Genomic DNA, 114223 nt, shown 5'->3' with positions numbered 1-114223 from the left:
CCCGAGGCGCTCGGGGACGCCGACACCGTGGTGATCCCGCCCGCGACCCCCTGCGACCGGGCATCGGCGGCCGACGGCCTGCCCGCGCCGCTGGCCGCCGCGTTCGCGCGGGTGCGCCCGGGCACGCGCCTGGTGTCGTTCTGCAGCGCCTCGTTCGTCCTGGCGGCGGCGGGGCTGCTCGACGGGCGGCCCGCGACGACGCACTGGCAGGTCGCCGAGCGCTTCCGGCGCGAGTTCCCGCGCGTACGGCTCGACGAGGACGTGCTCTTCGTGGACGACGGCGACATCCTCACCTCGGCGGGCGTCGCCGCCGGGGTCGACCTGTGCCTGCACCTGGTGCGCCGCGACCACGGCAGCGCCGTCGCCAACCACGTGGCCCGCCGCTGCGTCGTGCCGCCGTGGCGCGACGGCGGACAGGCCCAGTACATCGAACGGCCCGTCCCCGAGCCCACGGTCGCCACCACGGCGCCCACGCGCGCGTGGGCGCTCGAACGCCTCCAGGAGCCGCTGACGCTCGGTGAGATGGCGGACCACGCGCGCATGAGCCTGCGCACGTTCACGCGCCGGTTCCGCGACGAGGTGGGCACCACGCCGGGCCGCTGGCTCACGGCCCAGCGCATCGAGGTCGCCCGCCATCTACTGGAGACCAGCGACCTCTCCATCGACCTGGTGGCCCACCGCGCCGGGTTCGGCACCGCCAACTCCCTGCGGCAGCACATGCGTTCCGTGCTCGGCGTGTCGCCCGCCGCCTACCGCAGGACGTTCACGGCCGTCCCTCAGGAGGCCTCGGCCACCTCCTCGGCCCCGTAGAAGCACAGGTGGTCCTTGATCTCGGCCACCTCGGCCTTGGGCTCCGGATACGCCCACACCTGGTCCTCGCCGCCCGGCAGCGACCAGTAGGAGGCCGTGCCCTTGAAGGGGCAGTACGTGTGCGTGCCGGACGGTGTGAGCAGATCGGTGCGCACGTCCTGTGGCGGCAGGTAGTAGCGCACCGGGCAGCCCGTCTCGCGCAGCACCAGGGGGCGCTTGCTCTCCGCCACGACCTGCCCGTCGTGCTCCACGCGCACGTGCTGCGTGCCCTGCTCGATGGTGATGCGATGTCCTGCGGTCACGGTCATCCCTTTCGCTTGGGTCGCTTCGTAGAGCCTCGTAGAGCCTCATAGGGCTTCGAAGGGCCTCGTACGCCTCGTACAGCGCGCGCGGCGGCGGTCTTCTTCCGCCGCCTGCCCCCTGCCGCCCCCCGCCCGCCGCCAGCCGGGCTGTCAGTGGCGGCACGTACGGTGAGCCCATGAACATCTGCGTCTTCCTTTCCGCCGCCGACCTGTCCGAGACCTACACCCGCCCCGCCCGCGAGTTCGCCGAGCTGCTGGGCAAGGGCGGCCACACCCTGGTGTGGGGCGGCTCGGACGTGGGCCTGATGAAGGTTGTGGCGGACGGCGTGCAGGAGGCGGGCGGCCGTCTCGTGGGGGTCTCCGTCGACTTCCTCGCCGCCAAGGCCCGGCCGGGCGTGGACGACATGGTGATAGCCGAGGACCTCGCCGAGCGGAAGGCGCTGCTCCTGGAGAAGGCCGACGCGGTCGTGGTCATGGTCGGCGGCACGGGCACCCTCGACGAGGCCACCGAGATCCTGGAGCTGAAGAAGCACGGCAAGCAGGACAAGCCAGTGGTGCTGCTCAACACGGCGGGCTTCTACGACGGATTGAAGCAGCAGTTCCGCCGCATGGAGGACGAGGGCTTCCTGCCGGTGCCGCTGACCGACCTGGTGTTCTTCGCCGAGGAGCCGGTGGGCGCGCTGGCCTACCTGGAGGAGTCCACGGGCGTGCGCTGAGCCCTGGCGGGGCCAGGGGGCACCCGCCGCCCCCGGAGGCGCCCCGGCCCGCCCGGCCGCCGGACCCGCCCCCGGCCGCCGGACCCGCCCCGGTCGCGTACCTCCGGCTCGCGGTCCGGGCACACGCGACCGGAATGCGACCATAAGCGCATGGCAACTCATGTGATCACCGGGGCGGGCTCCGGCATCGGCGCCGCCGTGGCCCGCCGTCTCCACGCGCGCGGCGACGACCTCGTGCTGCACGCGCGCGACGCGGGCCGCGCCAAGGAGCTCGCCGCCGAGTTCCCGGGCGCGAGCACCCTCGTCGGCGACCTGAACGACCCGGACCGGCTCTCCTGGGCCTTCTCGCACCAGGCGCTCCCGGGCCGCGTGGACTCCCTGCTGCACATCGCGGGCGTCGTCGACCTCGGCCCGGTCGGCGAGCTCACCCCCAAGGCCTGGCGCCACCAGCTGAACGTGAACCTGATCGCGCCCGCCGAGCTGACCCGGCACTTCCTGCCCCAACTCCGCGTCACCCAGGGCCACGTGGTCTTCGTGAACTCCGGGGCGGGCCTGCGCGCGAGCGCCGACTGGTCCGCCTACGCCGCCTCCAAGCACGGCCTGAAGGCCCTCGCCGACTCCCTGCGCAACGAGGAGCACGGCAACGGCGTCCGCGTCACCTCCGTCTACCCCGGCCGCACGGCGAGCCCCATGCAGGTCAAGGTGCACCAGCAGGAGGGCAAGGAGTACGACGCCGGGCAGTGGATCGACCCCGAGTCCGTGGCCACGACGATCGTGATGGCCCTCGACCTGCCGCGCGACGCCGAGGTCAACGACCTGACGGTGCGGCCGGGACGGTGAGCGCGATGCAGGACGGCACCCAGTGGTGGGGCGTGGCCACCGGCGTCGGATCCATGCCGGGCGGCGACGCCCGTGAGACCGCGAAGACCGTCACCGGCACCTTCGCGGAGCCCGGCCAGGGCACGCCGTACCTCGCGGAGCTGCCCGCGCGCGGACCCGGCGCCGACATGATCGGCCGCACCGCCGGGCTGCTCGTCGAGGTGTACGCGCGCGTGGAGCCCAGCGGCTGGCGCGTCGGCGACCGGCCGGGCCGGGACACGCGGCGCGCGGTGTCCTGGCTGGGGGAGGACCTCGACGCCCTGGAGGAGTTCACGCAGGGCTACGAGGGCCCGCTGAAGGTGCAGGCCGTCGGGCCCTGGACGCTCGCCGCCGCCCTGGAGCTGAGGAACGGCGAGGCGGCCGTCTCCGACCCTGGCGCCTGCCGCGACCTCGCCGTGTCGCTCGCCGAGGGCCTGCGCGCCCACCTCGCGGACGTGCAGAAGCGGGTGCCGGGCGCGCGCCTCGTGCTCCAGCTCGACGAGCCGTCGCTCACCGCCGTGCTGCGCGGCCGGATCAAGACCGCCAGCGAGTACCGCACTCACCGGGCGGTGGACCGCCAGGTCGTGGAGAGCGCGCTGCGCGAGGTGATGGGCGTCCACGAAGGGCCCGTCGTGGTGCACTCCTGCGCGCCCGACGTGCCGTTCGCGCTGCTGCGCAGGGCGGGTGCGCACGGCCTGTCGTTCGACTTCTCCCTGCTCACCGAGCGTGACGACGAAATCCTTGGTGAGGCCATCGAGGCCGGGACGAAGCTGTTCGCCGGTGTCGTGCCGGGCACGGCAGGCCCGTTGTCAGACCCTGCCGGTAGCGTCATGGGTGTCAGGACGTTGTGGCGCAGGCTGGGGCTGCCTCCGGGATCGCTCGCGGAGTCGGTCGCGGTCACCCCGTCGTGCGGTCTCGCGGGCGCTTCGCCCGCATATGCCCGTGCGGCGCTCGCGCACTGCGCCCGGGCGGCGAGATCACTCGCGGACAACCCTGAGTAACGGGTCTGAAGGTAAACGGGAGGACGAGACGGTGGCTGTCGAACAGGAAGGCGCGGTGCCGGCCGAGGCGCGCGAGCAGCACGCCCAGCTGGCCGAGCGGATCGAGGAGCACCGCTTCCGGTACTACGTGAAGGACCAACCGGTCATCAGCGACGCCGAGTTCGACACGCTCCTGCGCTCGCTGGAGGCGCTGGAGGACGAGCACCCGCAGCTGCGCACGCCCGACTCGCCGACGCAGAAGGTCGCCGGTTCCTACGAGACGGACTTCGCCTCCGTCGAGCACCGCGAGCGCATGCTCTCGCTCGACAACGCCTTCGACGACGAGGGTCTGGCCGCCTGGGCCGAGCGCGTCGCCAAGGAGGTCGGCACCAGCGAGTACCACTTCCTGTGCGAGCTCAAGGTCGACGGCCTCGCGGTGAACCTGACGTACGAGAACGGCAGGCTCACCCGCGCCGCCACCCGCGGCGACGGCCGCACCGGCGAGGACATCACGCCGAACGTGCGCACGATCACCGACATCCCCGACCGCCTCCAGGGCGACCGCGTCCCCGCGCTCGTGGAGATCCGCGGCGAGGTCTTCTTCCCCATGAAGAGGTTCGCGGAGCTGAACGCCCGCCTGGTGGCGGCGGGCGACAAGCCCTTCGCCAACCCGCGCAACGCGGCGGCGGGTTCGCTGCGCCAGAAGGACCCCCGCGTCACGGCCACCCGCCCGCTGCACATGGTGGTGCACGGCATCGGCGCCCGCGAGGGCTTCGACATCGACTGCCTGTCGCACGCCTATGAGCTCCTTCGCGAGTGGGGCCTGCCCACCGCGCGGCACAACAAGGTCGTCCAAGACCTGGACGAGGTGCGGAAGTTCATCGCCCACTTCGGCGAGAACCGCCACTCCGTCGAGCACGAGATCGACGGCGTCGTCGTCAAGCTCGACGAGATCCCGCTCCAGGGCCGCCTCGGCTCCACCTCGCGCGCCCCGCGCTGGGCCATCGCCTGGAAGTACGCGCCGGAGGAGGTCAACACCAAGCTGATCGACATCCGGGTCGGCGTCGGCCGCACCGGCCGCGTCACCCCGTACGCGCAGGTGGAGCCCGTCACCGTCGCGGGCTCGGAGGTCGAGTTCGCCACCCTGCACAACCAGGACGTGGTGAAGGCCAAGGGCGTCCTCATCGGCGACACCGTCGTCATCCGCAAGGCCGGTGACGTCATCCCGGAGATCCTCGGCCCCGTCGCCGACCTGCGCGACGGCAGCGAGCGCGAGTTCGTCATGCCCGCCGAGTGCCCCGAGTGCGGCACGGCCCTGCGGGCCATGAAGGAGGGGGACATCGACCTCCGCTGCCCCAACGCCCGCACCTGCCGGGCCCAGTTGCGCGAGCGGATGTTCTATCTGGCGGGCCGCAAGTGCCTGGACATCGAGCACTTCGGCTATGTCTCCGCCGCCGCCCTGACCGACCCCCTGGAGCCCGCCGAGCCGCCGCTGGCCAACGAGGGTGACCTGTTCGACCTCACCATCGAGCAGCTCCTGCCCATCAAGGCCCACGTCCTCGACCAGACCAGCGGCCTGCCCAAGCGCGACCCGGAGACCGGCGAGGAGAAGGTCGCCCTGGTCTTCGCCAACCAGGAGGGCGGCGCGCGCAAGAACGCCCTCGCCATGCTGGAGAACATCGCCGCCGCCAAGGAACGCCCCCTGGCCCGCGTGCTCACCAGCCTGTCGATCCGTCACGTCGGCCCCGTCGCCGCCGAGGCGCTGGCCCGCGAGTTCCGCTCGATCGACCGCATCGAGCAGGCCACGGAGGAGGAGCTGAAGAACACCGACGGCGTCGGCGAGACCGTCGCGAAGTCGCTCAAGGAGTGGTTCGCGGAGGACTGGCACCAGGAGATCATCCGCAAGTGGCGCGCCGCCGGGGTCCGCATGGAGGAGGAGGGCGGCGCCGAGGACGAGGGCCCCCGGCCGCTCGAAGGGCTCACCGTCGTCGTCACCGGAACGCTCCTGAACCACACCCGGGATGGCGCGAAAGAGGCGCTGCAGAGCCGCGGAGCGAAAGTCACCGGTTCCGTTTCAAAGAAGACCGGATTCGTCGTAGTGGGGGACAACCCCGGTTCGAAGTACGACAAGGCCATGCAACTGAAGGTTCCGGTGCTGAACGAGGACGGCTTCGCGGTCCTGCTCGAACAAGGGGCGGACGCCGCCCGGGAGGTCGCGCTTCCGACCGAAGAGTAGCGGTTGAAGGCCACCCGTTCAGCGCATACCAGATGCATACGGGTGGCCGGGTCGCATTCGGGCAACCGTAGACGACCGCTGCCCGTGGAAGCCTTCTGCGGCCTACTGTTGAGGTGTGCGCCTGCCGTGCCCCGTTGCGGGATGGGGCATCGCCTGCTCGCCGAGAGCAGAGGAAAGGTTTTCAGACGCGGCTGTCTAGGACTCGAGTCCGCGTGGCGTGGGCACCGCCGGCTGTGAGAGGGACGGGAATGGAACCGACCGAGAGCGTCGCCCCGGACTCATGGCTGCGGTCGCGCCTGCGGCGCGGAATCGGCGCCCTGCGGCCCCGCCGCGCCTCCCGCCCCGCGCGCGCCGCCCCGCCCACCGTCGACGAGCGGTCCGGACAGGGCGCCCAGGCCCCGGCGCCGCGCCCCCGCGAACGCGCGTGGACCACCGCGGGCGGCACCCTTGACGAGGCCTCAACGGCCGCCTGGGGGACGGGTCTCGGCTGCGGAACGGGTGTTTCCGGCCCTGGTGACGGCTCCCATGGGGGAGCAACGGCCATTCTGGGTAGGTCAGTTGAGGAAGGACCGGGGCGGAGCGGACGGTATGCGTCCGGGCGGGGAGCTGGAGGTCAGGGAGCGGCAGGCCCGGCGGAGGCTGGTGTGACGGCGAGTGCCGAGGACGCGCGGCGAAGTGCGGTGAGCGGTGCCGCGGCCCCAACCCCCGCGCGGGAGACGGCCGGTGGCGCGGCGGCGTCCTGCGCGCGGGGCGCGACCGGCGAAGCGGACGGACCCGTCGCGCGCGCCGCGGCGCCCGGCGCGGGCCAAGCGCCCGTCGCGGTGCGGGCCACCACCACGACCGGGCGGCGCGGACGCTGGCGCGGCGGTCCGGGGCCCGAGCGGGACCCGGACGGGGCGGAGGCCGACGGCAGGGGCTGGCAGCTGCTGCCCGCCGTCGTCGTCGCGGCCGCCGCGATCGTGCTCGGCACCGGCTTCTTCCACGCCTTCACCGGCGGCCACCCGCTGTTCCCCTCCGGCACGGTCGGCTGGTCGCTCGCCGTCCTGACCGGCCTCATCGTCGGCCACCTCGTCGCGCTCGGCCGCGACCGCTGGTGGGGCGGCACCGGCTCCGGCGGCGCCCTGACCGTCGCGGTCCTGCTGCTGTACGGCTGGATGCCCGCGGGCATGGTCAGCCTCACCCTCGTCGTCCTCGTGGGCGTCGCCCGCAGACACCGCTGGCGCCAAGGCGTGCTGCACGGCGCCGTCGACATCCTCGGCATCGGCGCGGGCGCGCTCACGCTGGCCGCGTTCGGCACCGCACCGGCCGCCGACGCCCCCTGGAACCCCGAGACCTGGGACCTGTACACGGCGCCCGAGGTCGCCCTCGTCGCCGTCGCCTACCTGGCGGTCACCCGCGTCCTGCTCTGGTACGTGCACGCCCCGGGCACCGGCACCCTGCCCACCGTCACCCGCACCGCCCTGGTCCGCCAGGGCCTGCTCGGCGTGGCCCTGCTCGGCATCGCCCCGCTGATCTGCGTCGTGGCGATGTCGCTGCCGCTGCTCCTGCCGCTCTTCACGATTCCGCTCGTCGCCCTCGACTCCACGCTGTGGATCGCCCGCGCCAGAGCGGAGGAGCAGCTGCGCGACCCGCTCACCGGACTGCCCAACCGGCAGTGGCTCCTGGAGCGGACCTGGACGGCCCTGGACGACGCCGAGCGGATCGGCGCCCGCTCCGCGCTGATGCTCATCGACATGGACCGCTTCCGCTCGGTCAACGACACCCTCGGCCATCTCGCGGGCGACCGGCTGCTGCTCCAGATCGCCGACCGGCTGCGGCTCGCGCTGCCGCGCGGCGCGGAGGCGGCCCGGCTCGGCGGCGACGAGTTCGCGGTGCTCCTGCCCGTCGCCGACTCCACGACGTCCGCCCAGCGCGTCGCCCGCCAGCTGGTCGGCGCGCTCGGCTCCCCGCTCGACCTGGACGGCCTCACCCTGGTCCTGGAGGCCAGCGCCGGGCTCGCCGTCTTCCCCGACCACGCGCTCGACGCGGAGGGCCTCCTGCGCCGCGCGGACGTCGCGATGTACCAGGCCAAGCGGGACCGCACGGGCGTGGAGGTGTACGAGTCCAAGCGCGACTCCAACACCCCCGACCGCCTCGGTCTGCTCGGCGATCTGCGCCGCGCCCTGGACGCGGGCGACGTGGAGCTGCACTACCAGCCGAAGGTCCGCTTCGACGGCGAGGTGGCGGGCCTGGAGGCGCTGGTGCGCTGGGTGCACCCCGAGCGCGGCAAGGTCCCGCCGGACGAGTTCATCGCCATCGCCGAGTCCTCCGGCCTCATGCCGCACCTCACCGAGTACGTCCTGGAGTCCGCCCTCGCCCAGGTGGCACGCTGGCGCGCGCAGGGCCTGAACGTCCCGGTCGCGGTGAACGTCTCGCCGCGCGACGTGCACACCCCCGGCTTCGCGGGCGCCGTCGCCGCGCGCCTGGCCCGCCACGGGGTGCCCGCGGGCGCGCTCCAGCTGGAGATAACCGAGCACGTCCTGCTCGAGGACCCGCAGCGGGCCGCCGACACCCTCGCCGGTCTGACCGGGCACGGCGTGAAGATGTCCCTCGACGACTTCGGCACCGGGTACTCCTCGCTCGTGCACCTGCGGCGGCTGCCGGTGAGCGAGCTGAAGATCGACCGCTCGTTCGTGGCGCGGCTCGCCGTGGACACCGAGGACGCGGAGATCGTCCGCTGCACCGTCGACCTCGCCCACTCCCTCGGCCTGCTCGTCGTCGCCGAGGGCGTCGAGGACGACGAGACCTGGGAGCGGCTGCGGGACCTCGGGTGCGACGCGGTGCAGGGGTGGCTCGTCGCCGCGGCCATGCCGCCCAGCGAGACGACGGCGTGGCTGCGGGCCCGGGGCGAGGGCGTCGCCGGGCACCTGCCGGTGGACCCGGCCCCGGACACGGCACCGAGCCGCGCGGCCCAGTAGCCCTCGCGGGGCGCCCCAGGCCCGCGCTGGTATTTCAGCCCGTCCGGCGTTTGAGGACGAGGCGCGCCAGCGCCGATGGTCTTTGAGCGGGGGGCCGGGGGCTGCCGCCCCCGGAGTGGGAAGGGGCGGGCCTGGGGCGCACCGCGCGGAACCGGACGGCCGCCCACACCACGAACCCCGCCCCCACCCAGACGTACGCGTTGCCCACGACCGCGTGGAACGGATCCCAGTCGAGCTCGCGCTTCCAGTGGGGCACGTACCAGAGCAGCCCGTAGGGCAGCAGCGGCCGGGACGGATCCCAGGTGCCGAAGCCGTCGATACGGATCGGCCACGCCGCGAACAGCGCGAACAGGCCAGTGGTCCACAGCCAGGCGCCCGCCGTCCGCCGCCGCAGCGCCGTGTCCGCCGCCAGGACGAGCGCGGGCACGACCCACACCCAGTGGTGGGTCCACGACAGCGGCGAGCAGACCAGCGTCAGCGCCCCCACCACGCACACCGCCACCAGCTCCCGGCCCCGCCGCGACGCCCGCGCCGCCGCCCCGAACCCCACCACCGCGAGGACCCCGCACAGCGCGCCCCAGCCGGGCCCGCCGATGCCGTCGCCGCCGAGGCCGAAGCGGACGAAGACGCCGTTGAGCGACTGGTTCGCCAGGTACTCGCGGCCGCCCGCGCTGCCCGCGAACGCCCCGCCCCAGAAGTCCGCCGACGCCCCCGGCAGCGCCCACCAGCCCGCCGCGACCGTGGCGGCGAAGACGGCCGCGGCCACCCCGGCCGCCCGGTACCGGCGGGTCAGCAGCAGATACACCACGAACAGGCCCGGCGTGAGCTTCAGGCCCGCGGCGAGCCCGATGCCCACGCCCTTCCAGGGGCGCCGGTCATCGGTCGCCAGGTCGGTGAGCACGAGCGCGAGCAGCACCATGTTGACCTGGCCGAAGTCCAGGTTCTGCAGCACCGGCTCGGTCCACAGCGCGAGGCCGCACACCGCGAGCGCGGCCCCGGCGGTCGCCGGGCCCGGACGCCGTCCCGCCATCCGGGCCGCCGCCCAGGCGGCGAGCGCCATCGCCGCGAGGGAGACGCCCGCCATCAGCCGGGCGGCGGCGGTCAGGTCCATGTCGCTCAGGGCGCGGAAGGGGAGCAGGGCGAAGGGCGGATACAGGTACGGAAGGCCGTGGACGCCGAACTTCCCGACGTACAGCTCGTGCCCCGGGGCGTCTGCCGCGTCCAGGTAGACGCTGAGGTCGGCGGGGGTGCGGTGGGCCGTGTACGTCGGGTCGTTGATCAGGGTCCACCACGCGGTGAGCGACAGGGCCAGGGTGAGGGTGCCGGCGGTGAGCACCGCGGGGCCTGGCCAGGGGCCTTTCGCCTTGGGGAAGTGCATGCGCATGTCGCGCATGCTGCGCCTGCCGGGGGCGGGTGGGGGCGCAGCGCACCGGGGGCGGCCAATTGTCGTACCGCGACATCCCTCGCGGGGCGCCCCAGGCCCGCCCCTTCCCACTCCGGGTGCTGCCGCCCCCGTCCCCCCGCTCAAAGCATTGGCGCTCCGCGCCTCGTCCTCAAACGCCGGACGGGCTGAAACTGTCGCCAGCCACGGCGTGGGAGCGCGATGAGAGGGCGGGTGGGTGGGGGGAAGCCGAAAGCGTTTCGCGGTCAGTGGTGCGCGCCCCATAGGATTGGCCCCAAATCCATCACGCTCACCCCAGAGGATCGCCGCATGCCTGGCATCACGCGCGAGGAGGTCGCTCACCTCGCCCGCCTCGCTCGTCTGGAGCTGAAGGCCGAGGAGCTCGACCACTTCGCCGGACAGCTCGACGACATCATCGGCGCGGTCGCCCGCGTCTCGGAGGTCGCCGACCAAGACGTACCGCCGACCTCGCACCCGCTGCCGCTGACGAACGTCATGCGCGCGGACGAGGTCCGTCCGTCGCTCACCCCCGAGCAGGCGCTCTCGGGCGCCCCGGCCCAGGAGCAGCAGCGTTTCAAGGTGCCGCAGATCCTGGGGGAGGACTAACCGAACATGACGGACCAGAACCAGATCATCAAGCTCACCGCCGCTGAGATCGCCGCGAACATCGCTTCCGGCGTGCTCACCGCGGTCGAGGTCACCGAGGCCCACCTGGCCCGGATCGACGCCGTCGACGAGAAGGTGCACGCCTTCCTGCACGTGGACCGCGAGGGCGCGCTCGCCCAGGCCCGTGCCGTGGACGAGAAGCGCGCGCGGGGCGAGAAGCTCGGCCCGCTCGCCGGTGTGCCGCTGGCGCTCAAGGACATCTTCACCACCGAGGGGATTCCGACCACGGTCGGCTCGAAGATCCTCGAGGGGTGGATCCCGCCGTACGACGCGACGCTCACCAAGCGGCTCAAGGCCGCCGACGTGGTCATCCTCGGCAAGACCAACATGGACGAGTTCGCCATGGGGTCCTCCACCGAGAACAGCGCGTACGGGCCGACGGGCAACCCGTGGGACCTGACCAAGATCCCGGGCGGCTCGGGCGGCGGTTCGTCCGCCGCGCTCGCCGCGTACCAGGCGCCCCTCGCCATCGGCACCGACACGGGCGGCTCCATCCGCCAGCCCGCGGCCGTCACCGGCACGGTCGGCGTCAAGCCCACGTACGGCGGCGTCTCGCGCTACGGCATGGTGGCCTTCTCCAGCTCCCTGGACCAGGGCGGGCCGTGCGCGCGCACCGTCCTGGACGCGGCGCTGCTTCACGAGGTCATCGCCGGGCACGACCCGCTCGACTCCACCTCCATCGACGCCCCGGTCCCGCCGGTCGTCGAGGCCGCGCGCAACGGCAGCGTGGCGGGCATGCGGGTCGGCGTCGTCAAGCAGTTCCGCGGCGAGCACTACCAGGCCGGGGTGATGCAGCGGTTCGACGAGTCGGTGGAGCTGCTGAAGTCCCTCGGCGCCGAGGTCGTGGAGCTGGACTGCCCCTCCTTCGACCTGGGGCTTTCCGCGTACTACCTGATCGCGCCGTCCGAGTGCTCCTCGAACCTCGCCCGCTTCGACGCCATGCGCTACGGCCTGCGCGTCGGCGACGACGGCACCAAGTCCGCCGAGGACGTCACCGCGCTGACCCGCGAGGCCGGCTTCGGTGACGAGGTCAAGCGCCGCGTCATGCTCGGCACGTACGCCCTCAGCTCCGGCTACTACGACGCGTACTACGGCAGCGCCCAGAAGGTCCGCACGCTGATCACGCGGGACTTCGAGAAGGCCTTCGAGCAGGTGGACGTGATCGTCTCGCCGACGACGCCGACCACCGCGTTCCCGATCGGCGAGCGCGCCGACGACCCGATGGCGATGTACCTGGCCGACCTGTGCACCATCCCGACCAACCTGGCGGGCAACGCCGCCATGTCGCTGCCCTGCGGCCTCGCGCCGGAGGACGGCCTTCCGGTCGGTCTGCAGATCATCGCCCCCGCCCTGCAGGACGACCGCCTTTACAAGGTGGGCGCCGCCGTCGAGGCCGCCTTCGTGGAAAAGTGGGGCCATCCGCTGCTTGAGGAGGCACCGTCGCTGTGAGCAACAAGCCGTCGAGCACCCTTTCCAAGGCCAAGGGCTTCAAGAAGTCCAAGACCGGCACGTATCTGTCCATCGGCACCACCGCCTTCGGCGCGATCAGCACGCTCAAGCAGGTCAAGAAGGCCCGTGCCGAGCACGACGCGCTCAAGCTCGTCGACGCGGTCGTCTCCGCGGCCGCCATCGTCACCGGCATCGCCCTCCTGGTGCGCGAGCTCAAGCGCATCGGCGACGACGACGTTCTGCTCGGCTGAGAGGGAAGTTCCACACCGTGACTGTCACGACCACCCCCGAGCTGGTGTCGTACGAGGACGCGCTGGCGTCGTACGACCCCGTCATGGGCCTTGAGGTCCACGTCGAGCTCGGCACCAAGACCAAGATGTTCTGCGGCTGCTCCACCGAGCTGAAGCAGGACCCCAACTCGCAGACCTGCCCGACCTGCCTCGGCCTGCCCGGCGCCCTGCCGGTGGTCAACGCCGTCGGCGTCGAGTCCGCGATCAAGATCGGCCTCGCGCTGCACTGCGAGATCGCCGAGTGGTGCCGCTTCGCCCGGAAGAACTACTTCTATCCGGACATGCCGAAGAACTTCCAGACCTCGCAGTACGACGAGCCGATCGCCTTCAACGGCTATCTGGACGTCCAGCTGGAGGACGGCGAGGTCTTCCGCGTGGAGATCGAGCGCGCCCACATGGAGGAGGACACCGGCAAGTCCACGCACGTGGGCGGCGCCACCGGGCGTATCCACGGCGCCTCGCACTCGCTGCTCGACTACAACCGCGCAGGCATCCCGCTCATCGAGATCGTCACCAAGCCGATCGAGGGTGCGGGGGAGCGCGCTCCCGAGGTCGCCAAGGCGTACGTCGCCGAGCTGCGCGAGCTCATCAAGGCGCTCGGCGTCTCCGAGGCCCGCATGGAGCAGGGCCAGATGCGCTGTGACGTGAACCTCTCGCTGCGCCCGCACGGCCAGGAGAAGTTCGGCACGCGCAGCGAGACGAAGAACGTCAACTCGCTGCGCAGCGTGGAGCGCGCCGCCCGCTACGAGATCCAGCGGCACGCCGCCGTGCTCGGCGCCGGCGGCACGATCATCCAGGAGACGCGGCACTTCCACGAGGACGACGGTTCGACGACGTCGGGCCGCGTGAAGGAGGAGGCGGAGGACTACCGCTACTTCCCGGAGCCGGACCTGGTGCCGGTGGCCCCGTCCCGCGAGTGGGTCGAGGAGCTGCGCGGCACGCTGCCCGAGCTGCCGCGCCTGCGCCGCAACCGGCTGCGCGAGGAGTGGGGTGTCAACGCCCACGACATGCAGTCGATCCTCAACGCCGGTGCCGTCGACCTGATCGTCGCCACGACCGACGCGGGCGCCCCGTCCGACCAGGCCCGCAAGTGGTGGATGGGCGAACTGGCCCGCAACGCCAACGAGTCGGGCGCCGCCCTGGAGGAGCTGGCCATCACCCCGGCGCAGGTCGCCCGGGTGTGCGCGCTCGTCGCCGCCGGTGACCTGAACGACAAGCTGGCCCGCCAGGTCATCGACGGCGTGCTCAAGGGCGAGGGTGAGCCGGACCAGGTCGTCGAGAAGCGCGGCCTGAAGGTCGTCTCGGACGACGGCGCCCTGACGGCCGCCGTCGACGAGGCCATCGCGGGCAACCCGGCCATCGCGGACAAGATCCGCGGCGGCAAGGTGGCCGCGGCCGGAGCCCTGGTCGGCGCGGTCATGAAGGCCACCCGCGGCCAGGCCGACGCGGCCCGCGTCAAGGAGCTCATCCTGGAGCGGCTGGGCGTCGAGGGCTAGTTCCTCCTCGTACGCGTGCTTCTCGTGCGCGTGCTCTCGTGCGCGTGCTTCTCGTACGCGTGCCGCTCGTACGCGCCTGGGGGCGCCGCACCTTGTGGGTGCGGCGCCCCCTCGCCGTTTCCCGGGACGCGCCCCTTCGCCGCTCGGGGCGCGCCCCTGGCCAGTGGGAAAACCAGCCTTTGCCGGGCTCAGTTGACCAGGTGCATTGTCTGTGCCATTTGCCGTTCACTCCCACCACTTGAGCTACCCACCCGTGGCTAATCGGCCAGGTGGCCACCTCCGACGCCGCGCCCGGCGACGGCCGCCACCCATGGTCGCCGACTGAATTACGAGGCCATGAGCTGTTTCGTAAGAATGGCCCATTGCTTCCGTATGGCCTGTTGAGGCGGATGCGCACCAGTTGCCACGCGCCTACCGTCGTCCCTCCTTGAGCACTCAGGCCAAGCGAAGGAAGTGATCTACGTGGCCGTGACGTCACTGATCGTTCTCGAAGGCGACCAGCCCACCCCCGAGGGCTGGATAAAGATCAACAAGGATCTGAACGCCGGGGCGGGTGGCGCCTACCTGTACTTCGCGTACGAGCTGAACGGCACGCACCTGCCGCTCACGGACGTCACCTTCCTGCTCGACCCCAGCGACCCCGTCCCGCCGGGCTACGTCAAGATCCCCGTGGACCTCAACAAGGGCGCGGGCGGCAAGTACATCTACGCGTGCTACACGCGTGACACGGATGCCGGTTCCGCGATCCAGGCCCTGGACGTGGTGATCAGCGACAACAAGGACGCTCAGCCGCAGAAGCCGTGGGAGCGCTACGACACCGACCTGAACATGGGCGCGGGCGGCAAGTACGTGTACCTGAGCCACCTGTCGGTCTGACGGTCCTGACCGGTTCCTCGGCACGGTGACCGGGCCGTGCCTGCCTCATCGACGCAGGCACGGCCCGGTCTCGGCGCACGGCCGGATCGAGAAGGGATGTGGCCGCGGTGGCGGTGACCGCACTGACCGTCCTGCACGGTGAGCAGCCCGCCCCCGAGGGCTGGCTGAAGATCAACAAGGATCTGCACGCCGGGTGCGAGGTGGCGCGCCCGTACCTGTACTTCGCGTATGAGTCCCAGGGCGCGCAGCTGCCGCTCACGCACGTCACCTTCCTGTCCGACCCCGGCGAGGAGCCCCCGCCGGGCCACGTCAGGATCCCCGTGGACCTCAACGCGGGCGTCAGCGGCAGGTGCCTCCACGCGGCGTACGCGCGTGACCCTCAGGCCGGTGCGCCGATCCAGGCCCTCGACGTGCTGATCAGCGACGACCCCATGGCGCGGCCGGTGAAGCCGTGGGAGCGCTACGACACGGACCTGAATCTGGGCCTGTGCGGCAAGTACGTCTACCTGTGTCATCTGTCGGTCGCCTAGGGGGAGTTCATGGCTTCGTACGTGACGGATCTGACGGTTCTCCAGGGGCAGGAGCCGGCTCCCGCGGGCTGGCAGAAGATCGACAAGGATCTGAACTCGGGCGCCGGGGGCGACTATCTCTACTTCGCCTTCCACAAGGGCGAGAGCGCGGACGCCCTCAGGGACCTCGTCCTGCTGCGCACGGACCGCGGCGGCACGGTCGAACCGCCCGGTTCCGACTACCGCCTGATCAAGGTGAGCCTGACCCAGGGAACCCCGCGGGGAAAGTACGACATCTACGCCTGCTTCTCGCGCGCGGCCGACCGGGGGCCCGCGCTCACCGGCCTCGACGTCTCGCTCAATCCCAAGGGCACACCGCTGGCCCCGTGGTGGCGGATCGAGCAGGACCTGAACGAGGGGTCCGGCGGGGCCTACGTGTATCTCGACTACCAGCAGGACTGAGGGAGAGGCCCATGAGCGACCACCCTGTCACCGATCTCAACGTCCTGGTCGCCGACGGCACGCAGCACGACTTCGACCTCCCGCAGGCCCCGGACGGCTGGACGCTCGTCCCCGACGACGTGAACGCGGGCGCGGGCGGCGACTACGTCCACTTCGCCTACGAGAAGGGGCGGGACGTCGGGCCGCTCACGGACGTCCTGATCCTGTGCGAGGACGACGGCCCGCCGCCGGGGTACGTGAAGGTGCCGGTCGATCTGAACAGCGGCACCGGCGGCACCCGCCTCTACGCGGCCGTCACCCGCGCCACGGAGCGGGGCTCCGCGATCACCGACATCGGCGTCGTGACGGGAGCGTCGCCGGACGCGCACGCGCCACCGGGATACCGCAAGGTCGCGACGAATCTGAACAAGGGAACGGCAAAAGGGCGTTACGTATACCTCGTCTATCGGGCTCGGTAGGACCGGCGGAAGGGAATCGGGACGATGTCCGCGTTGCCGCGCTCGCTGCGTGAGGCTCTGCTGCGACCGCCCAGGAAGGGCGGCCTGAAAGCCATTGAGCACGTGGTGTTCCTGATGCAGGAGAACCGGTCGTTCGACCACTACTTCGGGACGTTCCCGGGTGTGCGCGGATTCGACGACCGCAACGCCGTCCTGCTTCCGGACGGCCATTCCGTGTTGGATCAGCCGGACGGGCGCGGGGCCCGCGTCAAGCCGTACGCACTGGCCCCGGACGGGTCGCAAGACAAGTCGACGTCCCACGACTGGCGCACTGGCCACCAGGCGTGGCACCGGGGCTGGCACGACGACTGGGTTCCGGCGAAGGGCCACCAGACCATGGGGCACTACGACCGCTCCGGCGTACCGCTCTATCACGAGCTGGCCGACGCTTTCACGCTCTGCGACGCCTATCACTGCTCGCTCATGAGCGAGACCACGTCGAATCGCAATTACCTCTTCAGTGGGTACGGCGGCTTCGAGCCCGACGGGCGGCGCGTGACCGACGCCCTGGCCCACGAAAGAGAGGACGAGCCGGAGGGCTACAACTGGCCGAGCTACCCGGAATGGCTCCAGGCCAATGGCAAGACGTGGCGGGTGTACCAGGAATGGGACAACTTCTACGACAACAACCTGGAGTTCTTCCAGGAGTTCAAGAACGTATTCCGGAAGGCGCTGAAAGCCGCGAAGGCGGGCTCTGCATCCCTCTTCGGCTTCTACGAGGCCCTCGACAAGAAGACCACCGCCGAGCAAGCGGAGGACCTGCGCGAGCTCGCGGCGGCCGTGGCGGACCCGAAGGTCCTCACCGCGGCCGAACGGAGCCTGTACGAGCGCGGCCTTGCGCGCTGCCCCACCAGGCACGCGACGACCACCGGGTTCGTGGCCCGGTTCAGGTCCGACATCGTGCGCGGCGCGCTGCCGCAGGTCTCCTATCTGGTGCCGCCCGAGCGGAATTCGGAGCACCCGGGCAACTCGCTGCCGCGACAGGGCGAGAAGGTCGTCTTCCAGGTCCTGGACGCGCTGGCCCACCGCCCCGACATCTGGGACTCCACCGTCCTGTTCATCAGCTACGACGAGAACGACGGGCTCTTCGACCACGTTCCCCCGCCCGTCCCGCCGGGCTCCGTCAAGGACGAGTACGTCGGCTCCGAGCCGCTCGGCCTCGGCATCCGGGTCCCGATGATCGTGGTGTCGCCCTGGACCGTGGGCGGATACGTCTGCTCGCAGGTCTTCGACCACACCTCGCAGGTCCGCTTCCTGGAGAACTGGCTGGGCGTGCGCCAGCCGCTCATCAGCCGGTGGCGCCGCACCGTGGCGGGCGACTTGACGTCCGCGTTCGACTTCGACCGCACCGGGCAGCCCACGCCCGCGCCCGCCCCGGCACAGCGCCGGGCCCGCCCCTTGCCGTACCAGCCCGACGCGCGTGTCACCGTGGACGCGGCCCACCGCACGCTGCTGCTCACCCTGGCCAACACCGGCACGGCCGCCGCCCACCTCACGCTCTTCCCGTACGCGGACGAGTGCGACACCCCGCGCCACTTCGACGTGCTTCCGGGCGCCTACGACGTCATGAGTGTGCCGGTGCGGAGCGACGAGAACCGGTACGACCTCACCCTCACGGGCCCGAACGGCTTCCGCCGCGAGTTCAAGGGGACGCTGAAGCAGGGCAGGGCGGCCGTCGAGGTGTCGAGCGCCGTGGAGACGGAGGAGCGGCGGCTCACCATCACCGCGCGGAACGAGGGCAGTTCCGAGCTGACCCTGACGGTGACCGCGAGCGGCTACGCGGTGGGCGGCCAGCCCCCGGTGTCGGAGCATCAGCTCAAGCCCGGCCTCGACACGGTCGTCGAGTGGAGCACCGACGCCGCGCAGGGCTGGTACGACCTGAGCCTCACCGTGGCGGGGGACGCGGACTTCCACCGGCGCCTGATGGGGCACATCGAGAACGGCAGGGAGAGCGTCAGCGGCTGATCCCGGGGAACCGCCGGGCCACAGGAGGGGAGGTCCGGCGGCCGGGACGTTCACCGTGACTTCCGTCCCGCGTCTTCCCTGGGCCACCAGGTGTCACTAACGTCCCCGGCGAGCGCAGGCAATGGATCGGTCGTGAACCATTGGGCGTTGACCGGGAGGTTGGGCGTGACAGCGGAGTTTTCGCGCAGACGGCTGATGGCAGTGGGAGGCGGTGCGCTCGGCGCGGCCGCGGTCGGGTCGTTCCTGCCGCCGTCGCTTCAGGAGGCCCTCGCGAAGGAGCCGCCCAGGGGCGGGCTCGACGCCATCGAGCACGTGGTGATCCTGATGCAGGAGAACCGGTCCTTCGACCACTACTTCGGCACCCTGCGCGGTGTCCGCGGCTTCTCCGACCGCAACGCCATCCGGCTCCCCGGCGGCGCCAGCGTGTTCGAGCAGCCCGGACCGCTGCGCGCCATCCTGCCGTTCCCGGTGCGCGAGGCGGCGGCCGCGCAGGCCAAGGACCTCCAGTACATCGGCGCCCTGGACCACTCCTGGACGGGCGGCGCCAAGGCCTGGCACGACGGGTGGATGGACGGCTGGGTCTCGGCCAAGACCGCGGCCGCGATGGCGTACTACACGCGCAAGGACATCCCGCTGCACTACGAGCTCGCCGACACCTTCACGGTCTGCGACGCCTACCACTCGTCCACACACACCTCCACCAGCCCCAACCGCAACCACCTGTGGAGCGGCAAGACCGGCTTCGAGGCCAGCGGCAAGCGCGCCGTCGACAACGACGCGTACGCCGAGGGCACGCACCCCGGGTACGGCTGGGGCACGTACGCCGAGCGCCTGGAGAAGGCGGGCGTCAGCTGGCAGACGTACACCGAGTGGGAGAACTTCACCGACAACCAGATCGAGTTCTTCACCACCTTCAAGGCCATCGCGCGCAAGGTCCTCGCCAAGACCGGGCTGACCTTCATGGAGGCCTTCTACGCTAAGGTCCGCGACGCCAGGGACCAGGCCGAGCGGGACCGGCTGCTCGCCGCCCTGGAGGAGGGCGTCGCCACGCTCAGCAAGCGGGAGCGGTCGCTGTTCGAGCGGGGCCTGCGGCGGGTGCCGACCGGCGAGCTCGCCTCGCGCTTCGCGCGGGACGTCGCGCGCGGCAAGCTGGCGAAGGTCAGCTATCTGGTGCCGTCCGCCGTGGACTCCGAGCACCCGTCGGTGTCCTCGCCGATCCACAGCGCCACCATCGTCTACAAGGTCCTCGACGCCCTCGCCTCGCACCCCGAGGTGTGGCGGCGCACCGCCGTGTTCATCAACTACGACGAGAACGACGGCTTCTTCGACCACGTGCCGCCGCCCGTGCCGGGCGCCGACGATCCCAACGGCGCCGAGGAGCGCTGGCAGGGCCTGCCGACCGGGCTCGGCATCCGGGTGCCGATGCTGGTCGTGTCGCCGTGGTCCGTCGGCGGCTACGTCTCCTCCGAGGTCTTCGACCACACCTCCGTGGTGCGCTTCCTGGAGCGGTGGACGGGGGTGCGCGAGCCCAACATCGGCGCCTGGCGCCGCCAGGTCGCCGGGGACCTCACCGGCGCCTTCGACTTCGACCGCCGCCACCGGCAGCCGGAGGTGGAGTCGCCCGGCGCCATCCCGCCGTTCACCGGGCGCTGGCAGCCGAAGCCGCCCGCCGAGCAGTCGATGCCCCGGCAGGAGCCGGGCACCCGCAGGGCCCGCCCGCTGCCGTACCAGCCGGACGCCGACGCCCGCCCGGCCAAGGACGGGACGCTTACCGTGCGGCTGCGCAACGGCGGACGGCGCAGCGCGCACTTCGCGCTCTACCCGTACGCGGGCGAGTTCCCCGCCCCGCTCCACCAGGACGTGGTGCGCGAGGGCCGCTGGTCCGTGCCGCTGCGGGGGGACGCCTATCACTTCACGGTCACCGGGCCGAACGGGTTCCGCCGCGAGTGCGCGGGGAAGAAGGCGGGCCCGGCCGCCCTCTCCTCGGCGATCACCCGGCGCGAGATCCACCTCACGCTGGCCAACCGGGGCGGGGCGCCGCTGGTCTTCACCGTCAAGCCGCTCGGGTACGTGGACGACGAGGACGTCCGGCAGCGGACGCGGACCGTCCGCGTCAAGGCGGGCGGCAGCCGCACCCTCGTCTGGCGCACGGCCGACGAGCACGGCTGGTACGACGTCGAGGTCACGGCGGCGGGCGACAGCGCCTTCCGGCGGCGCCTGATGGGCCACATCGAGAACGGGCGCGCGAGCGTGTCGGGCTGAGCCGGGCGGCCGGGCCCTGATCGGTGCGCGGCCGGTCACACGTGGTGCGGGGGCATACGGGCGCGGCCCGTGTGCCCCCGTGTGCTGTCCGCCCACGCCCCGGGCGGCCCGGGCGCCTGTGAGGCTGGACACGAAACGGACTAAGGATCTCCGCCTGCTGTCAGAGTGGCTGCGCATGGCCCATCCCGGTCATGTCGTGCACAAGCGGCCGCATGATCTTTTTTCGTCCATGTGGATCACGTAGTAGTTAAAGTACGCAGACGTGTTCTTTTCGGGTCACTTCCGACGCTTCCCGGCTGTTCCCGACGAGGATCCACGAATCACTCAGGGAGCCCGTACGTGGCAGCACTCGCCCGGTGGTGCGTCAGGCACCGCCTCGTCGTCGTACTGCTCTGGCTCCTCGCGCTCGGCGGCACGGCCGCCGCCGCGGCCGCCGCCGGCTCCGCGTACTCCAACGACTACGAGGTCCCCGGCACCGAGTCCAACCGCGCCTCGCAGCTCCTGAAGGACGGCTTCCCCGACCTCGGCGGGGACGCGAACACGGTCGTCTGGCACACCGGCAAGGACCAGACCGCCCGCTCCGCCGCCGTCGAGCAGACGATGACCGACACGCTCGACGAGATCGCCGAGCTGCCCGGCGTGGCCTCCGTGACCAGCCCCTACTCCGAGCGCGGCGCCGCCCAGATCAGCGCGGACGGCCGCACCGCCTACGCCACGGTCACCTTCCGTGACCAGCTCGACTCCGTCGACCCCGGCGAGGCGCGCGCCGTCGTCAGCGCCGCCGAGGCCGCCCAGACCACGGGCCTGGACGTGGCCCTCGGCGGCGGCGCCATCGGACTCACCGAGACCAAGAGCGCCAAGACCGCCGAGATCGTCGGCGTCGCCGTCGCCGCCGTGGTGCTCTTCCTCGCCTTCGGCTCGCTCGCCGCCTCCGCCCTGCCCATCGCCACGGCCGTCGTCTCCGTCGGCACCGCGTACGCGGGCATCGTGCTGCTCGGACACGTCATGACGGTCGCCGACTTCGCCCCGATGCTCGGCACCCTGATAGGGCTCGGCGTCGGCATCGACTACGCCCTGTTCATCGTCACGCGCCACCGCAAGGGCCTCAAACGCGGGCTGCCCGTCGCGGAGGCCGCCGAGCGGGCCGTCGCCACCACCGGGCGCGCCGTCGTCTTCGCGGGCGCCACCGTCTGCATCGCGCTGCTCGGCATGCTGATCCTGCGCCTGAGCTTCCTCAACGGCGTCGCCATCGCCGCCTCCCTGACCGTGGTCCTCACCGTCGCCGCGTCCGTGACGCTGCTGCCCGCGCTGCTCGCCCTCATCGGGCCGCGCGCCCTCAGCCGCCGCGAACGCCGCCGCCTCGCCGAGCGCGGGCCCGAGCCGGAGGTGCCCACGGGGCTCGCCGCCCGCTGGTCGGCGTTCGTGGAGCGGCACCCGAAGCTGCTCGGTGCCCTCGCCGTCGTGGTCATAGCGGTCCTCGCCGTGCCGACGCTCTCGCTCCGCCTCGGCACCTCCGACCAGGGCAACAACGCGGCGACCGCCACCACGCGGCAGGCCTACGACCTCCTCGCCGACGGCTTCGGACCCGGCGTGAACGGTCCGCTCACCCTGGTCACGGACGTGCGCGGCGCCCCCGACCGGCTGGCCATCGACAACCTCGGGGCGACCCTGAAGGACACCCCGGGCGTCTCCTCCGTGAGCCCGGTGACCTACGACGCGGGCGGCGACGCCGCCTTCCTCACCGTCGTGCCGGACTCCGCGCCGCAGTCCAAGGCCACCAGCGAGCTCGTCGACCGGCTGCGCGGCGACGTCCTGCCGCGCGCCGAGTCGGGCACCTCCCTCGACGTGCACGTCGGCGGCGTGACCGCGGGCTACGACGACTTCGCGGAGATCATCGTCGGCAAGCTGCCCCTGTTCGTGGGCGTCGTCATCGGCCTCGGCTGTGTGCTCCTGCTGCTCGCCTTCCGCTCGGTCGGCATACCGCTGAAGGCCGCCGTGATGAACGTCGCGGCCGTGGCGGCCGCGTTCGGCGTGGTGGTGGCGGTGTTCCAGTGGGGCTGGGGCAGCGAGCTCATGGGCCTCGGCCGCGCGGGCCCGATCGAACCCTTCCTCCCCGTGATCATGGTCTCGGTCCTGTTCGGCCTCTCCATGGACTACCAGGTGTTCCTGGTCAGCAGGATGTACGAGGAGTGGCTGGAGACCGGCGACAACCGGGTGGCCGTCCGCGTCGGCCTCGCCGAGACCAGCCGCGTCATCAACTCCGCGGCCGTGATCATGATCTCGGTGTTCCTCGCCTTCGTCCTCAGCGGGGACCGGGTGATCGCGATGTTCGGCATCGCCCTCGCCGCCGCCGTCGCCCTCGACGCCTTCGTCCTGCGCACGCTGCTCGTCCCCGCCCTCATGCACCTGCTCGGCGGCGCGAACTGGTGGCTCCCCAAGCGCCTGGACCGCTGGCTGCCGCGCATCAGTATTGAGGTGCCCGACCGCGGCGCACATGCGAGGATCCCCGGATACCGCGACGGAGACGACGACGGCGTACGCGACGTCGCGTACGCGCGGCTGGAAAAGCGCTGAACGTCTCACGCCGCACACCGCACACCGCACGCTGAGCCGCCGAGGAGCACGATGTTCGCGATACCCGTGGGGGACGGGGCCGAGATGCGCCCCCTGGAGCCCTGGCACGCCGAGGAGTTCCTGGAACACATCGACCGCGCGCGGGAGTTCGCCGGTCCCTGGGTGCCGATGACGGTCAAGGTCAAGGACCTGGACTCCGCCCGGGGCGTCCTGCAGATGTTCGCCGACAAGCAGGCATCGGACACCGGCCGCCTCTACGGCATCTGGCTCGACGGCACCCTCGTCGGCGGCACGCTCTTCCGGATCTTCGACACCGCGACCGAGTCCTGCGAGGTCGGCGTCTGGCTCGAACCCTCCGCGACCGGCCGGGGCCTGATCACCACCGCATCGCGCATCCTCGTCGACTGGGCCGTCGACGAGCGCGGCATGCACCGCGTGGAGTGGCTGGTGTCCTCCCTCAACGAGCCCAGCAAGGCGGTGGCCAAGCGCCTCGGCTTCGTCCGCGACGGCGTCCTGCGCGAGAGCTTCCCCTGGCAGGGCATCCGCCACAGCATGGAGGTCTGGTCGGTCCTGGCCCCCGAGTGGCGCGAGGCGCGCGCCGCGCGTTAAGGGGCCTCTCAGACTCCGTCCGTACGGTGCCGGGCATGGCAACGAAGAGCGTGGACGAGACGGAGCCGACGCGGGCCGAGGAGCCTGAGGCCCTTGAGTCCCCTAAGGCCCCCGACCCTGCGGAGACCGAAGGCCTCGCGGACTCCGAAGACCCCGAGGACCCCGAGGACCCCCAAGACCTCACGGATTCCGAAGACCTGGAAGAGGACGACCCCGAGCCCGCCGCGCCCGCGAAGTCCGACGGCGTCGGGCAGGGCGCGGTGGCCCTCGTCGCCGCCGCGCTCGGCCTGATCGGCCTGTCCGGAGGCTGGCTCGGCACCGTCGCGTCCGCGCGCGAGTCGCTGATCGGCCAGCTCAGGACCTCCCAGAGCGCGAGCGTGGCCAACCAGGTCCAGGAGGTCTACGGCGACTCCTGGAAGACGACCGCCCTGGTCGCGGGCGCCTTCGCCCTGGCGGCCCTGGTCCTGGGCGCCGTGGCCCTGCTCCGCCCGGCCTTCGGCGACCCGCACCGCGTCCAGGCCCCCTGGATCAAGTCGGTGGCGTGGGCGGCCGTGGCCCTCGGCATCATCGGCCTGGCCCTGGCGACGGCCAAGTACACGGACCTGATCCTGGGCCTGCCGTCGACGGCCTGAGTTCAAGCCCGTCCGGCGCTTGAGGACGAGCCGCGAAGCGGCAACAAAGGGGGGTCCAGGGGGCGCAGCCCCCTGGTTTCGGGAAGGGGCGGGGTGGGGGATAAGCAGCCCCCCCACCCGCCTAAGCCACCCCCCACCCCCCTAAGGCCCCCCGCACCCCCAAGATGCGGAACCTTCCCGATGTGCCCGACCCCCCTGGGAAACGAAAGTGGAGTCATCGCAAAGAGCGAGGAACACAGCGAGACACCACACCCCAGGGGGACGAGATGTTCGAGTACGAACTGCACCAGATCCGCACCGCCGAGCTCGCCCAGCGCGCCGCCCACCACGGCCTCCTCCGCGAGGCCCGCAAGGCCCTGAAGGCCGCCCGGGCGTACGGCAGGGACGAGGCCCTGGCCCGCACGGCGGCGGACCGCACCCGCCCCGAGACGCAGGGCACCGGGGCCCGCACCGCCGACCGCTTCACGCGCGCGGCGTGAGCACCGCCCGCCGGCCCAGCGCCGCCGACCCCGGGACCGGAGCACCCCACGGTGCCCCGGTCCCTTCCGTTTCGCCCCCGGCGATGCTGACCCCGACCCCGACGCCGACCCCGCCCCCGGCCGCGCCCCGCACCGTCGCCCCGCCCCCGGGAAAAACGCCCGCTGCGAAATCGCCCTCCGCAAAAGCGCAGGTCTGTGCGATGCTCACCGCTGTGGAGATCACGTCCGTCAGCCCCGTGTTCGTCGGCCGCGCCGACGAGCTGCGCGTCCTCAACGACGCGCTGACCCGCGCCCGCAAGCCCGCCGCGGGCGAACCGCAGGCCCTGCTGCTCGGCGGCGAGGCGGGCGTCGGCAAGTCCCGCCTCGTGGAGGAGTTCTCGGCGGCCGCCACCGCCGCGGGCGCGGTCGTCGTGGTCGGCGGCTGCGTCGAGATCGGCGCCGACGGCCTGCCCTTCGCCCCGTTCTCCGGGGCCCTGCGCGCCCTGCGCCAGCGCCTGCCCGCCGAGTTCGCGGCGGCCGCCGCCGGGCAGGAGGAGGAGCTCGCGCGCCTGCTCCCCGAACTGTGCGAAGCCGCCCAGCCCCGCCCCCACGTCTCCACCGGCAGGCCCGGCGAGGAGGCGATGGCCCGGGTCTTCGAACTCACCGCCCGCCTCCTGGAGCGGATAGCCGCCGACCACACCGTCGTCCTCACCCTGGAGGACCTGCACTGGGCCGACGCCTCCACCCGCCACCTGCTCTCCTACCTGGTCCGCGCGCTGCGCAGCGGCCGCCTCGTCGTCCTCGCCACCTACCGCGCCGACGACATCCACCGCCGCCACCCGCTGCGCCCCCTGCTCGCGGAGCTGGACCGCCTGCGCACCGTCCGCCGGATCGACGTGGGCCGCCTCAGCCGCGACGAGGTGGGCCTCCAGATGGCCGGGATCCTCGGCTCCGCGCCCGAACCGAAGCTCGTCGACGACGTCTTCGCGCGCTCCGACGGCAACGCCTTCTTCGTCGAGGAACTCTCCGTCGCCTCCCACGGCCACAGCTGCGCGGCGCTCAGCGACTCCCTGCGCGACCTGCTGCTCGTCCGCGTCGAGGAACTGCCCGAGGACGCGCAGAAGGTGGCGCGGACCGTCGCCGAGGGCGGCTCCACCGTCGAGTACGACCTGCTCGCCGCGGTCACCGGGCTCCCCGAGGACGACCTGATCGACGCCTTGCGGGCCGCCGTCGGCGCCAACATCCTGCTCGCGTCGCCCGCAGGCGACGGCTACCGCTTCCGGCACTCCCTGGTCCGCGAGGCCGTCGGCGACGACCTGCTGCCCGGCGAGCGCTCCCGCCTCAACCGCCGCTTCGCCGCCGCCCTGGAGGCCGACCCCTCGCTCGTCGCCGCCGACCAGCGCGCGACCCGCCTCGCCAGCTACTGGTACCACGCCCACGACGCCGCCAAGGCGCTGCCCGCCGTCCTGAACGCCTCCGTCGAGGCCCGCTGCCGCCACGCCTACGCCGAGCAACTGCGGCTCCTGGAACGGGCGATGGAGCTGTGGGACGACGCCCCTGACGACGTCCGCGCCCTGCTGCGGCCCGTCGACTACACCGAGGTCTACCCGCCCTGCGGCTGCGACCCCGCCACCACCCCGCTGCGCTATCTCGACCTGATGGCCGAGGCGGCCGTCGCGGGCCGCCTGTGCGGCGAGCGCGAACGCGCCCTGAAGATCACCAAGCGGGCCCTGCAGCGCCTGGAGGGCGAGTGCGAGCGGGACCCGCTGCGCTCCGCCTGGTTCTGGGTGCAGCGCTCGCGCCTCGTCCAGAGCCTCGCCCGCGGCGACGGCTGGAAGGAACTCGCCACCGCGCAGGACCTCGTGCGCGGCCGTGCGCCGTCGGAGGTGCACGCCGAGGTGCTCTCCATGGTCGCGGGCTGGTCGATGCTCCACGAGCCGGGCCCGGACGCCTTCGCCGCCGCCGAGCAGGCCGTGGAGTACGCCCGCATGGTCGGCGCCCACGAGATCGAGCTGAACGCCCGCCTCACCCTCGGCAGCCTCATGGTCGACACGGGCGACATCGACGGGGGCCTCAGTGAGATGTACGCCGTCAGGGACCGGGTCAGCGCCGAGGAAATCGTCGGTGTCCTCTGCCGCAGCTACATCAACCTGCCCTCCGTCCTCGAAGGCATCGGACGCCACCACGAGTCCCTCGCCCTCCTCGACGAGGGCATCACCGCCGCCCAGCGCTTCGGCCTGCGCGAGTCCGAGGCCTGGATGTGGGCCAACCGCTCCGAGTCGCTCTACGCCCTCGGCCGCTGGGACGAGGCCCTGGACTCCGCGCGCCGCGCCGTCCTGAGCGCCAAGCCGCGCGGCGGCGCCAGCATCCGCCTCGCCTACTTCGCCCTCGCCCGCGGCGACATGGCCGAGGCGACCCAGCAACTCGCCGATGCCAGACGGCACTTCGGCACCCACGACAACCTGCCGCAGAACACCCTGCCCCTCGCCCGCATCGCCGTGGGCATCGCCGCGGGCGAGGGCCGCATCCTCGACGCCCGCGCCGAGTTCCGCCAGGCCGTCGGCACCGGCTTGCCCCCGGGCACCCAGCGCTACGGCTGGCCGCTGGTCCTCGCCGCCGCCACCGCCGAGGCCGACACCCGTGGCCTCGCCATCGCCGGGCCCGGCCGCGAGGAGTCCCTCGCCCTGATCCGCGCCACCGCCAAGTCCCTGGTCACCCGCGTCCCCCTGTGGCAGGCGTACGAACGCTGGGTCCACGCCGAGCTCCTGCGCGCCGAGGGCCGCGCCACCCCCGAGGACTGGCAGGAGGTCCTCACCGCCACCACCTCCCTGGAACGGCCCTACGACCTCGCGCGGGTCCGCCACCGCCTGGCCGATGCCCTCCTCACCGCCGGCGCCCCCGGCGGCGAGGACGCCCGGGACCGCGCCGCCGAACTGCTGCGCGAGGCGGGCGCGGTGGCCGAGCGGCTGAGCGCCCGCCCCCTCAGCGAGGCCGTCACGGGCCTCGCCCAGCGCGCCCGCCTCGCGCTGACCGGCGCTGCGCCCGCCCCGTCCGCCGACCCCGCCGACGCCTTCGGCCTGACCAGCCGCGAGCGGGACGTGCTGCGCCTGGTCACCGCCGGACGCACCAACCGCCAGATCGCCGAGGAGCTGTTCATCTCGCCGAAGACCGCCAGCGTCCACGTCTCCAACATCCTCGCCAAGCTGGGCGTCGCCGGGCGCGGCGAGGCGGCGGCCCTTGCCCACCGCCTTGGCCTGTTCGCCCCGGAGGAGGAGCACCGGGCCACGGCGTGACCCCGCCCGCCCCGCCCGGCGCCCCGGCCCGCTTCCGGGGCGCTCGCTTACGCTGGAAGGACGGGGTCACCGTCCGTTCTCGGGAGGCGCAGTGTTCAACGTGTTCGAGCAGCTCTTCTCTCCTGGGCGCAAGCACACGGACGACGAGAACAAGCGCCTGGAGCTGACCCGGGTCGACGTGGACGACGGGGACCCCGGGCGGGGGCCCATAGACCTGACCTCCGGCAAGGTCACCGTCCGCCTGCCGCGGCAGGGGGCGGACAGTGCCGCTGGCCAGGAGCCTGAGCGAGGCCGCGCTCCGGCCCCTGACGACGGCTCGGGGCAGGGGCAGGGGCAGGGGTAGGGGACCTCAGTTCCACCGGTCGGCGGTCGGCCGTCGTTCCCCGGCGGCTACTCCACCTCCACCTCCAGGATCTTGTCGTCGCCCTCCTTCGGCGTGCCCCGGGAGTCCGTCTCGCTCGTCATGAGCCACAGCTTGCCGCCGCCCGCCGCGACCACCGTGCGCAGGCGGCCGTGCTCCTCCTTCAGGAACGCCTCCGGCTTCGGCTCCCCGCTCACCCCGCGCACCGGGATCCGCCACAGGCGCTCGCCGCGCAGGCCCGCCATCCAGACCGAGCCCTTGGCGTAGGCGACGCCGCTGGGGGACGCCTCGGACGTCTTCCACTGGGCCACCGGGTCGTGGAAGCCCTCGTCCGAGCCGCCCTTGCCCTCGGCCTCGGGCCAGCCGTAGTTGTCGCCTGCCTTGATCTCGTTCAGCTCGTCCCAGGTGTTCTGGCCGAACTCCGAGGCCCACAGGCGCTTCTGCTCGTCCCAGTCGAGGCCCTGGACGTTGCGGTGGCCGAGTGAATACACCGACGAGCCCGGGAAGGGGTTGCCGGGGGCCGGGGCGCCGTCCGGGGTCAGGCGGAGGATCTTGCCGCCGAGGGGCTTCTTGTCCTGGGCGAGGCCCGTGTCACCCGTCTCGCCCGTGCCCACGTACAGGAGTTTGTCGGGGCCGAAGGCGATGCGGCCGCCGTTGTGGATCACGCCCTTCGGGATGCCCTTCAGGACCGTGTCGGGGGCGCCGAGCTGCTGGCCGGAGGGCTTGTCCTCGTCGTACAGCATGCGGGCGACGCGGTTGTCGGACTCCGTCGTGAAGTACGCGTACACGAAGTGGTCCGTGGCGTAGGTGGGGGACAGGGCGAGGCCCATGAGGCCGCCCTCGCCGCCCGGGGCGACCCCGGGGACCTCGCCGAGCTCCGTCTTCTCGCCGCTGCTTCCGTCGACGCGGGTGATCGTGCCCTCGTCGCGCGAGGACACGAGGAGGTCTCCGCCGGGCAGCGGGGCGAGGCCCCAGGGGGACTTCAGGCCGGTGGCGAGGGTCTTGGTGACCTTCGCGGAGCCCCTCTCCGGGGGTGGCGCGGCGCCCGTGCCGGAGGGGGAGCCGGTGGGGTCCGACGCGCTGGACTCGGCGCTCTTGCCGCTGCCCGGTCCTTCGGCGTCGTTCGACGAGCAGGCCGTGGCCAGGAGGAGGGTGGCGGTGAGGGCGGACAGGGTGGTCAGCGCGGACAGGACGGAGCGGTGGGCACTCAGCACGATCAGGTTCCCTTCGACGCGGCGCTTCTACCGTTCATACACCGCTCGCGTCCCGCGGGTTCCCAGGGCCCGGCTGGGAGCCCCCAGGCCCACCCCTTCCCGAACCGGGTGCGGCTGCCCCCGTTCCCCCGCTCACCGATATCGGCGCTCCGCGCCTCGTCCTCAAACGCCGGACGGGCTGAAATACCTGCCGCAACCCGGATGAATATCTGCCGCATCTGGAAGATCCAGCCCAGCCCGGCGCCATCAAGCCCGTCCGGCGTTTGAGGACGAGCCGCGGAGCGGCGATTGAGGGGCGGGCGGGTGGGGGAAAGAGCCCGTCTGGGGGCGTCAGTCCCAGGAGCCCTGGGCCGGGGGGAGGGTGTTCAGGTCCGACAGGTCGCGGGCGGACAGGCGCACCCCCGCCGCCCCCGCGTTCTCCCGTACCCACCGCTCCCGCTTCGCCCCCGGTATCGGCACCACCTGGTCGCCCTGCGCGAGCACCCACGCGAGCGCCACCTGCGCGGGCGTCGCCCCGTGCCGCGCGCCGACCCGGCGCAACTCCACCACCAGGGGCTGGTTGGCCGCCATCATCTCGGCCGTGAAGCGCGGGTGCCGGGCGCGCACGTCGTCCGGCTCGAATCCCTGACCCGGCGTCAGCGTCCCCGTGAGGAAGCCGTTGCCCAGCGGCATCGCCGCGAGGAAGCCGACGCCGCGCGCCGCGCACCACGGCAGCAGCGCGTCGAGGGCGTCCGGCGACCACACCGAGAGCTCGGCCTCCACGGCCGTCACCGGGAAGACCTGCTGGACGCGCTCCAGCTGCCGGATGGTCGTGTCGTGCAGCCGCGCCCCCGGCCGCCGTCCCGCCCGCGCCCCCACCGCGCACAGCCCGAGCGCCCGTACCTTCCCGGCCGTGACCAGGTCGGCCATCGCGCCCCAGGTCTCCTCGACCGGCACCTCGGGGTCGGCGCGGTGGAGCTGGTACAGGTCGATGGTGTCGGTCCCGAGGCGCCGCAGCGACGCGTCGCAGGCCCGTCTCACATAGCTGGGGCGGCCGTTGGCGACGATGTGCTGCTCGCCCACGAGGAGCCCGGCCTTCGTCGACACGAAGGCCTCCGCGCGCCGCCCCTTGAGCGCCCGCCCGAGCAGGAGCTCATTGGTGAAGGGCCCGTACATGTCGGCCGTGTCGAGGAGCGTCGTGCCCTGGTCGAGCGCCGCGTGCACGGTCCGCACCGAGGCGTCGCCACGCTGCCGCGAACCGGAGTACGCCCAGCTCATCGGCATGCAGCCGAGTCCGACGGCGCCCACCCCCAGCGCCCCCGCGCCGATCGTCCTGCGCTCCACCTGGCCGTGTCCTCCGCTCTTCGACGATCTTGTCCGGGCGGCACCCAACGTAACCTCTGCTCCCCGGCACGCGGCGTGCGGCCTGTGCGCACTAGCCTCCTGACCATGACGACCGACGTATGGATGCCGTTCGAAGAGACCGAGGTCGAGGGCCTGCCCGCCGTGTCCGACGCGGGTCTCGCCTACCGGTACTGGGACGGCGGCCCGGACTACCCCGCCGACCCCGCGGACTGCGCGTTCTACGTGGTGCCGTACATGAAGGCCGCCGCGGTCGTGGTGCCGCCGATGGCCGCCATGACGTCCCTGAGGGTCGTGCAGACGCTCACGGCGGGCATCGACCACGTGGAGCCCGGCCTCAAGTCCCTCGCCCCGGGTGTCCGGTTGTGCAACGCGCGCGGGGTGCACGAGACCAGTACCGCCGAGCTCGCGCTCACCCTGATCCTCTCCTCCCTGCGGGGCGTGCCGCGCTTCGTGGAGGGGCAGCGGGTCCAGGAGTGGCGGTCGGGGTTCTATCCGGCGCTCGCCGACAAGTCCGTGCTGATCGTGGGGTACGGATCGATAGGGTCCGCGATCGAGGACCGGCTCGCGCCTTTTGAGTGCGCGCGGGTGGCGCGCGTCGCGCGCTCCGAGCGCACCACGGAGCGCGGTGTGGTGCACTCGCTCAACGCTTTGCCCCGACTGCTTCCCGAAGCGGACGTCGTGATCCTCTCGACGCCCCTCACCGACGCCACCCGGGGCCTGGCGGGCGCGGATTTCCTGTCCCGCATGAAGGACGGCGCCCTCCTCGTGAACGTGGCCCGAGGCCCCGTCGTCGACACCAAGGCGCTGCTCGCGGAGCTGGACAGCGGCCGCATCACCGCGGCCCTGGACGTCACCGACCCCGAGCCGCTGCCCCCGGGGCACCCGCTGTGGCAGGCCCCCGGCGTGCTGATCAGCCCGCACGTGGGCGGCTCCTCCTCCGCCTTCCTGCCGCGCGCCCGGCGCCTGCTGGCCGCGCAGCTGCGCCGGTACGTCGCCGGGGAGCCGCTGGCGAACGTGGTCCTGACGGTGACGTGAGCCGCCCCCCCCCCCGCGTCGCCGCCGTGAGCCGCCCCCCCCCGCGTCGCCGCCGTGAGCCGTCGCCGCAGCGCCGCCGCGCGCCCGGGCCGCACGCCCTGGAAGCGCTGTTCCGCGCCCGTGCGGACCGCTTCGACGACCGTGACCCCAGTGCATCAATCGGTCAGGATCGGTCGATATACGGCGATCCCTGAACGTCTGGAACCGGCGGCGCCTGTTCTCTGCACGCTCCGCACTCACTCATGTGCGCCGCGTGTCCATATTGACGCCGACAGTCACGGAGCGTAGAGCAGACCTGTCCCTGAGTGACGAGGCTGGTGTATCGTCCCGACAGGGGCTGCGCCGTGTTCCGCTCGGCGCCGGGGATGGATCAACGACACATGCGAGGGGGGCGACGGGCGATGCACGGCCTATGGGCGAACGATCCGAAGCGGCGGGACCACCGCCCGCGACTCTCGCGCACAGCAGCCCGCAGACGCCGGCACTGCGGTCGGCGCCACCGGCTCCTGCGCCGGGCAGGACGCCGCGGGCCGCACCGGCAGGAGGTCGGCGCGTGGCAGCCACCAGGGTGGACGAGCGCCCCGGAGCCCCCCGAAGGGCACCGGCGGGAGCGCCCGGCCCCCGCCCCCTCGGCGGCGGGGCGCTCCCGCCGCGGCCCGGCGCCGAGCCGCCGCCCCCGCGCGGGGGCGGGCGCCCCGCGCGCGGCCGCGGTGACGCGCGGGCGCGTCTGCCGTGGCCATGGCGCCGTGACGCGGAGCGGGGCGGCCCGATGAGCGGGCAGTCGGCCTCCGCGTCCGTCCTCGACGGCGGGCTCGGGCCCCCCTTGCCCGCGCCGGGCGCCCCGATGGCCAAGCGCCCGGCACGCGGCGGCGGCACGGGCCTGCTGTCCCAGGTCCTCCTGCTCCTCGTCTGCGGCGGCTACGCGACCGGCGCGGCCCTCGGCTGGGGCTCGCCCCGGCTCGGGTACATCATGGGCGACTTCGGCCTGAGCGCCGCCGCCGGAGCCGCCGCCGTCTCCTGCTTCCTCTACTCCCGCACCCGCCGCAGCCGCTTTCGACCCGCATGGCTGCTGTTCGCGCTCTCCTCCGCGATGGTGGCCTGCGGAAACGCGGTGTGGGGATGGCATGAGGTCGTCCTGCGTCAGCCCGTGCCCGAGCGCGGCTTCGCGGACCTGTTCTTCCTGTGCTTCGCGCCGTGCGCCATCATCGGGCTCCTGGTGCTCGCCAAGCGCCCGGTCACGAGGGCCGGATGGGTGTGCCTCGGCCTCGACGCGTGGCTCATCGGCGGTTCCCTGCTCACGCTCTCCTGGAGCCTCGCGCTCGCGCACACCGCGCAGTTCGAAGGACCCGGCGTCGCGCACGCCGCGCTCACGCTCGCCTATCCGCTCCTGGACATCGCGCTCGTCAGCATGGTGCTCGCGCTCCACTTCAGGCGTTCCTCGGCCAACCGCACGGCCGTGAACACCGCCATCGGCGCCCTCGCGCTCACCGTGCTGTGCGACGCGCTCTTCACCTCGCCGCTGCTGCACGCCAGTTACCGCTCCGGCCAGCTCCTGGACGCGGGCTGGTTCGCGGGCTCGGTCCTCCTGGCCTACGCCCCCTGGGCCGCGCCCTGGCACGGCCGCGCCGAACCGGAGGAGCCGCGCGCGCCGTACCGTCCATGCGACAGGACACGCCCCGCGGGCCCGCGCGCCGACGAGCGGGAGGACAGCGGGCGGTACGCGACGACGCGCCCCATCGCCGGTTCGCTCGCGGCGCTCACGCCCTACCTGGCCGCGGCCGTCTGCACGCTCGGCATCCTCTACAACGTCCTGAACGGCCGCAGCGTCGACGAGGTGGTGCTGTTCACGGCGGGCACGGTCGTCCTCGCGCTCGTCGTGCGGCAGGGCATCATGCTGCTCGACAACATCACGCTCACCCAGGAACTGGCCCAGAAGGAGAACCACTTCCGCTCCCTGGTGCAGGGTTCCAGCGACGTCATCATGATCGCCGCGCCGAGCGGCATCCTGCGGTACGTCAGCCCGGCCGCCGCCGGGGTCTACGGCCGGGAGGCCGACGACCTCGTCGGGTCCGAACTCGCCTCGCTGATGCACCCGGAAGACCTCGGCCGCGTCGTCCACGAAGTGCGCCGCTTCCTCGCCGCCAACCCCGTGGAGGAGCCCACCACGCGCATCGAGTGCCGCTTCAAGTCCGGCGGCGGTGACTGGCTCAACGTCGAGTCCACCGTCAACCGCCATCACGGCGGCCTGATCTTCAACAGCCGCGACGTCACCGAACGCGTGCGCCTGCAGGCGCAGTTGCAGCACAACGCCGAGCACGATCCCCTCACCGACCTGCCCAACCGGGCACTCTTCACCCGCCGAGTCGCTTCCGCGCTCGGCGGTCGCAGAGTCACCGACCGGGGCACGGCGGTACTGTTCATCGACCTCGACGGCTTCAAGGCCGTCAACGACACGATCGGCCACCAGGCGGGCGACGAGCTGCTCGTGCAGGCCGCCCACCGGCTCCAGGAGGCCGTCCGCGCCTCGGACACCGCGGCGCGCCTCGGCGGCGACGAGTTCGCGGCCCTGATCGTCGGCGACGGCACCCGCGACCACGCCGCCCGCGAGAAGCACATACTGGAGCTGGCCGACCGGCTGCGGATCAGACTCTCGCAGCCGTACGACATCGACGGCAACGATGTCCGGGTCGCCGCGTCCATCGGCGTCGCCTTCGCCGAACCCGGCGTCGGCGCGGGCGAGTTGCTGCGCAACGCCGACCTCGCGATGTACCGCGCCAAGGCCGCGGGCAAGGGCCGCGTGGAGCTGTACGCGCCACAGATGCAGGCCGACGTCGCCCGCAAGGCCGAACTGGCCACCCGGCTGCGCAGCGCCCTGCACGAGGGCGAGTTCACCCTGCTCCACCAGCCCGTGGTCGCCCTCGACAGCGGCCGCATCACCTCGGTCGCCGCCCAGGCGCGCTGGCGCTCGGCCCAGGGCATCCTCTTCACGCCCGGCGAGTTCCTGCGCACCGCCGAGGACGGCGAGCGCACCGCCGAGCTCGGCCGCTGGCTGCTCCAGGAGGCCGTCGAACAGGCCGCCGAGCGCGGCATCGCCGGACACGCGGTGCCCGTCGCCGTGCGGATCGCCGCCCGCCGCCTGGTGGACCGCTCGCTGCCGCTCGGCTCCCTGGAGGCGCTGCTGACCCGGCACGGGCTGCCGTCCGGCGCGCTCGTCATCGAGCTCGCCGACAGCGACCCGCGCGTGTCGCTCGACGACCTGGAGCGCCGCCTCGCCTCCCTGCGCCGCCTCGGCGTGCGGGTCGCGCTCGACGGCTTCGGCAGCGGCTGCGCGGCGATCACCGCCCTGCGCAGGCTCCCGGTCGACGTCCTGAAGCTGGACCGGGGCCTGGTCGAGGGCGTCGTGGAGTCCGCACGGCTGCACAAGATCACCTCCGGTCTGCTGCGGATCGCGAGCGACCTCGGCCTTGACTCCGTCGCGGACGGCGTCGACCACCCCGAGCAGGTCATGGCCCTGCGCGCGATGGGCTGCACCCACGGCCAGGGCATGGCCTTCTCCGGACCCCTCGACGAGTACCGGCTGCGCCGCGCCCTCGCGATGGGGGAGTACCCGGTGCCCCGCGCCCCGGTCGAGCCGGTGTGCGTGGGCGGCGGCCCGGCCGGGGCGCCCCCGGTGGCCTTCGGCGGTGCGGGTCCGGCCTTCGCGGCCGGAACCACTCCGTTCGGCCTCTCGCATAGTGAGACGCCCATCCCACCTACTTGACACATGTAGCGGGCCGGGGGGAGGGTCAATGCCATGCGCACCCGAATTCTCGTACTTGGAAAGCGCGTCGGCTGAAGCTGGGACGCACCGGTCCGCACACCGGAGACGCCCAGCGACCGCACCCGGCGCGCTCCCCTCGCTTGCCTCACGGCACGAGGGGTTTTTTGTTGCACTGGCACCCGCCAAACCCAGGCAAAGACCCCGCGACACCCCCGCAAAGACCCTCAGCTTCGAGAAGAGAATGCCGATGACCGAGCAGGCCACCGGGGCCCATCCGCAGCCGCGGCCCCGATCCTCTGGACAGCAGCAGTCCGCGCCCGCCGAGCACGTCACGGGTGCGCAGTCCCTGATCCGTTCTCTTGAGGAAGTCGGGGCCGACACCGTATTCGGCATTCCCGGAGGGGCGATCCTCCCGGCGTACGACCCGATGATGGACTCCACCCGCGTGCGCCACATCCTCGTCCGCCACGAGCAGGGCGCGGGGCACGCCGCCACCGGCTACGCGCAGGCCACCGGCAAGGTCGGCGTCTGCATGGCCACCTCGGGCCCCGGCGCGACCAACCTGGTCACGCCCATCGCGGACGCCCACATGGACTCGGTGCCGCTGGTCGCGATCACCGGTCAGGTCTCCTCCAAGGCGATCGGCACGGACGCCTTCCAGGAGGCGGACATCGTCGGCATCACGATGCCCATCACGAAGCACAACTTCCTGGTCACCAAGGCCGAGGACATCCCGCGCACCATCGCGGAGGCCTTCCACATCGCCTCCACGGGGCGCCCCGGCCCCGTCCTCGTCGACATCGCCAAGGACGCCCTGCAGGCGCGGACCACGTTCTCCTGGCCGCCGCAGCAGGAACTGCCCGGCTACCGCCCGGTGACCAAGCCGCACGCCAAGCAGATCCGCGAGGCCGCGAAGCTCATCACCGCCGCCAGGCGGCCCGTCCTGTACGTCGGCGGCGGCGTGATCAAGTCCGGCGCCACCGCCGAGCTGAAGGTCCTCGCCGAGCTGACCGGCGCGCCCGTCACCACCACCCTGATGGCGCTCGGCGCGTTCCCCGACAGCCACCCGCTGCACGTGGGCATGCCGGGCATGCACGGCGCGGTCACCGCCGTCACCGCGCTGCAGAAGTCCGACCTGATCGTCGCCCTCGGCGCCCGCTTCGACGACCGCGTCACCGGCAAGCTGGACAGCTTCGCGCCGCATGCCAAGGTCGTCCACGCCGACATCGACCCGGCCGAGATCGGCAAGAACCGCGCCGCCGACGTCCCGATCGTCGGTGACGCCCGCGAGGTCATCGCCGACCTCGTCCAGGCCATCCAGGCCGAGCACACCGCGGGCCACATCGGTGACTACGCCGCCTGGTGGACGGACCTGAACCGCTGGCGCGACACCTACCCGCTCGGCTACGACCACCCCGACAACGGCCAGCTCGCGCCGCAGCAGGTCATCGAGCGCATCGGCCAGCTCGCCCCCGAGGGCACCGTCTTCGCCGCGGGCGTCGGCCAGCACCAGATGTGGGCCGCCCACTTCATCCAGTACGAGCGCCCCTCGACCTGGCTCAACTCCGGCGGCGCCGGGACGATGGGCTACGCGGTCCCGGCCGCCATGGGCGCCAAGGCGGGCGCGCCCGACAAGACGGTCTGGGCGATCGACGGCGACGGCTGCTTCCAGATGACCAATCAGGAGCTGACCACCTGCGCCCTGAACAACATCCCGATCAAGGTCGCCATCATCAACAACGGCGCCCTGGGGATGGTCCGCCAGTGGCAGACGCTGTTCTACAACCAGCGCTACTCCAACACCGTGCTGCACAGCGGCCCGGACGCGGACGGCAAGCAGCCGAGCGCGGGCACCCGCGTCCCCGACTTCGTCAAGCTGTCCGAGGCGATGGGCTGCCACGCCATCCGCTGTGAGGACCCGGCCGACCTCGACAAGGTCATCGAGGAGGCCAACGCGATCAACGACCGTCCGGTCGTGATCGACTTCATCGTCCACGAGGACGCCCAGGTCTGGCCGATGGTCGCCGCGGGCACCTCCAACGACGAGGTCATGGCCGCCCGGGGCGTCCGCCCCGACTTCGGCGACAGCGAAGACGACTGAGAGCACCAGGAAGAGGTACGACCGCCATGACCCCCCTGTCCAAGCACACGCTCTCGGTTCTCGTCGAGAACACCCCCGGCATCCTGGCCAGGATCGCCGCCCTCTTCTCCCGCCGCGGCTTCAACATCGACTCGCTCGCCGTCGGCGTCACCGAGCACCCCGACATCTCACGCATCACCATTGTCGTGAACGTCGAGGAACTCCCGCTCGAACAGGTCACGAAGCAGCTCAACAAGCTGGTGAACGTCCTGAAGATCGTCGAACTGGAGCCGGGCTCCGCCGTCCAGCGCGAACTCGTCCTCGTGAAGGTCCGCGCCGACAACGAGACCCGCTCCCAGATCGTCGAGATCGTCCAGCTCTTCCGCGCCAAGACCGTGGACGTCTCGCCCGAGGCCGTGACCATCGAGGCCACCGGGTCGAGCGACAAGCTGGAGGCCATGCTCAAGATGCTCGAACCCTTCGGCATCAAGGAGCTGGTGCAGTCCGGCACGATCGCCATCGGCCGCGGCTCCCGTTCGATCACGGACCGCAGCCTTCGAGCGCTTGACCGCACCGCCTGACGTTCCGAATTCCGGAACCCCCCAACCGTCCTGACCGGGCCCGCCGTACGGTGGGACGCAACACCAGCACACAGAGGAGTTTCCCAGTGGCCGAGCTGTTCTACGACGCCGACGCCGACCTGTCCATCATCCAGGGCCGCAAGGTCGCGGTCATCGGTTACGGCAGCCAGGGTCACGCCCACGCCCTTTCGCTGCGCGACTCCGGTGTGGACGTCCGCGTCGGTCTGCACGAGGGCTCCAAGTCCAAGGTCAAGGCCGAGGAGCAGGGGCTGCGCGTGGTCACGCCCGCCGAGGCCGCAGCCGAGGCCGACGTCATCATGGTCCTGGTCCCGGACCCCATCCAGGCGCAGGTCTACGAGGAGTCCATCAAGGACAACCTCAAGGACGGCGACGCGCTGTTCTTCGGCCACGGCCTGAACATCCGCTTCGGCTTCATCAAGCCCCCGGCGGGCGTCGACGTCTGCATGGTCGCCCCCAAGGGCCCGGGCCACCTGGTGCGCCGCCAGTACGAAGAGGGCCGCGGCGTCCCCTGCATCGCGGCCGTCGAGCAGGACGCCACCGGCAAGGGCTTCGAGCTGGCCCTGTCCTACGCCAAGGGCATCGGCGGCACCCGCGCGGGCGTCATCAAGACGACCTTCACCGAGGAGACCGAGACCGACCTGTTCGGTGAGCAGGCCGTGCTCTGCGGCGGCACCGCCGCGCTGGTCAAGGCGGGCTTCGAGACCCTGGTCGAGGCGGGCTACCAGCCCGAGATCGCCTACTTCGAGTGCCTGCACGAGCTGAAGCTGATCGTCGACCTCATCTACGAGGGCGGCCTGGAGAAGATGCGCTGGTCCGTCTCCGAGACCGCCGAGTGGGGCGACTACGTCACCGGACCGCGCATCATCACCGACGCCACCAAGGCCGAGATGAAGAAGGTCCTCGCCGAGATCCAGGACGGCACGTTCGCCAAGGCGTGGATGGCCGAGTACCACGGCGGTCTGAAGAAGTACAACGAGTACAAGCAGCAGGACCAGGACCACCTCCTGGAGACCACGGGCAAGGAGCTGCGCAAGCTCATGTCGTGGGTCAACGACAACGAGTAGGGCTTACGTCGGCGGGGTCGGGGTGTGACACCCCGGCCCCGCCGGCCGTCGCACCGCCTCGGGGCTCCGCCCCGGACCCCGCTCCTCAGACGCCGGAGGGGCTGATTCTGGGCTCGCCTCAGTTGTCCGTCGCGGCCAGCCTCGTCCGGGTGATCCTTCCAGTCAGGCGCATAAGGCCCCCGTAGCCGCCACTACACTGCAAACCACATTCGCGTCAGGCCACAGCGTCGTGCGTCTTCCACGCGGCTAGGACCCTCCACCGCCTGCGGCCGTCGGGACGGCCGTCCGCATTGGACTTGTGAGGACTCACGTGAGCACTGCTGCCAACGGCAAACCGGTCGTACTCATCGCTGAAGAGCTGTCGCCCGCGACCGTCGACGCCCTGGGCCCGGACTTCGAGATCCGGCACTGCAACGGCGCGGACCGCGCCGAGCTGCTGCCCGCGATCGCCGACGTCGACGCCATCCTGGTCCGCTCCGCGACCAAGGTCGACGCCGAGGCGATCGCCGCCGCCCGCAAGCTGCGGGTCGTCGCCCGCGCGGGCGTCGGCCTCGACAACGTCGACGTCTCCGCCGCCACCAAGGCCGGCGTGATGGTGGTGAACGCCCCCACCTCGAACATCGTCACCGCCGCCGAGCTGGCCTGCGGCCTGATCCTGGCCACCGCCCGCAACATCCCGCAGGCCAACACGGCGCTGAAGAACGGCGAGTGGAAGCGCTCCAAGTACACCGGCGTCGAACTCGCCGAGAAGACCCTCGGCGTCGTCGGCCTCGGCCGCATCGGCGCGCTCGTCGCGCAGCGGATGTCCGCCTTCGGCATGAAGGTCGTCGCCTACGACCCGTACGTACAGCCCGCGCGCGCCGCGCAGATGGGCGTCAAGGTCCTCTCCCTCGACGAGCTGCTCGAAGTCTCCGACTTCGTCACCGTGCACCTGCCGAAGACGCCCGAGACCCTCGGCCTCATCGGCGACGAGGCCCTGCACAAGGTCAAGCCGTCCGTGCGGATCGTCAACGCCGCGCGCGGCGGCATCGTCGACGAGGCGGCGCTGTACGCGGCGCTGAAGGAGGGCCGTGTCGCGGGCGCGGGCCTCGATGTGTACGCCAAGGAGCCGTGCACCGACTCGCCGCTCTTCGAGCTCGACCAGGTCGTGTGCACCCCCCACCTCGGCGCCTCCACCGACGAGGCCCAGGAGAAGGCGGGCATCTCGGTCGCCAAGTCCGTGCGCCTGGCCCTGGCGGGCGAGCTGGTGCCGGACGCGGTGAACGTCCAGGGCGGCGTCATCGCCGAGGACGTGCGCCCCGGCCTGCCGCTCGCCGAGAAGCTCGGCCGCATCTTCACCGCCCTCGCGGGCGAGGTCGCCGTGCGGCTCGACGTCGAGGTGTACGGCGAGATCACCCAGCACGACGTGAAGGTGCTCGAACTGTCCGCGCTCAAGGGCGTGTTCGAGGACGTGGTGGACGAGACCGTCTCCTATGTCAACGCGCCGCTGTTCGCGCAGGAGCGCGGCGTCGAGGTGCGCCTGACGACGTCCTCGGAGTCGCCCGACCACCGGAACGTGGTCACCGTGCGCGGCACGCTCTCCGGCGGCGAGGAGGTCGCCGTGTCCGGCACCCTGGCCGGGCCCAAGAACCACCAGAAGATCGTGGCCGTCGGCGACTACGACGTCGACCTGGCCCTCGCCGACCACATGGTCGTGCTCCGGTACGCGGACCGGCCGGGCGTCGTGGGCACCGTGGGCCGGGTCCTCGGCGAGGCCGGGATCAACATCGCGGGCATGCAGGTCGCGCGTGCGGACGTCGGGGGCGAGGCGCTGGCGGTGCTCACCGTGGACGACACCGTGCCGGCCGCCGTCCTCGCGGAGCTCGCGGAGGAGATCGGGGCGACCTCGGCCCGTTCGGTGAACCTGGCGGACTAGGGGCCCTCGCGGGGCGCCCCAGGCCCGCCCCTTCCCGATCCGGGTGCGGCTGCCCCCGTTCCCCCGCTCACCGCTATCGGCGCTTCGCGCCTCGTCCTCAAACGCCGGACGGGCTAAGACTTTCGCCAGCCACGGCGTAGGTCTTTCAGCCCGTCCGGCGTTTGAGGACGAGCGCGTCAGCGCGATGGGGGCGGGTGGGTGGGGGACTAAGGTCAGCGGAGCGTCTTGGCGGCGAGGGCGGCGGCCAGGAGCAGGACCCCGGCCCCCGCGAGCGCCGCGCCGTGCATCCCCGCGGTGAAGGCGGACCGCGCCGCGTCCAGGAGCGCTTCCGCCGCCGCGGGCGGCAGCTGGGGTGCGACCGCCACCGCGCCGCCCAGGGTCTCGCGCGCCGCCTCCGGAGCCGCGGCCGGCATCTCGTGCCGGAACACCGCCGTGCCGATCGAGCCGAGCACCGCCATCCCGAGCGCGCCGCCGAACTCCAGGCCCGTCTCCATGAGCGAGGACGCCGCGCCCGCCTTCTCCGCGGGGGCCGCCCCGAGGGCGAGGTCCGTCAGCTGGGAGCCGATGACCACGGCCCCGCACGCGAGCACTCCGGCGCCGCCGAGCACCGTCCACATCGCGTCCGTACCCGCGACGAAGAGCAGGCCGTAGCCGCAGGCCGAGAGGGCGAAGCCGCCCGCGACCACATGGGCCCGGTGGACGCCGCCCCGCACCGCCGCCGTCGCGACCGGCGCCGCGAAGCCGATCAGGACCGAGGGCAGCAGCGCCCACAGCGCGGCCTCGAGCGCGCTCTTGCCGAGTACCGACTGCAGGTACTGCGTGGTGAAGAACGCCGAACCCGTCATCGCGAACGCCGAGATGAGGTTCAGGGCGATCGCGGTGCCGAAGGCGCGGCCGCCGCGGAACAGCGCGGGGGAGACCAGCGGGGACGCCGCCGTGCGCTGGCGGCGTACGAAGAGCACCGCGAAGACGAGTCCCACGGCCAGTGAGGCCACGTACGGAACGCGCACGCCGTCGGAGGGGATCTCCTTGAGGCCGTAGACCACGGGCAGCACCGCCGCCAGCGAGAGCGGCACGCTCAGCAGGTCGAAGCGGCCCGGGTACGGGTCCTTGGACTCGGGGATGAGGAGGGGCGCGAACAGCAGGAGCAGCGCCATGGCGGGCAGGTTGACGAGGAACACCGAGCCCCACCAGAAGAACTCGACGAGGACGCCGCTGAGCACCGAGCCGAGCGCGACACCGGCGACCATCACCCCCGACCAGATGCCGATGGCCTTCGCCCGCTGCCCCGCGTCGTGGAACATCGCCCGGATCAGGGCCATCGTGGACGGCATCAGGGTCGCGCCGCCGATGCCGAGGACCGCGCGGGCGGCGATGAGCATGCCGGGACTGGTGGCGTAGGCGGCCGCGACGGACGCGGCACCGAAGGCCGCGGCGCCGCCGAGCAGGAGCCTGCGGCGGCCTATGCGGTCGCCCAGCGAGCCCATCGTCATGAGCAGGCCCGCGAGCACGAAGGCGTAGATGTCGAAGATCCACAGCTGCTCGGTGCCGCTGGGGTCGAGGTCCGCGTTGATCGCGGGGATCGCGAAGTAGAGGACCGAGACATCCATCGACACGAGCAGCAGCGGCAGCATCAGGACGGCAAGCGCCGTCCACTCCTTGCGGCCCGCCAGCGCGGAGGCGGGGGGCGGTTGCGGGGTTGTCGTCGTCATGGACAGGACTGTACGGGCGTCTTATACGTCTGTCTAGGACGGATGTATGGGACGTGTGTCTGGACCGGGATAGGGTGCCGCCATGGGACACCGTGAGGATCTGCTCGCAGGCGCCAAGCGCTGCCTGCTGGAGAAGGGGTTCGTCCGCACCACGGCGCGCGACGTGGTCAAGGAGTCGGGGACGAACCTGGCGTCGATCGGCTATCACTACGGCTCGAAGGACGCGCTGCTCGCCGAGGCCTACATCGCGCTCATCGAGGACCTCGGCGACGGCTTCGGAGCCGAGTCCGGCGAGGGCGAGGGCGAGGGCGGGGGCGAGGGCGAGGGCGCCGGGGCGGGCGGGTCGCTGGAGCGGTTCGAGCGGGTCTGGGGGAACGTCGTCCGGTCGTTTCCCGAGGCGCGCGGGATCTGGCTCCTGACGCTGGAGTTCATCACGCAGGCCGACCGGCTCGCCGGGGTACGGGAACTGCTGGTCAAGGCCCAGGAGCAGGGCAGGGCCGGGCTCGTCGCGCTGTTGCTCGACGTCGACGAGGCCACCGTGCCCGGGGACGTCGTGAACGCCGAGGGGCGGTTCTACACGACGCTGCTCAACGGGCTGATGATGCAGTGGCTCTTCGACCCGGAGTCGGCGACCACGGCCGAGCAGCTCACCGAGGGGCTGCGCCGGGTGATGGAGCGGGCGTCCTCACAGCCGTGACGCCTTCAGGACCATGTGCAGGAGCAGCCGGTCCTCGCCCTCGTCCAGGTCCAGCTTCGTGAGCTGCTCCACGCGCGAGAGGCGGTAGTAGAGGGTCTGGCGGTGGATGCCGAGCTCCGCCGCCGCGCGGCCCGCCTGGCCCGCGCGGTCCAGGAACACCTCGGCGGTGCGGGCCAGTTCGCGGTGGGCGGGGGTCAGGAGCGCGCGGGCCACCGCGTCCCCCGCCGCCTCGGCGGGCAGCGCCGCGAGCAGGCGGTAGGGCCCGATGTCCGACCAGCGGGCCACCGGCGCGAACCGCGGCTCCGCGAGCGCGGCCCGCGCCGCCGCCGACGCCTCGGCCCAGGCCGCCCCCAGGTCCTCAAGACCGGCCCGCGCCCCCGCGACCCCGGCCGCCGAGCCGCCCGCCGACTCCGTGAGGCGCGCCGCCGCCGTAAGGGCGGGCGTCAGCGAGTCCGCCGAGCGCAGCCGCACGAGCACCGCGAGGCACTGCCCCGGCACGCCCCGGGCCGCCCACGGCGCCGTGCACAGGGCCGTCGCCCCCGGCACCGTCCGCAGCGCGGGCGCGTCCTCGGGGTCGGCCGAGCGCCAGGGGGCCACGCACACCACGGCGTGCAGCCCCTCGGCGCGCGCCCCGAGCGCGGTCCGCAGCGCCGCCACCGCCATGTCCCGCTGCCAGCCGCGCTCCGCCGTCAGGACCGCGCGGAACTCCCGGGTCAGATCGGCGCCCGCCTGGGCCTCGTCGGCGAGCAGCGCGCCGATGCGGGCGGCCACCTCCATGGCGGCGTCCAGCTGGGCGTCGGTGGGTCCGGGCGTGTCGTCGAGCAGCCAGACGTAGCCGAGCGCGTAGCCCCGGTGGCGTACCGGCAGGCAGATCCGGCCGCGGTGCACGCCCGCCGCCGGGGTGGGCGGGATGCGGACCGGCCTGGTGGCGCGCGTGATGCCGAAGCTCTCGAACCAGGCCCGCACCTCGGCCGTGGAGCGGCGGGTCAGGATCGAGCGGGTGCGCACCGGGTCGAGGTCGGCCGCGTCGAAGCCGTCGCCGCCGTCGTGGGCGCCGAAGGCGATCAGCTCGAAGTCCCGGTTCTCCAGGGTCGCGGGCGCCCCGAGCAGGGTCGAGAGCTCGTCGACCAGTTCCTGGTAGTCGCCCTTCACCCGCACCCTTCCTTCGCCCTGTCCGCGCTCTGTCCGCGTCGTCGACACCGCAAGACCGTGCCGTCGCACGCCATTCTCGCGCAGTCCCGGGCCCTCATCAGACATCTGTCTGAGATCCAGCCCACGGATGCGTGACAGGTGTCGATAGCTCAGGATCGGATGGATCCCTAAGTTTCACGGTGGTTCTCCGTGCCGTACCGGTTTTGTCGCAAAAATGACGCGGTGCGGCACTCGCTCATACTCCCGTGGAGGTGCCCCGTGCTGGGTCCCGTGATCCTTGCCGCGTCGCGCAGTGACAAGATGCGCCGTTTCGTGTCGGCGGCGCCGGGCACCAAGCAGGTCGTCGACCGCTTCATCGCCGGTGAGACCGTCGACCAGGTCGTCCCGATCGTCGAGGACGCCGTCGCCAAGGGCCTCGAGGTCACCCTCGACGTGGTGGGCGAGGACATCACCACCGTCGAGCAGTCCTACGCCGCGCGCGACGCGTACCTGGAGCTCATCGGCCGCCTCAAGGACCTGGGCCACGGCGAGCGCGCCGAGATGTCCGTGAAGCTGTCGATGTTCGGCCAGGCCCTGGAGGGCGGCCACGAGCTGGCCCTCGCCAACGTCCGCCCGGTCGTCGAGGCCGCCGCCGCCATCGGCACCACGGTCACCCTGGACGCCGAGGACCACACCACCCTCGACTCGATGTTCGCCATCCACGACGAGCTGCGGAAGGACTTCCCGCAGACCGGCTGTGTGATCCAGGCCTATCTGTTCCGCACCGAGGACGACGCCCGCCGCCTGGCCGCGAACGGCAGCCGCGTGCGCATCGTGAAGGGCGCCTACAAGGAGCCCGCCGAGGTCGCGTTCCAGGACAAGGCCGAGATCGACAAGGCGTACGTCCGCATCCTGAAGATCCTGCTCGCCGGCGAGGGCTACCCGATGATCGGGTCCCACGACCCGCGCCTGATCGCCATCACCCAGGAGCTCGCCCGGCGCGCCGGGCGCAAACTGGACGAGTACGAATTCCAGATGCTGTACGGCATCCGCAGCGAGGAGCACCTGCGGCTCGCCGCGGAGGGCCACCGGATGCGCGTGTACACCGCCTACGGCACCGACTGGTACGGCTATTTCATGCGCCGCCTCGCGGAGAAGCCGGCGAACCTGCTGTTCTTCGGCCGTTCCATCCTCACCAAGGGCTGAGCCGCCCGCACCCGCCACGTACAGAGCCCCCGCACAAAAGGAGCCAAGGAAGTCATGGACGCCGTAACCCAGGTCCCCGCCCCGGTCAACGAGCCGGTGCACGGCTACGCCCCCGGTTCCCCGGAGCGCGCCCGGCTCGAGGCCAAGCTCAAGGAGCTGTCCGAGAACCCGATCGAGCTGCCGATGACCATCGGCGGCGAGAAGCGCCTCGGCGGCGGCGAGCCGTTCGAGGTCGTCCAGCCGCACAACCACAAGGCCGTCATCGGCACCGGCCGCGGCGCCACGCAGCAGGACGCCCAGGACGCGATCGACGCCGCGCTCGCCGCCGCCCCGGCCTGGCGCGCGATGGCCTTCGACGACCGCGCCGCGATCATCCTGCGCGCCGCCGAGCTGCTGTCCACGACGTGGCGCGAGACGCTGGCCGCCTCCACCATGCTCGGCCAGTCCAAGACCGCCCAGCAGGCCGAGATCGACACCCCCTGCGAGCTCGTCGACTTCTGGCGCTTCAACGTGAAGTACGCCCGTGACCTGCTCGCCGAGCAGCCCCCGGCGAACTCCACCGGCGTCTGGAACCGCCTGGACCACCGCCCGCTCGAGGGCTTCGTCTACGCGATCACGCCGTTCAACTTCACCGCCATCGCGGGCAACCTGCCGACCGCCCCGGCCCTGATGGGCAACGTGGTCGTGTGGAAGCCGTCCCCGACGCAGACGCACGCCGCCGTCCTGCTCATGCAGCTCCTGGAGGAGGCGGGCCTGCCCAAGGGCGTCATCAACCTGGTGACCGGCGACGGCATCGCCGTCTCCGACGTGGCCCTGCACCACCCGGACCTGGCCGGCATCCACTTCACCGGCTCGACCCGCACCTTCCAGCACCTGTGGAAGACGGTCGGCACGAACATCGAGAAGTACCGCTCCTACCCGCGCATCGTGGGCGAGACGGGCGGCAAGGACTTCGTGGTGGCGCACCCCAGCGCCGACCGCGCCGTCCTGAAGACCGCGCTGACCCGCGGCTCCTTCGAGTTCCAGGGCCAGAAGTGCTCGGCCACCTCGCGCGCCTACATCCCGGCGTCCATCTGGAACGACGGGTTCAAGGAGGAGTTCGCGGCCGAGGTCGACGGCATCAAGATGGGTGACGTCACCGACCTGTCGAACTTCATCGGCGCCGTCATCGACGACCGCGCGTTCGCCAAGAACAAGGCCGCGATCGACCGGGCCAAGGCCGACGAGACCTGCACGATCGTCGCGGGCGGCAGCTACGACGACTCCGAGGGCTACTTCGTGCGCCCGACCGTCGTCGAGTGCACCGACCCGGCCAACGAGGTCTTCAAGGACGAGTACTTCGGCCCGTTCCTGGCCGTGTACGTCTACGAGGACGACAAGTACGACGAGATGCTGACCCAGATGGAGTCGGTGTCGGCGTACGCGCTCACCGGTTCGGTCATCTCCAAGGACCGTGCGGCGGCCGCGTACACGATGGAGAAGCTCCGCTACGCCGCGGGCAACTTCTACATCAACGACAAGTCGACCGGCGCCGTCGTCGGCCAGCAGCCCTTCGGCGGCGGCCGTGCCTCCGGCACCAACGACAAGGCGGGCGCCCCGCAGAACCTGATGCGCTGGACGCTGACCCGCGCCATCAAGGAGACGCTGGTCGCGCCGACCGACTACGGCTACCCGCACATGGGCTGACCCCCTCCCCGAGGGCGCGCGCCCTCCCAAACCCCCGCCCCCGGCTTGGGCCCCACCCCGGCCGGGGGCGGTGTTGTGTAGGTTGCGACGACACGACAGCGCGCGACCCAGGGGGCCCAGCGGGTGGACGATCCGAAGAACCGGCCGTCGGTGGTCCTCTTCGACCTCGGCAACGTGCTGTTCCGCGACCCGTGGGAGACCCTGCTCCTGACCGAGGGCGCGGGCCTCGCCGACCGCCTCGGGCTCGACCGCGGCGCGGTGGACGCGGCCGGGCGGCGGCTGTGGCGCCGGTTCAGCGTGGTCGAGGCCGAAGAGGGCGCGTACTGGGCGGAGTTGGGGCGCGAGCTCGGCACGAAGGTGCCGCCCGCACTGGTCGAGGAGCTCGAAGACCGGCTCCTGGTCGCCAACCCGGCGGCCGCCGAACTCCTCGCGGCGGCCTCGGGCGGCGGGGCGCGGCCGGTGGGCATCGCCTCGAACAACACGTCCTTCTGGTACGCGAAGCAGGCCGAGCGCCTGTCCCTGCACCGGTGGGTGGACCCCCGACTGGTCTTCCTCTCCCACGAGTTGGGGGTGACGAAGGGTGCCGAGGGCCGTGGCCTCCTCGAAGCCGCCGCCGAGCACACGCACCCGCCGTCGGCCCTCCTCGTCGAGGACCGCGCGGGCAATCTGCGCCGCGCGCGCGGGCTCGGCTTCCAAACGGCGGCGTACGCGTTTGAGGGGGCGGCGCCTTCGGAAGGCTTCCGGCCTACGGACGCGCGGGAACTGCTGAGGAGGCTCATGGCATGAGCGTGCCGCCGCCCTCGCCGGACCCCTCCGCGCGGCCGCCCCGCAAGGGCCCCGCGGGCGTGCGGCCCCCGGACGCCGAGCCCGGCCTCGCGGCGGCATCGCCGCTGGTCGCCACGCTCCTCGCCGAGTACAACTCGCTGCGGCAGGAGAGCCTCCAGGCCATCACCAACCGCATCCAGATCATGAACTTCGCGTTCACCTCGCTCGCGGTGGTCGTCGCGGCCGTGCTGACCTCCGATCTGTCCCGGGGCGTCCTGATCCCCGCCTGCCTGGTCTTCGTCCCCGCGGCCGCGAAGGCGAGCCTGCTGATCTGGCTGGGCGAGTACCACCGGTCGCAGCGGGCGGGCCAGGGCGTCGCCGCGGTCGAGCGCAGGATCAACGCGCTGCTCGGCGGCAACGCCGTGCTCAGCTGGGAGTCCCGGCTCGTCTCCGCCGGCACGCACATGGGGTATCCGTACGTGGCGACGGCCGCGTTCATCCTGAGCACCGGCGTGCTCGCCGAGGTCCTCGGCGCCTACTTCCTGATCGAGCGGTACGCCAGCGGCGGCACCCTCTGGGACAACGTCGCGCTCGGCGGGGCGGTGCTGCTCTACGCGGCCCTGACCGAGGCGGTCTTCCTGAGGTTCTTCCGGGCCCGGTGGCGGGCCATCCGCAGCGCGACGCACAGCGGCTAGCACCGCGGCTAGGCCGCCGCCGGATCTCCGAGGCGGCCGAGGAAGCCGTCGATCAGCTCGGCGATCCGCTCCGCGTGGGTCTCCAGGGCGAAGTGCCCCGTCGGCAGCAGATGCACCTCCGCCTCCGGCAGGTCCCGCTGGAAGGCGACCGCGCCGTCCCGTACGAAGATCTGGTCGTGCGCGCCCCACACCGCGAGCACCGGGACCTGGCTGTCGCGGAAGTACGCCTGGAAGTCCGGGTAGAGCGCGATGTTGCCGCCGTAGTCGCCCATGAGGGCCAGCTGGATCTCGTCCTGCCCCGGGCGGGCCATGTTCGCGGCGTCGTGCTCCCAGGCGTCCGGGCTGAGCAGGCTCTGGTGGCGCTCGGGGACGCCGTGCGTGTACTGCCACTTGATGCCCTGCGGGGAGCGGATCTCCCGCACGGGCGCGGCCGTCTCCTCGCTCGGGTCCTTGATGTACGCGAACACCGGCGCCCAGGCCTCGGCGCCGAGGCCCTCCTCGTACGCGTTGCCGTTCTGCGTGACGATCGCGGTGACGCGGCCGGGGTGGGCGAGCGCGAGCCGCAGGCCGATCGGGGCGCCGTAGTCCTGCACGTACAGCGCGAACCGGTCCAGGCCGAGCCGCTCGGTGAACTCGGCGGTGACGTCGGCCAGTTCGGCGAAGGTGTACGAGAAGGCGGCGGCCGGGGGCGTGGCGGAGCGGCCGAAGCCGATGTGGTCGGGCGCGATGACGCGGTAGCGGTGGGCGAGGCGCGGGATGAGGTCCCGGAACATGTGCGAACTGGACGGGAAGCCGTGCAGCAGGAGCAGCACGGGGGCATCGACGGGCCCGGCCTCGCGGTAGAAGACCTCGTGACCGCGGACGGTGGTGGTGCGGTAGTGGACCTGAGTGCTCATCCCTCTAACCCCTCAAAATCTGTTTGGCGGTTGGTGTGGGATGAGTGCATCACGGCCGGCCCTAACCAGTCAATGGTGTTTTGATGGTTAGGAGGGTGAGGTGGGGGCGGTGCGGACTTGAAACTGACACAGGTGTCAGCTTCTACCGTTCCCGCATGACGCAGCACACGCTTCTCGCCCCGTACTCAGGCCCCTTCGGCGACCTCCCCAACCGCATGGTCATGGCCCCCATGACCCGCTACCGCGGCGAGGAGGACGGCACCCCCCAGCCCTTCGTCGCCGACTACTACGCCCAGCGCGCCAGCGCCGGGCTCATCGTCACCGAGGGCATCTGGCCCAGCAGCCGCGGCCAGAGCGGCTGGCGCGTGCCCGGTCTGGAGACCGCCGCGCACGTCGAGGGCTGGCGCCGGGTGACCGAGGCCGTGCACGCCGCAGGCGGGCGGATCTACGCCCAGCTCATGCACGGCGGCCGGCACGGCCACCCGCTGTCGCGCATCGACGGGGACGCGCCCGCCGCCCCGTCCGCTGTCGTCTCGCCCGAGCTGGTGCACGTCCGCGACGGCGGCAAGGCCGAACCGGTCACCCCGCGCGTGATGAGCGTCGACGACATCCGCACCGCGATCGACGACCACGTGGCCGCCGCCCGCAACGCCATCGCCGCCGGGTTCGACGGCGTCGAACTGCACGGCGCCAACAGCTACTTGATCCACCAGTTCCTCGCGGACAACACCAACCTCCGCGACGACGCCTACGGCACGGGGTCGATCGAGAACCGCGTCCGGTTCGCGGTCGAGGTGGTGCGCGCGGTCGCCGACGCCATCGGCGCCGGACGGCTCGGCCTGCGGCTCTCGCCCGGCAACCCCCAGTTCGGCATGGCGGAGGCCGACCCCGGGCCCGTCTACCGGGCGCTGCTCGACGCGCTCGACGGCCTCGGCCTCGCCTACCTCCACCTCACCGACAACGAGGCCTACCCCGCCCTGGACGACCTGCGCCCCCACTGGCACGGCACCCTCATCGCCAACGTCGGCGAGAACGGCGACCCGACGACGCGGGAGGCGGGCGAGGCCGTCATCGCCGACGGCCGCGCCGACCTCGTCTCCTACGGCAGGGCGTTCCTCACCACGCCCGACCTGCCGCACCGCTTCGCCGTCGGCGCGCCCCTCAACGCCTTCGACACGGAGCACCTGTACACCAACGGACCCGAGGGGTACACCGACTACCCCTTCCTCGAGGAACTCGAGGAACTCGAGGAGCGCGAGGAGCGCGGGTCGTGGGAGCTTCAGACCTCCACGAGCACCTGATCCAGGGACTTGCGGACCAGGTCGGGGACCTGGCAGTCGGCGGCCGGATAGCCCACCGGGATCACCGCGAACGCCTTCTCGTTCTCCGGGCGGCCGAGCACCTCGGACAGGAACCGCATCGGGCTCGGGGTGTGCACCAGGGCCGCGAGCCCCGACAGATGCAGCGCGGACAGCAGCATGCCGACCGCTATGCCGACCGACTCGTCCACGTAGTAGTGCTTGTGCTTGGCGCCGTCGTCACCGAGCCAGTACCGCTGCTGGAACACGACGATCAGGGCGGGCGCGTCCGTCAGGTGCGGCTTCACCTCGTCCGTGCCGAGCGGGCGCAGCGCGGCGAGCCACTCCTCGCCGAGCCGCCCGTCGTAGGAGATCCGCTCCTCGTGCTCGGCGGCCTCGCGGATGCGGCGGCGCACCTCGGGGTCCTGGACGAGGACGAACGTCCACGGCTGCTGGTGCGCGCCCGAGGGAGCGGTCGCCGCGCACGCGACGGCGTCCCGCACCACCTGCGGCGGCACCGGGTCCGACGAGAACTGCCGCACGGTGCGGCGCTCGTCCATCCGCTCCCTCAACTCGGCGGCTTGCGCGAGGGATGCGGCCTGCGGCATGCGCGCGGGCCGGTAGGGGACCGAGCGGTAGGGCCGTCCGTGGATCGGCGTCCAGCGCTCGGCGGGGTGTCCGGTCTCCGGCTTGTGCTGTTCGGTATCAGGCATGCCTCGATTCTGGGACCGGAGACCGGGGTCACGCCATGGTGCGTACCAAAGGAGATGCGCGCGGGCGCCGGATCAGCTCCAGCCCGCCACGATCAGACCGAGGCCCGCCGCGAACCCGCCCGAAAGCAGGGCGAGATACGTGCCGTAGCGGCGCCGCAGCCGGTGCGCGAGGAAGCCGAACGCGCCGAACGACAGGCCCGCGGTGAGGGTGCGCGAGCCGCGCGAGCGGGCCGAATCGGCCAGCCAGTCGCCCACCGGGACGTCCGCGCGGCCCGCCTGCGCCGCGTACACCTTAAACGGGACGCCGTTCCACGGCTGGTGGCGGACCGCCGCCGCCGACTCGGCCGCCAGCTGCGCGCGGACCTCCCCGCGCATCCGGTCCGTCGTCAGGGGCTGTGGCAACTGCACGCCGGACGCGGCGAGTTGGAGTGCCAGTACGCCGCCCGCGAGGCTGCCGGCCAGTGCCGCGAGGGACAGCTTCAGGGCCCGTCGCGGCAGGGCCACGCATGCGATCGCCAGGAACAGCTCCGGCATCAGCGGCCAGCTCAGCGCCTCCGCGCACGCCCAGGCGAACGCCAGCGGCAGCCCCCAGCGGGAGCCCGCCACCGCCGCCACGCGCTTGCGGACCCGGGAGTCCCGCAGCGGCCGCGCCGCGGTGGCGCGGTGCAGCCGTGCCACCGCCGCCCGCGCCTGCTCCGGGGTCGCCGTCGGCGGCAGCGGGTCCCCGACCGTCACCCGCACCAGGGACGGGCGCAGCCTGCCGTGCTTGGGCAGCAGGCGGTCGGTGCCCGCGATGCCCACCGGCACCACGGGGACGCCCGCGTGCCGGGCCAGGACCAGGGCGCCCTTGTGGAACGCGCCGACCCCGCCCTCGCGGGCCCGGGTGCCCTCCGGGAAGAGCACCACCGCGTGGCCCGCGCGCAGGGCGTCCGCCTTGGCCAGGAGGTCGTCCATGCCGCCGCCGGTGCGGCGGACGGGGAAGCCCGCGGCCAGGCGGGAGCAGATCCGGCGCCGCCAGGGGGAGGCGAACCAGTAGTCGGCCGCGGCGGCGATCGTGGGGGAGTGGCGGGAGTCCAGGGCGGCCAGGAGCGCGGCGGTGTCGGCGTGCGAGGTGTGGTTGGCGACCACGACGCAGCCGCCCTGCGGCAGGGTGCCTTCGCGGGTGATGCCGCCGGTGAGGGTGAGGGCGGTGCGCCACAGAGCGGCCCTCGCGGGGGCGCCCCAGGCCCGCCTCTTCCCGAACCGGGGGCGGCTGCCCCCGGGCCCCCGCTTAACCGCATTGGCGCTTCGCGCCTCGTCCTCAAACGCCGGACGGGCTACATCTCTCACGGTGTCACCGCCATCGTCAGAAGCAGGGCCAGAAGCAGGGAGTCCACGCGGTCCAGGAGGCCGCCGAAGCCGGGGAGCCAGGTGCCCGCGTCCTTGACGCCCGCCTCGCGCTTGACCATGGACTCCAGGAGGTCGCCCAGGACGCAGCCGGTGAGGACGGCCGCCCACAGCAGGGGCGTGAAGGCGCCCACCGCCGCGAGCGCTCCGGCCGTGGCCGCGCCCGCGCCGAGCACTCCCGCCCAGGTCTTGTTCGGGGACAAGGCGGACAGGGGGCGGGCCAGGGGGCCCCGGCGGCCGAGGGCCGTGCCGCCGCACCAGGCGCCCACGTCGCCGAAGGCCACCGCGACGCCCACCGCCACCGCCGTGCCGTCGAGCAGCACCAGGCCGGTCAGCGAGACCGGGATCCAGAGCAGGGCGAACAGGGTGCGGCTCGCGCGGGTGAAGCCGTGCGCGGTGTCGCCGGTCAGGAGCGCGGGCAGCGCCGAGGCGACGAGCAGGGCCGCGAGGGCGCGCAGGTCCAGGGCGAGGGGCGCGAGCCACGCCGCCGCCGGGAGCAGCACCGCCGCCGACCACAGGACCGCCCGGTCCGCGCGCGGGAGCTGGACCATGCGGGCGTACTCCGCCACGGCGACGGCGCCGAGCCCGGCCGCGAGGGCGAACGCCCCCGGGCGCCCCGCCCACAGAGCGCCGAGGAACAGGGGCGCCGCGAGCGCCCAGGTGCGCCAGCGCCTGCGCAGTTCGGCCCGCGCCCGCACCCGGGACGGCAGCGACGCGACGGCGACGCCGCCCGCGCCGAGCACCCCGGCCACCACCGGTACGGCCCGCGCGACGGTCTCACCCGCGAGGATCGCGACGCTCATCGGTCCCCCAGCGCGGTCCACAGCCGGGCGCAGCGCACCGCCGCCGTCAGCGCCGAGCCCGCGGCGATCGCTACGAGCACCGGCACCGCCAAGCCGGACGCGGCCGCGACGACGGCCAGGGCGCAGCGCTCCGTCTTGCCCACCGGGCCGCCGTTCAGCCGCTCCGCGCCCGCAGCGGCGCCCGCGAGGGACACCCACGACGGGAGCGTCGCCGCGAGGGCGGCCGTCGCCACCAGCCACAGCGGGGCGAGGGCCAGGAAGCCCGCGAGGACCGCCAAGTCGGCCGCGCGGTCGCCCAGTTCGTTGAGCAGGGCGCCGCGCCGGGTGGTGCGGCCCGTGTCGCGGGCCAGGGCGCCGTCCAGGTTCGCGCACGCCAGGCGCGCCGCGAGCAGCACCGCCACCGGGAGCGCGGCCAGCGGCGCGGGCAGCCAGGCGAGGGCCGCCGCCGCGCCGGCCGCGCACGCCACGCCCGCGGCCGTCAGCGCGTCGGGCGACACCGCGCGGCGCGCCAGGGCGCCGCGCAGACCCGAAAGGCGGCGCGCGTACCAGGGCTTGAGGGCGTACAGGCCGAGGCCGTGGGAGCCGGGGGAACCGTTCATGGTGTCGACTGTGCCGTGGCGCGGGCCCGGGAAAATCGGGATGCGTACTCAGATGGCGGCTGAGTACCGTGAAGCGGTGACCGCATCGACCACATCCGCCACGCTCCGCACGGCGCACACCGCCGCCCTCACCGCCGCCGACGTCGCGGCGGCCCGCGCCCTCATGGACCTCGCCTTCGAGGGGGACTTCTCCGACGAGGACTGGGACCACGGACTCGGCGGCATGCACGCCCTCGTCCACGACGCGGAGGGGCTGCTGCTCGCGCACGGCTCCGTCGTCGCGCGGCGCGTCCTGCACAACGGCCGCTCGCTGCGCGTCGGTTATGTGGAGGCCGTCGCCGTCCGCCCGGACCGGCAGCGGCAGGGCCTCGGCGGCCAGGTGATGACCGCCCTGGAGGAGATCATCGAGCGCGCCTACGACCTGGGCGCCCTCTCCCCGTCCGAGGAGGCGGAGAAGCTGTACCGCGCGCACGGCTGGCAGACGTGGACCGGCACGGTCGGCACCCTCGCCCCGTCGGGCACGGAGCTCATGCCCGACGAGGACCCGCCGATGCTCTGGCACGCCGACCTCGACCCGGCGCACCCGCTGCTGATCGACTGGCGCGACGGGGACGTCTTCTAGCGCGACCGTAGAGGCTTTCCGTACGTTCGCGGGCCGTCAGGCCGGGGCGCCCTCCGCCCGCACCAGCATCTTCCCCACGTTCTCGCCCCGCAGCATGCCGAGGAACGCCGTCACGATGGCGCCGAAGCCGTCCACGACCGTCTCGTCGAGCCCGAGGCGCCCACTGCGCAGCTCCGGCACCGCGAACGCGTACAGCTCCTCCTGCACGTCCCGGTAGTCGCGCACGTGGAAGCCCTCCATGCGCAGGCTCTTCTCCACCATCTCGGACAGGTTGCGGGGCGCGGCCAGGGCCTCGGTGCTGTTGTACTGCGCGACCGTGCCGACGCGGACGACGCGGCCGCGGTCGCGCAGCCCCTCGATCGCCGCCTCCAGCTGCTCGCCGCCCACGTTGTCGACGTACAGGTCGACGCCGTCGGGCGCCGCCTTCGCGAGCAGGTCCGCGGCCGGTCCGTCGTGGTAGTCGAAGGCGTCGTCGTAGCCGACGTGCTCCTTCAGGTACGCGACCTTCGCGGCCGAGCCCGCGCTGCCCACGACCCGGCCCGCGCCGAGCAGCCGCGCGAACCGCCCGGCGGCCGTGCCGACGCCGCCCGCCGCCGCGGACACGAACAGGTCCTCGCCCTGGCGCAGGCGCCCGATCCGGGTCAGCGCGACGTACGCGGTCAGGCCGGTGCCGCCGAGGAGGCTCAGGTGCGCGGACAGCGGCACTCCGGCGAAGTCCGGCACGCGGCGCGCCTCTTGCGGCGTGAGGACCGCGTGCGTGCGCCAGCCCTCGCGGTGGAAGACGATCGTGCCCTCCGGCAGCGACGGCTCGCGCGACGCGGTCACCCGGCCGATCGTCCGGCCCTCCAGCGGGGCGTTCAGGGCGAACTCGGCGTCCATCATCTCGCGGTGGTACGGATCGACGGACCAGTACAGGTTCTCGACCAGGGCGGTGCCAGGGGCCGGGGCGGGCACCGCCGACTCGACGAACGCGAAGTGGGACGGCGAGGGAAAGCCGTGCGGGCGGGCGGTCTGGTGGACGGTGAGGGCCGTGTCGCTGGTCATGGCCCGGAACGTACGGCGGGAATGCCGCCGCCCGGCAGGGGGTTCGGCTCATGGAACGCGCCCAACCCTGAGCGCTCCTCATAGGACCAGGTGAGAACCGGTGGCCGAGCACGACATCGCCCCGCACGAACTGCGGGTCATCGTCGCCGTGGCGGACGCCCGCAGCTTCTCGGGCGCCGCGAAGGCCCTGGGCCTGACGCAGTCGGCGGTCTCGCACTCGGTGCGCGGCACGGAGAAGAAGGTCGGCGCGGTGCTCTTCGCGCGCGGCCGCGGCGGCGCCGCGCCCACCCCGGCGGGCGAGCGCGCCGTCGCCCACGCCCGGCGCGTCCTGCGGCTGCTCACCACCCTGGTCGCCGAAGCCCGCGGCGCGGCGGCCGACGGCGGCCAGGACACCGTCGCCGGGCCCCTGCGCGTCGCCGCCTTCCGCAGCGCGGCCCTGCATCTGCTGCCGCCCGCGCTCGCGGCCCTGCGCGCCCGCCACCCCGGCGTCGAGCCCGAGGTGCGCGTCGTGCGGGAGCTGGGGCGCGGCACCGCGGGCGAGGTCGCCGACGGCCGCGCCGACATCGGGATCGCCACCATCGGCACGACCTCACCGATCCCGCCGGGCCTCGTCGGCGCCGTCCTCGTCGAAGAGCCGTACTCGTTCGTCCACCCGGCCGGGCACCCCGACCCGCGGTCGCTGCCGCTCGTGGACTGGGCCGAGAACTGCACCTCGTACACCCGCGACTGGTGGGCGCGCCAGGACTGGCTGCCGCAGGCCACCACCGAGACCGAGGACGACGGCGCGGTCCTGGTGATGGTGGGCGCCGGGCACGCCATGGCGGTGATGCCCGCCCTGTCGCTGACGGGGGCGCCGCCGAGCGTGGCGGTCACCGACCTCGGACCCGGCCGCCCGACCCGTGCCGTGGGCTATGTCACGACGCCGGAGCAGGCCGGATCGCTGGTGGTCAGGGCGCTGATCCGGGAGCTGAGAGCGGTCGCGGCGGAGGTCGCCGTCTCAAATAGTAGGAAGCCCGAGTATATGTAGAGACAGGAAGCGGAAGCTGTCTTAGCTTTGTAGGAGCCGAACGTCTCGCTCGATCAAGCGAACGGCGGATGTGAGCCCGGCCCCGCGCAGGCGAACCCTGCGGCCCCGCTCCCCGCCCTTTCCGGCGTCTCGTAACCCTTTGCGTCCCCGTTCCGCAGGACGCCTGGTTCGAAGGAGTCGAATTTTCATGGCCGAGACGACCGTCCGACGAGTCCGCCGCAGCCTCCGCCCCAGCGACGCCGAGCGCAAGAACGCCGCCGCCGCCCTCCAGCGGGCCCTGGATCGCAGGGACAACGGCGGCGAGACGGGGCACTGAGCCGCCCCGCCTACGTCCCGCGCTTGATCTCGAAGTGGTCCACGCGCTCGCCGGTCTCGGCGAGCGCGGAGACCGTGAGCTTCGGCCGCGCCCCGGCCGTCACCTCCACCGCGAGGAACGAGAAGCCGGTGTAGCGCACGCGTGACCACTCCACGGTGTCCGGGTCGGGCAGGCGCAGCTTGGTCCAGTGGAAGGTGAGGATCGAGTCCCGGTCCTTCACCCGCCCCTCGTAGCTGTCCTTCACGCCGACCGGGAAGCTGTAGAGGTCCTTGCCCGCGCCGCCCGCGGTGACGTACACGATGCCGTCGCGCGTCGGATCGGTCGACGCGCCGACCGGCACCGGCTTGCCGACCTCGCCGCCCTTGATGGCGTCGGTCCGCTCGTACACGTGGTTGTGGCCGTTGATGACCAGGTCCACCTGGTGCTTGGTGAACAGCGGCAGCCACGCGTCGCGCACCCCGCCGTCGGAGCCGTGCGTCGCCGTGGAGTACGCGCAGTGGTGGAAGAACACGACGACGAAGTCGATGGCGTCGTCCGCGCGCAGTTCGCCCAGGCGCCGGTCGAGCCACGCGGTCTGCTTGCCGTCCGAGTAGCCCTTGTTGGCGGGTATCTCGTACGACACGTCGTTGGCGTCGAGCGCGACGACGCCGACGTTGCCGTAGCGGAACGAGTAGACGCCGGGCGCGTTCTTCGCGTCGAAGCCGTTGTCCGGCAGCGACCAGCGGGCGGCCTGGCCGCCGTAGCCGTTCGGCGAGTACCAGGCCTCCATGTCGTGGTTGCCCGTCGTCACCATCCACGGCACGGACTTCGCCACGGTCTCCGTCTGCGCGAGGAACTCGTCCCACACACGGGCGTCGTACGTGTCGGAGTCCTTGCCGTGCCCGGTGGTGTCCGCGTAGCAGATGTCGCCCGCGTGCAGATGGAACGAGGGGTTCTGGCCCAGGATCACCTGGTCGTTGGCGAGCGCGTGATAGCTCACGCCCTGGTCGCCGAAGGCCGTGAAGACGAACTTCTCCGGCCGCGCCGGTGCCGTGCGGAACGAGCCGAGCGTGCCCATGCGCTCGGGCGAGGCCGGGTCGAATCCTTCGTGGCCGACGCCGTAGTAGTACGTCGTGCCGGGCCGCAGGCCGTCGAGCGCCGCGTGCAGGTAGTACTGCTCGACCTCGGGCAGCTTGCGCGAGAGCGAGGGCGTGCGCAGGTCCCGCACCTCCGCCTCGATCTTCTGGCTGAGCTCCCAGGGCTTCAGGCCCACGCGCACGTACGGGGACTTGACGGCGAACGGCACCTGCCAGGAGATCCGCATCTGCGTCTTGGGGTCGGCGCCGAAGGCCAGGTGGCGGCCGAAGGGGGCGACGAGACGGCCGTCGACCGTCACCGGGGCGGGCGGAGACGCGAGCGGGCGCGCGGCGCTGGGGCGCTCGGCGTAGGCGCTGCCCGAGCTTCCGGCGAGCAGCCCGATGCCGCCCGCGACGCCCGCGCTCGCGAAGGAACTGGCGAGCACCCTGCGCCGGGAGAGCCTCCCGCGCAGGTACTCGTGCTGCTCGGGCATGCTCATCGTCCGCGCGAGCGGCTCGGGAATGCCGACGTTGGGGGTGTCCATGACGAAGGAACTTCCCAGTAACTTCCAACTCCCGCCCTGCGCCGAGGTGAAGAGAGGGTGTCCGTGTGGTGGCGTACGCGCGGAGAGACGAGAGCTGTCCGCATCGCGGACAGCCCGTGTCAACGCGTGGGACGAGGAGTAGGGTGCCGACATGTCTCGCAGCATCAATCTCGCAGTGATCCCCGGAGATGGAATCGGCCAGGAAGTCGTGGCCCAGGGGCTCAAGGTCCTCAATGCCGTCCTCCCGCAGGATGTGAAGCTGGAGACCAAGGAGTACGACTTCGGCGCCCGGCGCTACCACGCCACGGGGGAGACCCTCACCGACGCCGACCTCGACGCCCTCAAGCGGCACGACGCGATCCTCCTCGGCGCCATCGGCGACCCGTCGGTGCCCTCCGGCGTCCTGGAGCGCGGCTTCCTGCTCAAGCTCCGCTTCGCCTTCGACCACCACGTCAACCTGCGCCCGAGCAAGCTGCTCCCGGGCGTGGCCACGCCGCTCGCGGGCCAGCCCGAGATCGACTTCGTCGTCGTCCGCGAGGGCACCGAGGGCCCCTACACCGGCAACGGCGGCACCATCCGCAAGGGCACCGAGCACGAGGTCGCCACCGAGGTCTCGGTGAACACCGCCTTCGGCGTGGAGCGCGTGGTCCGCGACGCCTTCGCCCGCGCCCAGGCCCGCCCGCGCAAGAAGCTCGCGCTGATCCACAAGAACAACGTGCTCGCCTTCGCCGGGCACCTGTGGACGGACGTGTTCAACCGGGTGGCCGCGGAGTTCCCGGACGTCACCACCGAGTACATGCACGTGGACGCGGCGACGATCTACCTCGTCACGCAGCCCGAGCGGTTCGACGTGATCGTCACCGACAACCTCTTCGGCGACATCATCACCGACCTCGCCGCGGCCGTCTCCGGCGGCATCGGCGTCGCCGCCTCCGGCAACATCAACCCCGCCCGCGCCTTCCCGTCGATGTTCGAGCCGGTGCACGGCTCGGCGCCCGACATCGCGGGCCAGGGCAAGGCCGACCCGACCGCCACGGTCCTGTCCGTCGCCCTGCTCCTGCGCCACCTCGGGTACGACGCCGAGGCCAGCCGGGTCGAGGAGGCCGTCGCGGTCGACCTCGGCGCCCGGGGGACCACCACTCGTACCACCGACGAGATCGGCGACGCGCTCGCCGTACGCGTGGCGGGCTGATCCGTCCGCACGGCCCTCCGCCGTCCGTGCAGCCGCCGGGTCGCCTCGCGCGCCCGGCGGCTTCTCGTATCCCGCCGCCGGGTGTCACCATCGGATGCCAGGGGCCGTGAATCCCGCCGTTTCGTCCAGGGAACCTCACGAGCGATAATCGGACGTGGGGCCGCGAAGCGGCGTACGCCCGTACGCCGCGAGAGGTGCGCGCGTACGGCCTGAGCGCGGTCCGTCACACACGATGAACCGGTGAAGGACACGCAATCATGACGACGCCCACGATCGAGCTGAAGCCCTCCTCGACCCCGGCCCAGGCCGCGGAGCGCGCGGCCGTCCTGGCCAACCCCGGGTTCGGCCGCCACTTCACCGACCACATGGTGACGATCCGCTGGACGGAGGGGCGCGGCTGGCACGACGGCCAGCTCGTCCCGTACGGCCCCCTCTCGCTCGACCCGGCGACGAACGTCCTGCACTACGCGCAGGAGATCTTCGAGGGCATGAAGGCCTACCGCCAGCCCGACGGCTCGGTCGCCCTGTTCCGCCCCGAGGCCAACGCGCGCCGCTTCCAGTACTCCGCGCGCCGCCTCGCCATGCCGGAGCTGCCCGTCGAGACCTTCATCGAGGCCTGTGACGCGCTCGTGCGCCAGGACGTCGACTGGGTGCCCGCGCACGGCGGCGAGGAGTCCCTCTACCTGCGCCCCTTCATGATCGGCACGGAGGTGGGCCTGGGCGTGAAGCCCGCCAACGAGTACCTCTTCGTCGTCATCGCGTCCCCCGCGGGGGCGTACTTCCCGGGCGGCGTGAAGCCCGTCTCGATCTGGCTCTCGGAGAACCGCGTGCGCGCCGTGCCCGGCGGCATGGGCGACGCCAAGACCGGCGGCAACTACGCGGCCTCGCTCCTCGCGCAGGCCGAGGCCGCCGAGCAGGGCTGCGACCAGGTCGCCTACCTCGACGCCGTCGAGCACAAGTGGGTCGAGGAACTGGGCGGCATGAACCTGTACTTCGTGTACGGGAACAAGATCGTCACCCCCGCGCTCTCCGGCTCCATCCTGGAGGGCATCACCCGCGACTCCCTGCTCACCGTCGCCCGCGACCTCGGCTACGAGTCCGAGGAGGCCCGCGTCTCCGTCGACCAGTGGCAGGCCGACACCGCGAACGGCACCCTGACCGAGGTCTTCGCCTGCGGCACCGCCGCCGTGATCACGCCGGTCGGCACGGTGAAGGCTGCGAGCCGCGAGTGGGTGCACGGCGATGGGCGTCCCGGTGAGGTGACCACGAAGCTGCGCGAGACGCTGCTTGACATTCAGCGGGGGGTCGCCGAGGACAAGCACGGCTGGATGCACCGCCTGGGCTGATCCGTTCCCCCGCTCACCACCATTGGCGCTGGCGCGCCGCGTCCTCAAACGCCGGACGGGCTGGAAGATCCAGCCCGTCCGGCGTTTGAGGACGAGGCGCGCCAGCGCCGTTTCTTTGAGTGGCACTCAATACATCCGCAGCAAACCTTCCGGATCTGTGAGCCCAAAGATTAGAGTGCTGCTCAAACATCCCGAAGGGACCGGTATGCGACTGACCCCCACGGAACGCGACCGGCTGCTGCTCTACGGCGCCGCCGAGCTCGCCCGCGCCCGCAGGGCGCGCGGCCTGCGGCTCAACGTGCCCGAGGCGACCGCGCTGATCGCGGACACCGTGTGCGAGGCGGCCCGCGACGGCGCCCGCCTCGCCGAGGCCATCGAGCGCGCCCGCGCCGTCCTCGGCCCGGACGACGTGCTGCCGGGCGTCGCCGACGTCGTCACCGAGGTGCACGTGGAGGCCGTCTTCGACGACGGGTCCCGGCTCGCCGTGGTCGCCCGGCCGATCGGCGGCGAGAGCGAGGGCGAGCGCGCGCCGGGGGCTCTGCTTCCGGGGCCCGCGCACGCCGACCCGGCGCCCGTCGCGGCGCTCACCGTGCACAACACCGCCACCGTGCCCGTCTCCGTGACCTCGCACTTCCACTTCTTCGAGGCCAACCCCCGGCTCGACTTCGACCGGGCGGCGGCCTACGGCACGCGTCTCGCGGTGCCCGCGGGCTCGTCCGTGCGGTTCGGGCCCGGCGAGCGCGTCGAGGTCGGGCTCGTACCGATCGGCGGCGACCGCGTCGCGATCGGCTTCGCCGGTCTCGTCGACGGCCCGCTGGACGCGCCCGGCGCCAAGGAAGAGGCCCTGCGCAGGGCCGCCGCCTGCGGATATCTGGGAGCGAGCACATGAGCGTCGATCCATACGCCTACGCCGTGGCGCACGGCCCCCGCGCCGGGGACCGGGTCCGCCTCGGTGACTCAGGACTGACCGTGCGCGTCGAGTCCGACGCGCAGAAGTACGGCGACGAATTCCTCGCCGGGTTCGGCAAGACGGCCCGCGACGGACTGCACCTCAAGGCCGCCGCCGTCCGTGACACCTGCGACGTCGTCATCAGCAACGTCCTGGTCATCGACGCCGTGCAGGGCATCCGCAAGGTGTCCATCGGCATCCGCGAGGGCCGGATCGCCGCCATCGGGCGGGCCGGGAACCCCGACACCCTCGACGGCGTCGACGTGGTCGTCGGCACCGGCACCTCCATCGTCTCCGGCGAGGGGCTCATCGCCACCGCCGGAGCCGTGGACACCCACGTCCACCTCCTGTCGCCGCGCATCATGGAGGCCTCGCTCGCCTCCGGGGTGACCACGGTCATCGGGCAGGAGTTCGGGCCCGTGTGGGGCGTCGGCGTCAACTCGCCCTGGGCGCTGCGGCACGCCTTCAACGCCTTCGACGCCTGGCCCGTCAACATCGGCTTCCTCGGCCGGGGCTCGTCCTCGCACGAGGCCCCGCTGATCGAGGCGCTCGCCGAGGGCGGCGCGAGCGGCTTCAAGGTGCACGAGGACATGGGCGCCCACACCCGCGCCCTGGACACCGCGCTGCGCGTCGCCGAGGAACACGACGTCCAAGTCGCCCTGCACAGCGACGGGTTGAACGAGTGCCTGTCGGTGGAGGACACCCTGAAGGTCCTCGAAGGGCGGACCATCCACGCCTTCCACATCGAGGGCTGCGGCGGCGGCCACGTACCGAACGTCCTGAAGATGGCGGGCGTGCCGAACGTCATCGGGTCCTCCACCAACCCGACTCTGCCCTTCGGGCGCGACGCCGTCGCCGAGCACTACGGGATGATCGTCTCCGTCCACGACCTGAAGACCGACCTGCCCGGCGACGCCGCCATGGCCCGCGACCGCATCCGCGCCGGGACCATGGGCGCCGAGGACGTGCTGCACGACCTCGGCGCCATCGGCATCACCTCGTCCGACGCGCAGGGCATGGGCCGCGCCGGGGAGACCGTGCGCCGCACCTTCGCCATGGCCGGGAAGATGAAGGCCGAGCTCGGCCCGATGGACGGCGACGGCCCCGGCGACGACAACGCGCGCGTCCTGCGCTACCTTGCCAAGCTCACCCTCAACCCCGCCATCGCGCACGGCCTCGCCCACGAGGTCGGGTCGATCGAGACCGGGAAGCTCGCCGACATCGTGCTGTGGCGGCCCGAGTTCTTCGGCGCCAAGCCACAGCTCGTCCTGAAGGCCGGATTCCCCGCCTACGGCGTCGTCGGCGATCCGAACGCCGCCACCGACACCTGCGAACCGCTCGTCCTCGGGCCGCAGTTCGGGGCGTACGGGGCGACCGCCGCCGACCTCTCCGTGGCCTTCGTCGCCCAGGCCGCCGTGGACCTGGGCCGCGACCAGATGCCCACGCGCCGCCGCCGCGTCGCCGTGCGCGGCACCCGTGGCATCGGCCCCGCCGACCTGCGCCTGAACTCCCGCACCGGCGCCGTCGACGTGGACCAGCGCACCGGCCTCGTCACCCTCGACGGCGACCCGCTGCGCTCCGAGCCCGCCGACTCGGTCTCCCTCAACCGCCTGTACTTCCTCTGACGCCGCCCACCCCTCAAGGACGAGACCATGACCCTGTACATGCCCCCGGAGTGGGCCCCGCACGACCGCACCTGGATGGCGTGGCCCGGCCCCAACCCCACCTTCGCCACCCCCGACGACCTCGACGAGGCGCGCCAGGCGTGGGCGGCCGTCGCCCGCGCCGTACGCCGCTTCGAGCCCGTCACCATGGTGTGCGGCCCCGGCCAGGCGGACTCGGCCCGCGCGCTCCTCGGGCCCGGCGTGGACCTGGTGGAGCGGGAGCTGGACGACGCCTGGATGCGGGACATCGGGCCCACCTTCGTGCGCGACACCGGCACCGGCGGCCTCGCCGCCGTCGACTGGACGTTCAACGGCTGGGGCGCCCAGGAGTGGGCCCGCTGGGAGCACGACGCGAAGATCGCCCGGCACGTCGCGGACCTCGCGGGCGTCCCCGTGCACTCCACGCCCCTGGTCAACGAGGGCGGCGGCATCCACGTCGACGGCGAGGGCACCGTGCTGCTCACCGAGACCGTGCAGCTCGGCCCCGAGCGCAACCCCGGCTGGAGCAGGGAGCGCGTCGAGGCGGAGGTACACGCCCACCTCGGCACCAGCGAGGCGATCTGGCTGCCGCGCGGCCTCACCGCCGACTACCCAGGCCACGGCTTCGGCACCCTCGGCCACGTCGACATCGTCGCCGCCTTCGCCGCCCCCGGCGTCGTCCTCGTGCACAGCCAGCGCGACCCCGCGCACCCCGACTTCGAGGTCAGCAAGGAGGTCGCGGGCCTCCTTCGCGGGCGCGCCGACGCGCGCGGCCGGGCGCTTGAGGTCGTCGAGGTCCCCGCCCCGACCGCCCTCGCCGACGACGACGGCTGGGTCGACCACTCGTATATCAACCACTACCTGTGCAACGGCGGCGTCGTCCTGTGCGGCTTCGACGACCCCAACGACGAGGTCGCCGCCGGCATCTTCCGCCGGCTGTTCCCGGAACGGTCGGTCACCCTCGTCGACGCCCGTACGATCTTTTCCGGGGGCGGCGGCATCCACTGCGTCACCCAGCAGCAGCCAAGGATCTGACACACGGGAGCACCACGTGGCCGAGGCCGGTCCCGCGCGCGGCGCACGCCGGAAGAACGCGCCGCCGCGCGAGGACGTCCTCGCCGCCGCCATGGAGATGATCGCCGAACGCGGCCTGGAGGAGCTCACCATGGCCGCGCTCGGCCGCGCGGTCGGCATGAGCAGCGGCCACCTCCTGTACTACTTCGGCTCCAAGGACGAGCTGCTCCTGCGCACCCTGGAGTGGAGCGAGGGCCGTCTCGGCGCCGAGCGGCGGCGGCTGCTCGCCCGCGAGAGCACGGCCCGCGAGCGCCTGGACGCCTACGTCGACCTGTATGTGCCAAGGGGCCACCGCGACCCGCACTGGACGCTCTGGCTCGAGGTGTGGAACCGCTCGCTCGACGCGGACGCGGGCGGCCGCGACCGGCAGGCCGCCATCGAGGGCGCCTGGCACCGCGACCTGGTCGCGCTGCTCGCCGAGGGCGTCTCGCACGGCGAGTTCCGCGCCGTCGACCCCGACCGCGTCGCCACGCGTCTACGCGCCCTCCTGGACGGCCTGAGCATCCACCTGACGATCGGCCTTCGCGGCACCGACCGGGCCCAAGTCCTCGGCCACGCACGGGAGTTCAGCGACCAGACGCTCGGCGCGGCGCCGGACGCGGACGTTTGAGACAGCGTCTGGGTTGTACGCGATACGGCTGATTGACCCTCGCGCCCGGCGTGCGCTTGCATCCCCGATGGGCCCTTGGCACCGGGCCGGGGGCACGTGCCTTCTGGGGGGAACGCATGGCCAGAGCCCAACGGAAGAAGAGATCCAGCAGAGCCGCGCGAACGGCGGGCGCGAGCGCCCTCGCCGTCTTACTCGCGGCCGCGGCGCTGCCCGCGGCCGCCGCCGCACCGGCCGGTGGGACCGCACCGGCGCCGCACGCACCGGCGGGGGCCGCCGGGGCCACGCGGCTGATCAGCGTCGCCGTCGACGGCGGCGCGGCGAACGGCCCCTCGACGAACCCGGTGCTGAGCGCCGACGGCCGCGTCGTCGCCTTCACCTCACAGGCCAGCAACCTCGTCCGCGGCGACACCAACGACCGGGCCGACCTGTTCGTACGCGATCCGCGCCACGGCGGCATCCAGCGGATCGTGGACCCCGGCGGCGAGCTCTCCTCGCCGTCGCTCAGCGCGAACGGCCGGTACCTCGCCTACACGGCACAGGACGGCGACACGACCGCCGTCATGGTGCGCGACCTGCGCACGGGCAGCGCCGAGCGCGCCGACGTCGACCTGCCGATGGTGTTCGAGAACGGCCACGCGCCCGCGCTCTCCGCCGACGGCCGCACCGTCGCCTTCGCCGTCGAGGACAACGACCCCACCACCTCCGGGGCCCGCGCCGTCTACGTACGCGACCTGCGCGCCCAGCGCACCGAACGCGTCAGCTTCCCCGCCGAGCCCGACGAGGGCTTCCTCGGCTTCCGCGCCCCGACGATCAGCGGCGACGGCCGGACGGTGGCCTATCAGTACGTGCACGGCACCCCGCCGCGCGGCGACTGGTCCGACCTCTACGTCCACGACCGCGACACCGGCGGCGAGACCCAGGCCGACACCACCCACGACGGGGCCCCCGCGAACGGCGCCGCCACCGGCCCGCTGCTCAGCGCGGACGGCTCCACGCTCGCCTTCGACTCCGGCGCCTCCAACCTGGTCCCGGGCGAGGACCCCAACGACAGCGTCAACCCGTTCGTGCGCGACCTGCGCACCGGGAAGGTCACCCGCGTCGACGCGGTCCTGCCCGGGCCCGAGGGAGTCCTGTCCGTCGACGGGGTCTCCGCCGACGGGTCGCGACTGCTGCTCGACACCTGGCCGGTCCTGACCGTCGACGACGCGGAGTTCGTCCGCGACCTGCGCACCGGCGCCAACGTCCTGGTGTCACCGGACAAGGACGGCAGGCCCGCGAACGCCGTCGACGCGCGGATGGACGCCCGCGCGCGGACCGTCGTCTTCAGCGGCTTCGACGAGGAGAACTTCGTGGCGGGCGACACCAACGGCGTCCAGGACGTGTTCGTCCGCACGGTGCGCAAGTGAGGCGGCCCATGAGCGACGACAGGAGGCAGAGGATGACCAGCAGTACGACGCGCCGGGCCGCCCCGCACCGGGCCGCCCTCACGGCCGCGCTCACCGCCCTGCTCACCACGGGCGGTCTGACGGCGGCGCACGCGGCCCCCGACCGGGCGGCCGCGCCGCACGTGGACCGCGTCTCGGTCGCCGCCGACGGCACCGAGGCCAACGGCGGCTCCTCGGGCGGCAGGCTCTCGCGCGACGGCGCCTTCACGGTCTTCAGCAGCGCCGCCACCAACCTCACCCAGGAGCCCACGCCCCGCCCGCCGGGCGCCCTGCACGTCCGCGACAACACGACCGGCGAGGTCACGCGGATCAGGGAGGGCCTCCAGGAGCCGTCCGTCAGTGACGACGGCCGGTACGTCACCTACCTCGGCTGGGGCACCCACACGGTCAAGGCGAAACTCATCGACCTGGCGACCGGCCAGGTCAAGACGCTCACCACCGGCTCATCCAAGGCCGGTTCGAGCGGCGCCGAGATGAGCGCCGACGGCCGCTACATCGCCTTCACCCAGGTCGCCGAGCACCCCTCGATCCCGGACCGCGTCGAGGTCTACGACCGCGTCAACGGCACCTACGAGACCGTCAGCGCGGGCCCGCCGGACTCCACCCGGGACATGCGGCACCCGTCCATCAGCGCCGACGGCCGCTACGTCGCCTACCGCGACGCGGGCACCGGCGACATCTGGCGCGCCGACCGCGAGACGGGCACCCGCGTCCGCGTCGACGACGGCGGCTCCAAGGAGCTCGTCCAGCTCAGCGGCAACGGCCACGCCATCGCCGTGAACACCGCCGACGGCGCCTACGTCCGCGACATCACCACCGGCACGACCACGCGCCTGCCGGGCGAGCGGGCCGACGCCCTCAGCCCGAACGGCCACCAGCTCCTCTACCAGAGGGACGACCCCGTGGCGTACTCCGCGCTCCGCCTGCGCCACCTGCCGAGCGGCCGCGACACCCTCGTGCACGGCAACGCCCGCGGCGTCCCCGGCGCCTTCGCCGACGAGGAGCGGCTCGTCTTCGACAGCCCCGACGCGGGCATCGTCCCCGGCGACACCAACGGCACGTCCGACGTCTTCCTGCGGAGCGCCGGGTGAGGCGCCGCGCTGCCACCACCCTGCTGAGCGCGGCCCTCGCGGCCGCGCTCAGCGCCGCCGCCTGGGCCCCCGCGCAGGCGCGGGCGCACGAGCCCCGCACCGAGCGCGTCAGCACCGCCAGCGACGGCACCCAGCTGGATGGGCCCTCCGGGGACGCCGCGCTCAGCGCCGACGGCCGCCGCGTCGCCTTCGTGACCCGGGCGGCGCGCCTGGGCTGCGCGCCGTTCCTGCCGTGCCTGGCGGTCAAGGACCTGACCACCGGCGCGCTGACCGGCATCGACCTCGGCGCCGGCCACCTCTACTCCTCGCCCCTGCTCAGCGCCGACGGCACCCGCGTCGCCTTCACGGCGGGCAAGCGCTTCCCGGCGCCCTACCTCCACGACACCGCCACCGGCACCACCGAGCGCCTGTGGCCCAAGGACCCGCCCGGCTCCAACGAACTGGGCGCCGTGCTGTCCCTGAGCCCCGACGGCACGCACATCGCGTACACCATCGGCAACCGCCACGGCCCCCAGGGCTCCCGGCTGCTGTACGTCCGCTCCACCGCCACCGGCACCGACGAGCTGATCTCGCCCCCGGAGGAGGGCTTCAAGGGCGGCGCGTCGGTGAACGGCGACGGCACCCGCGTCGCCTACCAGACCGGCGGCTACAGCGAGGGCCCCGAGGACACCGCGGACGTGTTCCTCAGGGAGCGCGGCACGGGGGAGCGGACCCAGCTCGACGCGGGCCTCGGCACGGCCGAACTCGTGCGGATCAGCGCCGAAGGACGCCGGGTCGTGTTCAACGCCCAGGGCGGCGTGTACGTCCACGACACCCGGACCGGCACGGCGGCGCGCGTCGCCGAGGGCCGCGCCAGGGCGGCCACCGCGGGCGTCCGGCACGTCCTGGTGGCCAGGGCCGACGGACCGCACCTGCTCGACCTGCGCACCGGCCGGAGCACGGCCGTCGGCCCGCCCGACGCCCAGGCGGGCCCCGGCGCGCTCGCCGCCAAGGGCCGCGCCCTTGCCTTCACTTCCGCGGCGCCCGACCTCGTGGGGAACGACACCAACGGCGAGGCCGACGTCTTCGTACGGCACACCCGGTGAACCGCACCGGACAAGGCACCGAACAAGGGGGAGCGGACAGCATGACCGGACAGACGACACGCGCCTTACTCGCGGCGGCACTCGCCGCCGCGCTCAGCGCCGTGACCCTGTCGGCCGCGGCGGCCGACCAGGGGCCGGGGAAGCCGCGCACGGAGCGCGTGAGCACGGCGAGCGACGGCGCCCAGCTCGACCGCCAGTCGCTGCACGCGGCCCTCAGCGACGACGGACGCTACGTCGCGTTCTCGACCAAGGCCTCCGTGCTGCGGGGCTGCGAGCTGCAGACGTATGTGTGCCTGGCGGTGAAGGACCGGGTCACGGGCCGGCTCACCCGGATCGAGAACGGCGGCGGTTTCGACTGGGGGCCGCCCGTGCTCAGCGGCGACGGCCGCCGCGTCGGCTACACCGAGGGCACCAAGGGCCCCTCGGCCTGGGTCCACGACCTGGACACGGGACGGAGCACCCGCGTGGAGTCGGCCGCCCAGATCCAGGCGCTCACACCCGACGGCCGGTACGTCCTCTACACCTCGGGCGACGACCGCTTCGTCACCGACCGCTATGTGTCCGTACGGGACCTCACCACGGGCACCACCGAACGCGTCGAGGGCGACGCGACGAACACCCGCTTCGGCGCGGCCTCCCTGAGCGCGGACGGCAGGTTCGTGGCCTATGTGAAGCGGAGCGCGGGGCCCGAGGGCGATGACGTCTACGTCAAGGACCGCGTCACCGGCGAGACCGTGCGCGCCGACGGCGGACTCGGCGCCGCCGACCGGGAGTTCGTCCAGATCAGCGGGGACGGCCGCCGCGTCCTGTTCGTCGCCGATGGCCGGACGTACGAGTACGACCTGCGCCGGGGCGCCGCCCGGAAGGTCGCCGAGGCGCCCGCGAGGTCCGCGAGCAGGAACGCGCGGTACGCCGCCCTCGCCGAGGGCGGCCCCGGCGCCGAGCGCGTCGTCCTGCTCGACGTGCGCACCGGCCGCCGCACCGCGCTCGCCCCCGGCGAGACCCGCGCGGGCACGGTCTCCGTCACCGCCCGGGGCCGCGAGGCGGTGTTCACGTCCAGCGCCCCCGACCTGGTGCCCGACGACACCAACGGCACGCTCGACGTGTTCGTACGCCGCGTCCGCTGAACCCGGTACGGGGGACGCCCACGGCGTGTCGGACGGGACGTCAGGCGCCGCGCCGCGCACCGTGAGGGGCGAACAGATGACCTGGCAACCACGAGTGCCCCCAACGCACTCCTTACCGGCACAGGGCACCGCACCTCACCACCACCCACGGGGGAACCACCCATGCGTCTCACCACCCGCGCGGCTCTGGCCACCGCGCTCGTCGCCGCCGTCACGGGAGCCGCGCTCCCGGCGGCGGCCGCACCCGGCTCCCGCGCGGCGGCCCCGCGCACGGAGCGGATCAGCGTCGCCGCCGACGGCACCCAGGCGCGCGGCGCCTCCGACGCCCCGGCCATCAGCGCCGACGGCCGCTATGTGGCCTTCCAGACCGAGGCGGCGAACCTGCTGCCCGGCGACACCAACGACCGCACCGACATCTACCTCCGCGACCTGCGCACCAAGAAGCTGGAGCGGATCAGCCTGCGCGCGGGCGGCAGGCAGTACGACTCGCACGCCCTCGACCCGTCGATCAGCGCCGACGGACGGTACGTCACCTACTCCGCGCAGGTGCCGCGGCAGGGCGGCGGCCTGTACAGCGGCACGTTCCTGAAGGACCGCAAGACCGGCCGCACCGAGGTCGTCAGCCTCTCCGACGACGACAAGCCGGTGTTCGGGGACTACGTCACCGGCGCGCGCGTGAGCGCCAACGGCCGGTACGTGGCGTTCGTGTCCGCCCTGAAGGACCACGGCGACCCGCAGAGCGACGCCATGTGGACCGGCGTGTACCTGCGCGACCGCGAGAACGGCACCACGCGCCGGGTCAGCGAGATCGCCACCGGCCTGCCCACGTGGACCGTCACCGCCGTCCACCTCAGCCCGGACGGCCGCCACGTCGGCTACGGCCTCGGCCAGGTCCGGCCGGGGCACGGCAGCAAGGTGTACACGTACGACACGACGACCGGCACCTCCAAGAGGCTCGACGTGCTGCCCTCGGGCCAGCAGGTCCGCGTGGGCGTGCCGTCGCTGAGCGAGAACGGCCGGTACGCGGCGTTCACCAGCCCGGCGCCGCTCGTGCCCGGCGACACCAACGGCAAGCAGGACGTCTTCCGGCTCGACACCCGCACCGGCAAGCTCAAGAAGGTGACGGTCACCGCGCGCGGCGGCCAGACCGACGCCGACTCCCACGAGCCCCGGATCAGCCCCGACGGCCGGCACGTCGCCTTCGTCTCCGGCGCCTCCGGGCTCACCGCGGGCGACCGCGCCAAGGGCCCGCTGTACGTGCGCGACCTGAAGACCGGCGTCAACCGGCGCGTCAGCGTGCCCCGGGGCGGCGGCGAGAGCGAGGACCAGGGCTGGCCCGCGTACGGACTGAGCGCGGACGCCCGGACGTTCGCGTTCACCTCGGACGCGGCCACCATGGTCCCGGGCGACACCAACGGCGCGAGGGACGTCTTCGTCCGCCGCCACGTGCGCTGACAGGGGCGGGACGAGAGGCCCGGCGCCCGGCCGCCGGGTCACTCGTTCGGTCCAGCGAGGGGCCCGCATAGTGAGACAGCCGTTCCGGCGCGGCACCTCGTATGGCAGGCTGCGTCCATGCTCATGTTCGCCATGATTATTGGCAGCACGCGCGCCGGTCCGCAGTGACCGTTTCCCGCGACCACGTCACGCGGGGAACGGCCCCGTCGTCCTACGACCCGCGCGCAGGCCTCTCGCACCCGCGAGGGGTTTTTTCGTTTTCCGGCCCACCCGCAGCCGGAAGACGGACCGCGAGGGAACATGAGGGTGGCGGAGCCGGTCATTCCGTTAGACCGAGATCCGACCCAGGGGGCAGAACAGATGACGGAAACCAGCAAACCCGACGAATCGCTCCACTCCCTCCGCACCGACGAGGAGAGTGCCTCCTTCTCCGTGGACGACTCCTTCCACGTGTTCGACACCACGCTGCGTGACGGCGCACAGCGCGAGGGCATCAACCTCACCGTCGCGGACAAGCTGGCCATCGCCCGGCACCTGGACGACTTCGGCGTGGGCTTCATCGAGGGCGGCTGGCCCGGCGCCAACCCGCGCGACACCGAGTTCTTCGCCCGCGCCCAGGACGAGATCGCCTTCAAGAACGCCCAGCTCGTCGCGTTCGGCGCCACCCGCCGCGCGGGCGCCAAGGCCGCCGAGGACCCGCAGGTCAAGGCGCTCCTGGAGTCCGGCGCCCCGGTGATCACGCTGGTCGCCAAGTCCCATGACCGGCACGTCGAGCTCGCGCTGCGCACCACCCTCGACGAGAACGTGGAGATGATCCGCGACACCGTCTCCTACCTGCGCGAGCAGGGCCGCCGCGTCTTCGTCGACTGCGAGCACTTCTTCGACGGCTACCGCGCCAACCCCGCCTACGCGAAGCGGGTCGTGCGCACCGCCCACGAGGCGGGCGCGGACGTCGTGGTCCTGTGCGACACCAACGGCGGCATGCTGCCCGCGCAGGTCCAGGCCACCGTCGCCACCGTCGCCGCCGACACCGGCGCCCGGCTCGGCATCCACGCCCAGGACGACACCGGCTGCGCCGTCGCCAACACCCTCGCGGCCGTCGACGCGGGCGCCACCCACGTCCAGTGCACCGCCAACGGCTACGGCGAGCGCGTCGGCAACGCCAACCTCTTCCCGGTCGTCGCGGCCCTGGAGCTGAAGTACGGCAAGAAGGTCCTTCCCGAGGGCGCGCTGCGCGAGATGACCCGCGTCTCGCACGCCATCGCCGAGGTCGTGAACCTCACCCCGGCGACCCACCAGCCCTACGTCGGCGTCTCCGCCTTCGCCCACAAGGCGGGCCTGCACGCCTCCGCGATCAAGGTCGACCCGGACCTGTACCAGCACATCGACCCCGAGCTCGTCGGCAACCGCATCCGCATGCTGGTCTCCGACATGGCGGGCCGCGCCTCCATCGAGCTCAAGGGCAAGGAGCTCGGCGTCGACCTCGGCGGCGACCGCGAGCTGATCGGCCGCGTCGTGGAGCGCGTCAAGGAGCGCGAGCTCAAGGGCTATACGTACGAAGCCGCCGACGCCTCCTTCGAGCTGCTGCTCCGGGAGGAGCTGCGCGGTCCTGGCGGCGAAGGGCGCTCCGGACGCTACTTCCGCACCGAGTCCTGGCGCGCGATCGTCGAGGACCGCCCCGACGGCTCCCACGCCAACGAGGCCACCGTGAAGGTGTGGGCCAAGGGCGAGCGCGTCGTGGCGACGTCGGAGGGCAACGGCCCCGTCAACGCCCTGGACCGGGCGCTGCGCGTCGCCCTGGAGCGGGTCTACCCCGAGCTCGCCAAGCTGGAGCTCGTCGACTACAAGGTCCGCATCCTGGAGGGCAAGCACGGCACGTCCTCCACGACCCGCGTGCTGATCTCCACCACGGACGGCGCGGGGGAGTGGTCCACGGTCGGCGTCGCGGACAACGTGATCGCCGCGTCCTGGCAGGCCCTGGAGGACGCCGTGACGTACGGCCTGCTCAAGGCGGGGGTCGAGCCCGTGGAGTGAACACGGGCGGCACGAATCGGCCGGGCCTGGGTTAGCGTGAAGTATGAGGCCCACCAGGCAGGCGGCGTCCCAGCTGACCGTCATCCTGTCCGGACTGCTCCTGGCCGTGGGCGCCGCCTTCGCGGCGGCGCCCGCGGCCCGGGCCGCCACGGATGTCCAGACGGTGGCCGACGCCTTGCGGAAGAACCCCGTGTACGTCGACGAGGCGGCGGCGTCCCAGCTGCCCAAGGCCGCCGCCGACGCCCTCTCCGAGAAGATCGAGAAGGCCGACAAGCCGGTCTTCGTGGCCGTGCTCCCGGCGACGTTCCCCGAGAAGGACCTGTTCCGCAACCTGCGGACGGCCACGGGCGTCACCGGTGTGTACGCGATCAGGCTCGGCGACAAGTTCAACGCCCAGGCCGACGGCGCGGCCCTGTCGAGGAACGCCGTGACCAACCTCTCGGCCCTCGCTCAGAGCGAAGGCCAGAACGCCGACAAGCAGCTCAACGCCTTCGTGGACCGCGCGCTCACCCAGACGTCCGGCACCGCCCCCGCCTCCTGGGGCGGCACGGGCGGCGACGGCGGCGCCCCCGTCGGCGCGCTGATCGGCGTCGGCGCGGTGGCCGCCGCGGGCGGCGCGGGCGCCTACGCCGTGGTCCGGCACCGCCGCCGCAAGCGCGCGGACGAAGAGCGCGCGGCCCTGGAGAAGCTGCGCGTCGTCGTCGACGAGGACATCACCGCCTTCGGTGAGGAGCTGGACCGGCTCGACTTCCACCCGGCGGAGGCCGGGGCCGACGACGCCATGCGCGCCGACTACGAGCGCGCCCTGGACGCGTACGAGAAGGCCAAGGGGTTCATGGCCGCCGCCGAGCGGCCCGAACAGGTCCGTGCCGTCACCCAGTCCCTGGACGACGGCCGCTTCAGCCTCGCCCTGCTCGCCGCGCGCCGCGAGGGCCGCCCGCTGCCCGAGCGGCGGCCGCCGTGCTTCTTCGACCCCCGGCACGGCCCCTCGGTCAAGGACGCCGAGTGGACCCCGGCGGGCGGCGCCCCGCGCGAGGTGCCGGTGTGCACGGCCGACGCGGTCCGCCTCGCCGACGGCGACGACCCGCTCGCCCGCACCGTCACCACCGAATCCGGCGAGCGGCGCCCCTACTGGGAGGCGGGTCCGGCCTACGGCCCCTGGGCGGGCGGCTACTTCGGCGGCGGCCTGCTCCCCGGCCTCCTCGTCGGCACGATGCTGGGCTCGGCCCTGTCGTCCCCGGCGTACGCGGCGTCGGCCGGGGTGCCGATGGCCGACGGCGGCGACGTGACCGGGGCCGACTTCGACGCCGGGGACTTCGGCGGCGGCTTCGGAGGCGGCGACTTCGGGGGCGGTGGGGACTTCGGCGGCGGGTTCTAGCAGCGGGTTCTAGCGGCGGGTTCTAGTAGCGCTCGGGTTCCGGGAGAGAAGGGCTTGACGCCGCCGCGACTAAACAAGACGATACGTATCGTCTAATGATGCGCGCCCGTGCGCCTGCGCACCCGAATCCCCGGAGATCCCCATGCGTCCCCCCGTCACCGAGCAGTACGTCACCCCCGCCCCCGGCGTGCGGCTGTGGACCGAGCGGCGCGGCGACCCCGCCGCCCCGCCGCTGCTCCTCGTCATGGGCGCGGCCGCCTCCGGGATCGCCTGGCCGGAGCCGCTGGTGGACGCGCTGGCCGAGCACCACCACGTGATCCGCTACGACCACCGGGACACGGGCCGCTCCACGACCGCCTTCGATGAGCACCCTTACCGGATCCTGGACCTGGCGCGGGACGTGGTCGCCGTCCTGGACGGTCTGCACATCCCCCGCGCCCACGTGGTCGGGCTCTCGCTGGGCGCCCTGCTGACCCAGCTCGTCCTCGCCGACCACCCCGACCGCCTCCTGAGTGCCACGGTCATCGGCACGGCCGCCCTGAGCGCCACGCCGTACGAGGCCCCGGACGGCACGGTCACGGCCCCCGAGGACCTGCCCCCGATCGCGCCGGAGGTCCTGGAGATCTGGGAGCACTTCGGGGACGACCGCGACCCCGCGGCCGAGCTGGACTGGCGCGTGGCGCACTGGCGGGCCCTCGCGGGCGATCGGCTCCCGTTCGACGAGGACTTCTTCCGGGACCAGGAGCGCCGCGTCATCGCGCACGCGGGCACGCACGTCAGCTCGACGGCACACGCCCGGGCGGACGACTCCGGCCTGCCGCGCACGGCGGAGCTGGCCCGCAACGAGGTGCCGACCCTGGTGGTCTGCGGCCCCGCCGAGCCCGTCTTCCCGCCGCCGCACCCGCAGCACCTGGCGCAGGTCATCGGCAACGCCCGCCTGGTGGAGATCCCGGGCCTCGGCCACGCCCTGCCTCCGGCGGTGCACGGGCCGCTGGCCGAGGCGCTCCTCGGGCACACGGGGGGCGCCGGGGCGTAGCCCTCGCGGGCGCCCCAGGCGCTCAAAGATGTTGGCGCTCCGCGCCTCGTCCTCAAACGCCGGACGGGCTGGAATCGCTCCTCCAGTGGCCGGTGTGGCCGGGCGGCAGCCCCAGGTCCTCGCGGACGGCGGCGTAGTAGGCGCCGCGGGCGAGCCGCTGGCGCGAGATCAGCGCGGACCACGCTCCGGGCGCCCGCTCGCCCGCGCGCAGGAAGGCCTCCATCTCCAGCACGACGAGCACCCACGCCCGGGCCCGCTCCACCACGGCGGGGGCGCCGAGCAGCAGGATCGCCTCGCCCGCCGGGTCCCGGGCGTCGGCCGCCTCGGCCAGCTGGGCCTCCGCCTCCTCGGCGGACAGGGGGTGCGGATGCGGATCGTTGCCCTGGTGCGCGGCGATGCGGTAGGCCAGCGTGACGGTCTGCTTCAGCACGCGCGCGTAGTCGGTGTAGACGGCCAGCCGCCGCTCGTCCCACCGAGCCGCCTGCTCACGCCGGAAGCGCACCTGCTCCCCGCGCTGGACAGCGACGTACGACCCGAGAGCACCGATCACCACACCGATGAGCGCGGGCAACTGAGACAGAAACGCGGACATCGGCGCACCGTACCGCGCAGATTCAAGCCCGTCCGGCGCTTGAGGACAAGCGCGCAAGCGCGGGCATTTCAGCCCGTCCGGCGTTTGAGGACGAGCGCGCAAGCGCGGGTATTTCAGCCCGTCCGGCGTTTGAGGACGAGCGCGCAGCGCGACAACCCGGACCGGAAGCCGCCGATTCAAGCCCGTCCGGCGCTTGAGGACGAGCGCGCAGCGCGAAAAAGCGGCACGCGAAGCCCAGGGAGAGGGAGGGGGGGCGCCAAGCCCCCTAGCCGCAAGCTCGCGGCAGCGGTCACGCGTTCTTGATGGCAGAGATGTCGAAGTTCAGCTTGATCTTGTCCGAGACCAGAACCCCCCCGGTCTCCAGCGCCGCGTTCCAGGTCAGCCCCCACTCCGAGCGCAGCAGCTCCGCCTTGCCCTCGAAGCCGACGCGCTCGTTGCCGAAGGGGTCCTTGGCGGCGCCGTTGAACTCCAGGGCGATGGTGATCGGCCTGGTGGTGCCGAGGATCGTCAGATCGCCGGTGACGCGGTAGTCGTCGCCGCCCGCGGCCTCGACCTTCGTGGAGCGGAACGTCATCTGGGGGAACTCGTCCGTCTTGAAGAAGTCCGCGCTCTTGAGGTGGCCGTCGCGGTCCGCGTTGCCGGTGTCGATGCTGTCCATCGTGACGTCGATGGACGCCGTCGACGCGGACGGGTCGGCCCCGTCGAGGTGCAGCGAGCCGCTGAAGTCGAGGAAGGAGCCCTTGACGTTCGTGACCATCGCGTGCCGGGCGACGAAGCCGATCGACGAGTGCGAGGGGTCCAGCGTGTACTCACCGGTCACGGCGGCGAGCTCCGGGCTGACCGGGGCGGGCGCGGCGGTGGCGGCGGGGCTGTCGTTCTTGCGGCCGAAGAATCCCATGACGTGCTCCTTGGGGACGGGCTGCGCGCTACGGGAGCCGTAGCCACGAGCCGTTGAATGTTCAACGACTTCGACTGTAGCGCGATTAAGTTCAATCTTCAACAGAAGCGGTGGCGGGTCGGCGGGAATGGCGCAAGAAGGACGTACGGGCCGTGCGCCGAGGGGCCGATCTCACCTTCGCAGGGCGCCCGGAAGCGTGCGACTTCAAGACCTCCAGTGGGGCGTGCGGCCCCCTCGCGCAAGCCGCCGGGGCCCGGGCGGCCGGGGCGCGGCCGTCGGCGCCCTCGGCATACCCGCGGGGGAGCGGGTTGTCGGCCCTCACCAATTCGGCAGTACGGTGCCGGGGCGCGCCCCCCTCGGCGAACCGCCCCAGGCCGCGCCGGAGGCGCTCGTTCCCACGTCGTACCCGCACGTACGCGAGCCCTGGGTGTGAGGTGAGTCTCATTGCGCGCCTTGTGGAACCCCTACAGCCGGATGGGGCCCTGAGCAGTGGCTTTGGCTGCACCGGACGGCACTTCTGTCTGGGGGTGCCAGGAAAACGGTCCGGAGACTGTGCAGAGTCGACGGTCCGTTTTCGCGCGTGTCCTTCGTAAGGTCGAGAGCATGACCGTTTTGGACGAGGCTGGATCTTCAGCGGGCGAGCCCGCGGACGCGCGGGGCCGAGTGGCCGAATTGGCCGGGATCCGTGCGCAGGCGCTTGCGGGGCCGAGCGAGAAGGCGACCGAGGCGCAGCACGCCAAGGGCAAGCTGACGGCGCGGGAGCGGATCGCGCTGCTTCTCGACGAGGGGTCGTTCCAGGAGGTCGAGCAGCTGCGGCGGCACCGGGCGACCGGCTTCGGCCTGGAGGCGAAGAAGCCTTATACGGACGGTGTGATCACCGGCTGGGGCACGGTCGAGGGCCGTACGGTCTTCGTGTACGCCCACGACTTCCGGATCTTCGGAGGCGCCCTCGGCGAGGCGCACGCCACGAAGATCCACAAGATCATGGACATGGCCATCGCCGCGGGCGCGCCGCTGGTCTCCCTGAACGACGGCGCGGGCGCCCGCATCCAGGAGGGCGTCTCCGCCCTCGCCGGGTACGGCGGCATCTTCCAGCGCAACACCAAGGCCTCCGGCGTCATCCCGCAGATCTCCGTGATGCTCGGCCCGTGCGCGGGCGGCGCCGCCTACAGCCCCGCCCTCACCGACTTCGTCTTCATGGTCCGCGACACCTCCCAGATGTTCATCACCGGGCCCGACGTGGTCCGCGCGGTGACCGGTGAGGAGATCTCGCAGAACGGACTCGGCGGCGCCGACGTGCACGCCGAGACCTCCGGCGTCTGCCACTTCGCGTACGACGACGAGGAGACCTGCCTCGCCGAGGTCCGCTACCTCCTCGCGATGCTGCCGCAGAACAACCGCGAGAACCCGCCCGTCGCCCCCAGCGACGACCCGGCCGAGCGCCGCTCCGACGTCCTGCTCGACCTCGTCCCCGCCGACGGCAACCGTCCGTACGACATGACGAAGGTCATCGAGGAGCTCGTCGACGACGGCGACTACCTGGAGATCCACGAGCGCTGGGCGCGCAACATCATCTGCGCCCTGGCCCGGCTCGACGGCCAGGTCGTCGGCATCGTCGCCAACCAGCCGCAGACCCTCGCGGGCGTCCTCGACATCGAGGCCTCGGAAAAGGCCGCGCGCTTCGTCCAGATGTGCGACGCCTTCAACATCCCCATCGTCACCCTGCTCGACGTGCCCGGCTTCCTGCCCGGCGTCGACCAGGAGCACGGCGGCATCATCCGCCACGGCGCCAAGCTCCTGTACGCGTACTGCAACGCGACCGTGCCGCGCATCTCCCTCATCCTGCGCAAGGCCTACGGCGGCGCCTACATCGTCATGGACTCCCAGTCCATCGGCGCCGACCTCACCTACGCCTGGCCGACGAACGAGATCGCGGTCATGGGCGCGGAGGGCGCGGCCAACGTGATCTTCCGCCGCCAGATCGCCGCCGCCGAGGACCCCGAGGCCATGCGCGCCCGCATGGTCAAGGAGTACAAGGCCGAACTCATGCACCCGTACTACGCCGCCGAGCGCGGACTCGTCGACGACGTGATCGACCCGGCCGAGACCCGGTCCGTGCTGATCAGCTCGCTGGCGATGCTGCGCAACAAGCACGCCGACCTGCCCTCGCGCAAGCACGGCAACCCGCCGCAGTAGCGGCGCGCCCCCTCAGAGCCTCTGTCCCGCCCCGCGGTACCCACAAGGAGAACGCTGCGATGACCACTGCCGACATCCGCGTCGAGAAGGGCCACGCCGAGCCCGAGGAAGTCGCGGCCATCACCGCGATCCTGCTGGCCCGCGCCTCGGCTCAGCCCGCCGCCGCGCCCACCGCCCGCCGCGGCCGCGACAAGGCCGGCTGGCGCCGCCTGGAGCGCACCCCGGGCTTCCGCGCCCCGCACAGCTGGCAGGGCTGAGCCCCGCCACCCTCTGAACGCGCCTGTGGGCCCCGTACTCAACACGAGTACGGGGCCCACAGGCGTTGAACGGTGCCCGGCGGCTGTGGGCTGTGCCCACCCGTTCCGCCCTCTGGGCGGACCAGCTGCCCACAGCAGGTAGGGGGGTGGGAGAAACCCGCCGCGGTAGCGGCGGGAAACCACCCACCCACGCGCACCCGAAGGGCTACCGCAGCCGGGCCATCAGCGCATGCTCCACGAGAGTGATCAGCGCGGACTTGGCATCGGCCCGATGCCGCGCGTCCGTCGTGATGATGGGCGTGTCAGGCCCGATCTGCAGGGCCTCCCGGACCTCGTCCGGGGTGTACGGCTGGTGCCCGTCGAAGCCGTTGAGGGCGATGACGAACGGAAGCCCGGAGTTCTCGAAGTAGTCGACGGCGGGGAAGCAGTCGGCGAGCCGCCTCGTGTCGACCAGAACGACCGCTCCGATGGCGCCGCGCACCAGGTCGTCCCACATGAACCAGAAGCGGTCCTGTCCCGGCGTACCGAACAGGTACAGGATCAGGTCCTGGTCCAGGGTGATGCGTCCGAAGTCCATGGCGACCGTCGTGGTCGTCTTGTCGCCCGTGTGGGTCAGGTCGTCGATGCCCGCCGACGCGGATGTCATCACGGCTTCGGTGCGCAGCGGGTTGATCTCCGAGACGGCCCCGACGAACGTGGTCTTGCCCACGCCGAAGCCGCCCGCCACCACGATTTTCGCGCTGGTGGTGGAGCGGGCTGTTGCTCCGCCGCTAGAGCTTGCGAAGTCCACTGAGCACCCTTTCGAGCAGTGTCACGTCTGGCTGACCGCCGGCGGACTCGTCACCGCCGGGCTGATGGATGGCGACGAGGCCGGCCTCCGCCAGGTCGGCGACGAGGATCCGGGCTACGCCAAGGGGGATGGAGAGCAGTGCCGAGATCTCGGCGACTGACTTGATCTCGCGGCACAGGTTGCAGATGCGCTGATGCTCGGGCAACTGGCCCTGCAACTGATGCGGTTGTGCGGTGGTGTGCACCAGTGCCTCGATGGCGAGCTGGTAGCGCGGCCTGGTGCGGCCGCCCGTCATGGCGTACGGGCGCACCAGGGGATTGCTGGCGGGCGGCGGCGCGGGCTCGGGCGCGCGGTGCTGCTGCGGCTGGACGCGCGGCGCGTACGGCTGCTGCTGGTCGTATCCGCCCGGGCCGTGGTGGTACGGGCCCGGGGCGGGCGCCTGCGGTCCTGGCTGCCGGTACTGCGGCGTGCGGCGGTGGCTGGGCGCGGAGGGGAAGTTGTACCGGTTCTGCGAACCGTCACCCTGACCCTGGCCGTGGCCTGAAGGCCAGTTGGCCGAAGACGAACCGTCTGGGGGTGTTGCAGCCACGTACTCCTCCTCCGAAACTGTGCTCGGCACCATCGCTGTGGAGCCGCGTCCCGAAACCTTACGGCCCCGGGACGCGAATACGCACCGTCTGTCTGTTAGTTGAGCAGGCTCCCCTGGAGCTCCGCCCGCAGGTCCGGCGTGAGCACGGTCCCGGCGCGGTCGACGAGAAGTGCCATCTCGTACCCAATGAGACCGATGTCCGCCTCTGGGTGGGCGAGTACGGCAAGCGACGACCCGTCGGAGATGGACATGATGAAGAGAAATCCTCGCTCCATCTCCACAACGGTCTGGGTCACGGAACCGCCCTCGAAGATCCGGGAGGCCCCGGCCGTCAGGGAGGTCAGACCCGACGCGACGGCCGCGAGCTGATCGGCTCGGTCGCGCGGGAAACCTTCGGACATCGCCAGAAGGAGTCCGTCGGCGGAGACCACCACGGTGTGGGACACCCCGGGGGTGTTCTCCACGAAGTTGGTGATCAACCAGTTCAGGTTCTGCGCCGCCTGGCTCATCGGGCTCACACTAACGCTCCTGGTTGTAGGTGCTGTCAGGGCTGAAGCCCTGGCCATTCGTGTCGCTGTTCGCGCTGCGGCCCCGCTGGACGCCGCGGCGCAGGTTGCTGAGCCTGCCCCGGACCTCGTCGGGGTCGCGGGAGACCTGGGGGCCGCCCTGCGGGGTCTGCTCCGCCGTGCCCTCGACCAGATTGGCCTTGGGCACCCGGCGGGGAAGACCGGACGAGGTGACTCCGCCCGCCTTGGGCTCCTTCAGCTGCTCGGCGCGGCGCCAGCGCTCGTCGTTGGCCGAGCGCCAGCTCTCCGGGCCGCCGCCGTGGCTCTCGCCGTCGTGGTTCTGCTCGTCCTGCTCGGCGGGGGCGCTTCCGTTGCCGTTCGCCGCGGTACCGCCGCGGCGCGGAAGACCCGCGTCGGTCAGCTCGTGGGCGGCCGGAGAAGGTGCCGAGGGCGCCGTCGCCGCAGGTTCCGGACGCTCGAAGCCTACGCGCTCGCGCTCCTCGGCGTCAGTCGCCGGGGCGGCTTCCGCTTCGGGAGCGTACTCGCCCTGGTAGGTGTCCTGGTAACCGTCACGCAGCGGCCAGTCGTCCTGGTGGGAACGTTCCGGATAGGCGGTGAACGACTCCTGCGTGGAACCGCTCGCGCTGCCGTGGCCGTCCTGGACAGGCTCCGCATAGGCGCCGTCCTGGTAGCCGTCCGGCGTCGGGTAGTACGACTCCTCGTACGCGGGCTGCCCCTGGTCGTACGTCAGTTGCGGGTCGTAGCCGCCCTGCCCCTGGCCGTAGCCGGAGGTCTGGCCGTCGTCGTAGGCGCCCTGCTGGGGGTCGTACGCCGTCTGCTGCGGGTCGTACGCCGCCTGCTGGGGGTCGTAGGAGCCCTGCTGCGGGTCGTACGCGCCCTGCTGGGGCTCGTACGCGGCGCTCTCGCCGTGCTGCTGGGCGTGCGGGTCCTCGTACGGGGCCTGCTCGTACGTCCCGGAGGTGGCCCCCAGCTCGTCCCGGAAGAGCGGACGATCGGCTTCCGGCTGCTGGCCTGAGTGTGCCTGCGCCTCCAGGGCCGCGCGGCGCTCCTCGCGCATCAACGAGCGGCCCACCGGGTCGAGTTGACCGCCGTTCGCGCCCGCGTCCTGGCCGTCGCCGGGGTAGCGGGTGTCGTCGAAGCCGAGCTCGGCGGCCGTGCGCAGCGGCTCGGTGGGCGAGGCCTGCTGCTCGGGGATGATCGAGGAGACCGTGAACTCCGACGGCTCGCCGAACTCGCCGCCCGGGGCGTGCTGCGCGCCGCCGCCACCGTGCGTGATGACCTCCGGCAGCATGACGAGCGAGGTGGTGCCCGCCTGCTCGCCCGAGGGGCGCAGCTGGACGCGGATGCCGTGCCGGTCGGAGAGGCGGCCGACCACGAACAGGCCCATGCGCTGGGAGATCGCGGCGTCCACCGTCGGCGGGTTGGCGAGCCGGTGGTTGATGTCCGCGAAGTCCTCGGCGGTCAGGCCGATGCCCTTGTCGTGGATCTCGATCATCACGCGGCCGTCGGGGAGACGGGTCGCGGTGACCCTGACCTTGGTCTGCGGCGAGGAGAACGTCGTGGCGTTCTCCAGGAGCTCGGCGAGCAGGTGCACGAGGTCGGTCACGGCCAGGCCGTGGATCTCGGCCTCCGGCACGCCCGAGAGCTCGACGCGCTCGTACTGCTCCACCTCGGAGGAGGCGGCGCGCAGCACGTCCACGAGCGGCACCGGCTGGTCCCAGCGGCGGCCCGGCTCCTCCCCGGACAGGACCAGGAGGTTCTCGCCGTTGCGGCGCATGCGGGTCGCCAGGTGGTCCAGGCGGAAGAGGCTCTCCAGCTGGTCCGGGTCGGCCTCGTTGTTCTCCAGGTCGGTGATGAGGGTCAGCTGGCCCTCGATCAGCGACTGGTTGCGGCGCGAGAGGTTGGTGAAGATCGCGTTGATGTTGCCGCGGAGCAGGGCCTGCTCGGAGGCGAGCCGGACCGCCTCGCGGTGCACCTGGTCGAAGGCGCGGGCGACCTCGCCGATCTCGTCCGTGGTGGTGATCGGGATGGGCTGGACGCGGGTGTCGACGCGGCCGGGGTCGGTGCGCGAGAGCTGGTCGACCAGCATCGGCAGGCGCTGCTCGGCGATGCCGAAGGCGGCGGTGCGCAGGCTGCGCATCGAGCGGCTCATCTGGCGGGCCATGAGCCCGGCGATGACGAAGGCGGCGAGCAGCGCGACCACGACGGCGGCACCGGTGATGAACGCGTCGGTCTTGGCGTTGTCGGCGATGCCCGAGGCCTCGTCCACGGCCTTGTCGGCGAGGTCGGACTCGATCGTGCGGTACTCGTCGAACTTGGCGGTGTTGGCCGCCCACAGCGCCTTGCTGGTGACGCCGCGGCCCGCGAGGGCGACCCGGGCGCTCGGCTGGGTGCTCTCCAGGCCGACGATGAGCTCGATGGTCTTGGTGGCGCTGGGCGGCGGGACGAACTTCTTGCCCTGGGCGCGGGCGTCGGCGGCGCCCTGCTCGGCCTGCTTCTTGGCCGCGGCGGTAAGACGCTGCCCGGCCTCGTCGAGCTTCCTGACGTCGGAGGGCGTGCCGCCGCCCCGGTACTCCTCGATGGCGATGCGCTCGAGGTAGGCGTACGAGGAGAAGGAGACCTTCTGCTGGGCGAAGTCGCCCTTGGCCGGGCCCGGCTTCTCCAGGAGGTGGGTGCCGATGGAGCGCTGCAGGGAGAGCGCCGCCTTGGCGAGCGACACGGCGTAGACGGTGCGGCCGTAGGAGGTGATGTTGCCGGTGCCGAGGCCGAGCTCGTTGGCGAACTCCATCAGCGGGTGCTGGATGGCGACGTACGCCTCTTCGGTCCGCACGCCGGGCAGCTTGGTGGTGTACGCGGCCTCGCGCAGCCCCGGGAGCTTCGGCTCGACCTTGTGGAAGGCCGCGAGACGGCGTTCGAGGCCTTCCTTGGCCGGCATGTCCTTGACGGCGTCGTCGAAGGCGTCGGCGGCCGCGTCCGTGGCCTTGCGGGCCTTGGCGACGGCCGGGCTGTTCTTCTCGCCCTTCAGGAGCGGCGCGGCGGAGATGTCGCGCTCCTCGATGAGGCGGTTGCCGTAGTCGAGGGAGGCGCGCACCAGACGGGCGGTGGCCTCGGCGTCGCGGGCCTCGTCCCAGGTGTCGATGGCGCCCTTCACCTGGAAGCCGCCCATGACGAGACCGACGAGCACGGGTATCAGCAGGATCGCGTTCAGGCGGGTCGGTACGCGCCAGTTCCGGGGCGAGAGCCGCCCGCCGGAGGCGGCCTGCGGCTCGCTGACCGGAACGTCCACGGACGGCGCGGCCGCCCGCGGGGGCGGGGTGAAGTTGCCCCGCGTGTCCCGTTCCGGGGGTGCGGGGCTCGTCTTGCTTCGCCTCACTCGACCAACAACCTCTCGGCGGCGGCTCCCGCGCTGGTGCCGCTGTCGTCTCCAAAGGCCCGTGCTACTGGGCAGTTCAGCGCATTCCAGCACGTCAGGTGGTGCTCGTCCAAACACTAGGAGGGAAGCGCTCCGAGTGGTGTAAGCCTCAGATAAATCGGTCATAAAGAGCGAGCCCCGCCAAAAAGCGGGGCCCATGTGAGCACAGTGATACCGGCCGACCGCGATGTGTGGCGGGGTCGGCGGAATTCTCTGTCGAAACGTTATGAACACGGCGGCCGTCCGTGTCAAAGGACACAGATCGTTCCGTGCGATGTACGGCAACTTCCGTATGACCCCGCCTACTTGAGTCGTGCCATCAGCGCGTGCTCGACCAGCGTGATCAGGCCACTCTTTGCTTCCGCACGCTGGCGGGCATCGGTCGTGATGATCGGCGCGTCCGGGCCGAGCTGCAGCGCCTCGCGCACCTCGTCCGGGGTGTAGGGCTGCTGGCCGTCGAAGCCGTTGAGGGCGATGACGAAGGGCAGGCCGGAGTTCTCGAAGTAGTCCACAGCGGGGAAACAGTCGGCCAGACGCCGGGTGTCCACCAGGACGATGGCGCCGATCGCGCCGCGCACCAGGTCGTCCCACATGAACCAGAAGCGGTCCTGGCCCGGCGTGCCGAACAGGTACAGGATCAGATCCTGGTCCAGCGTGATGCGGCCGAAATCCATCGCCACCGTGGTGGTCGTCTTATCACCGGTGTGGGTGAGGTCGTCAATACCCGCGGACGCCGAAGTCATCACCGCTTCGGTACGCAGCGGGTTGATCTCGGACACCGCGCCGACGAACGTGGTCTTGCCCACGCCGAAGCCACCGGCCACCACGATCTTGGCGGACGTGGTGGACCGGGCACCCGCGGCGGAATCGGCGAAGCCGCCGCCTCCGCTAGAGCTTGCGAAGTCCACTGAGCACCCTTTCGAGCAGAGTCACGTCAGGCTGGCCGCCGGTGTTCTCGTCACCGCCGGGCTGGTGGATGGCGACGAGCCCGGCCTCGGCCAGGTCGGCGACGAGGATGCGGGCGACGCCGAGCGGCATCGAGAGCAGCGCGGACACCTCGGCCACCGACTTGACCTCGCGGCACAGGTGGCAGATCCGCTGGTGCTCGGGGAGCAGCCCCATCAGCTGGGCCGGGTCGGCCGTCGTGCTCACCAGCGCCTCGATGGCGAGCTGGTAGCGGGGCCGGGTCCGGCCACCCGTCATCGCGTACGGACGCACCAGCGGCTGGTCGCCCTCGATGCCGTATCCGGCTTGAGCGCCGTACGGGTCATGAGAGGCGGTGGGCGGGTTCATGGATCCTCCGAGCGGGACAGCAGTTGTCTGCGTTCCGTCTGACGTCAGCCGGGGTGGGGGCGGGAGTTGGCGGCCGGACGGTGGGCGGTTGCGTTCGGTCTCCCGCACCCGGCCAGTGGGGCGGCCGGGTACGGCTGCGGCGGGGGCGGCCCGCGCGCCGGCTAGTGCAGCAGGCTGCCCTGCAGCTCGGCGCGCAGATCCGGGGTGAGGACGGTGCCCGCTCGGTCGACGAGCAGCGCCATCTCGTACCCGACGAGGCCGATGTCGCACTCGGGGTGCGCGAGCACCGCGAGCGACGAGCCGTCGGAGATGGACATGAGGAACAGGAAGCCGCGCTCCATCTCCACCACGGTCTGCGTGACCGCACCGCCCTCGAAGATCCGGGAGGCCCCGGCGGTGAGGGAGGTCAGGCCGGAGGCGACGGCCGCGAGCTGGTCGGCGCGGTCGCGCGGGAAGCCCTCGGACATCGCGAGAAGCAGGCCGTCGGCGGAGACCACGACCGTGTGGGACACCCCGGGGGTGTTGTCCACGAAGTTGGTGATCAACCAGTTCAGGTTCTGTGCCGCCTGGCTCATCGGACTCAACTAACGCTCCTGCTGGTGAGTGGGGAAACTGCCGGTCTGGCCGGTGCCGGCCTGACGACCCTGCTGAATGCCCCGACGGAGATTGGTCAGCCGGCCGCGCACGTCGTCGGGCGCGCGCGAGACCTGCGGACCGGTGCCTTCCTGCGCCTGCTGCGCGGTGCCTGCCACGAGGTTCGCCCGTGGCACGCGGCGCGGCAGGCCGGACGTGGTGACGCCGCCCGCGGAGGGCTGCCGGACGCGCTCGGCCTGGCGGCCCAGCTCGTCGTTCGGCGAGGTGCGCCAAGCGGTGTTGCCGGTGCTGTTGTTCGGGTTCTGCTGCTGGGGGGCGCCGTGGGCGGGGGCGCTGTGCTGCGGGGCGCCATGGCCCGGAGCGCCGTTGCCCGGGGCGCCGTTGCCCGGGGCGCCGTTGCCCGGGGCGCCGTTGCCGCCGCGCTGGGGCAGCGGCGGAGTGCCGCCGGGCTGCGGCGGGCGCACGCCCTGGGGGCCGCCCGCGCCGAGCGGCCGCTGCGGCGGCTGCTGCTCGCGCTGCGGCGGTCGCGCCTCACGACGCGGCGGCTGCGACTGCTGCGGGGCCTGGCGAGGGGCCTGTCCTTGGCGGCGCGCCGGCTCCGGGGTGTGCGGGGGCCGCTGCGCACCCGGCCGCTGCGGCAGCTCGGGGCGCTGGCCCGTGGCCTGCTGCTGCTCGGGCTGCTGCGGCTGCTGCTGGCGTTCGGCCTGCTGGCGTTCGGCCTGCTGACGCTCGCGCAGGGCCTGCGCCTCGCGCTCCTCCTGCGCCCGCCGCTCCTGCTCGGCCTGCGCCTGCGCCTGCTGCGAGAACCAGTTGGTCTCCAGCGTGTCGTACAGCGGCGTCCGGCCGTCGAGCGGTCCCGACGCGGGCGGCAGGTCATCCCGCTCAGCCTGCTGCGGCTGCGGCTGCTGCTCCGGCGTCTGCGGCCGCTGCGGAACGCCCTGGTCCAGGTCCGCGCGCGGCGCCTGCCCACGGCGCGGCGCGGGCGGGCGCGGCACGTGGAACTCGCCGGTGGTGTGCGCGGGCTGATCGGGGCCCTGGCCCTGGTGCGGGGCCTGGGGCGCCTGCGGGGCCGCGGCGGGGCCGCCGCCGAAGACGTCGGACCGGACGAACTCCCCGGTGCCGCCGCTCTGGGCGTCGCCCTGCGTGCCGGGCGGAGGCCCGTCGAAGTCGGGGCGGTCGAACTGCGCGGTGGAGCCGGGGCCCTGACGCTCGTCGGCGAGGCCGGTGGGGTGCGCGGTGGGGTGCGGGAACTGGCCGGTGGTCTCGGGCTCCTCGTGGCCCCGGGGGGCGTCGAAGGACTCGCGGGCGACCTGCGGCTGCGCGTTCTCGTCGCTCCAGCTGGGCACGCGCGGCTGCGGGCTGCCGCCGGGCAGCTCGGCGCGCGGACCCCCGCGCGGCGGCAGCTGCGGCCTGCGCCCCTGCTCACCGGAGCCGGAGCCGGAGCCAGCGCCGGAGCCCATGGCCTGACCGGCGTCGTTCGTACGCTGCTGGGGCACCGGAGGCTGCGGCATGCCGCCCGAGCGGCCGCCGCCCTGCCCGAAGGCACCGGCGCCGCGGTCGTCCCGCGCACCGGGGGCCTGGGGGGCCTGGGGGGCCTGGGGGTTCTGAGCGTTCTGCGGAAGCTGTGCCTGCGGCCGCTGCCCGCCGGGAGCGCCACCGGGACGGCCCTGACCGCCCTGGCCGCCCGGACCCGCGCCGCCGGGAGCGCCCGCGAGCCCGCCCGGAGCCACCGGGGCCCCGGCCGAGGGACCCTGCTGGCCGCGCGCGGGCAGCGCCGCCCGCGGACCGGAGCCCGCGACCTGGCCGCGCTGCGCGCCGGGCCCTGCGCCGACCTGGTTGTTCTGGCGGGCGCGGGCCGCGCCGCTCAGACCGGCGGCCACACCGCCGCCGCGGCGCGCGGTGGCGCCCGCTCCGCCCTGGCCCGCGGCCGGACCGCCGACGGACGCGGGGGCACCCGGCTTGCCGGGGGCCTTCTTGCCCTGGGCGACGTCGACGGGAAGCATGACGAGCGCCGTCGTGCCGCCGGAGTCGGAGGGCCGCAGCTGGATGCGGATGCCGTGGCGCTGCGAGAGGCGGCCGACCACGAACAGACCCATGCGGCGCGATACGGAGACGTCCACGGTGGGCGGCGACGCGAGCCGCTCGTTGATCGCGGCGAGGTCCTCGGGGGAGAGGCCGATGCCGGTGTCGTGGATCTCGATGAGGACGCGGCCGTCGGGCAGCGCGTGACCGGTGACCTTGACCTTGGTCTGCGGCGAGGAGAACGAGGTGGCGTTCTCAAGCAGCTCGGCGAGCAGGTGCACGAGGTCGTTGACGACGCGGCCCGCGACGTCGGTGGCGGGCACCGAGGCCAGCTCGATGCGCTCGTACTGCTCCACCTCGGAGGCGGCGGCACGGAGCACGTCGACGAGCGGCACGGGCCGGGTCCAGCGGCGGCCGGGCTCTTCACCGGCGAGCACCAGGAGGTTCTCGCCGTTACGGCGCATGCGGGTCGCGAGGTGGTCGAGCTTGAACAGCGAGGACAGCTGGTCCGGGTCGGCCTCGCGGGACTCCAGTTCGGAGATGAGCGAGAGCTGACGCTGGATGAGGCCCTGGGAGCGGCGCGAGAGGTTGGTGAACATCGCGTTGACGTTGCCCCGGAGCAGGGCCTGCTCGGCGGCGAGGCGGACGGCCTCGCGGTGCACGTCGTCGAAGGCCGCGGCGACCTGGCCGATCTCGTCCCGGGAGTGCACACCGACCGACTCCACGGACGTGTCGACGTCCTGCGGGTCGGACTCGGAGAGCTGCTTGACCAGCTCGGGCAGGCGGTCCTGGGCGACCTTGGTGGCGGTGTCCTGGAGCCGCCGCAGCGAGCGGATCATGGACCGGGCCACGACGAAGGCGCCGACGAGGGAGACGCCGAGCACCAGCAGGATCAGCGCACCGTTGAGGATCGCCTGCTGCTCGGACTCGTTCCGCAGCGAGCGGGCCTTCTGCTCCATCTCGTCGAGCAGCGTGAGCTCGATCTTCGCCATCTCCGAGATCTTGGTGGAGTCGGCGTCCACCCAGTCCTTGTAGGAGCGCTTGCCGCGGAGCTTGATGCCGCCTTCCTGCTCCAGGACGCGCTTGGCGTAGGCGTTGGCGGACTCGATGGAGGCGTTGCCCTCGCTGATGGGCTTCAGGAGCTTCTCGGAGTCGCCCGAGTAGATCCGGTTGAAGGCCTGGAGCTCGCCGTTCTCCTTCTCGTTCGCGGAGAGGGCGTAGCGCCGGTCGCTCTCGGAGAGCTCGCCGAAGTCGCGCTTGTTCGCGGGCAGGGCGGCCGCGATGATGGCGCGCTGGACGGAGGCGTACTCCTTGGAGGAGGAGAAGGCCGCGAGCGCACGCGTGCGCTGGATCATGTCCGGGTTGCTGGTCGCCTGCGCCATGTCCTCGGAGAGCGCGAGGAGCTGCTCGATGAGCTGGCTGTAGCCGTCGACCGTCTGGGAGTGCGAGCCCTTGTCCTGGTACGCGCTCTTGCGTACGTCGCTGATCTTCTGCAGCTGCTGCGTGATCTGGAGGGTGCTCTGCCGGATGCCGCGGAGGCCCTTGTCGCCGTCCTTGTTCTCCAGGCCCTGGGTGCCCTGGAGGAAGTTGCGGTAGGCCCGGTCGGTCTTCTGGCGGGTGCCCTTGACGGTGAAGTCGGAGTCCTTGGCGCCGTGGGCGAGGGGACCTGCCGACTGGTCGCGCTCCTCCTGGAGCGCGGCGGCCAGCTCCGTGGCCTGCTTGGTCATGTCGGTCAGCAGCTTCATGTTGTCGAGCTGCTGGATGTCGTCCATCGACTCGTTGATGCGCAGGGCGCCCAGCGAGGTGGCCGTGATGACGGGGAGGGCGAGGAGCGAGACGAGTCGGGTCGAGATGCGCCAGTTGCGCAGGGCTATTCGGGGACCGGGACCGGGGGTGGTCGTCTTGGCGCCCTTGGACTTGGCCGATTTGCCGGCCTTGGCCGACTTGCCCGCCTTGGCGCCCTTCCCCTTGGTGTCACCCGTGGGCGCCACCGCGCCCGGCGCGTCCGCGCGAGCGGCGCCGGGGCCGCCGTCACCGGTCTGCACCTGTCCGGGGTTCTGGGCGTGCTGGGCCGAGGAGCCGCGGACACTCCCGCCGCGCTCCGGCTCCGCCGCAGCGCTGCCATCCCTCTTGAAACGTCCCTGCACTAGCGTCGCAACCTCTGGACCAGGCGTCCCTCCGCGTGGACGGCGGGACGGTGTCGGCGTCGTGGGGCGCGTGGCGCCCCATGGTGGTCGTGAGACCGGCGCTCTCTCCCCCTTCCCGCCGCTCTCGGCGCTGCGTCGCGCCCTTCGCGCCGGTTCGATCCCGCGGCGGTCCCGGGAATTCCAGCACAGTGCAGGATCTCCAACAAGGCCCGTGGGCCAGGCCCCGATATCCGTGACAGCACGTGAGTAACGCGTTACGAGACGTAGAAAGTGAAGTCTCCCATATCGGACTTTCCCGTACGAGACGTCCAGGTCGAGCGGGTGTCCCAGTCTTCATGATCAGGAGCGGAATGGGAGCTTCAGGTGGGCAATGTCCGTTTTCAAAGGCCCCACCACCAGTCTGAATTGACCCTTTTGCCCGCACCTCAGTGAGCAAACTCACATGAAGATCATGGCCTCTTCTCGACATTGATCGGGAATTGCATGTTTAGCCTGACGCTTTACAGGGATGGGGAATCCGACAACTGACGTCCATCGAACGACGTCCCGATCGACAGGATCACAACAGCAGATGAAGTCCACCCTGATGTTCCGCAACATAGCCAACCCGCGCCGCACCACCCTCGCGCACCTCAAGGACGCCGAAGACCTCCAGGCGGCGCAGGAGCGGCCGGAACACGCTGTCGAGCTCCCCACCCAGACCGCCAACCCCAAGCGCACGATCCTGATGGAAGCCCCCGTAGCCCCGTAGCCGGGAAGAGCCCGTCCGGCGCTCGCGGACGAGCCGCGAAGCGGCGAAAAGGGGGAGTGGGGCGAAGCCCCATAGACTGGGGTCACCCAGATCCCCCGTACAAGCAAAGGGCACCGTCCACGTGCGTATCGCCAGGTTCTCCATCGACGGGAACGTCGCCTTCGGCGCGGTCGAGGGCGACAAGCAGGACGAGCTCGTCGTCGACATCATCAAGGGCAGCCCGTACGCCGACTTCGAGCTGAGCGGTGTGAAGGTCCCGCTGAGCAAGGTCCGGCTGCTCGCCCCGGTCATCGGCCACAAGATCGTGGCCTTCGGGCGGAACTACGCGGCGCACGCCAAGGAGCTGGGCCACGAGGTGCCCGACGCCCCGTTCGCCTTCTTCAAGCCCGCCACGTCGATGATCGGCTCCGGCGACGCGATCCAGTACCCCTCGTTCTCCGAGGACGTGCACCACGAGGCGGAGCTGGCCGTCGTCATCGGCCGCATGTGCCGCGAGGTCCCGCGCGAGCGCGTCAAGGACGTCATCTTCGGCTACACCTGCGCCAACGACGTCACCGCCCGCGACGTGCAGAAGCGCGAGAAGCAGTGGGCCCGGGCCAAGGGCTTCGACACGGCCTGCCCGCTCGGCCCCTGGGTGGAGACGGAGCTCGACCCGAGCGACCTGACGATCCAGTGCACGGTCAACGGCCAGCAGCGCCAGCTCGGCCGCACCTCCGACATGGTCCACTCCATCGAGGATCTGATCGTCAACATCTCCGAGGCCATGACGCTGCTCCCCGGCGACGTCATCCTCACCGGCACCCCCGAGGGGGTCGGCCCCCTCAACGTCGGCGACGAGGTCGCCGTCACCATCGAAGGCATCGGCACTCTCACCAACAAGGTGATCAAGCGTGGCTAACGCGACGAACGTACGCGTACGTTTCTGTCCCTCCCCGACCGGCAACCCCCACGTGGGCCTGGTCCGCACCGCCCTGTTCAACTGGGCCTTCGCCCGGCACAACGAGGGCACCCTGGTCTTCCGCATCGAGGACACGGACGCCGCCCGCGACTCCGAGGAGTCCTACGAGCAGCTCCTGGACTCCATGCGCTGGCTGGGCTTCGACTGGGACGAGGGCCCCGAGGTCGGCGGCCCGCACGCGCCGTACCGCCAGTCGCAGCGCATGGACATCTACCAGGACGTCGCCGCCAAGCTCATCGACGGCGGCTACGCCTACCCCTGCTACTGCACCACCGAGGAGCTGGACGCCCGCCGCGAGGCGGCCCGCGCCGCGGGCAAGCCGTCGGGCTACGACGGCACGTGCCGCGACCTCACCGCCGAGCGGAAGCAGGCGTACGAGGCCGAGGGCCGCAGCCACATCGTGCGCTTCCGGATGCCCGACGAGGCCACCACCTTCACCGACCTGGTCCGCGGCGAGATCACCGTCCAGGCCGAGAACGTGACGGACTACGGGATCGTCCGAGCCAACGGAGCCCCGCTCTACACGCTCGTGAACCCCGTCGACGACGCCCTGATGGAGATCACCCACGTCCTGCGCGGCGAGGACCTGCTCTCCTCGACCCCGCGCCAGATCGCGCTCTACAAGGCGCTGATCGAGCTTGGCGTCGCGAAGTCGATCCCCGAGTTCGGCCACCTGCCGTACGTCATGGGCGAGGGCAACAAGAAGCTGAGCAAGCGCGACCCCCAGGCGTCGCTCAACCTCTACCGCGAGCGCGGCTTCCTGCCCGAGGGCCTGCTCAACTACCTCTCCCTGCTCGGCTGGTCCTTCTCCGCCGACCAGGACGTCTTCTCCATCGAGCAGATGGTCGCGAAGTTCGACCTCGCGGACGTGAACGCCAACCCGGCCCGCTTCGACCTGAAGAAGGCCGAGGCGATCAACGCCGACCACATCCGCATGCTGGACGTGAAGGCGTTCGCGGCGGCCTGCGAGCCGTGGCTGAAGGCCCCGCACGCCCCCTGGGCGCCCGAGGACTTCGACGCGAAGGTCTGGGAGGCCATCGCGCCGCACGCCCAGACCCGCCTGAAGGTCCTCTCCGAGATCACGGACAACGTCGACTTCCTGTTCCTGCCGGAGCCGGTCTTCGACGAGGCCTCCTGGACCAAGGCGATGAAGGAGGGCTCCGACGCGCTCCTCACCACCGCCCGCGCCAAGCTGGAGGCGGCCGACTGGTCGTCCCCGGAGTCCCTCAAGGAGGCCGTCCTGGCCGCCGGTGAGGAGCACGGCCTGAAGCTCGGCAAGGCCCAGGCCCCCGTCCGCGTCGCCGTCACCGGCCGCACGGTCGGCCTGCCCCTCTTCGAGTCCCTGGAGATCCTCGGCAAGGACCGCGCCCTGGCGCGCGTCGACGCGGCCCTGGCCAGGCTCACCGCGTAGCACCGCGCACGAAGGGCCCGGAAGCCGTATCGGCTCCCGGGCCCTTCGTCGTAGATTCGCCTCATGCCGATCAAAGCCGTGGTCTGGGACATCGATGACACGATCTTCGACTACGCCAAGGCCGACACCGTCGGCTTCCGCGCGCACCTCGTCGCCGAGGGCGCCCTCGCCAGCTACGGCACGGCCGAGCGCGCCCTGGCCTTGTGGAAGGAGCTCACCCTGCGCCACTGGGCCCGCTTCGGCTCCGGCGAGGTCGACTTCGATGGGCAGCGCCGCGACCGCGTACGCGACTTCGTGGGCGCCCCGCTCGACGACGCCGAGGCCGACGCCTGGTTCCACCGCTACCGGGCCCACTACGAGGCCGCCTGGACCCTGTTCCCGGACGCCCTGCCGGTCATCGACGCCCTCGCCGGGGACTTCCGGCAGGCGGTCTTGTCGAACTCCGCCCTCGTGGTGCAGGACCAGAAGCTGCGCGCCCTCGGCGTCCGCGACCGCTTCGAGGCCGTCCTGTGCGCCGCCGACCTCGGCGTCTCCAAGCCCGCCCCGGAGGCCTTCCACGCCGCGTGCGCGGCGCTCGCCCTGCCGCCCGAGGAGATCGCGTACGTCGGCGACCAGCCGGAGATCGACGCGCGCGGCGCCCGCGACGCGGGCCTGCTCGGCATCTGGCTGGACCGCAACGCCGCGCCCCAGGAAGGGCCGTCGGGCGTCCACCGCATCACGCGCCTCACGGAGCTGCCCGCGTTGCTGCGCTCGGATACCCGTTTTGGAGCGCCGTCCACCTTCGGGTAATGTTCTTCCTGCGCCGCCCGAGAGGGCCGAAAGGTCCGGCCGGAAAGCGTAAACCGGAACAGAAGCCCTCCAGGGGGTTGCGTTCCAGTGGCCTATGGTGTAATTGGCAGCACGACTGATTCTGGTTCAGTTAGTCTTGGTTCGAGTCCAGGTAGGCCAGCTCGCAGAGCTCATCTGCAACCGCGGTTGTCGTTGGTACAACATCATCCGCAAAGCCCCCGTTGTGTAGCGGCCTAGCACGCTGCCCTCTCAAGGCAGTAGCGCCGGTTCGAATCCGGTCGGGGGTACAGATCCTTCCCGCGAGGACGGTACGGGTAGCTCCCGCCGACCACGATGCAGGATCGCTAGGGCCCCCGTTGTGTAGCGGCCTAGCACGCCGCCCTCTCAAGGCGGTAGCGCCGGTTCGAATCCGGTCGGGGGTACTGTGGTCTGGTCTAGACCGCCCATGGGCTATGGTGTAATTGGCAACACGAAGGTTTCTGGTTCCTTTGTTCTAGGTTCGAGTCCTGGTAGCCCAGCGCAGTAACAGCAGCATCTGCTAGCCCCCGTTGTGTAGCGGCCTAGCACGCCGCCCTCTCAAGGCGGTAGCGCCGGTTCGAATCCGGTCGGGGGTACGAGACCGAAGGGCCTCCACCACGGTGGAGGCCCTTCGGCGTTCCCGTGGGCCCGCCGCCGGGCGGCGCCTACTCGATGCCGTAGCGCCGCGCCGACTCCTCCTCCTGCGCGAGCCGGTGCAGCGCCCGCAGCACCGGCTCGAAGAGCACCGCGGCCGCCACCGCCGTCTCGACCCGCTCCGCCTCCGAGGCGTGCGTCTCCAGAAAGTCGAGATCCCGCCGCGCCACCGCGTGCATCAACTCCGCGTACGGCGCCATGTGTTCGGCGTCCCAGCCGTAGCCGAGCCGGTTCAGCGTCGCCACCGCCGCCACCAGGGAGCGGTGCACGGGGGACAGGGCGGCGAGATCGCGCGCGGTGTCCCAGCCGAGGCGCTCCAGCAACTGGTCCACCTCGGCGCGCGCACCCGTCACGGCCGGATCCCCCTCATCGGGCTCGGGCCCCTGCGGCAGCGCCCACAGGGCCGCGCCCAGACGGATCGTGCGCCCCAGGGAGTCGTCGTCGACGTGCCCGAGCACCTCCTTGGCGGTGGCCACCGGCACCTTGCCCACCTGGATCAGCGCCCGCACCAGGCGCAGCCGCCGCAGATGCCCCTCGTCGTACTCCGCCGTCGTCGCGTTGACCTGGCGCCCCGGAGCCAACAGGCCCTCGCGCAAGTAGTACTTGATCGTCGCGGTGGACACACCGCTGCGCTCACTCAGCTCGGCCAGCCGCATCTCTTGCGCCTTCCTGTCGGGTAGTGCCACTATCCAATTATGGCGGTCGGATAGCGCCGCTCACCAATGAAAGGTCTCACGAGGGGTCTGGGGGAGCCATGTTCGGGAAGCCCGTCACCGGCGGCCGTACGACAGCGGCCGCGCGGGGTGAGGTCGTGGTGCTGCTGATCGGCGTGCGCATCAACCGCTTCTGGGCCGTGCACCACTGGGGTCCGGTGTTCCTCGCGATGCCGCGCATGCTGCGGGAGTTGGCGAAGGACCCCGGCCGGGGGCTGCTCGGGCACGTGCTGCTCACGGCGTCCCCGCGCACGTACTACGTCGTGCAGTACTGGGAGTCGAAGGAGAAGCTGTACGCGTACGCGCACTCGCCGGAGATGTTCCACCACAAGGCGTGGGCGATCCTCAACCGCAAGGAGCGGGCGGGCAAGGCGCGCGGGCACGTCGGCCTGTGGCACGAGGCGTACGTCGTGCCGGAGGGGGCGTACGAGTCGATCTACGCGGACATGCCCCCCTTCGGCCTCGCGGCGGCCCACGGCCAGATCCCCCTGACCCAACGCGGCCGCCGAGCCCAGGACCGCTTCGCGTACCGCTCGAACCACCTGAAAACTCCCGCCGACACCTAGCCCGTCCGGCGCTTGAGGACGAGCGTCACGCGCGGATATCCAGCCGGTCTGGCGCTTGAGGACAAGCGGGTGTTTCAGCCCGTCCGGCGTTTGAGGACGAGCGCGAAGCGCGATGAAGGGGCGGGTGGGCGGGGGAGAAAGAGCCCCCACACCGAACCCGGAAGAGCGGATGCGGCCGAAGGGCCTAGCTGGGGCGGCGCAGCGCCTCGGACAGGCGCCCCGCGGCATCGATGACGGCCTGCGCATGCATCCGCCCCGGATGCCGCGTAAGCCGCTCGATGGGCCCGGACACCGACACCGCGGCCACCACCCGGTTCGAGGGCCCGCGCACCGGCGCCGACACCGAGGCCACGCCCGGCTCCCGCTCGCCGATCGACTGGGCCCAGCCCCGACGGCGCACCCCGGACAGGGCCGTCGCCGTGAACCGCGCCCCCTGCAGGCCCCGGTGCAGCCGCTCCGGCTCCTCCCAGGCCATCAGGATCTGCGCGGAGGAGCCCGCCTTCATGGTGAGCGTGGAGCCGACGGGGACCGTGTCCCTGAGGCCCGAAAGGCGCTCCGCCGCGGCCACGCAGATGCGCATATCGCCCTGGCGGCGATACAGCTGGGCGCTCTCGCCCGTGACGTCCCGCAGATGCGTGAGCACCGGGCCCGCCGTCGCGAGCAGCCGGTCCTCGCCCGCCGCCGCGGCCAGCTCGGCCAGGCGCGGGCCGAGGATGAAACGGCCCTGCATGTCCCGCGCCACCATCCGGTGGTGTTCCAAGGCCACGGCGAGGCGATGTGCCGTGGGTCGTGCGAGCCCGGTGGCCGCGACCAGTCCCGCGAGGGTGGCCGGACCGGACTCCAGGGCGCTCAGGACAAGGGCTGCCTTGTCCAGAACGCCGACGCCGCTACTGTTGTCCATGCAACGATACTCGCGTCTCACTCTGTGAAACGCAAGTTCAAAAATCCCAGGAACCCGCCACTCTGTAGGGGCGGTCCGCGGACCAACGGACCCGCGGCCGGCGTCCGGCATGTGCACGAGGGGTGCGGCGGCGGCGAACTGATTCTCTAGTTGGGCCGGCGCACGACGCCGGCCGGAGGGAAAGCGATGGGTAGGACACTCGCGGAGAAGGTCTGGGACGACCACGTCGTCCGGCGCGCCGAGGGCGAGCCCGACCTCCTCTTCATCGATCTGCATCTGCTGCACGAGGTGACCAGCCCCCAGGCGTTCGACGGCCTGCGGCAGGCGGGCCGACAGGTGCGCAGGCTCGACCTCACCATCGCGACCGAGGACCACAACACCCCCACCCTCGACATCGACAAGCCCATCGCGGACCCCGTCTCGCGGGCCCAGCTGGAGACGCTGCGCAAGAACTGCGCCGAGTTCGGCGTCCGGCTGCACCCTCTCGGCGACGTCGAGCAGGGCGTCGTCCACGTGGTGGGACCCCAGCTGGGACTGACCCAGCCGGGCACCACCGTGGTCTGCGGCGACTCCCACACCTCCACGCACGGCGCGTTCGGCGCCCTCGCGTTCGGCATCGGCACCTCCCAGGTGGAGCATGTCCTGGCCACCCAGACGCTGCCCATGGCGCGCCCGAAGACCATGGCCATCACCATCGACGGCGAACTGCCCGACGGCGTCACGGCCAAGGACCTGATCCTCGCCATCATCGCGAAGATCGGCACCGGCGGCGGCCAGGGCTACGTCCTGGAGTACCGCGGCCCCGCCATCGAGAAGCTGTCGATGGAAGCCCGCATGACCATCTGCAACATGTCCATCGAAGCCGGGGCCCGCGCCGGGATGATCGCCCCGGACGAGACCACGTTCGCGTACATCAAGGGCCGCGCCCACGCCCCCCAGGGCGAGGACTGGGACGCCGCCGTGGCGTACTGGAAGACCCTGCGGACCGACGACGACGCCGTCTTCGACGCCGAGGTGTACATCGACGCCGCCTCCCTGTCGCCGTTCGTCACCTGGGGCACCAACCCCGGCCAGGGCCTGCCCCTGTCGGCCTCGGTCCCCGACCTGGCTTCGTACGAGGACGCTTCGGAGCGCCTGGCCGCCGAAAAGGCCCTTGAGTACATGGGGTTGAGCGCCGGGCAGCCGCTGCGCGAGATCAAGGTGGACACCGTCTTCGTAGGCTCGTGCACCAACGGGCGCATCGAGGACCTGCGCTCGGCCGCCGCCGTCCTCCAGGGCCGCAAAGTCGCCGACGGCGTACGGATGCTGGTCGTGCCCGGCTCGGTGCGGGTCGCGCTCCAGGCCGTGGAGGAGGGCCTGGACAAGGTGTTCACCGCGGCGGGCGCCGAATGGCGGCACGCGGGCTGCTCGATGTGCCTGGGCATGAACCCCGACCAACTCGCTCCCGGCGAGCGCTCCGCCTCCACCTCCAACCGCAACTTCGAGGGCCGGCAGGGCAAGGGCGGCCGCACCCACCTGGTGTCGCCCCAGGTGGCCGCCGCCACCGCGGTGACCGGCCAGCTGGCCTCGCCCGCCGACCTCACCGACACCCCCGCGACCGCCGGAGTCTGATCAGCCATGGAAGCCTTCACCGCACACACCGGCCGGGCCGTCCCGCTGCGCCGCAGCAACGTGGACACCGACCAGATCATCCCCGCCCACTGGCTGAAGAAGGTCACCCGCGACGGCTTCGAGGACGGGCTCTTCGAGGCCTGGCGCAAGGACCCGGAGTTCGTGCTCAACAAGCCCGAGCGCCAGGGGGCCACCGTCCTGGTCGCGGGCCCCGACTTCGGCACCGGCTCCTCGCGCGAGCACGCCGTCTGGGCCCTGCAGAACTACGGCTTCAAGACCGTCATCTCCGCCCGCTTCGCCGACATCTTCCGCGGCAACTCGCTCAAGAACGGCCTGCTCACCGTGGTTCTGGAGCAGGAGACCGTGGACAAGCTGTGGGCCCTCACGGAGGCCGATCCTACCGCCGAGATCACCGTTGACCTGCACGATCGCCAAGTCCGCGCCCAGGGCGTGACGGCCGCCTTCGAGCTCGACGAGAACGCCCGCTGGCGGCTGCTCAACGGCCTGGACGACATCAGCATCACGCTCAGGAACGAGGGCGACATCGCCGCGTACGAGACGCGCCGCCCCGCCCACAAGCCGAGCACCGCGCGCGTCTGACCCCCCCCTCGCCGGGCGGATCGGCCTTCGCCCCGCACCCGATGTACCCCCAATCGTGGACGGTTGGGGGTACATCTGTGTCTGCCTCCGGAATGACCCCCGATGCCCTGAACGGGTGGTCCCGGCCGCCCCCAACTGCCTTGATCTGAAGGGAAGAAGAGGCCGGAAATCCCCTTGCACGGGGTGGGTGTGGTTATCCTCAGGAGAGCGCCGGAGGAGGGTAGTTACCCCCTGCGGAGGCGACAACTCGCCCCAGATGGCACAATCGGTGCATGGGACGCGACGACCAACTCGAGCTCTATGGGCTCGTCGCGGACCGGCTGAAGGAAGCGCACTCCCGAGTGCGCGCACTGCAAGTCCCGGAGGGCGTACGGATGGCGCTGACCCGGAAGCTGCTGGTCATTACGGCCGCGGCCAAACACGATCTCGCCGATGCGGCAAGGCGTCTGGAGCGATTGATGGCGGACCTCGACGAGGGCGACGAGGGCCGAATCCCCGAAGGCGACTGAGCGCCACGCCTCAACGGGCCTTCGAGGAACTCGTCGAGGGTCCAGAACGTTGCGGCACAAGGGTGATTAGCCCGTTTCGTGTTTGATTTGCGGTATATATCTGCCTAACGTGCGAAAAAGCCTGGTGCATTCGCTCAGGCAATGTCTCCGAAGGGGAAGACGTGAACAAGGCGCAGCTCGTAGAAGCGATTGCCGACAAGGTCGGTGGCCGGCAGCAGGCCGCCGACGCCGTGGACGCGGTTCTGGACGCCATCGTCCGTGCCGTCGTCGGCGGGGACCGGGTTTCGGTCACCGGCTTCGGCTCGTTCGAGAAGGTCGACCGCCCGGCGCGGTACGCCCGCAACCCGCAGACCGGGGAGCGCGTGCGGGTCAAGAAGACCTCGGTGCCGCGCTTCCGCGCGGGCCAGGGCTTCAAGGACCTGGTGAGCGGCTCGAAGAAGCTCCCGAAGAACGACGTCGCGGTCAAGAAGGCCCCGAAGGGCAGCCTGACCGGCGGTTCTTCGGCGACGGTCAAGAAGGCGGCGGCCAAGAAGGCCACCACCGCCAAGAAGGCGGCGGCCAAGAAGGCGACCGCCACGGCGAAGAAGACCACCGCCAAGAAGACCACGGCGAAGAAGGCCACCGCCACGGCCAAGAAGACGACGGCGAAGAAGACCACCGCCGCCGCCAAGAAGACCACGGCGAAGAAGGCGGCCCCGGCGGCCAAGAAGGCGGCCCCCGCCAAGAAGGCCACCACCGCCAAGAAGGCCGCCGCGAAGAAGGCCCCGGCCAAGAAGGCCACGGCGAAGAAGGCGCCCGCGAAGAAGTCCACGGCGCGCAAGACCACCGCCAAGAAGACCACTGCCCGCAAGCGCTAAGGGCACTGGGCACTCACGCACCGGGCCGGGCTCCCCTCGGGGAGCCCGGCCCGCGGCGTGTCCGCGGGGGCGGACGTATACGGCCAGGTGCCGCGCGCGCCCCGGGTGCCGGGCGGGTGTTTCAGAACGTCTGCAGCGTCACCAGCGTGATCTCGCGGGCCTCGCCCTCGCCGGTCACCTCGATGCGCACGCGCTGGCCGGGGCGCAGCAGGTGCAGCCCGCCCGCGTCGAACGCCGCGGCGCCGAAGGGCACCGGCGTGCCGTCGTCGAGCAGCACGCTGCCGGTGCGGGTGTCGGAGTCGTACGTGTACGCGGTCGCCTGCATGAGCAGAAGCGTACTCAGTCCGCGATGAGCAGCCCGGCGGTCGCGGCCGCCGTGTGCGGCCCCACGCCGAGCGCGAGCGCGGCCCGCAGATCGCCGCCGGTGTCCACGTCCTGGCGTACGGAATCCAGGCCGGCCACCGCGAGTTCCGCGGCGCCGGAATCCGTGTGCCGGGCGCGGGAGGCGGGGCCGAATCGGGGCCGCAATTCCGTGCCGGGCGCCACGGACAACAAGGTGGTGCCGATTCCGGCGGCATCCGGGAGAAACGCGCGGGGAAATGCGGCGGCGCGGTCGAGGGCCGCGGCCAATTCCGCGGGGCGCAGCGCGGGCAGATCGGCGTTGAGGGCCGCCACCGGTGCCCGCGGCCGCACCGCGCGCACCTCGGCCGTGCCGTGCGCGAGGGCGGCGTTGAGCCCGCGCGCCGGGGTGTCGGGCAGGACCCGGGCGCCGAGCGCGGCCAGTTCACGGCCCGCCCGCTGATCGTCCGTGACGACCACCACATCCCGCACCGCGGCGGCGGCGAGCGCCGCCGCGACCGTGTCCTTGGCGAAGGCCAGGGCGAGGGCGGGCCGCAGCCCCTCGCCCGCGGCGGGCGCGAGCCTGCTCTTGGCCCGCGCCAGGGGTTTGAGCGGTATCACCAGGGTCCAGTGCACGGGCGCTCCGTCCTTCGCTTCGGGGCCATTGTGGCGCGCGGGGACCGGGCCTCGGAGCGCCGGGGTCCGGGAAACGGCCGGTCAGACGGCTGCCGGGGCGGCGCACGGGCGGTGGCCGCGGGTGGGTGGGCGTACGGTGTTCTCGACAGGACGGCAGCCGGGGGCGACACTTGTGCGGCCGACCAGGCTCATGGAGGAAGGTGTCCGAGTGTCCCGCCGCAGAATCGGCTTCTGGTACCGCCTGGCGGCGGTGATCGCAAAACCGCCGCTGTTGGTTCTGTTCAAGCGGGACTGGCGGGGAATGGAGAACATTCCGGCCGACGGCGGCTTTATCACCGCCGTGAACCACAATTCACATCTCGATCCGTTGGTCTACGCCCACTTTCAGTACAACACCGGGCGGGTGCCGCGTTTCCTCGCCAAGCACGGCCTCTTCAAGAAGGGCTTCGTCGGCGCGGTCATGCGGGGCACGGGCCAGATCCCGGTCTACCGCGAGACCACCAACGCGCTCAGCGCGTTCCGGGCCGCCATCGACGCCGTGGAGCGCGGCGAGTGCGTCGCCTTCTACCCCGAGGGCACCCTCACCCGCGACCCGGACCTGTGGCCCATGACGGGCAAGACGGGTGTCGCGCGGGTCGCGCTGCAGACCAAGCGCCCGGTGATTCCCGTCGCCCAGTGGGGCGCCAACCACGTCCTGCCGCCGTACGCGAAGAAGCCGCAGCTCCTGCCGCGCAAGACGCACCACGTCCTGGTCGGCGAGCCGGTGGACCTGGAGCGCTTCTACGACAAGGAGATGACCCCCGAGCTCCTGAAGGACGCCACGGAGGCCATCATGGCGGCCATCACCGAGCTCCTTGAGGAGCTGCGCGGCGAGAAGGCCCCGCACAAGCGCTACGACCCGCGCGAGGCGCGCATCGCGCAGCGCCGCAAGGCCGCGCTCAGCCGGGCGCCTCAGGGCGCCGCCGCCGACGAGGCCCCCAGCGGCCTTGCGGAGCAGGCGAGTTCGGAACAGCAGGGACGTCCGGAGGAGAGCAAGTGACCCGATCCCTTAAGGCCGCCGTCTTCGGCACCGGCTCCTGGGGGACGGCCTTCGGCATGGTCCTCGCCGACGCCGGCTGCGACGTCACGCTGTGGGCCCGCCGCGCCGGGCTCGCGGACGCGGTCAACTCCACCCGCACCAACCCGGACTACCTGCCCGGCGTCGAACTGCCGCGCACCCTGCGCGCCACCACCGACCCGGCCGAGGCCGCCGACGGCGCCGACTTCACCGTGCTCGCCGTGCCCTCGCAGACGCTGCGCGAGAACCTCGCCGCGTGGACGCCGCTGCTCGCCCCCCACACCGTCCTGGTGTCGCTGATGAAGGGCGTGGAGCTCGGCTCCGCCATGCGGATGAGCGAGGTCATCGAGGACGTCACCAAGGCCGCCGCCGAGCGCGTCGCGGTCGTCACCGGGCCCAACCTGGCCCGGGAGATCGCCGCCCGCCAGCCCGCCGCGTCCGTGGTCGCCTGCCGCGACGAGTCCGTCGCCCAGCGCCTCCAGGCCGCCTGCCACACCCCGTACTTCCGCCCGTACACGAACACGGACGTGGTCGGCTGCGAGCTCGGTGGCGCCGTGAAGAACGTCATCGGGCTCGCCGTCGGCATCGCGGACGGCATGGGGCTCGGCGACAACACCAAGGGCTCGCTCATCACGCGCGGGCTCGCCGAGACCACCCGGCTCGGGCTCGCGATGGGCGCCGACCCGCTGACGTTCTCGGGGCTCGCGGGCCTCGGCGACCTGGTGGCCACCTGCTCCTCGCCGCTCTCGCGCAACCACACCTTCGGCACCAACCTCGGCAAGGGCATGACCCTGGCGGAGACCATCGCGGTCACCAAGCAGACCGCGGAGGGCGTGAAGTCCTGCGAGTCCGTGCTCGACCTGGCCCGCAGGCACGGCGTCGACATGCCGATCACGGAGACGGTCGTGGGCATCGTGCACGAGGGCACGCCGCCGATGGTCGCGCTCAAGGAGCTGATGGCACGCAGCGCGAAGCCCGAACGCTGAGCGGCGCGCTGACCTTGCCTGGGGCACCGGGTACGCTCAACGCGATATGAGCAGCGAGAACCTCCCCCAGAGCCCCCGCAAGCCGCGTGTGGCCGTCGTCTTCGGCGGCCGCAGCTCGGAGCACGGCATCTCCGTCGTCACCGCCGGCGCCGTCCTGCGTGCCATCGACCGGACCAAGTACGACGTGCTGCCGATCGGCATCACGACGGACGGGCGCTGGGCCCTGACCGCGGACGACCCCGACCGGATGGCCATCGCCGACCGCAAGGTGCCGAACGTCTCCGAGCTCGCCGAGTCCACCGGCGGCGTCGTCCTGCCCGTCGACCCGGGCAACCGCGAGGTCGTCTACAGCGAGCCCGGCGCGGTGCCCAAGGCGCTCGGCGAGGTCGACGTGGTCTTCCCGATGCTGCACGGCCCCTACGGAGAGGACGGCACCCTCCAAGGGCTCCTGGAGCTGTCGGGCGTGCCCTACGTGGGCGCGGGCGTGCTCGCCTCGGCCGTCGGCCAGGACAAGGAGTACATGAAGCGGGTCTTCACCTCCTTCGGGCTGCCCGTCGGCCCGTACCTGGTGATCCGGCCCCGCGAGTGGCAGCGCGAGGAGAAGAACGCCCGGCAGCGCGTCGCGGACTTCGCGGGCGAGCACGGCTGGCCGCTGTTCATCAAGCCCGCGCGCGCGGGCTCCTCGATCGGCATCACCAAGGTCGACTCCTTCGAAGGCCTCGACGAGGCCATCGCGGAGGCACAGCGCCACGACCCGAAGGTCATCGTGGAGGCGCTCCTGCGCGGCCGCGAGATCGAGTGCGGCGTCCTGGAGTTCGAGGACGGACCGCGCGCGAGCGTGCCCGCCGAGATCCCGCCGGTGCAGGCGCACGACTACTACGACTTCGAGGCGAAGTACATCGACTCGACGCCCGGCATCGTGCCCGCCCCGCTCACGCCCGAGGAGACCGCCGAGGTCCAGCGGCTCGCGGTCGAGGCCTTCGAGGCCACGTCCTGCGAGGGCCTGGTGCGCGCGGACTTCTTCCTCACGGAGGACGGGCGGTTCGTGATCAACGAGATCAACACGATGCCCGGGTTCACGCCGATCTCTATGTACCCGCAGATGTGGGAGAAGAGCGGTGTTGGTTACGCGGAGTTGGTGGACCGGTTGATCCAGGCGGCGTTGCGGCGCTCTACGGGGCTTCGGTAGCGCCTTTGGGCTCGGGGGGTGCGGCTGTTTGGCGACTGCGGGCCGTTTGTGGCTTGTCGCGCCCACGCGGCGGAGCCGCACATCGACACAGCCCCGCGCCCCTTCAGGGCGCTACGCGATGCCCTCCGGGATCGCCTTCTTGATGGGGGCGGCGAAGTCCGTCAGCGGGCCCACCCCGTCTGCCCTTCGCTCCTTGGGGAGCGTCACCTCCACGTACGCCTTGCGCAGCGTCGTGGTGAAGCGGAACGAACCGTCCGGGCGCTCCCGCAGCAGCCACCCCACGCCGTTCACGCTCACCCCGTCGGCCTGGGGGTCGTTCATCCGCGCCGGTCGCGGCACCCCGCAGCGCAGTATGATCGCCGGGTCTCCCCACCCCGCGGTGAGCCGTGAGGCGGGCTCGGGGTCCCGACGGGTCAGGCCGCTCACCTTCTGTGGCAGCCGCGCGTCCAGGTCCCGGCACCAATCGGCGGCCTCGGCGCCCGGTGAGGGAACCGTGGCCGCCGCGCTGTCGTCCGTTGAGGAGCAGCCCGCGCACGCGATCAGCAGTGCGAGGGAACACGGGATCAGCGGGGAGCGGAGCCGGCGGGGAACGTTCACCGGCCAAGGGTAGACGGGGGCTACAAGTGCACGACCGGGCAGGTCAGGGTGCGGGTGATGCCGTCCACTTGCTGGACCTTGGCGACCACCATGCGGCCGAGTTCGTCGACCGTGTCCGCCTGGGCGCGCACGATGACATCGTAGGGACCGGTCACGTCCTCGGCCTGGATCACTCCCGGGATCTTGCCGATCAGCTCGGCGACGGTCGACGCCTTGCCGACCTCGGTCTGGATCAGGATGTACGCCTGTACCACGGAACCTCCAGGGCGGCCACGAGGATCATGTGGGGAGAAGGGACGCCACGGTACCGCGTCGCCGCTCGCCACGGGGAGACCCGGGGGAGCCGCGCCGCACACATCGCGGTGGACGGACAACAGAGGTTGACGGTCACGTCGACCGTACCGACGACAGGGACGGCTCGCGACCGCAAGCGGACCGCGCCCATCGTGGCAATAGGGGCAATCGTGGCAGAAGGAGCAGCACGCGCATGAAGGGCACCGTCGGCGAGTTGGGGGAGTTCGGGCTCATCAGGGAGCTCACCTCGCGGCTCACCTCCACTCCGGCCGTACGCGTCGGTCCCGGCGACGACGCCGCCGTCGTGGCCGCCCCTGACCGCAGGGTCGTGGCGAGCACCGACATCCTCCTGGAGGGCCGGCACTTCCGCCGCGACTGGTCGACGGCGTACGACGTGGGCCGCAAGGCCGCCGCGCAGAACCTCGCCGACATCGCCGCCATGGGCGCCGTGCCGACCGCGATCCTGCTCGGCCTCGTCGTCCCCGCGGAACTGCCCGCGAGCTGGCCCACCGAGCTCATGGACGGCCTTCGGGACGAGTGCCAGGTGGCGGGCGCCGCCGTCGTCGGCGGCGACGTCGTGCGCGGCGACACCATCACCGTGTCGATCACCGCGCTCGGCGACCTGCGCAACCACGAGCCCGTCACGCGCGCGGGCGCGCAGCCCGGCGACGTCGTCGCCGTCACGGGCTGGCTCGGCTGGTCCGCGGCCGGGCACGCGGTGCTCTCCCGTGGCTTCCGCTCGCCGCGCGCCTTCGTGGAGGCCCACCGCAGGCCCGAACCGCCGTACCACGCGGGCCCCGCGGCCGCCGGGCTCGGCGCGACCGCCATGACGGACGTCAGCGACGGCCTGATCGCCGACCTCGGGCACATCGCCGACGCCAGCAAGGTGCGCATCGACGTCCGCTCCGGCGATGTGGACGTGCCCTCCCAGATGAACGACATCGCGCAGGCCGTCGGCATCGACCCGCTGCAGTGGGTGCTCAACGGCGGCGAGGACCACGCGATCGTCGCCACCTTCCCCGCGGACGTGAAGCTGCCCGCCCGCTGGAAGGTCATCGGCGAGGTCCTCAACCCCTCCGCGATGCCCCAGGTGACCGTGGACGGCGCGCCCTGGACGAGCAAGGGCTGGGACCACTTCGGGGACAACGGGGGCCACGACTGATGGCGCCGGGCCCCCAGGCACGTACCGCGCCGCCCCGGGTCCTGACCGTCGCGGGCTCCGACTCCGGCGGCGGCGCCGGGATCCAGGCCGACCTGAAGACCATGCTCGCCCTCGGCACGCACGGCATGAGCGTCCTCACCGCCGTCACCGCGCAGAACTCCCTGGGCGTGCAGGGCGCCTGGGAGCTGCCCGTGGCGGCCGTGCGCGCCCAGTACCGCAGCGTCGTCGACGACATCGGCGTCCAGGCCGTGAAGACCGGCATGCTGTCCTCGGCCGAACTGGTCGAGGCGGTCGCCGAGTTGCTCGCGGGCACCGAAGCGCCCGTCGTCGTCGACCCCGTCGGCGTCTCCAAGCACGGCGACGCGCTGCTCGCCGCCTCCGCCCTGGACTCCGTGCGCACGAAGCTCCTTCCGGTCGCCACCGTCGCCACCCCGAACCTGGACGAGGTCGCCCAACTCACCGGGCTTCGCGTCGAGTCCGAGGACGGCATGCGGCGCGCGGCGGCCGCCGTCCTCGCGCACGGGCCTCGGTGGGTGGTCATCAAGGGCGGCCATCTGCCGGGCGGCCACGAGGCCGTGGACCTGCTCACCGACGGCTCCGAAGAGCACTGGCTGCGCATGACGCCCCCGGGGCGCTACGACAACCGCCATACCCACGGCACCGGCTGCACGCTGGCCAGCGCGATCGCCGCGCAGCTGGCGAAGGGGCAGTCGGTGCCCGAGGCCGCGCACGCCGCCAAGGAGTACGTCTCCGGGGCCATCGCCGCCGGGTTCGCGCTCGGCGGCGGCATCGGCCCCGTCGATCACGGCTGGCGGTTCAGGGACGGCATGGGCCCCTCGGGGACCGGGGAGCCGAACGCCGGGTAGTCCTTGAGCTCGATGTCGTTGGCCGCCTTCTCCGTGAGGCGCTTGAAGAAGCCCGCGAGGAAGCGGGAGCTCAGCATCCGGTACGCCCGGTCACGGTTGCGGATCTCCCTCTGTGTCGGCGGCGCGAGGAAAGGACCCGCGTTGCCCGAGAGCTTCTGGCAGCCCTTCGCGAAGCCGGTGATCTCCGCCTCGTACGCGGCGAAGGCGGCCCGGTGGTCGCCGCCGGCCAGGGCCAGCTCACCGGCCAGGACGTAGGCGCCCACCAGGGCGGTGCCCGTGCCCATGCCGCCCATCGTGGCGCCGTACCCGGCGTCTCCTAGGAGCACGACACGCCCCTGGGAGAGCCGGTCGACATGGACCTGGGCGATCGCGTCGAAGTACAGGTCGTCCGCGCTCTCCAGGGCCTCAAGGATCCGCGGCGCGTGCTTCCAGCGGACGCCGGCGAACCGCTCGGCGATGAGCCGCTTCTGCTGGGCCACGTCGTGCCGGTCGTAGGCGAGCTCATCGGACTGGAACACCAGGAACGCGCCCGCGCTGTCCGCGACGCCGTCGTAGTTGGCGACGCCGAGCAGCAGGCCTGGCACGCTGCACAGCCGTGACGTGCGGTTCAGGCCCAGGTGGTTGGGCATGTCGAAGCCCGCCACGTAGTAGCGCAGGAAGCGGACGTACCGCGCCTCGTCGCCGAAGGCCAGGCGGCGGGTGTGCGAGTGCAGGCCGTCCGCGCCGACGACGATGTCGAAGCGGCGGGGAGCGCCGCGCTCGAAGGTGACGTCGACGCCGTCGGCGTCCTCGCTCAGGCGCGTGACGGAGTCCCCGAAGACGTACTCCACACGGTCCCGCGTCCGCTCGTACATGATCTTGGCGAGGTCGCCGCGGAAGATCTCCACCTCGCCGCTCATCAGGAACGCGGGCAGGTCCACCCGCTCACGGTCGTCGACGTCGACGACCGTCTGGCGGCCCATGTGGGTCTGGCGGCCCCGCACCTCGTCCCAGATGCCCATGCGCCGCAGCACCGTGCGGTGCGCGTGGCCGCGGAAGTCGACCGCGAAGCCGCCCTCGCGCAGCGCGGGTGCCTTCTCGACGACGGTGACGCGGGCGCCGTACCGGGCGAGCCACAGGGCGAGCGCGGGGCCAGCGACGCTGGCGCCGGAGATCAGGACGTCGAGGTGGGCGAGGGGGAGGGCCTGGTGGGCGGGCTCCTGTGAGTACGTCGGGTTCGTCATGCCCCGAGCGTCGGGGGCGCCGCTTACCGGGGGCTGACCGGCGGCTGACCGCGCCGTGCCGCAGGCTGACCAGGTCTCGCCGCTGGCTGACCGGAGCGCAGCGCCGCCTCCCGCTCCGCGCGTCCCGCCGCGAAGGCCCGCTCGTACGCCGCCGCGCCGAGCCGTCCACGGGCGGCCGCCACCAGTGGGGCCACGTCCGGATCGTCCGCGACCAGGGTGCCCCGCAGCCCGGCGGCCGCGCCCAGGAGCCGGGCGGTCTCCTCCGGGGCGCGTGCGACGGCCGCCAAGGCCTCGGCTGTCTCGGCTAGTTCCTGGCCGCCCCTGAAGTCGAGGGCGAGCTGCCGGGCCTGCTCGTACCAGTCGCGGGCCTCGTCCGGGCGGGATTCGGCGAGCGCCGTGCGGCCCATGCCGATGAAGATCCGGGCCGTCTCGGTCTCGCTGAACCAGTTGGCGGCGCACGCCCGCAGGGCCTCTTCGTAGTGGCCGCGTGCCTGTGCCGTGTCTCCGGAGAGGCGGGCCACATCGCCGAGACCTCGTAGCGTCGTCGCCACCTTGTCGCGTACGCCGATGCTCCGGGCCAGCTCCCCGGCCTGCCGGAAATGCTCGGCCGCCGCCTCCAAGGCGCCCTGGAGCAGCAGGACCGTGGCGCGCTGGTGCAGCAGGTCGCTGGTCTCCTCCGGGGAGGCGAGTTCCCGTACGTGGGTGAGGCCCTCGTCGATCAGGTCCAGGGCGTGGGCGTGTTCGCCGCGCCATCCGGCGAACATCGCGAGCGGGTCGAGGCAGTTGGCCATGCCCCAGCGGTCGCCGTTGTCCCGGAAGGCCGCGAGGGCGCGGGTGAAGGACGCCTCGGCGGCGCCGGTCCGCCCCGCGAACAGGTCCTGGAACCCAAGGCCGAGGTCCAGCAGGGCCCGCCCCCACGGGCTGCCGCCGACCTGCGCCCGCACCTGCTCCTCCACGGCCGTGCGCGGCCCGCCCGCGAGCGACCACAGCACGATCAGGAACGGCAGCCTCAGCGGGCCCTCCAGGGAGGCCAGCAGGGTGTCCACGCGCGCGAGCCGGTGCGGTTCCCCCGGGTCGTCGCCCTCGCCCGCGACCGTGGTGATCAGACACAGGACGTACTCCTCCACCAGGCCGTCCGGCGCGTCCTCGCCCACGGCCGCCAGGAGGTCGGCGGCGACCCGGACCCGCTCTCCGTAGAGGCCGCGCAGCCGCCAGAACCAGGACAGGGCGGCCATCAGGCGCAGGCCCGCACGCGGGTCGGTGCGCGTGAGGCGGCGCAGGGCCGCGTCCAGGTTGCCGTGGTCGGCGGCGAGGCGGGCGAGCCAGGACACCTGCCCGCGCCCGTACAGCCGTGGCGCGCCCTCCTCGGCGAAGCGCAGGAAGTACGCGGCGTACGCGTCCCGCAGCCGGTCCTCCTCGCCCGCGTCCGCGAGCCGCTCCGCGCAGAAGGCGCGGATGGTCTCCAGCATCCGGTACCGCCCGTCGGCCCTCTCCACGAACGACTTCTCCACGAGCGAGGCCAGCGGGTCCTCCGGATACGGCACCGCGCACACCGCGTCGACCGCGTCGAGCGTGGCCCCCGAAGGGAACACGGTGAGCCGCCGGGCCAGCTCCCGCTCCTCGTCGTCGAGCAGGTCCCAGCTCCATTCGACGACCGCGTGCAGGGTGCGGTGGCGCGGCGCCTTCGTGCGGTCCCCGCGCGACAGGAGCCGGAAGCGGTCGCCCAGGCGCGCGGCGAGCTCGTCGAGGGTGAGGGTGCGAAGGCGGGCCGCGGCCAGCTCGATGGCCAGGGGCAGGCCGTCGAGGGCGGCGCAGACGGAGCCGACGAGGGCGTCGTCCGCCCGGGGCGCGGCGTCCGGGCGCACGGCGGCGGCCCGCTCCACGAAGAGCCGGGCCGCGGGGGCGGCGGCCAGGGGCGGCACCGGGACGTGCGTCTCGCCGGTGATCCCGAGCGCCTCCCTGCTGGTGGCGAGGACGCGCACTCCGGGGCAGGCGCCGAGCAGCAGCCCGGCGACGCGGGCCGCGTCGTCCACCACGTGCTCGCAGTTGTCCAGGACGAGCAGCAGGGGCCCGCGGTCCTCCAGGGCGGCCAGGAGCCGTTCGGTGGCATCGCCCCCGCGCGCGTGGAAGCCGTCGCGCACGCCGAGGGCGCCGAGGACGGCGTAGGTCACACGGGACCCGTCGGAGAGCGGCGCCAGCTCCACGAAGCACACCTCCCGCGTCCCCGCGAGCTCCCGGGCGGCCTCCACCGCGAGCCGCGTCTTGCCCGCGCCGCCCGGCCCGGTCAGCGTCACCAGGCGGGAGCGGGCGAGGTGGTCACGGACGCGGGCCAGTTCGTCGGCGCGGCCCACGAGCGGCGTCAGGGGCGCGGGGACGCGCGCGCGGCGGCCCGGTCCCGCGCCCCGCAGCAGCTCCAGGTGGAGCGCGGACAGCTCCGCCGACGGGTCGGCGCCCAGCTCCCGCGCGAGCGTGCCCCGCGCCTCCTCGAACACCGTGAGCGCCTCGGCCGCGCGTCCGCTCGCGTGCAGGGCCCGCATCAGCTGTCCGTACAGCCGCTCGCTCAGCGGATGGGCGGCGAGCAGCTCGCGCAGCTCCGGTACGAGGCCGGGGCCGCCGCCGGTCGCCAGGCCCGCGTCGATCCGGTCCTGGGCGGCGGCGAGCCGGAGCTCCTCCAGGCGCGCGACGGAGGCGTGCGCGCCGGGCAGATCGGGGAGCGCCGGGCCGCGCCACAGCCCGAGGGCCTCGTCGAGGAGGGCGGCGGCCCGCGCGGGGTCCCCGGCTGCCAGAGCCGTGCGGCCCGCGCGCGCGAGGGCTTCGAAGCGGTGGGCGTCGACGTCGTCGGGGGAGACCGCCAGGCGGTATCCGGCGGCGGTGGCCTCGATGG

The 114223-nt window shown here is 72.4% G+C and carries 98 protein-coding genes and 5 tRNA genes (2 of these 103 cut by a window edge); 72 read left to right on the top strand and 31 right to left on the bottom strand.

Annotated elements, in window-relative coordinates; all coding sequences use genetic code 11:
- Nucleotides 1-810 carry the 3' portion of a GlxA family transcriptional regulator gene (locus tag AC07A4_RS29530; protein ID WP_478604214.1) on the top strand. It extends 210 nt beyond the left edge of the window, so the window shows 810 of its 1020 coding nt (coding positions 211-1020); the start codon falls outside the window, past its left edge; its stop codon occupies nucleotides 808-810.
- Here AC07A4_RS29530 and AC07A4_RS29525 read toward each other — a convergent pair.
- The gene (locus AC07A4_RS29525) at nucleotides 777-1118 is read right to left on the bottom strand and encodes a DUF427 domain-containing protein (RefSeq protein ID WP_478604211.1); all 342 of its coding nucleotides are present in this window, start codon (nucleotides 1116-1118) and stop codon (nucleotides 777-779) included. The two genes, AC07A4_RS29530 and AC07A4_RS29525, sit on opposite strands and share 34 nt — an antisense overlap.
- Before the next feature lie 170 nt (nucleotides 1119-1288).
- Between AC07A4_RS29525 and AC07A4_RS29520 the strand changes: the two genes are divergently transcribed.
- The 5 genes from AC07A4_RS29520 (at nucleotide 1289) to AC07A4_RS29500 (ending at nucleotide 8859) form a co-directional block, all read left to right on the top strand.
- Nucleotides 1289-1828: an LOG family protein gene (locus tag AC07A4_RS29520; RefSeq protein WP_478604208.1), complete on the top strand. Its 540-nt coding sequence runs from the start codon at nucleotides 1289-1291 to the stop codon at nucleotides 1826-1828.
- 150 nt (nucleotides 1829-1978) lie between these two features.
- Complete coding sequence (locus AC07A4_RS29515; protein WP_478604205.1) at nucleotides 1979-2668, top strand: SDR family oxidoreductase; 690 nt, start codon at nucleotides 1979-1981, stop codon at nucleotides 2666-2668.
- 5 nt (nucleotides 2669-2673) lie between these two features.
- Nucleotides 2674-3687 (top strand): methionine synthase, encoded by a 1014-nt coding sequence (locus tag AC07A4_RS29510; RefSeq protein ID WP_478604350.1) that lies wholly within the window; start codon nucleotides 2674-2676, stop codon nucleotides 3685-3687.
- Nucleotides 3688-3718: 31 nt separating this feature from the next.
- Nucleotides 3719-5902, top strand: coding sequence for an NAD-dependent DNA ligase LigA (ligA, locus tag AC07A4_RS29505; protein WP_478604202.1), 2184 nt, complete (start codon nucleotides 3719-3721; stop codon nucleotides 5900-5902).
- Nucleotides 5903-6723: 821 nt separating this feature from the next.
- The gene (locus tag AC07A4_RS29500; RefSeq protein ID WP_478604347.1) at nucleotides 6724-8859 is read left to right on the top strand and encodes a putative bifunctional diguanylate cyclase/phosphodiesterase; all 2136 of its coding nucleotides are present in this window, start codon (nucleotides 6724-6726) and stop codon (nucleotides 8857-8859) included.
- A 34-nt stretch (nucleotides 8860-8893) separates the two neighbouring features.
- On the opposite strand, the gene AC07A4_RS29495 is transcribed toward AC07A4_RS29500, so the two are convergent.
- On the bottom strand, nucleotides 8894-10243 hold the full coding sequence (locus tag AC07A4_RS29495) for a glycosyltransferase 87 family protein (RefSeq protein ID WP_478604199.1): 1350 nt from the start codon (nucleotides 10241-10243) through the stop codon (nucleotides 8894-8896).
- 327 nt (nucleotides 10244-10570) lie between these two features.
- Between AC07A4_RS29495 and gatC the strand changes: the two genes are divergently transcribed.
- The 16 genes from gatC to AC07A4_RS29415 all read left to right on the top strand — a co-directional run bounded on the left by gatC (nucleotide 10571) and on the right by AC07A4_RS29415 (nucleotide 28642).
- Nucleotides 10571-10867, top strand: coding sequence for an Asp-tRNA(Asn)/Glu-tRNA(Gln) amidotransferase subunit GatC (gene gatC / locus AC07A4_RS29490; RefSeq protein ID WP_010984178.1), 297 nt, complete (start codon nucleotides 10571-10573; stop codon nucleotides 10865-10867).
- 6 nt (nucleotides 10868-10873) lie between these two features.
- A complete protein-coding gene (gatA, locus tag AC07A4_RS29485) occupies nucleotides 10874-12376 on the top strand; it encodes an Asp-tRNA(Asn)/Glu-tRNA(Gln) amidotransferase subunit GatA (RefSeq protein ID WP_478604195.1) in 1503 nt (500 codons plus the stop codon).
- Nucleotides 12373-12627 (top strand): hypothetical protein, encoded by a 255-nt coding sequence (locus AC07A4_RS29480; RefSeq protein WP_478604192.1) that lies wholly within the window; start codon nucleotides 12373-12375, stop codon nucleotides 12625-12627. The genes gatA and AC07A4_RS29480 overlap by 4 nt, the downstream gene beginning before the upstream one ends.
- Nucleotides 12628-12644: 17 nt before the next feature.
- Complete coding sequence (gene gatB, locus AC07A4_RS29475; RefSeq protein ID WP_478604189.1) at nucleotides 12645-14162, top strand: Asp-tRNA(Asn)/Glu-tRNA(Gln) amidotransferase subunit GatB; 1518 nt, start codon at nucleotides 12645-12647, stop codon at nucleotides 14160-14162.
- Between the two features lie 462 nt (nucleotides 14163-14624).
- Nucleotides 14625-15038: a hypothetical protein gene (locus AC07A4_RS29470; RefSeq protein WP_478604187.1), complete on the top strand. Its 414-nt coding sequence runs from the start codon at nucleotides 14625-14627 to the stop codon at nucleotides 15036-15038.
- A 107-nt stretch (nucleotides 15039-15145) separates the two neighbouring features.
- Nucleotides 15146-15568: a hypothetical protein gene (locus AC07A4_RS29465; protein ID WP_478604184.1), complete on the top strand. Its 423-nt coding sequence runs from the start codon at nucleotides 15146-15148 to the stop codon at nucleotides 15566-15568.
- Nucleotides 15569-15577: 9 nt separating this feature from the next.
- Nucleotides 15578-16009: a hypothetical protein gene (locus AC07A4_RS29460; RefSeq protein ID WP_478604181.1), complete on the top strand. Its 432-nt coding sequence runs from the start codon at nucleotides 15578-15580 to the stop codon at nucleotides 16007-16009.
- A gap of 11 nt (nucleotides 16010-16020) precedes the next feature.
- The gene (locus tag AC07A4_RS29455) at nucleotides 16021-16467 is read left to right on the top strand and encodes a hypothetical protein (protein WP_478604178.1); all 447 of its coding nucleotides are present in this window, start codon (nucleotides 16021-16023) and stop codon (nucleotides 16465-16467) included.
- Between the two features lie 24 nt (nucleotides 16468-16491).
- Complete coding sequence (locus AC07A4_RS29450; protein WP_478604175.1) at nucleotides 16492-18471, top strand: alkaline phosphatase family protein; 1980 nt, start codon at nucleotides 16492-16494, stop codon at nucleotides 18469-18471.
- A gap of 165 nt (nucleotides 18472-18636) precedes the next feature.
- The gene (locus AC07A4_RS29445) at nucleotides 18637-20733 is read left to right on the top strand and encodes a phosphocholine-specific phospholipase C (RefSeq protein WP_478604172.1); all 2097 of its coding nucleotides are present in this window, start codon (nucleotides 18637-18639) and stop codon (nucleotides 20731-20733) included.
- A gap of 339 nt (nucleotides 20734-21072) precedes the next feature.
- The gene (locus AC07A4_RS29440) at nucleotides 21073-23307 is read left to right on the top strand and encodes an MMPL family transporter (protein WP_478604169.1); all 2235 of its coding nucleotides are present in this window, start codon (nucleotides 21073-21075) and stop codon (nucleotides 23305-23307) included.
- 51 nt (nucleotides 23308-23358) lie between these two features.
- Nucleotides 23359-23916: a GNAT family N-acetyltransferase gene (locus AC07A4_RS29435; RefSeq protein ID WP_478604166.1), complete on the top strand. Its 558-nt coding sequence runs from the start codon at nucleotides 23359-23361 to the stop codon at nucleotides 23914-23916.
- 35 nt (nucleotides 23917-23951) lie between these two features.
- Nucleotides 23952-24548, top strand: coding sequence for a hypothetical protein (locus tag AC07A4_RS29430; RefSeq protein ID WP_478604164.1), 597 nt, complete (start codon nucleotides 23952-23954; stop codon nucleotides 24546-24548).
- 266 nt (nucleotides 24549-24814) lie between these two features.
- Entirely contained in the window at nucleotides 24815-25027 is a 213-nt protein-coding gene (locus tag AC07A4_RS29425; protein WP_478604161.1) for a hypothetical protein, read from the top strand.
- A gap of 200 nt (nucleotides 25028-25227) precedes the next feature.
- Nucleotides 25228-28299: a helix-turn-helix transcriptional regulator gene (locus tag AC07A4_RS29420; RefSeq protein ID WP_478604158.1), complete on the top strand. Its 3072-nt coding sequence runs from the start codon at nucleotides 25228-25230 to the stop codon at nucleotides 28297-28299.
- 91 nt (nucleotides 28300-28390) lie between these two features.
- Nucleotides 28391-28642 carry a DUF6191 domain-containing protein gene (locus AC07A4_RS29415; RefSeq protein ID WP_478604155.1) on the top strand — a complete coding sequence of 84 codons (252 nt, stop codon included), beginning with the start codon at nucleotides 28391-28393 and terminating at the stop codon, nucleotides 28640-28642.
- A gap of 47 nt (nucleotides 28643-28689) precedes the next feature.
- On the opposite strand, the gene AC07A4_RS29410 is transcribed toward AC07A4_RS29415, so the two are convergent.
- Both AC07A4_RS29410 and AC07A4_RS29405 read right to left on the bottom strand, forming a co-directional pair.
- A complete protein-coding gene (locus tag AC07A4_RS29410; RefSeq protein ID WP_478604152.1) occupies nucleotides 28690-29874 on the bottom strand; it encodes a PQQ-dependent sugar dehydrogenase in 1185 nt (394 codons plus the stop codon).
- A gap of 330 nt (nucleotides 29875-30204) precedes the next feature.
- Nucleotides 30205-31197: an aldo/keto reductase gene (locus AC07A4_RS29405; protein WP_478604149.1), complete on the bottom strand. Its 993-nt coding sequence runs from the start codon at nucleotides 31195-31197 to the stop codon at nucleotides 30205-30207.
- Nucleotides 31198-31302: 105 nt separating this feature from the next.
- Here AC07A4_RS29405 and AC07A4_RS29400 point away from each other — a divergent pair, with 105 nt between their 5' ends.
- The 6 genes from AC07A4_RS29400 (at nucleotide 31303) to serA (ending at nucleotide 41674) form a co-directional block, all read left to right on the top strand.
- Nucleotides 31303-32253: a 2-hydroxyacid dehydrogenase gene (locus tag AC07A4_RS29400; protein ID WP_478604146.1), complete on the top strand. Its 951-nt coding sequence runs from the start codon at nucleotides 31303-31305 to the stop codon at nucleotides 32251-32253.
- Between the two features lie 769 nt (nucleotides 32254-33022).
- On the top strand, nucleotides 33023-36013 hold the full coding sequence (locus AC07A4_RS29395; RefSeq protein ID WP_478604143.1) for a putative bifunctional diguanylate cyclase/phosphodiesterase: 2991 nt from the start codon (nucleotides 33023-33025) through the stop codon (nucleotides 36011-36013).
- A gap of 241 nt (nucleotides 36014-36254) precedes the next feature.
- Entirely contained in the window at nucleotides 36255-38114 is a 1860-nt protein-coding gene (locus AC07A4_RS29390; protein WP_478604140.1) for an acetolactate synthase large subunit, read from the top strand.
- Between the two features lie 35 nt (nucleotides 38115-38149).
- Nucleotides 38150-38674, top strand: coding sequence for an acetolactate synthase small subunit (gene ilvN / locus AC07A4_RS29385; protein ID WP_423634410.1), 525 nt, complete (start codon nucleotides 38150-38152; stop codon nucleotides 38672-38674).
- Between the two features lie 86 nt (nucleotides 38675-38760).
- Nucleotides 38761-39759 (top strand): ketol-acid reductoisomerase, encoded by a 999-nt coding sequence (ilvC, locus tag AC07A4_RS29380; protein ID WP_478604137.1) that lies wholly within the window; start codon nucleotides 38761-38763, stop codon nucleotides 39757-39759.
- A gap of 310 nt (nucleotides 39760-40069) precedes the next feature.
- The gene (gene serA / locus AC07A4_RS29375; protein ID WP_478604134.1) at nucleotides 40070-41674 is read left to right on the top strand and encodes a phosphoglycerate dehydrogenase; all 1605 of its coding nucleotides are present in this window, start codon (nucleotides 40070-40072) and stop codon (nucleotides 41672-41674) included.
- 212 nt (nucleotides 41675-41886) lie between these two features.
- On the opposite strand, the gene AC07A4_RS29370 is transcribed toward serA, so the two are convergent.
- Nucleotides 41887-43386: an MFS transporter gene (locus AC07A4_RS29370; protein WP_478604132.1), complete on the bottom strand. Its 1500-nt coding sequence runs from the start codon at nucleotides 43384-43386 to the stop codon at nucleotides 41887-41889.
- Nucleotides 43387-43468: 82 nt separating this feature from the next.
- On the opposite strand from AC07A4_RS29370, the gene AC07A4_RS29365 reads away from it, so the two are divergent.
- Complete coding sequence (locus AC07A4_RS29365; RefSeq protein ID WP_478604129.1) at nucleotides 43469-44083, top strand: TetR/AcrR family transcriptional regulator; 615 nt, start codon at nucleotides 43469-43471, stop codon at nucleotides 44081-44083.
- Here AC07A4_RS29365 and AC07A4_RS29360 read toward each other — a convergent pair.
- Entirely contained in the window at nucleotides 44072-45283 is a 1212-nt protein-coding gene (locus AC07A4_RS29360; protein ID WP_478604126.1) for a helix-turn-helix domain-containing protein, read from the bottom strand. The two genes, AC07A4_RS29365 and AC07A4_RS29360, sit on opposite strands and share 12 nt — an antisense overlap.
- Nucleotides 45284-45493: 210 nt before the next feature.
- On the opposite strand from AC07A4_RS29360, the gene AC07A4_RS29355 reads away from it, so the two are divergent.
- From AC07A4_RS29355 to AC07A4_RS29340, 4 genes are all read left to right on the top strand, one after another.
- Nucleotides 45494-46420, top strand: coding sequence for a proline dehydrogenase family protein (locus AC07A4_RS29355; protein ID WP_478604123.1), 927 nt, complete (start codon nucleotides 45494-45496; stop codon nucleotides 46418-46420).
- 54 nt (nucleotides 46421-46474) lie between these two features.
- A complete protein-coding gene (gene pruA / locus AC07A4_RS29350; protein ID WP_150513235.1) occupies nucleotides 46475-48106 on the top strand; it encodes an L-glutamate gamma-semialdehyde dehydrogenase in 1632 nt (543 codons plus the stop codon).
- A 123-nt stretch (nucleotides 48107-48229) separates the two neighbouring features.
- A complete protein-coding gene (locus AC07A4_RS29345; RefSeq protein ID WP_478604120.1) occupies nucleotides 48230-48892 on the top strand; it encodes an HAD family hydrolase in 663 nt (220 codons plus the stop codon).
- Nucleotides 48889-49566, top strand: coding sequence for a hypothetical protein (locus AC07A4_RS29340; RefSeq protein WP_478604117.1), 678 nt, complete (start codon nucleotides 48889-48891; stop codon nucleotides 49564-49566). The genes AC07A4_RS29345 and AC07A4_RS29340 overlap by 4 nt, the downstream gene beginning before the upstream one ends.
- A gap of 8 nt (nucleotides 49567-49574) precedes the next feature.
- Here the strand turns inward: AC07A4_RS29340 and AC07A4_RS29335 are convergent, their stop codons facing one another.
- On the bottom strand, nucleotides 49575-50462 hold the full coding sequence (locus AC07A4_RS29335) for an alpha/beta fold hydrolase (protein WP_478604115.1): 888 nt from the start codon (nucleotides 50460-50462) through the stop codon (nucleotides 49575-49577).
- Between the two features lie 155 nt (nucleotides 50463-50617).
- Between AC07A4_RS29335 and AC07A4_RS29330 the strand changes: the two genes are divergently transcribed.
- Nucleotides 50618-51763, top strand: coding sequence for an alkene reductase (locus AC07A4_RS29330; protein ID WP_478604113.1), 1146 nt, complete (start codon nucleotides 50618-50620; stop codon nucleotides 51761-51763).
- Here the strand turns inward: AC07A4_RS29330 and AC07A4_RS29325 are convergent.
- The 4 genes from AC07A4_RS29325 to AC07A4_RS29310 form a co-directional block, all read right to left on the bottom strand.
- Nucleotides 51742-52473 carry a nitroreductase family protein gene (locus AC07A4_RS29325; protein ID WP_478604111.1) on the bottom strand — a complete coding sequence of 244 codons (732 nt, stop codon included), beginning with the start codon at nucleotides 52471-52473 and terminating at the stop codon, nucleotides 51742-51744. The genes AC07A4_RS29330 and AC07A4_RS29325 overlap by 22 nt on opposite strands.
- Before the next feature lie 72 nt (nucleotides 52474-52545).
- The gene (locus tag AC07A4_RS29320; protein ID WP_478604109.1) at nucleotides 52546-53802 is read right to left on the bottom strand and encodes a lysophospholipid acyltransferase family protein; all 1257 of its coding nucleotides are present in this window, start codon (nucleotides 53800-53802) and stop codon (nucleotides 52546-52548) included.
- Nucleotides 53799-54662, bottom strand: coding sequence for a phosphatidate cytidylyltransferase (locus tag AC07A4_RS29315; protein WP_478604107.1), 864 nt, complete (start codon nucleotides 54660-54662; stop codon nucleotides 53799-53801). The genes AC07A4_RS29320 and AC07A4_RS29315 overlap by 4 nt, the downstream gene beginning before the upstream one ends.
- A complete protein-coding gene (locus tag AC07A4_RS29310) occupies nucleotides 54659-55261 on the bottom strand; it encodes a CDP-alcohol phosphatidyltransferase family protein (RefSeq protein ID WP_478604105.1) in 603 nt (200 codons plus the stop codon). The genes AC07A4_RS29315 and AC07A4_RS29310 overlap by 4 nt, the downstream gene beginning before the upstream one ends.
- 76 nt (nucleotides 55262-55337) lie before the next feature.
- On the opposite strand from AC07A4_RS29310, the gene AC07A4_RS29305 reads away from it, so the two are divergent.
- Nucleotides 55338-55883 (top strand): GNAT family N-acetyltransferase, encoded by a 546-nt coding sequence (locus AC07A4_RS29305; RefSeq protein WP_478604103.1) that lies wholly within the window; start codon nucleotides 55338-55340, stop codon nucleotides 55881-55883.
- Nucleotides 55884-55919: 36 nt separating this feature from the next.
- Here the strand turns inward: AC07A4_RS29305 and AC07A4_RS29300 are convergent, their stop codons facing one another.
- The gene (locus tag AC07A4_RS29300; RefSeq protein WP_478604100.1) at nucleotides 55920-56927 is read right to left on the bottom strand and encodes a zinc-binding dehydrogenase; all 1008 of its coding nucleotides are present in this window, start codon (nucleotides 56925-56927) and stop codon (nucleotides 55920-55922) included.
- A gap of 100 nt (nucleotides 56928-57027) precedes the next feature.
- Between AC07A4_RS29300 and AC07A4_RS29295 the strand changes: the two genes are divergently transcribed.
- The gene (locus tag AC07A4_RS29295) at nucleotides 57028-57954 is read left to right on the top strand and encodes a LysR family transcriptional regulator (protein ID WP_478604098.1); all 927 of its coding nucleotides are present in this window, start codon (nucleotides 57028-57030) and stop codon (nucleotides 57952-57954) included.
- A 187-nt stretch (nucleotides 57955-58141) separates the two neighbouring features.
- Entirely contained in the window at nucleotides 58142-58270 is a 129-nt protein-coding gene (locus tag AC07A4_RS29290; RefSeq protein WP_267885566.1) for a hypothetical protein, read from the top strand.
- Between the two features lie 10 nt (nucleotides 58271-58280).
- Here AC07A4_RS29290 and AC07A4_RS29285 read toward each other — a convergent pair whose 3' ends face one another.
- Entirely contained in the window at nucleotides 58281-59870 is a 1590-nt protein-coding gene (locus AC07A4_RS29285) for a purple acid phosphatase family protein (protein ID WP_478604095.1), read from the bottom strand.
- Nucleotides 59871-60021: 151 nt separating this feature from the next.
- Here AC07A4_RS29285 and AC07A4_RS29280 point away from each other — a divergent pair, with 151 nt between their 5' ends.
- The 14 genes from AC07A4_RS29280 (at nucleotide 60022) to AC07A4_RS29215 (ending at nucleotide 77335) form a co-directional block, all read left to right on the top strand.
- Nucleotides 60022-61062: a 3-isopropylmalate dehydrogenase gene (locus AC07A4_RS29280; RefSeq protein ID WP_478604092.1), complete on the top strand. Its 1041-nt coding sequence runs from the start codon at nucleotides 60022-60024 to the stop codon at nucleotides 61060-61062.
- Between the two features lie 257 nt (nucleotides 61063-61319).
- Nucleotides 61320-62408 carry a branched-chain amino acid aminotransferase gene (locus AC07A4_RS29275; protein ID WP_478604090.1) on the top strand — a complete coding sequence of 363 codons (1089 nt, stop codon included), beginning with the start codon at nucleotides 61320-61322 and terminating at the stop codon, nucleotides 62406-62408.
- 205 nt (nucleotides 62409-62613) lie between these two features.
- A complete protein-coding gene (gene ureA / locus AC07A4_RS29270; protein ID WP_478604087.1) occupies nucleotides 62614-63297 on the top strand; it encodes an urease subunit gamma in 684 nt (227 codons plus the stop codon).
- Entirely contained in the window at nucleotides 63294-64982 is a 1689-nt protein-coding gene (locus tag AC07A4_RS29265; RefSeq protein ID WP_478604085.1) for an urease subunit alpha, read from the top strand. Before ureA ends, AC07A4_RS29265 begins: the two co-directional genes overlap by 4 nt.
- A 27-nt stretch (nucleotides 64983-65009) precedes the next feature.
- The gene (locus AC07A4_RS29260; RefSeq protein ID WP_478604083.1) at nucleotides 65010-66035 is read left to right on the top strand and encodes an agmatine deiminase family protein; all 1026 of its coding nucleotides are present in this window, start codon (nucleotides 65010-65012) and stop codon (nucleotides 66033-66035) included.
- A gap of 91 nt (nucleotides 66036-66126) precedes the next feature.
- Nucleotides 66127-66684 carry a TetR/AcrR family transcriptional regulator gene (locus AC07A4_RS29255; RefSeq protein WP_478604344.1) on the top strand — a complete coding sequence of 186 codons (558 nt, stop codon included), beginning with the start codon at nucleotides 66127-66129 and terminating at the stop codon, nucleotides 66682-66684.
- Between the two features lie 116 nt (nucleotides 66685-66800).
- The gene (locus AC07A4_RS29250) at nucleotides 66801-68090 is read left to right on the top strand and encodes a hypothetical protein (RefSeq protein ID WP_478604080.1); all 1290 of its coding nucleotides are present in this window, start codon (nucleotides 66801-66803) and stop codon (nucleotides 68088-68090) included.
- Nucleotides 68091-68122: 32 nt separating this feature from the next.
- Nucleotides 68123-69220 carry a TolB family protein gene (locus tag AC07A4_RS29245; protein ID WP_478604078.1) on the top strand — a complete coding sequence of 366 codons (1098 nt, stop codon included), beginning with the start codon at nucleotides 68123-68125 and terminating at the stop codon, nucleotides 69218-69220.
- Nucleotides 69217-70305, top strand: a complete 1089-nt coding sequence (locus tag AC07A4_RS29240; RefSeq protein WP_478604075.1) for a hypothetical protein — start codon at nucleotides 69217-69219, stop codon at nucleotides 70303-70305. The genes AC07A4_RS29245 and AC07A4_RS29240 overlap by 4 nt, the downstream gene beginning before the upstream one ends.
- Nucleotides 70306-70346: 41 nt before the next feature.
- The gene (locus AC07A4_RS29235; RefSeq protein ID WP_478604073.1) at nucleotides 70347-71432 is read left to right on the top strand and encodes a hypothetical protein; all 1086 of its coding nucleotides are present in this window, start codon (nucleotides 70347-70349) and stop codon (nucleotides 71430-71432) included.
- A 162-nt stretch (nucleotides 71433-71594) separates the two neighbouring features.
- Nucleotides 71595-72887 carry a TolB family protein gene (locus tag AC07A4_RS29230; RefSeq protein ID WP_478604070.1) on the top strand — a complete coding sequence of 431 codons (1293 nt, stop codon included), beginning with the start codon at nucleotides 71595-71597 and terminating at the stop codon, nucleotides 72885-72887.
- 360 nt (nucleotides 72888-73247) lie between these two features.
- The gene (gene cimA, locus AC07A4_RS29225) at nucleotides 73248-74921 is read left to right on the top strand and encodes a citramalate synthase (protein WP_478604069.1); all 1674 of its coding nucleotides are present in this window, start codon (nucleotides 73248-73250) and stop codon (nucleotides 74919-74921) included.
- 43 nt (nucleotides 74922-74964) lie between these two features.
- Complete coding sequence (locus tag AC07A4_RS29220; RefSeq protein ID WP_478604067.1) at nucleotides 74965-76299, top strand: hypothetical protein; 1335 nt, start codon at nucleotides 74965-74967, stop codon at nucleotides 76297-76299.
- 142 nt (nucleotides 76300-76441) lie between these two features.
- Entirely contained in the window at nucleotides 76442-77335 is an 894-nt protein-coding gene (locus tag AC07A4_RS29215) for an alpha/beta fold hydrolase (RefSeq protein ID WP_478604065.1), read from the top strand.
- 52 nt (nucleotides 77336-77387) lie between these two features.
- Here AC07A4_RS29215 and AC07A4_RS29210 read toward each other — a convergent pair whose 3' ends face one another.
- On the bottom strand, nucleotides 77388-77927 hold the full coding sequence (locus AC07A4_RS29210) for a hypothetical protein (protein WP_478604062.1): 540 nt from the start codon (nucleotides 77925-77927) through the stop codon (nucleotides 77388-77390).
- Between the two features lie 289 nt (nucleotides 77928-78216).
- Nucleotides 78217-78825 carry a YceI family protein gene (locus AC07A4_RS29205; RefSeq protein ID WP_478604060.1) on the bottom strand — a complete coding sequence of 203 codons (609 nt, stop codon included), beginning with the start codon at nucleotides 78823-78825 and terminating at the stop codon, nucleotides 78217-78219.
- Nucleotides 78826-79428: 603 nt separating this feature from the next.
- Between AC07A4_RS29205 and AC07A4_RS29200 the strand changes: the two genes are divergently transcribed.
- Complete coding sequence (locus AC07A4_RS29200; RefSeq protein WP_478604058.1) at nucleotides 79429-81021, top strand: acyl-CoA carboxylase subunit beta; 1593 nt, start codon at nucleotides 79429-79431, stop codon at nucleotides 81019-81021.
- 59 nt (nucleotides 81022-81080) lie between these two features.
- Entirely contained in the window at nucleotides 81081-81278 is a 198-nt protein-coding gene (locus AC07A4_RS29195; RefSeq protein ID WP_478604055.1) for an acyl-CoA carboxylase subunit epsilon, read from the top strand.
- Between the two features lie 205 nt (nucleotides 81279-81483).
- On the opposite strand, the gene AC07A4_RS29190 is transcribed toward AC07A4_RS29195, so the two are convergent.
- The 8 genes from AC07A4_RS29190 to AC07A4_RS29155 form a co-directional block, all read right to left on the bottom strand.
- Nucleotides 81484-82068: a GTP-binding protein gene (locus tag AC07A4_RS29190; RefSeq protein ID WP_030361923.1), complete on the bottom strand. Its 585-nt coding sequence runs from the start codon at nucleotides 82066-82068 to the stop codon at nucleotides 81484-81486.
- The gene (locus tag AC07A4_RS29185; RefSeq protein ID WP_478604052.1) at nucleotides 82049-82690 is read right to left on the bottom strand and encodes a DUF742 domain-containing protein; all 642 of its coding nucleotides are present in this window, start codon (nucleotides 82688-82690) and stop codon (nucleotides 82049-82051) included. Before AC07A4_RS29185 ends, AC07A4_RS29190 begins: the two co-directional genes overlap by 20 nt.
- A 62-nt stretch (nucleotides 82691-82752) precedes the next feature.
- Nucleotides 82753-83166 (bottom strand): roadblock/LC7 domain-containing protein, encoded by a 414-nt coding sequence (locus AC07A4_RS29180; protein ID WP_030676106.1) that lies wholly within the window; start codon nucleotides 83164-83166, stop codon nucleotides 82753-82755.
- A 10-nt stretch (nucleotides 83167-83176) separates the two neighbouring features.
- Nucleotides 83177-86557, bottom strand: coding sequence for a nitrate- and nitrite sensing domain-containing protein (locus AC07A4_RS29175; RefSeq protein WP_478604050.1), 3381 nt, complete (start codon nucleotides 86555-86557; stop codon nucleotides 83177-83179).
- 341 nt (nucleotides 86558-86898) lie between these two features.
- Nucleotides 86899-87504 carry a GTP-binding protein gene (locus AC07A4_RS29170; RefSeq protein WP_478604048.1) on the bottom strand — a complete coding sequence of 202 codons (606 nt, stop codon included), beginning with the start codon at nucleotides 87502-87504 and terminating at the stop codon, nucleotides 86899-86901.
- Nucleotides 87485-87889, bottom strand: coding sequence for a DUF742 domain-containing protein (locus AC07A4_RS29165; RefSeq protein WP_478604046.1), 405 nt, complete (start codon nucleotides 87887-87889; stop codon nucleotides 87485-87487). The genes AC07A4_RS29170 and AC07A4_RS29165 overlap by 20 nt, the downstream gene beginning before the upstream one ends.
- 161 nt (nucleotides 87890-88050) lie before the next feature.
- Entirely contained in the window at nucleotides 88051-88464 is a 414-nt protein-coding gene (locus AC07A4_RS29160) for a roadblock/LC7 domain-containing protein (protein ID WP_016641908.1), read from the bottom strand.
- 9 nt (nucleotides 88465-88473) lie between these two features.
- On the bottom strand, nucleotides 88474-92652 hold the full coding sequence (locus AC07A4_RS29155; protein ID WP_478604044.1) for a sensor histidine kinase: 4179 nt from the start codon (nucleotides 92650-92652) through the stop codon (nucleotides 88474-88476).
- Nucleotides 92653-93223: 571 nt separating this feature from the next.
- Between AC07A4_RS29155 and AC07A4_RS29150 the strand changes: the two genes are divergently transcribed.
- The 9 genes from AC07A4_RS29150 (at nucleotide 93224) to AC07A4_RS29110 (ending at nucleotide 97175) form a co-directional block, all read left to right on the top strand.
- Nucleotides 93224-93403: a hypothetical protein gene (locus tag AC07A4_RS29150; RefSeq protein ID WP_478604041.1), complete on the top strand. Its 180-nt coding sequence runs from the start codon at nucleotides 93224-93226 to the stop codon at nucleotides 93401-93403.
- 121 nt (nucleotides 93404-93524) lie between these two features.
- Nucleotides 93525-94301: a fumarylacetoacetate hydrolase family protein gene (locus AC07A4_RS29145; RefSeq protein WP_478604039.1), complete on the top strand. Its 777-nt coding sequence runs from the start codon at nucleotides 93525-93527 to the stop codon at nucleotides 94299-94301.
- Nucleotides 94294-95772, top strand: a complete 1479-nt coding sequence (gltX, locus tag AC07A4_RS29140) for a glutamate--tRNA ligase (RefSeq protein WP_478604037.1) — start codon at nucleotides 94294-94296, stop codon at nucleotides 95770-95772. The genes AC07A4_RS29145 and gltX overlap by 8 nt, the downstream gene beginning before the upstream one ends.
- A gap of 63 nt (nucleotides 95773-95835) precedes the next feature.
- Nucleotides 95836-96561, top strand: coding sequence for an HAD family hydrolase (locus AC07A4_RS29135; RefSeq protein ID WP_478604034.1), 726 nt, complete (start codon nucleotides 95836-95838; stop codon nucleotides 96559-96561).
- A gap of 88 nt (nucleotides 96562-96649) precedes the next feature.
- Nucleotides 96650-96721 (top strand) — tRNA-Gln (locus tag AC07A4_RS29130).
- A gap of 54 nt (nucleotides 96722-96775) precedes the next feature.
- Nucleotides 96776-96848, top strand: a tRNA-Glu gene (locus AC07A4_RS29125).
- A 62-nt stretch (nucleotides 96849-96910) separates the two neighbouring features.
- A tRNA-Glu gene (locus tag AC07A4_RS29120) sits at nucleotides 96911-96983 on the top strand.
- A 24-nt stretch (nucleotides 96984-97007) separates the two neighbouring features.
- Nucleotides 97008-97079: transfer RNA gene (locus tag AC07A4_RS29115), tRNA-Gln, on the top strand.
- 23 nt (nucleotides 97080-97102) lie between these two features.
- Nucleotides 97103-97175: transfer RNA gene (locus AC07A4_RS29110), tRNA-Glu, on the top strand.
- Between the two features lie 69 nt (nucleotides 97176-97244).
- Here the strand turns inward: AC07A4_RS29110 and AC07A4_RS29105 are convergent.
- Nucleotides 97245-97889: a MerR family transcriptional regulator gene (locus AC07A4_RS29105; RefSeq protein ID WP_478604339.1), complete on the bottom strand. Its 645-nt coding sequence runs from the start codon at nucleotides 97887-97889 to the stop codon at nucleotides 97245-97247.
- 98 nt (nucleotides 97890-97987) lie between these two features.
- Between AC07A4_RS29105 and AC07A4_RS29100 the strand changes: the two genes are divergently transcribed.
- Entirely contained in the window at nucleotides 97988-98512 is a 525-nt protein-coding gene (locus AC07A4_RS29100; protein ID WP_478604031.1) for a DUF4188 domain-containing protein, read from the top strand.
- A 184-nt stretch (nucleotides 98513-98696) separates the two neighbouring features.
- On the opposite strand, the gene ndgR is transcribed toward AC07A4_RS29100, so the two are convergent.
- Nucleotides 98697-99413 carry an IclR family transcriptional regulator NdgR gene (ndgR, locus tag AC07A4_RS29095; protein WP_478604028.1) on the bottom strand — a complete coding sequence of 239 codons (717 nt, stop codon included), beginning with the start codon at nucleotides 99411-99413 and terminating at the stop codon, nucleotides 98697-98699.
- A 186-nt stretch (nucleotides 99414-99599) separates the two neighbouring features.
- Between ndgR and leuC the strand changes: the two genes are divergently transcribed.
- From leuC to AC07A4_RS29075, 4 genes are all read left to right on the top strand, one after another.
- Nucleotides 99600-101024: a 3-isopropylmalate dehydratase large subunit gene (gene leuC, locus AC07A4_RS29090; RefSeq protein WP_478604025.1), complete on the top strand. Its 1425-nt coding sequence runs from the start codon at nucleotides 99600-99602 to the stop codon at nucleotides 101022-101024.
- A gap of 6 nt (nucleotides 101025-101030) precedes the next feature.
- Nucleotides 101031-101624: a 3-isopropylmalate dehydratase small subunit gene (gene leuD / locus AC07A4_RS29085; RefSeq protein ID WP_478604022.1), complete on the top strand. Its 594-nt coding sequence runs from the start codon at nucleotides 101031-101033 to the stop codon at nucleotides 101622-101624.
- Between the two features lie 272 nt (nucleotides 101625-101896).
- Nucleotides 101897-102133: an SCO5555 family protein gene (locus AC07A4_RS29080; protein WP_478604020.1), complete on the top strand. Its 237-nt coding sequence runs from the start codon at nucleotides 101897-101899 to the stop codon at nucleotides 102131-102133.
- 161 nt (nucleotides 102134-102294) lie between these two features.
- Nucleotides 102295-102990: an HU family DNA-binding protein gene (locus AC07A4_RS29075; protein WP_478604018.1), complete on the top strand. Its 696-nt coding sequence runs from the start codon at nucleotides 102295-102297 to the stop codon at nucleotides 102988-102990.
- A gap of 121 nt (nucleotides 102991-103111) precedes the next feature.
- On the opposite strand, the gene AC07A4_RS29070 is transcribed toward AC07A4_RS29075, so the two are convergent.
- Both AC07A4_RS29070 and cofC read right to left on the bottom strand, forming a co-directional pair.
- A complete protein-coding gene (locus AC07A4_RS29070) occupies nucleotides 103112-103315 on the bottom strand; it encodes a hypothetical protein (RefSeq protein WP_478604015.1) in 204 nt (67 codons plus the stop codon).
- Between the two features lie 14 nt (nucleotides 103316-103329).
- Nucleotides 103330-103965, bottom strand: a complete 636-nt coding sequence (gene cofC / locus AC07A4_RS29065; protein WP_478604012.1) for a 2-phospho-L-lactate guanylyltransferase — start codon at nucleotides 103963-103965, stop codon at nucleotides 103330-103332.
- Nucleotides 103966-104173: 208 nt separating this feature from the next.
- On the opposite strand from cofC, the gene AC07A4_RS29060 reads away from it, so the two are divergent.
- Genes AC07A4_RS29060 through AC07A4_RS29050 form a run of 3 tightly spaced genes read left to right on the top strand, consistent with a single transcriptional unit; the run spans nucleotide 104174 to nucleotide 107197 of the window.
- Entirely contained in the window at nucleotides 104174-105004 is an 831-nt protein-coding gene (locus tag AC07A4_RS29060; protein ID WP_478604010.1) for a lysophospholipid acyltransferase family protein, read from the top strand.
- Nucleotides 105001-106008, top strand: coding sequence for an NAD(P)H-dependent glycerol-3-phosphate dehydrogenase (locus AC07A4_RS29055; protein ID WP_478604007.1), 1008 nt, complete (start codon nucleotides 105001-105003; stop codon nucleotides 106006-106008). The genes AC07A4_RS29060 and AC07A4_RS29055 overlap by 4 nt, the downstream gene beginning before the upstream one ends.
- A gap of 46 nt (nucleotides 106009-106054) precedes the next feature.
- Complete coding sequence (locus AC07A4_RS29050; RefSeq protein WP_478604005.1) at nucleotides 106055-107197, top strand: D-alanine--D-alanine ligase family protein; 1143 nt, start codon at nucleotides 106055-106057, stop codon at nucleotides 107195-107197.
- Between the two features lie 111 nt (nucleotides 107198-107308).
- Here the strand turns inward: AC07A4_RS29050 and AC07A4_RS29045 are convergent, their stop codons facing one another.
- Both AC07A4_RS29045 and AC07A4_RS29040 read right to left on the bottom strand, forming a co-directional pair.
- Nucleotides 107309-107794 (bottom strand): DUF3515 domain-containing protein, encoded by a 486-nt coding sequence (locus AC07A4_RS29045; protein ID WP_478604003.1) that lies wholly within the window; start codon nucleotides 107792-107794, stop codon nucleotides 107309-107311.
- 20 nt (nucleotides 107795-107814) lie between these two features.
- The gene (locus AC07A4_RS29040; protein WP_016642988.1) at nucleotides 107815-108048 is read right to left on the bottom strand and encodes an Lrp/AsnC family transcriptional regulator; all 234 of its coding nucleotides are present in this window, start codon (nucleotides 108046-108048) and stop codon (nucleotides 107815-107817) included.
- Between the two features lie 233 nt (nucleotides 108049-108281).
- On the opposite strand from AC07A4_RS29040, the gene AC07A4_RS29035 reads away from it, so the two are divergent.
- The gene (locus tag AC07A4_RS29035; protein ID WP_478604001.1) at nucleotides 108282-109250 is read left to right on the top strand and encodes a thiamine-phosphate kinase; all 969 of its coding nucleotides are present in this window, start codon (nucleotides 108282-108284) and stop codon (nucleotides 109248-109250) included.
- Nucleotides 109250-110116 (top strand): bifunctional hydroxymethylpyrimidine kinase/phosphomethylpyrimidine kinase, encoded by an 867-nt coding sequence (thiD, locus tag AC07A4_RS29030; protein WP_478603999.1) that lies wholly within the window; start codon nucleotides 109250-109252, stop codon nucleotides 110114-110116. The genes AC07A4_RS29035 and thiD overlap by 1 nt, the downstream gene beginning before the upstream one ends.
- Here thiD and AC07A4_RS29025 read toward each other — a convergent pair.
- Complete coding sequence (locus tag AC07A4_RS29025) at nucleotides 110053-111339, bottom strand: FAD-dependent monooxygenase (RefSeq protein ID WP_478603997.1); 1287 nt, start codon at nucleotides 111337-111339, stop codon at nucleotides 110053-110055. The genes thiD and AC07A4_RS29025 overlap by 64 nt on opposite strands.
- A 23-nt stretch (nucleotides 111340-111362) precedes the next feature.
- A protein-coding gene (locus AC07A4_RS29020; protein ID WP_478603995.1) for an AfsR/SARP family transcriptional regulator crosses the window boundary here: on the bottom strand, nucleotides 111363-114223 show its 3' portion. 229 nt of this gene lie beyond the right edge of the window; the window shows 2861 of its 3090 coding nt (coding positions 230-3090); its start codon lies beyond the right edge, outside the window; it ends in the stop codon at nucleotides 111363-111365.

The organism is Streptomyces sp. NPDC043996 (assembly GCF_056435225.1).
The sequence above is the reverse complement of the archived record's forward strand: the minus strand, read 5'-3'. Positions and strand labels throughout refer to the sequence as shown.

What these genes read in the sequence shown, in the direction of transcription:
- AC07A4_RS29525 (WP_478604211.1), bottom strand. Translation starts at nt 1,118, where the DNA reads ATGACCGTGACCGCAGGACATCGCATCACCATCGAGCAGGGCACGCAG.
- AC07A4_RS29520 (WP_478604208.1), top strand. Translation starts at nt 1,289, where the DNA reads ATGAACATCTGCGTCTTCCTTTCCGCCGCCGACCTGTCCGAGACCTAC.
- AC07A4_RS29515 (WP_478604205.1), top strand. Translation starts at nt 1,979, where the DNA reads ATGGCAACTCATGTGATCACCGGGGCGGGCTCCGGCATCGGCGCCGCC.
- AC07A4_RS29510 (WP_478604350.1), top strand. Translation starts at nt 2,674, where the DNA reads ATGCAGGACGGCACCCAGTGGTGGGGCGTGGCCACCGGCGTCGGATCC.
- AC07A4_RS29495 (WP_478604199.1), bottom strand. Translation starts at nt 10,243, where the DNA reads ATGCGCATGCACTTCCCCAAGGCGAAAGGCCCCTGGCCAGGCCCCGCG.
- gatC (WP_010984178.1), top strand. Translation starts at nt 10,571, where the DNA reads ATGCCTGGCATCACGCGCGAGGAGGTCGCTCACCTCGCCCGCCTCGCT.
- gatA (WP_478604195.1), top strand. Translation starts at nt 10,874, where the DNA reads ATGACGGACCAGAACCAGATCATCAAGCTCACCGCCGCTGAGATCGCC.
- AC07A4_RS29460 (WP_478604181.1), top strand. Translation starts at nt 15,578, where the DNA reads ATGGCTTCGTACGTGACGGATCTGACGGTTCTCCAGGGGCAGGAGCCG.
- AC07A4_RS29455 (WP_478604178.1), top strand. Translation starts at nt 16,021, where the DNA reads ATGAGCGACCACCCTGTCACCGATCTCAACGTCCTGGTCGCCGACGGC.
- AC07A4_RS29450 (WP_478604175.1), top strand. Translation starts at nt 16,492, where the DNA reads ATGTCCGCGTTGCCGCGCTCGCTGCGTGAGGCTCTGCTGCGACCGCCC.
- AC07A4_RS29435 (WP_478604166.1), top strand. Translation starts at nt 23,359, where the DNA reads ATGTTCGCGATACCCGTGGGGGACGGGGCCGAGATGCGCCCCCTGGAG.
- AC07A4_RS29430 (WP_478604164.1), top strand. Translation starts at nt 23,952, where the DNA reads ATGGCAACGAAGAGCGTGGACGAGACGGAGCCGACGCGGGCCGAGGAG.
- AC07A4_RS29425 (WP_478604161.1), top strand. Translation starts at nt 24,815, where the DNA reads ATGTTCGAGTACGAACTGCACCAGATCCGCACCGCCGAGCTCGCCCAG.
- AC07A4_RS29420 (WP_478604158.1), top strand. Translation starts at nt 25,228, where the DNA reads ATGCTCACCGCTGTGGAGATCACGTCCGTCAGCCCCGTGTTCGTCGGC.
- AC07A4_RS29400 (WP_478604146.1), top strand. Translation starts at nt 31,303, where the DNA reads ATGACGACCGACGTATGGATGCCGTTCGAAGAGACCGAGGTCGAGGGC.
- AC07A4_RS29395 (WP_478604143.1), top strand. Translation starts at nt 33,023, where the DNA reads ATGAGCGGGCAGTCGGCCTCCGCGTCCGTCCTCGACGGCGGGCTCGGG.
- AC07A4_RS29390 (WP_478604140.1), top strand. Translation starts at nt 36,255, where the DNA reads ATGCCGATGACCGAGCAGGCCACCGGGGCCCATCCGCAGCCGCGGCCC.
- AC07A4_RS29370 (WP_478604132.1), bottom strand. Translation starts at nt 43,386, where the DNA reads ATGACGACGACAACCCCGCAACCGCCCCCCGCCTCCGCGCTGGCGGGC.
- AC07A4_RS29365 (WP_478604129.1), top strand. Translation starts at nt 43,469, where the DNA reads ATGGGACACCGTGAGGATCTGCTCGCAGGCGCCAAGCGCTGCCTGCTG.
- pruA (WP_150513235.1), top strand. Translation starts at nt 46,475, where the DNA reads ATGGACGCCGTAACCCAGGTCCCCGCCCCGGTCAACGAGCCGGTGCAC.
- AC07A4_RS29340 (WP_478604117.1), top strand. Translation starts at nt 48,889, where the DNA reads ATGAGCGTGCCGCCGCCCTCGCCGGACCCCTCCGCGCGGCCGCCCCGC.
- AC07A4_RS29335 (WP_478604115.1), bottom strand. Translation starts at nt 50,462, where the DNA reads ATGAGCACTCAGGTCCACTACCGCACCACCACCGTCCGCGGTCACGAG.
- AC07A4_RS29330 (WP_478604113.1), top strand. Translation starts at nt 50,618, where the DNA reads ATGACGCAGCACACGCTTCTCGCCCCGTACTCAGGCCCCTTCGGCGAC.
- AC07A4_RS29325 (WP_478604111.1), bottom strand. Translation starts at nt 52,473, where the DNA reads ATGCCTGATACCGAACAGCACAAGCCGGAGACCGGACACCCCGCCGAG.
- AC07A4_RS29315 (WP_478604107.1), bottom strand. Translation starts at nt 54,662, where the DNA reads ATGAGCGTCGCGATCCTCGCGGGTGAGACCGTCGCGCGGGCCGTACCG.
- AC07A4_RS29310 (WP_478604105.1), bottom strand. Translation starts at nt 55,261, where the DNA reads ATGAACGGTTCCCCCGGCTCCCACGGCCTCGGCCTGTACGCCCTCAAG.
- AC07A4_RS29300 (WP_478604100.1), bottom strand. Translation starts at nt 56,927, where the DNA reads ATGACCAGCGACACGGCCCTCACCGTCCACCAGACCGCCCGCCCGCAC.
- AC07A4_RS29290 (WP_267885566.1), top strand. Translation starts at nt 58,142, where the DNA reads ATGGCCGAGACGACCGTCCGACGAGTCCGCCGCAGCCTCCGCCCCAGC.
- AC07A4_RS29285 (WP_478604095.1), bottom strand. Translation starts at nt 59,870, where the DNA reads ATGGACACCCCCAACGTCGGCATTCCCGAGCCGCTCGCGCGGACGATG.
- AC07A4_RS29280 (WP_478604092.1), top strand. Translation starts at nt 60,022, where the DNA reads ATGTCTCGCAGCATCAATCTCGCAGTGATCCCCGGAGATGGAATCGGC.
- AC07A4_RS29275 (WP_478604090.1), top strand. Translation starts at nt 61,320, where the DNA reads ATGACGACGCCCACGATCGAGCTGAAGCCCTCCTCGACCCCGGCCCAG.
- ureA (WP_478604087.1), top strand. Translation starts at nt 62,614, where the DNA reads ATGCGACTGACCCCCACGGAACGCGACCGGCTGCTGCTCTACGGCGCC.
- AC07A4_RS29265 (WP_478604085.1), top strand. Translation starts at nt 63,294, where the DNA reads ATGAGCGTCGATCCATACGCCTACGCCGTGGCGCACGGCCCCCGCGCC.
- AC07A4_RS29260 (WP_478604083.1), top strand. Translation starts at nt 65,010, where the DNA reads ATGACCCTGTACATGCCCCCGGAGTGGGCCCCGCACGACCGCACCTGG.
- AC07A4_RS29255 (WP_478604344.1), top strand. Translation starts at nt 66,127, where the DNA reads ATGGAGATGATCGCCGAACGCGGCCTGGAGGAGCTCACCATGGCCGCG.
- AC07A4_RS29250 (WP_478604080.1), top strand. Translation starts at nt 66,801, where the DNA reads ATGGCCAGAGCCCAACGGAAGAAGAGATCCAGCAGAGCCGCGCGAACG.
- AC07A4_RS29245 (WP_478604078.1), top strand. Translation starts at nt 68,123, where the DNA reads ATGACCAGCAGTACGACGCGCCGGGCCGCCCCGCACCGGGCCGCCCTC.
- AC07A4_RS29235 (WP_478604073.1), top strand. Translation starts at nt 70,347, where the DNA reads ATGACCGGACAGACGACACGCGCCTTACTCGCGGCGGCACTCGCCGCC.
- AC07A4_RS29230 (WP_478604070.1), top strand. Translation starts at nt 71,595, where the DNA reads ATGCGTCTCACCACCCGCGCGGCTCTGGCCACCGCGCTCGTCGCCGCC.
- cimA (WP_478604069.1), top strand. Translation starts at nt 73,248, where the DNA reads ATGACGGAAACCAGCAAACCCGACGAATCGCTCCACTCCCTCCGCACC.
- AC07A4_RS29220 (WP_478604067.1), top strand. Translation starts at nt 74,965, where the DNA reads ATGAGGCCCACCAGGCAGGCGGCGTCCCAGCTGACCGTCATCCTGTCC.
- AC07A4_RS29215 (WP_478604065.1), top strand. Translation starts at nt 76,442, where the DNA reads ATGCGTCCCCCCGTCACCGAGCAGTACGTCACCCCCGCCCCCGGCGTG.
- AC07A4_RS29210 (WP_478604062.1), bottom strand. Translation starts at nt 77,927, where the DNA reads ATGTCCGCGTTTCTGTCTCAGTTGCCCGCGCTCATCGGTGTGGTGATC.
- AC07A4_RS29205 (WP_478604060.1), bottom strand. Translation starts at nt 78,825, where the DNA reads ATGGGATTCTTCGGCCGCAAGAACGACAGCCCCGCCGCCACCGCCGCG.
- AC07A4_RS29200 (WP_478604058.1), top strand. Translation starts at nt 79,429, where the DNA reads ATGACCGTTTTGGACGAGGCTGGATCTTCAGCGGGCGAGCCCGCGGAC.
- AC07A4_RS29195 (WP_478604055.1), top strand. Translation starts at nt 81,081, where the DNA reads ATGACCACTGCCGACATCCGCGTCGAGAAGGGCCACGCCGAGCCCGAG.
- AC07A4_RS29185 (WP_478604052.1), bottom strand. Translation starts at nt 82,690, where the DNA reads ATGGTGCCGAGCACAGTTTCGGAGGAGGAGTACGTGGCTGCAACACCC.
- AC07A4_RS29180 (WP_030676106.1), bottom strand. Translation starts at nt 83,166, where the DNA reads ATGAGCCAGGCGGCGCAGAACCTGAACTGGTTGATCACCAACTTCGTG.
- AC07A4_RS29165 (WP_478604046.1), bottom strand. Translation starts at nt 87,889, where the DNA reads ATGAACCCGCCCACCGCCTCTCATGACCCGTACGGCGCTCAAGCCGGA.
- AC07A4_RS29160 (WP_016641908.1), bottom strand. Translation starts at nt 88,464, where the DNA reads ATGAGCCAGGCGGCACAGAACCTGAACTGGTTGATCACCAACTTCGTG.
- AC07A4_RS29150 (WP_478604041.1), top strand. Translation starts at nt 93,224, where the DNA reads ATGAAGTCCACCCTGATGTTCCGCAACATAGCCAACCCGCGCCGCACC.
- AC07A4_RS29135 (WP_478604034.1), top strand. Translation starts at nt 95,836, where the DNA reads ATGCCGATCAAAGCCGTGGTCTGGGACATCGATGACACGATCTTCGAC.
- AC07A4_RS29105 (WP_478604339.1), bottom strand. Translation starts at nt 97,889, where the DNA reads ATGCGGCTGGCCGAGCTGAGTGAGCGCAGCGGTGTGTCCACCGCGACG.
- AC07A4_RS29100 (WP_478604031.1), top strand. Translation starts at nt 97,988, where the DNA reads ATGTTCGGGAAGCCCGTCACCGGCGGCCGTACGACAGCGGCCGCGCGG.
- ndgR (WP_478604028.1), bottom strand. Translation starts at nt 99,413, where the DNA reads ATGGACAACAGTAGCGGCGTCGGCGTTCTGGACAAGGCAGCCCTTGTC.
- leuC (WP_478604025.1), top strand. Translation starts at nt 99,600, where the DNA reads ATGGGTAGGACACTCGCGGAGAAGGTCTGGGACGACCACGTCGTCCGG.
- leuD (WP_478604022.1), top strand. Translation starts at nt 101,031, where the DNA reads ATGGAAGCCTTCACCGCACACACCGGCCGGGCCGTCCCGCTGCGCCGC.
- AC07A4_RS29080 (WP_478604020.1), top strand. Translation starts at nt 101,897, where the DNA reads ATGGGACGCGACGACCAACTCGAGCTCTATGGGCTCGTCGCGGACCGG.
- AC07A4_RS29070 (WP_478604015.1), bottom strand. Translation starts at nt 103,315, where the DNA reads ATGCAGGCGACCGCGTACACGTACGACTCCGACACCCGCACCGGCAGC.
- AC07A4_RS29050 (WP_478604005.1), top strand. Translation starts at nt 106,055, where the DNA reads ATGAGCAGCGAGAACCTCCCCCAGAGCCCCCGCAAGCCGCGTGTGGCC.
- AC07A4_RS29035 (WP_478604001.1), top strand. Translation starts at nt 108,282, where the DNA reads ATGAAGGGCACCGTCGGCGAGTTGGGGGAGTTCGGGCTCATCAGGGAG.
- thiD (WP_478603999.1), top strand. Translation starts at nt 109,250, where the DNA reads ATGGCGCCGGGCCCCCAGGCACGTACCGCGCCGCCCCGGGTCCTGACC.
- AC07A4_RS29025 (WP_478603997.1), bottom strand. Translation starts at nt 111,339, where the DNA reads ATGACGAACCCGACGTACTCACAGGAGCCCGCCCACCAGGCCCTCCCC.